The 115,343-nt window shown below is 64.8% G+C and carries 98 protein-coding genes, 1 tRNA gene and 2 pseudogenes (2 of these 101 running past the window's edge); 37 read left to right on the top strand and 64 right to left on the bottom strand.

The features are described 5' to 3' along the window. From ftsX to CXR03_RS00790, 5 genes are all read right to left on the bottom strand, one after another. On the bottom strand, positions 1–221 hold the beginning of the coding sequence (ftsX, locus tag CXR03_RS00770) for a permease-like cell division protein FtsX (RefSeq protein WP_104052513.1). 691 nt of this gene lie to the left of the window's left edge; only the first 221 of its 912 coding nucleotides appear in the window; the start codon lies at positions 219–221; its stop codon lies beyond the left edge, outside the window. Continuing rightward, complete coding sequence (gene ftsE / locus CXR03_RS00775; RefSeq protein ID WP_104101319.1) at positions 218–1,027, bottom strand: cell division ATP-binding protein FtsE; 810 nt, start codon at positions 1,025–1,027, stop codon at positions 218–220. Before ftsE ends, ftsX begins: the two co-directional genes overlap by 4 nt. 128 nt (positions 1,028–1,155) lie before the next feature. After that, a complete protein-coding gene (locus CXR03_RS00780; protein WP_104101321.1) occupies positions 1,156–1,929 on the bottom strand; it encodes a 3-hydroxybutyrate dehydrogenase in 774 nt (257 codons plus the stop codon). A 110-nt stretch (positions 1,930–2,039) separates the two neighbouring features. Then, positions 2,040–3,158 carry a peptide chain release factor 2 gene (gene prfB / locus CXR03_RS00785; RefSeq protein ID WP_104101322.1) on the bottom strand — a complete coding sequence of 373 codons (1,119 nt, stop codon included), beginning with the start codon at positions 3,156–3,158 and terminating at the stop codon, positions 2,040–2,042. 57 nt (positions 3,159–3,215) lie between these two features. Beyond that, on the bottom strand, positions 3,216–4,874 hold the full coding sequence (locus CXR03_RS00790; RefSeq protein ID WP_104101324.1) for a DUF2142 domain-containing protein: 1,659 nt from the start codon (positions 4,872–4,874) through the stop codon (positions 3,216–3,218). Positions 4,875–5,115: 241 nt separating this feature from the next. On the opposite strand from CXR03_RS00790, the gene CXR03_RS00795 reads away from it, so the two are divergent. Next, positions 5,116–5,586, top strand: coding sequence for a GtrA family protein (locus tag CXR03_RS00795; RefSeq protein ID WP_258073435.1), 471 nt, complete (start codon positions 5,116–5,118; stop codon positions 5,584–5,586). Positions 5,587–5,695: 109 nt separating this feature from the next. Further along, positions 5,696–6,028, top strand: a complete 333-nt coding sequence (locus tag CXR03_RS00800; protein WP_104101327.1) for a hypothetical protein — start codon at positions 5,696–5,698, stop codon at positions 6,026–6,028. 21 nt (positions 6,029–6,049) lie between these two features. On the opposite strand, the gene CXR03_RS00805 is transcribed toward CXR03_RS00800, so the two are convergent. From CXR03_RS00805 to CXR03_RS00830, 7 genes are read right to left on the bottom strand one after another with little or no spacing between them, the layout of a single operon-like run. Continuing rightward, positions 6,050–6,535 carry a pilus assembly protein TadG-related protein gene (locus CXR03_RS00805; RefSeq protein ID WP_181034458.1) on the bottom strand — a complete coding sequence of 162 codons (486 nt, stop codon included), beginning with the start codon at positions 6,533–6,535 and terminating at the stop codon, positions 6,050–6,052. After that, the gene (locus CXR03_RS00810) at positions 6,532–7,008 is read right to left on the bottom strand and encodes a hypothetical protein (protein WP_104101329.1); all 477 of its coding nucleotides are present in this window, start codon (positions 7,006–7,008) and stop codon (positions 6,532–6,534) included. Before CXR03_RS00810 ends, CXR03_RS00805 begins: the two co-directional genes overlap by 4 nt. Next, complete coding sequence (locus CXR03_RS18510; RefSeq protein WP_258073520.1) at positions 6,992–7,384, bottom strand: TadE family protein; 393 nt, start codon at positions 7,382–7,384, stop codon at positions 6,992–6,994. The genes CXR03_RS00810 and CXR03_RS18510 overlap by 17 nt, the downstream gene beginning before the upstream one ends. After that, entirely contained in the window at positions 7,381–7,602 is a 222-nt protein-coding gene (locus tag CXR03_RS18515) for a hypothetical protein (protein WP_258073436.1), read from the bottom strand. The genes CXR03_RS18510 and CXR03_RS18515 overlap by 4 nt, the downstream gene beginning before the upstream one ends. Positions 7,603–7,628: 26 nt before the next feature. Continuing rightward, positions 7,629–8,570: a type II secretion system F family protein gene (locus CXR03_RS00820; protein WP_104101332.1), complete on the bottom strand. Its 942-nt coding sequence runs from the start codon at positions 8,568–8,570 to the stop codon at positions 7,629–7,631. After that, positions 8,567–9,421 (bottom strand): type II secretion system F family protein, encoded by an 855-nt coding sequence (locus CXR03_RS00825; RefSeq protein WP_104101333.1) that lies wholly within the window; start codon positions 9,419–9,421, stop codon positions 8,567–8,569. Before CXR03_RS00825 ends, CXR03_RS00820 begins: the two co-directional genes overlap by 4 nt. Further along, complete coding sequence (locus tag CXR03_RS00830; protein ID WP_104101335.1) at positions 9,418–10,644, bottom strand: CpaF family protein; 1,227 nt, start codon at positions 10,642–10,644, stop codon at positions 9,418–9,420. Before CXR03_RS00830 ends, CXR03_RS00825 begins: the two co-directional genes overlap by 4 nt. Positions 10,645–10,904: 260 nt before the next feature. Here CXR03_RS00830 and CXR03_RS00835 point away from each other — a divergent pair, with 260 nt between their 5' ends. Further along, entirely contained in the window at positions 10,905–11,789 is an 885-nt protein-coding gene (locus CXR03_RS00835; RefSeq protein WP_104101337.1) for a glycosyltransferase family 2 protein, read from the top strand. Positions 11,790–11,811: 22 nt separating this feature from the next. Here the strand turns inward: CXR03_RS00835 and CXR03_RS00840 are convergent, their stop codons facing one another. Genes CXR03_RS00840 through CXR03_RS00850 form a run of 3 tightly spaced genes read right to left on the bottom strand, consistent with a single transcriptional unit; the run spans position 11,812 to position 14,052 of the window. After that, positions 11,812–12,837 (bottom strand): D-alanyl-D-alanine carboxypeptidase family protein, encoded by a 1,026-nt coding sequence (locus tag CXR03_RS00840; protein WP_181034459.1) that lies wholly within the window; start codon positions 12,835–12,837, stop codon positions 11,812–11,814. A gap of 7 nt (positions 12,838–12,844) precedes the next feature. Next, complete coding sequence (locus tag CXR03_RS00845) at positions 12,845–13,288, bottom strand: DUF2304 domain-containing protein (RefSeq protein ID WP_104101340.1); 444 nt, start codon at positions 13,286–13,288, stop codon at positions 12,845–12,847. Next, positions 13,285–14,052, bottom strand: a complete 768-nt coding sequence (locus CXR03_RS00850; protein ID WP_258073437.1) for a glycosyltransferase family 2 protein — start codon at positions 14,050–14,052, stop codon at positions 13,285–13,287. Before CXR03_RS00850 ends, CXR03_RS00845 begins: the two co-directional genes overlap by 4 nt. Before the next feature lie 258 nt (positions 14,053–14,310). Between CXR03_RS00850 and CXR03_RS00855 the strand changes: the two genes are divergently transcribed. Beyond that, positions 14,311–16,314 carry a DUF6541 family protein gene (locus CXR03_RS00855; protein ID WP_146070439.1) on the top strand — a complete coding sequence of 668 codons (2,004 nt, stop codon included), beginning with the start codon at positions 14,311–14,313 and terminating at the stop codon, positions 16,312–16,314. A 94-nt stretch (positions 16,315–16,408) separates the two neighbouring features. Here CXR03_RS00855 and CXR03_RS00860 read toward each other — a convergent pair whose 3' ends face one another. The 4 genes from CXR03_RS00860 to CXR03_RS00875 all read right to left on the bottom strand — a co-directional run bounded on the left by CXR03_RS00860 (position 16,409) and on the right by CXR03_RS00875 (position 21,094). Then, complete coding sequence (locus CXR03_RS00860; RefSeq protein WP_104101343.1) at positions 16,409–17,314, bottom strand: glycosyltransferase family 2 protein; 906 nt, start codon at positions 17,312–17,314, stop codon at positions 16,409–16,411. Continuing rightward, entirely contained in the window at positions 17,311–18,738 is a 1,428-nt protein-coding gene (locus CXR03_RS00865) for a bifunctional dTDP-4-dehydrorhamnose 3,5-epimerase family protein/NAD(P)-dependent oxidoreductase (protein WP_104101345.1), read from the bottom strand. The genes CXR03_RS00860 and CXR03_RS00865 overlap by 4 nt, the downstream gene beginning before the upstream one ends. A gap of 4 nt (positions 18,739–18,742) precedes the next feature. After that, the gene (gene rfbB / locus CXR03_RS00870; protein ID WP_104052531.1) at positions 18,743–19,741 is read right to left on the bottom strand and encodes a dTDP-glucose 4,6-dehydratase; all 999 of its coding nucleotides are present in this window, start codon (positions 19,739–19,741) and stop codon (positions 18,743–18,745) included. A 66-nt stretch (positions 19,742–19,807) separates the two neighbouring features. Beyond that, complete coding sequence (locus tag CXR03_RS00875; protein ID WP_104101346.1) at positions 19,808–21,094, bottom strand: hypothetical protein; 1,287 nt, start codon at positions 21,092–21,094, stop codon at positions 19,808–19,810. A 297-nt stretch (positions 21,095–21,391) separates the two neighbouring features. Between CXR03_RS00875 and rfbA the strand changes: the two genes are divergently transcribed. Continuing rightward, the gene (gene rfbA / locus CXR03_RS00880; RefSeq protein ID WP_104101348.1) at positions 21,392–22,264 is read left to right on the top strand and encodes a glucose-1-phosphate thymidylyltransferase RfbA; all 873 of its coding nucleotides are present in this window, start codon (positions 21,392–21,394) and stop codon (positions 22,262–22,264) included. Between the two features lie 76 nt (positions 22,265–22,340). Here rfbA and CXR03_RS00885 read toward each other — a convergent pair whose 3' ends face one another. From CXR03_RS00885 to CXR03_RS00910, 6 genes are all read right to left on the bottom strand, one after another. Then, positions 22,341–23,072, bottom strand: coding sequence for an ABC transporter ATP-binding protein (locus CXR03_RS00885; protein ID WP_104052534.1), 732 nt, complete (start codon positions 23,070–23,072; stop codon positions 22,341–22,343). A 3-nt stretch (positions 23,073–23,075) separates the two neighbouring features. Next, positions 23,076–23,948: an ABC transporter permease gene (locus tag CXR03_RS00890; protein ID WP_104101350.1), complete on the bottom strand. Its 873-nt coding sequence runs from the start codon at positions 23,946–23,948 to the stop codon at positions 23,076–23,078. A 2-nt stretch (positions 23,949–23,950) separates the two neighbouring features. After that, a complete protein-coding gene (locus tag CXR03_RS00895; protein WP_104102729.1) occupies positions 23,951–25,867 on the bottom strand; it encodes a glycosyltransferase in 1,917 nt (638 codons plus the stop codon). A gap of 92 nt (positions 25,868–25,959) precedes the next feature. Beyond that, on the bottom strand, positions 25,960–27,147 hold the full coding sequence (gene glf / locus CXR03_RS00900) for a UDP-galactopyranose mutase (RefSeq protein ID WP_104101351.1): 1,188 nt from the start codon (positions 27,145–27,147) through the stop codon (positions 25,960–25,962). A 105-nt stretch (positions 27,148–27,252) separates the two neighbouring features. Then, the gene (locus CXR03_RS00905) at positions 27,253–29,289 is read right to left on the bottom strand and encodes an acyltransferase family protein (protein WP_258073438.1); all 2,037 of its coding nucleotides are present in this window, start codon (positions 29,287–29,289) and stop codon (positions 27,253–27,255) included. A 279-nt stretch (positions 29,290–29,568) separates the two neighbouring features. After that, entirely contained in the window at positions 29,569–30,006 is a 438-nt protein-coding gene (locus CXR03_RS00910) for a hypothetical protein (RefSeq protein WP_237688597.1), read from the bottom strand. Between the two features lie 248 nt (positions 30,007–30,254). Between CXR03_RS00910 and CXR03_RS00915 the strand changes: the two genes are divergently transcribed. After that, entirely contained in the window at positions 30,255–30,503 is a 249-nt protein-coding gene (locus tag CXR03_RS00915) for a WhiB family transcriptional regulator (protein WP_104052537.1), read from the top strand. A gap of 127 nt (positions 30,504–30,630) precedes the next feature. On the opposite strand, the gene CXR03_RS00920 is transcribed toward CXR03_RS00915, so the two are convergent. From CXR03_RS00920 to CXR03_RS00935, 4 genes are all read right to left on the bottom strand, one after another. Next, on the bottom strand, positions 30,631–32,112 hold the full coding sequence (locus CXR03_RS00920; protein WP_104101353.1) for a sensor histidine kinase: 1,482 nt from the start codon (positions 32,110–32,112) through the stop codon (positions 30,631–30,633). A gap of 21 nt (positions 32,113–32,133) precedes the next feature. After that, on the bottom strand, positions 32,134–36,978 hold the full coding sequence (locus tag CXR03_RS00925) for an NAD-glutamate dehydrogenase (protein ID WP_104101354.1): 4,845 nt from the start codon (positions 36,976–36,978) through the stop codon (positions 32,134–32,136). A gap of 85 nt (positions 36,979–37,063) precedes the next feature. Beyond that, complete coding sequence (locus CXR03_RS00930; protein ID WP_104101356.1) at positions 37,064–38,434, bottom strand: chromosome partitioning protein; 1,371 nt, start codon at positions 38,432–38,434, stop codon at positions 37,064–37,066. Further along, complete coding sequence (locus CXR03_RS00935) at positions 38,431–39,078, bottom strand: SAF domain-containing protein (RefSeq protein WP_104052541.1); 648 nt, start codon at positions 39,076–39,078, stop codon at positions 38,431–38,433. The genes CXR03_RS00930 and CXR03_RS00935 overlap by 4 nt, the downstream gene beginning before the upstream one ends. A gap of 209 nt (positions 39,079–39,287) precedes the next feature. Here CXR03_RS00935 and CXR03_RS00940 point away from each other — a divergent pair, with 209 nt between their 5' ends. Beyond that, positions 39,288–39,521, top strand: a complete 234-nt coding sequence (locus tag CXR03_RS00940) for a helix-turn-helix domain-containing protein (RefSeq protein WP_104101358.1) — start codon at positions 39,288–39,290, stop codon at positions 39,519–39,521. 67 nt (positions 39,522–39,588) lie between these two features. On the opposite strand, the gene CXR03_RS00945 is transcribed toward CXR03_RS00940, so the two are convergent. Next, positions 39,589–40,140, bottom strand: coding sequence for a hypothetical protein (locus CXR03_RS00945; RefSeq protein WP_104101359.1), 552 nt, complete (start codon positions 40,138–40,140; stop codon positions 39,589–39,591). 218 nt (positions 40,141–40,358) lie between these two features. On the opposite strand from CXR03_RS00945, the gene CXR03_RS00950 reads away from it, so the two are divergent. Both CXR03_RS00950 and CXR03_RS00955 read left to right on the top strand, forming a co-directional pair. After that, positions 40,359–41,174, top strand: a complete 816-nt coding sequence (locus CXR03_RS00950) for a LysM peptidoglycan-binding domain-containing protein (protein ID WP_104101361.1) — start codon at positions 40,359–40,361, stop codon at positions 41,172–41,174. A gap of 85 nt (positions 41,175–41,259) precedes the next feature. After that, positions 41,260–41,868, top strand: a complete 609-nt coding sequence (locus CXR03_RS00955; RefSeq protein ID WP_104101363.1) for an Rv3235 family protein — start codon at positions 41,260–41,262, stop codon at positions 41,866–41,868. 24 nt (positions 41,869–41,892) lie between these two features. Here the strand turns inward: CXR03_RS00955 and secA are convergent, their stop codons facing one another. The 4 genes from secA to CXR03_RS18810 all read right to left on the bottom strand — a co-directional run bounded on the left by secA (position 41,893) and on the right by CXR03_RS18810 (position 47,369). Continuing rightward, positions 41,893–44,646 (bottom strand): preprotein translocase subunit SecA, encoded by a 2,754-nt coding sequence (gene secA, locus CXR03_RS00960; protein WP_104101364.1) that lies wholly within the window; start codon positions 44,644–44,646, stop codon positions 41,893–41,895. Between the two features lie 91 nt (positions 44,647–44,737). Then, entirely contained in the window at positions 44,738–45,946 is a 1,209-nt protein-coding gene (locus CXR03_RS00965) for a winged helix-turn-helix domain-containing protein (protein WP_104101366.1), read from the bottom strand. Positions 45,947–46,086: 140 nt separating this feature from the next. Further along, a complete protein-coding gene (raiA, locus tag CXR03_RS00970) occupies positions 46,087–46,815 on the bottom strand; it encodes a ribosome-associated translation inhibitor RaiA (protein WP_104101368.1) in 729 nt (242 codons plus the stop codon). A gap of 128 nt (positions 46,816–46,943) precedes the next feature. Further along, positions 46,944–47,369 carry a ComF family protein gene (locus tag CXR03_RS18810; protein ID WP_368784617.1) on the bottom strand — a complete coding sequence of 142 codons (426 nt, stop codon included), beginning with the start codon at positions 47,367–47,369 and terminating at the stop codon, positions 46,944–46,946. On the opposite strand from CXR03_RS18810, the gene CXR03_RS18520 reads away from it, so the two are divergent. Next, positions 47,349–47,747, top strand: coding sequence for a hypothetical protein (locus CXR03_RS18520; protein ID WP_258073439.1), 399 nt, complete (start codon positions 47,349–47,351; stop codon positions 47,745–47,747). The genes CXR03_RS18810 and CXR03_RS18520 overlap by 21 nt on opposite strands. Before the next feature lie 241 nt (positions 47,748–47,988). On the opposite strand, the gene CXR03_RS00980 is transcribed toward CXR03_RS18520, so the two are convergent. From CXR03_RS00980 to mtrA, 3 genes are all read right to left on the bottom strand, one after another. Then, on the bottom strand, positions 47,989–49,749 hold the full coding sequence (locus CXR03_RS00980) for an LpqB family beta-propeller domain-containing protein (RefSeq protein WP_104101371.1): 1,761 nt from the start codon (positions 49,747–49,749) through the stop codon (positions 47,989–47,991). Next, the gene (gene mtrB / locus CXR03_RS00985) at positions 49,739–51,322 is read right to left on the bottom strand and encodes an MtrAB system histidine kinase MtrB (protein WP_104101373.1); all 1,584 of its coding nucleotides are present in this window, start codon (positions 51,320–51,322) and stop codon (positions 49,739–49,741) included. The genes CXR03_RS00980 and mtrB overlap by 11 nt, the downstream gene beginning before the upstream one ends. Before the next feature lie 124 nt (positions 51,323–51,446). Next, positions 51,447–52,124: an MtrAB system response regulator MtrA gene (gene mtrA, locus CXR03_RS00990; RefSeq protein ID WP_104052552.1), complete on the bottom strand. Its 678-nt coding sequence runs from the start codon at positions 52,122–52,124 to the stop codon at positions 51,447–51,449. 261 nt (positions 52,125–52,385) lie between these two features. Here mtrA and CXR03_RS00995 point away from each other — a divergent pair, with 261 nt between their 5' ends. Genes CXR03_RS00995 through CXR03_RS01020 form a run of 6 tightly spaced genes read left to right on the top strand, consistent with a single transcriptional unit; the run spans position 52,386 to position 58,795 of the window. Beyond that, on the top strand, positions 52,386–53,729 hold the full coding sequence (locus CXR03_RS00995) for a glycerophosphoryl diester phosphodiesterase membrane domain-containing protein (RefSeq protein WP_104101374.1): 1,344 nt from the start codon (positions 52,386–52,388) through the stop codon (positions 53,727–53,729). Then, on the top strand, positions 53,726–54,409 hold the full coding sequence (locus tag CXR03_RS01000) for a DUF4129 domain-containing protein (RefSeq protein WP_104101376.1): 684 nt from the start codon (positions 53,726–53,728) through the stop codon (positions 54,407–54,409). The genes CXR03_RS00995 and CXR03_RS01000 overlap by 4 nt, the downstream gene beginning before the upstream one ends. Further along, positions 54,406–55,626: a DUF4350 domain-containing protein gene (locus tag CXR03_RS01005; RefSeq protein WP_104101378.1), complete on the top strand. Its 1,221-nt coding sequence runs from the start codon at positions 54,406–54,408 to the stop codon at positions 55,624–55,626. The genes CXR03_RS01000 and CXR03_RS01005 overlap by 4 nt, the downstream gene beginning before the upstream one ends. Continuing rightward, positions 55,623–56,783, top strand: coding sequence for a MoxR family ATPase (locus CXR03_RS01010; RefSeq protein WP_258073440.1), 1,161 nt, complete (start codon positions 55,623–55,625; stop codon positions 56,781–56,783). Before CXR03_RS01005 ends, CXR03_RS01010 begins: the two co-directional genes overlap by 4 nt. Positions 56,784–56,797: 14 nt before the next feature. Beyond that, positions 56,798–58,090 (top strand): DUF58 domain-containing protein, encoded by a 1,293-nt coding sequence (locus tag CXR03_RS01015; RefSeq protein ID WP_104101380.1) that lies wholly within the window; start codon positions 56,798–56,800, stop codon positions 58,088–58,090. Between the two features lie 3 nt (positions 58,091–58,093). Then, entirely contained in the window at positions 58,094–58,795 is a 702-nt protein-coding gene (locus CXR03_RS01020; protein WP_104101382.1) for a DUF4166 domain-containing protein, read from the top strand. Positions 58,796–58,802: 7 nt separating this feature from the next. On the opposite strand, the gene CXR03_RS01025 is transcribed toward CXR03_RS01020, so the two are convergent. The 4 genes from CXR03_RS01025 to CXR03_RS01040 are packed head-to-tail and all read right to left on the bottom strand — an operon-like array spanning position 58,803 to position 62,734. Further along, complete coding sequence (locus CXR03_RS01025; RefSeq protein ID WP_104101384.1) at positions 58,803–59,912, bottom strand: hypothetical protein; 1,110 nt, start codon at positions 59,910–59,912, stop codon at positions 58,803–58,805. Further along, on the bottom strand, positions 59,896–60,276 hold the full coding sequence (locus tag CXR03_RS01030; RefSeq protein WP_104101385.1) for a chorismate mutase: 381 nt from the start codon (positions 60,274–60,276) through the stop codon (positions 59,896–59,898). The genes CXR03_RS01025 and CXR03_RS01030 overlap by 17 nt, the downstream gene beginning before the upstream one ends. 59 nt (positions 60,277–60,335) lie before the next feature. After that, positions 60,336–61,490: a tRNA 2-thiouridine(34) synthase MnmA gene (gene mnmA, locus CXR03_RS01035; protein ID WP_104101387.1), complete on the bottom strand. Its 1,155-nt coding sequence runs from the start codon at positions 61,488–61,490 to the stop codon at positions 60,336–60,338. Then, complete coding sequence (locus CXR03_RS01040) at positions 61,487–62,734, bottom strand: cysteine desulfurase family protein (protein WP_104101389.1); 1,248 nt, start codon at positions 62,732–62,734, stop codon at positions 61,487–61,489. Before CXR03_RS01040 ends, mnmA begins: the two co-directional genes overlap by 4 nt. A 57-nt stretch (positions 62,735–62,791) precedes the next feature. Here CXR03_RS01040 and CXR03_RS01045 point away from each other — a divergent pair, with 57 nt between their 5' ends. From CXR03_RS01045 to CXR03_RS01070, 6 genes are all read left to right on the top strand, one after another. After that, positions 62,792–63,550 (top strand): uridine kinase, encoded by a 759-nt coding sequence (locus CXR03_RS01045; protein WP_219816186.1) that lies wholly within the window; start codon positions 62,792–62,794, stop codon positions 63,548–63,550. Between the two features lie 153 nt (positions 63,551–63,703). Then, positions 63,704–64,666, top strand: coding sequence for a J domain-containing protein (locus CXR03_RS01050; protein WP_181034461.1), 963 nt, complete (start codon positions 63,704–63,706; stop codon positions 64,664–64,666). A gap of 22 nt (positions 64,667–64,688) precedes the next feature. Beyond that, entirely contained in the window at positions 64,689–65,156 is a 468-nt protein-coding gene (locus CXR03_RS01055) for a tRNA (cytidine(34)-2'-O)-methyltransferase (RefSeq protein WP_104052564.1), read from the top strand. A gap of 8 nt (positions 65,157–65,164) precedes the next feature. Further along, positions 65,165–65,965 (top strand): class I SAM-dependent methyltransferase, encoded by an 801-nt coding sequence (locus tag CXR03_RS01060; RefSeq protein ID WP_104101392.1) that lies wholly within the window; start codon positions 65,165–65,167, stop codon positions 65,963–65,965. 117 nt (positions 65,966–66,082) lie between these two features. Further along, a complete protein-coding gene (gene sigK, locus CXR03_RS01065; RefSeq protein ID WP_104101394.1) occupies positions 66,083–66,733 on the top strand; it encodes an ECF RNA polymerase sigma factor SigK in 651 nt (216 codons plus the stop codon). Further along, positions 66,726–67,517 (top strand): anti-sigma factor, encoded by a 792-nt coding sequence (locus tag CXR03_RS01070; protein WP_104101396.1) that lies wholly within the window; start codon positions 66,726–66,728, stop codon positions 67,515–67,517. Before sigK ends, CXR03_RS01070 begins: the two co-directional genes overlap by 8 nt. A 191-nt stretch (positions 67,518–67,708) precedes the next feature. On the opposite strand, the gene CXR03_RS01075 is transcribed toward CXR03_RS01070, so the two are convergent. The 4 genes from CXR03_RS01075 to CXR03_RS01090 form a co-directional block, all read right to left on the bottom strand. Next, positions 67,709–68,467 carry a PIG-L deacetylase family protein gene (locus tag CXR03_RS01075; protein ID WP_104101397.1) on the bottom strand — a complete coding sequence of 253 codons (759 nt, stop codon included), beginning with the start codon at positions 68,465–68,467 and terminating at the stop codon, positions 67,709–67,711. A gap of 4 nt (positions 68,468–68,471) precedes the next feature. Beyond that, positions 68,472–69,416 carry an electron transfer flavoprotein subunit alpha/FixB family protein gene (locus CXR03_RS01080; RefSeq protein ID WP_104101399.1) on the bottom strand — a complete coding sequence of 315 codons (945 nt, stop codon included), beginning with the start codon at positions 69,414–69,416 and terminating at the stop codon, positions 68,472–68,474. A gap of 56 nt (positions 69,417–69,472) precedes the next feature. Then, a complete protein-coding gene (locus tag CXR03_RS01085) occupies positions 69,473–70,321 on the bottom strand; it encodes an electron transfer flavoprotein subunit beta/FixA family protein (RefSeq protein ID WP_104101401.1) in 849 nt (282 codons plus the stop codon). A gap of 171 nt (positions 70,322–70,492) precedes the next feature. After that, on the bottom strand, positions 70,493–72,010 hold the full coding sequence (locus CXR03_RS01090) for a S1C family serine protease (RefSeq protein ID WP_104101403.1): 1,518 nt from the start codon (positions 72,008–72,010) through the stop codon (positions 70,493–70,495). Positions 72,011–72,269: 259 nt separating this feature from the next. Here CXR03_RS01090 and CXR03_RS01095 point away from each other — a divergent pair, with 259 nt between their 5' ends. Together CXR03_RS01095 and CXR03_RS01100 are read left to right on the top strand one after the other, a co-directional pair. After that, positions 72,270–74,309 (top strand): TPM domain-containing protein, encoded by a 2,040-nt coding sequence (locus CXR03_RS01095; RefSeq protein WP_104101404.1) that lies wholly within the window; start codon positions 72,270–72,272, stop codon positions 74,307–74,309. A gap of 105 nt (positions 74,310–74,414) precedes the next feature. Next, positions 74,415–75,155: a PspA/IM30 family protein gene (locus CXR03_RS01100; protein ID WP_104052573.1), complete on the top strand. Its 741-nt coding sequence runs from the start codon at positions 74,415–74,417 to the stop codon at positions 75,153–75,155. Between the two features lie 339 nt (positions 75,156–75,494). Here CXR03_RS01100 and CXR03_RS01105 read toward each other — a convergent pair. From CXR03_RS01105 to CXR03_RS01115, 3 genes are all read right to left on the bottom strand, one after another. Continuing rightward, positions 75,495–75,571, bottom strand: a tRNA-Met gene (locus CXR03_RS01105). A gap of 69 nt (positions 75,572–75,640) precedes the next feature. Then, positions 75,641–78,562 carry a UPF0182 family protein gene (locus CXR03_RS01110; protein ID WP_258073521.1) on the bottom strand — a complete coding sequence of 974 codons (2,922 nt, stop codon included), beginning with the start codon at positions 78,560–78,562 and terminating at the stop codon, positions 75,641–75,643. Between the two features lie 310 nt (positions 78,563–78,872). Next, positions 78,873–80,039, bottom strand: a complete 1,167-nt coding sequence (locus CXR03_RS01115) for a PDZ domain-containing protein (protein ID WP_258073441.1) — start codon at positions 80,037–80,039, stop codon at positions 78,873–78,875. Between the two features lie 299 nt (positions 80,040–80,338). On the opposite strand from CXR03_RS01115, the gene CXR03_RS01120 reads away from it, so the two are divergent. Next, on the top strand, positions 80,339–81,787 hold the full coding sequence (locus tag CXR03_RS01120; RefSeq protein WP_181034462.1) for a zinc-dependent metalloprotease: 1,449 nt from the start codon (positions 80,339–80,341) through the stop codon (positions 81,785–81,787). 45 nt (positions 81,788–81,832) lie between these two features. On the opposite strand, the gene CXR03_RS01125 is transcribed toward CXR03_RS01120, so the two are convergent. After that, positions 81,833–82,474 carry a M48 family metallopeptidase gene (locus tag CXR03_RS01125; protein ID WP_104101409.1) on the bottom strand — a complete coding sequence of 214 codons (642 nt, stop codon included), beginning with the start codon at positions 82,472–82,474 and terminating at the stop codon, positions 81,833–81,835. Positions 82,475–82,610: 136 nt separating this feature from the next. On the opposite strand from CXR03_RS01125, the gene CXR03_RS18525 reads away from it, so the two are divergent. Continuing rightward, complete coding sequence (locus CXR03_RS18525) at positions 82,611–83,681, top strand: ThiF family adenylyltransferase (protein WP_258073442.1); 1,071 nt, start codon at positions 82,611–82,613, stop codon at positions 83,679–83,681. A 28-nt stretch (positions 83,682–83,709) separates the two neighbouring features. Here CXR03_RS18525 and CXR03_RS01130 read toward each other — a convergent pair. Beyond that, a pseudogene (locus CXR03_RS01130) lies at positions 83,710–84,002 on the bottom strand (manganese catalase family protein); the annotation flags it as partial. Between the two features lie 117 nt (positions 84,003–84,119). Here CXR03_RS01130 and CXR03_RS01135 point away from each other — a divergent pair. Both CXR03_RS01135 and CXR03_RS01140 read left to right on the top strand, forming a co-directional pair. Then, positions 84,120–84,911: a GAF and ANTAR domain-containing protein gene (locus tag CXR03_RS01135; protein WP_104101411.1), complete on the top strand. Its 792-nt coding sequence runs from the start codon at positions 84,120–84,122 to the stop codon at positions 84,909–84,911. A gap of 102 nt (positions 84,912–85,013) precedes the next feature. Beyond that, positions 85,014–85,586: a hypothetical protein gene (locus CXR03_RS01140; RefSeq protein WP_104101412.1), complete on the top strand. Its 573-nt coding sequence runs from the start codon at positions 85,014–85,016 to the stop codon at positions 85,584–85,586. Positions 85,587–85,740: 154 nt separating this feature from the next. Here the strand turns inward: CXR03_RS01140 and CXR03_RS01145 are convergent, their stop codons facing one another. Together CXR03_RS01145 and nudC are read right to left on the bottom strand one after the other, a co-directional pair. After that, positions 85,741–87,858 carry an ATP-dependent DNA helicase UvrD2 gene (locus tag CXR03_RS01145; RefSeq protein ID WP_104101414.1) on the bottom strand — a complete coding sequence of 706 codons (2,118 nt, stop codon included), beginning with the start codon at positions 87,856–87,858 and terminating at the stop codon, positions 85,741–85,743. Further along, positions 87,855–88,817 (bottom strand): NAD(+) diphosphatase, encoded by a 963-nt coding sequence (gene nudC, locus CXR03_RS01150; RefSeq protein WP_104101415.1) that lies wholly within the window; start codon positions 88,815–88,817, stop codon positions 87,855–87,857. Before nudC ends, CXR03_RS01145 begins: the two co-directional genes overlap by 4 nt. A gap of 141 nt (positions 88,818–88,958) precedes the next feature. Between nudC and CXR03_RS18780 the strand changes: the two genes are divergently transcribed. From CXR03_RS18780 to CXR03_RS01170, 4 genes are all read left to right on the top strand, one after another. Then, positions 88,959–90,443: a macrolide 2'-phosphotransferase gene (locus CXR03_RS18780; RefSeq protein WP_104101417.1), complete on the top strand. Its 1,485-nt coding sequence runs from the start codon at positions 88,959–88,961 to the stop codon at positions 90,441–90,443. A 282-nt stretch (positions 90,444–90,725) separates the two neighbouring features. Further along, positions 90,726–91,112 carry a GntR family transcriptional regulator gene (locus tag CXR03_RS01160; RefSeq protein WP_104101419.1) on the top strand — a complete coding sequence of 129 codons (387 nt, stop codon included), beginning with the start codon at positions 90,726–90,728 and terminating at the stop codon, positions 91,110–91,112. Further along, positions 91,109–92,038 carry an ABC transporter ATP-binding protein gene (locus tag CXR03_RS01165; protein WP_104101421.1) on the top strand — a complete coding sequence of 310 codons (930 nt, stop codon included), beginning with the start codon at positions 91,109–91,111 and terminating at the stop codon, positions 92,036–92,038. The genes CXR03_RS01160 and CXR03_RS01165 overlap by 4 nt, the downstream gene beginning before the upstream one ends. Beyond that, the gene (locus tag CXR03_RS01170; RefSeq protein WP_104101423.1) at positions 92,035–92,724 is read left to right on the top strand and encodes a hypothetical protein; all 690 of its coding nucleotides are present in this window, start codon (positions 92,035–92,037) and stop codon (positions 92,722–92,724) included. Before CXR03_RS01165 ends, CXR03_RS01170 begins: the two co-directional genes overlap by 4 nt. Before the next feature lie 91 nt (positions 92,725–92,815). On the opposite strand, the gene CXR03_RS01175 is transcribed toward CXR03_RS01170, so the two are convergent. The 3 genes from CXR03_RS01175 to CXR03_RS01185 are packed head-to-tail and all read right to left on the bottom strand — an operon-like array spanning position 92,816 to position 100,061. Beyond that, positions 92,816–96,340 carry an ATP-dependent DNA helicase gene (locus CXR03_RS01175; protein WP_104101424.1) on the bottom strand — a complete coding sequence of 1,175 codons (3,525 nt, stop codon included), beginning with the start codon at positions 96,338–96,340 and terminating at the stop codon, positions 92,816–92,818. Next, entirely contained in the window at positions 96,337–99,660 is a 3,324-nt protein-coding gene (locus CXR03_RS01180; protein ID WP_104101426.1) for an ATP-dependent DNA helicase, read from the bottom strand. Before CXR03_RS01180 ends, CXR03_RS01175 begins: the two co-directional genes overlap by 4 nt. Further along, a complete protein-coding gene (locus CXR03_RS01185) occupies positions 99,657–100,061 on the bottom strand; it encodes an MGMT family protein (protein WP_104101428.1) in 405 nt (134 codons plus the stop codon). The genes CXR03_RS01180 and CXR03_RS01185 overlap by 4 nt, the downstream gene beginning before the upstream one ends. Before the next feature lie 72 nt (positions 100,062–100,133). Here CXR03_RS01185 and CXR03_RS01190 point away from each other — a divergent pair, with 72 nt between their 5' ends. The 4 genes and pseudogenes from CXR03_RS01190 to CXR03_RS01205 all read left to right on the top strand — a co-directional run bounded on the left by CXR03_RS01190 (position 100,134) and on the right by CXR03_RS01205 (position 103,929). Next, the gene (locus tag CXR03_RS01190) at positions 100,134–100,817 is read left to right on the top strand and encodes a 3'-5' exonuclease (RefSeq protein WP_104101429.1); all 684 of its coding nucleotides are present in this window, start codon (positions 100,134–100,136) and stop codon (positions 100,815–100,817) included. A gap of 320 nt (positions 100,818–101,137) precedes the next feature. After that, entirely contained in the window at positions 101,138–102,127 is a 990-nt protein-coding gene (locus CXR03_RS01195) for a methionine ABC transporter ATP-binding protein (protein ID WP_104101431.1), read from the top strand. Beyond that, positions 102,124–102,801 (top strand): annotated as a pseudogene (locus CXR03_RS01200) (methionine ABC transporter permease); the annotation flags it as partial. The gene CXR03_RS01195 and the pseudogene CXR03_RS01200, both read left to right, overlap by 4 nt. Before the next feature lie 288 nt (positions 102,802–103,089). After that, positions 103,090–103,929 (top strand): MetQ/NlpA family ABC transporter substrate-binding protein, encoded by an 840-nt coding sequence (locus CXR03_RS01205; RefSeq protein ID WP_104101435.1) that lies wholly within the window; start codon positions 103,090–103,092, stop codon positions 103,927–103,929. 81 nt (positions 103,930–104,010) lie between these two features. Here the strand turns inward: CXR03_RS01205 and hemL are convergent, their stop codons facing one another. The 8 genes from hemL to hemE all read right to left on the bottom strand — a co-directional run bounded on the left by hemL (position 104,011) and on the right by hemE (position 112,818). Continuing rightward, the gene (gene hemL / locus CXR03_RS01210) at positions 104,011–105,336 is read right to left on the bottom strand and encodes a glutamate-1-semialdehyde 2,1-aminomutase (protein WP_104101436.1); all 1,326 of its coding nucleotides are present in this window, start codon (positions 105,334–105,336) and stop codon (positions 104,011–104,013) included. Next, the gene (gene hemB, locus CXR03_RS01215; RefSeq protein WP_104101438.1) at positions 105,336–106,319 is read right to left on the bottom strand and encodes a porphobilinogen synthase; all 984 of its coding nucleotides are present in this window, start codon (positions 106,317–106,319) and stop codon (positions 105,336–105,338) included. The genes hemL and hemB overlap by 1 nt, the downstream gene beginning before the upstream one ends. A 32-nt stretch (positions 106,320–106,351) precedes the next feature. Continuing rightward, positions 106,352–107,227, bottom strand: coding sequence for a uroporphyrinogen-III synthase (locus CXR03_RS01220; RefSeq protein WP_104101440.1), 876 nt, complete (start codon positions 107,225–107,227; stop codon positions 106,352–106,354). 24 nt (positions 107,228–107,251) lie between these two features. Continuing rightward, on the bottom strand, positions 107,252–108,208 hold the full coding sequence (hemC, locus tag CXR03_RS01225) for a hydroxymethylbilane synthase (RefSeq protein ID WP_181034463.1): 957 nt from the start codon (positions 108,206–108,208) through the stop codon (positions 107,252–107,254). After that, positions 108,208–109,335, bottom strand: a complete 1,128-nt coding sequence (locus CXR03_RS01230) for a ferrochelatase (RefSeq protein WP_258073522.1) — start codon at positions 109,333–109,335, stop codon at positions 108,208–108,210. Before CXR03_RS01230 ends, hemC begins: the two co-directional genes overlap by 1 nt. Before the next feature lie 65 nt (positions 109,336–109,400). Continuing rightward, on the bottom strand, positions 109,401–110,120 hold the full coding sequence (hemQ, locus tag CXR03_RS01235) for a hydrogen peroxide-dependent heme synthase (RefSeq protein ID WP_104101443.1): 720 nt from the start codon (positions 110,118–110,120) through the stop codon (positions 109,401–109,403). 74 nt (positions 110,121–110,194) lie between these two features. Beyond that, a complete protein-coding gene (gene hemG / locus CXR03_RS01240) occupies positions 110,195–111,754 on the bottom strand; it encodes a protoporphyrinogen oxidase (RefSeq protein ID WP_104101445.1) in 1,560 nt (519 codons plus the stop codon). A 2-nt stretch (positions 111,755–111,756) separates the two neighbouring features. Next, positions 111,757–112,818, bottom strand: a complete 1,062-nt coding sequence (gene hemE, locus CXR03_RS01245) for a uroporphyrinogen decarboxylase (RefSeq protein ID WP_104101446.1) — start codon at positions 112,816–112,818, stop codon at positions 111,757–111,759. A 156-nt stretch (positions 112,819–112,974) separates the two neighbouring features. Between hemE and CXR03_RS01250 the strand changes: the two genes are divergently transcribed. Next, a complete protein-coding gene (locus CXR03_RS01250; RefSeq protein ID WP_104101448.1) occupies positions 112,975–114,333 on the top strand; it encodes a glutamyl-tRNA reductase in 1,359 nt (452 codons plus the stop codon). A gap of 51 nt (positions 114,334–114,384) precedes the next feature. Here the strand turns inward: CXR03_RS01250 and moeB are convergent, their stop codons facing one another. Then, positions 114,385–115,343 carry the 3' portion of a molybdopterin-synthase adenylyltransferase MoeB gene (moeB, locus tag CXR03_RS01255; RefSeq protein WP_104101450.1) on the bottom strand. It continues 226 nt past the right edge of the window, so only the last 959 of its 1,185 coding nucleotides appear in the window; its start codon lies off the right edge, out of view; the stop codon is at positions 114,385–114,387.

The raw sequence follows: 115,343 nt of genomic DNA on the forward strand, positions 1-115,343 counted from the left end.
GCTGCGCAGGAGGCGGTGGTCACAGTGTCTCCGCAGAGGAAGATCGCCACCTGCACCTTGTCGTACCAGTACCCCTTCATCTGGCCGATCTGCAGCTGCAGGAGTCCGGCAGCACCGACAAAGGTGAGGGATACAAAGGTCACCAGAATGACGGAGACCACCATGGACAGGTTTCGGCGGATGCCGGAACCGATTTCGCCCAGGACAAATGCCAGTCTCATTCCATGTCCCCCGTTCCGGCCGCGCCGGTCCCGCGTGGTGAACGGACGCCGTCGGCCTTGACACCGTCGGCGGTCTTGATGACTGCGGGCTGCGGGACCACAGGTCCCTGCTGTGTCTGGGGGGCGCCCAGGTAGATGCCTTCACGCTCGTCGCGCACTATCTTTCCGTGGTGCAGCTCAACCACGCGTTTGCGCATCGTGTTGACGATGTCGTCATCGTGGGTGGCCATCACCACGGTGGTTCCGTTCTGGTTGATCCGGTCCAGGACCTTCATGATCCCCAGCGATGTGGTGGGATCCAGGTTTCCCGTGGGCTCGTCGGCAAGGAGAATTCCGGGCTTGTTGACGATGGCGCGCGCAATGGCCACCCGCTGCTGCTCACCGCCGGAGAGCTCGTGCGGCAAGCGGTTGTCCTTGCCTTCAAGGCCCACGGTTTTCAGGACCTCGGGAACGGAATCGCGGATAACGGCCCGGCTGCGTCCAATCACCTGCATGGCAAAGGCCACGTTGGCAAAGACCGTCTTGTTCGGCAGCAGGCGGAAGTCCTGGAAAACGACGCCGATTCCCCGGCGCAGGCGCGGAACGCGCCAGCTGGGGATTTTCGCCACGTTGGACCCGGCCACGTAAACGGTGCCCCGGGACGCGTGCTCCTCCTTGAGGACCAACCGGATGAAGGTCGATTTGCCGGACCCGGATGCCCCGACCAGGAACACGAACTCGCCGCGGTCCACTTCGAGGTTCACGGAATTCAGTGCCGGCCTGGAATTGCGGTCGTAGACCTTTGTGACGTTGTCGAAAGTGATCATGTCTGCTTAGCGCCCATCAATCGGCCGGAACACGGGCCTTGGTTTGGGAAAAGGGCGCCGGCTGTTCGACTATATCGGCGGTTCCCTCCACAAACGGCGATTAGGGCCGGTGTGTCGCCGTCAGACGCTCACCGTCCGGACCATCCGCCGTCCATAGTGTAGGAGGCTGCAGTGACCATGCCTGCGTCTGCACCCGCCAGCCAGCCGGCGAGGGAAGCCACTTCAGCCGGCTCGACCAATCGCTTCACCGCCGGTTCGGTCAGTAAAACCGAAGAGAGTACCTCTTCGTCAGTAATTCCGTGAATTCTGGCCTGGTCCTGGATTTGGGCTTCAACCAAAGGGGTGCGCACGTAGGCGGGACAAATGCAGTTGGAAGTTACTCCGTGCGGACCGCCTTCGAGAGCTGCCACTTTGGACAACCCTTCCAAGCCGTGTTTGGCACTGACATAGGCACTCTTGAAAGCCGAAGCCCGCAGCCCGTGGATGCTGGAAATGTTGATAATGCGGCCATAACCCCGGGCGTACATACCCGGGAGCACGGCCCGGATCAGCAGGAACGGCGCCTCGAGCATTAGGCGCTGGATCAGCCGAAACGCTGCGGGATCGAAGTCCTCGATAGCGGCGATACGTTGAATTCCGGCGTTGTTGACCAGGATGTCCGTGTCCAGCTCCAGCTCGTCCAACGCGGCGGTATCGCTCAGGTCCACCTGCCACAACGCGCCGCCGATGTCGTCTGCAACCCTGCCGGCGGCCTCACCGTTGATGTCAGCAACAGTGACTTTGGCACCCTGGGAAGCAAGTTGCCGGGCACATGCCTCTCCGATGCCGCCGGCTCCACCGGTGACTACCGCCCGAAGACCGCTGAGATCGCCGCCGTTGCCCGGCCTGCCCGCACTTGCCACGAAACCGCCCCCTGAACCCGGGCTGTGCCGTCCGCCCAGCCTCTAGGCCAGCATCATGCCATCCGACCCGCGAATTCGCGAGCTTCCCCCGCGAACGGGCCGGTCTTGCGCTACTTCCGGGCGGATACGCTCCCGTGGGCGCGCCAGCGAATGCCGGCGTCGATGAAGTCGTCAATCTCGCCGTCGAACACCGCTGAGGTGTTGCCGACCTCGTGCTCAGTGCGCAGGTCCTTAACCATCTGGTACGGATTGAGCACATAGGAGCGCATCTGGTCTCCCCAGGAGGCTTTGACGTCCCCGGCGAACGCCTTCTTCTCGGCGTCCTCCTGTTCCTTCTTCAGCAGCAGCAGGCGGGACTGCAGCACGCGCATGGCCGCGGCGCGGTTCTGCAGCTGCGACTTTTCATTCTGCATGGAGACCACCGTCCCGGTGGGGATGTGGGTCAGGCGCACAGCCGAGTCCGTGGTGTTCACGGACTGTCCGCCCGGGCCGGAGGAACGGAAGACGTCCACGCGGATCTCATTGTCCGGGATTTCGATGTGGTCAGTGGGCTCGATCAGCGGGATCACCTCGACTGCCGCAAACGACGTCTGGCGGCGGCCCTGATTGTCGAAGGGGCTGATACGGACCAGGCGGTGTGTGCCGGCCTCCACCACCAGCGTGCCGAAGGCGTAGGGGGCCTTGACCTCGAAGGTGGCCGATTTCAGGCCGGCTTCTTCGGCGTAGGACGTGTCCAGGACCGTGGTCGGATAGCCGTGGCGTTCGGCCCAGCGCAGGTACATGCGCAGCAGCATTTCGGCGAAGTCGGCCGCATCCACTCCCCCGGCGCCGGAACGGATAGTCACCACGGCCTCGCGGGCATCGTACTCACCGGAGAGCAGGGTGACCACTTCGAGCTGGGACAGGGACTTGCGCAGTGATTCCAGTTCCGTCACGGCTTCGGCCTTGGAGTCGGCATCGGCCTCATCCTGGGCGAGTTCCACCAGCACCTCGAGGTCATCGATGCGTGACTGGATTCTCTCCAGGCGCTCCAACTCCGACTGGCGGTGCGAGAGCTTCGAAGTAATCTTCTGCGCCTCGGACGGATCATCCCAGAGATCCGGAACGCCGGCCATTTCACTGAGCTCTTCGATGTCCTCTTTGATTTTGGCTACATCGGAGACCTCCTCGATGGAAGCAAAAGTGGACCTGAGGGCGCGGATCTCCGCGGGAAAATCAATTTCAGCCATGGTTCTTACAGCCTACGCCATGCGCCCTGCCGACCGCCTCCGGGCATTACGTCCGGGCTAGTGCCCCTCGCCGCCGGGTTCACGGTGCCGCCCGGCGGTCCCGGCAGAATTTGCCAGCAAGCCCACAGCAGGACTCGCGTTTGCCGGCGGCGACGCAACAGGATTTTCCGCACCTGACCCGCCGTCGGCGTCCGCCGCCGCAGCGGGATCGGGCGTCGGCCGGAACAGCGCCCGGTGGGCCAGGACGGCGCCGGCGGCCAGCACCAGCGCATACAGTGTGACGAGCACCGGCCACGTGAACGGCGGTTGCCATGCCGTGTCCTTGAACATGCCTGCCCAGCGGATACTCTCCTCCAGCCCGACTGTGTAGCGGCGGAGTACGTAAATGAAAGCGTAGAGCTGCGCCGCAGCCGTGCCGGCGAGCAGCCATGCCCCGGCCCTGCGGGCTACCGGGCCAGTGGGGAAGGGAACAGTGCGGAAGGCTACGCCGCAGGCCAGAAGCAACAGTACGATGACGGCCAGCAGGTAGCGTCCCTGCCAAATCCAGCCAAGCTGCGCAATAACCTGTCCCTGAAGGATGGGCGGCAGTGCTATGGCCGCGGCCACCAGAACCAGTACTGCCAGCCGGTCCCGCCGCTTGGGGGCTGCCAGCCCCATCAGCAGGACTGCTCCCATGGCGGCGTGCCAGAAAATGTAGACGCCCGAGGGAAGAGGTGTGTCCAGCCATCCCATATAGCCGATGTAACCGGACACGTAATCGAAGCTTCGATCCAGCATGATCTGGGCCGCGTCCCACCGGCTCAGGTCCACGGGACGGCCGGTCAGGCTCTTAAGACTGTCTGCCTGAAGCACCCAAAGGAGGCCCAGTACGCAACCAACACCGATCAGGGCGGTCATGGCTATGCCGAGCCGGTTCCGGAGGATGGCGAACATCGGTTTCCACCCGTACATGATGAGCGGAACAACTACGGCCAGGGCCAGCCAGACCAGTGACAGCGAACGGGTGTTGGCGAGTACGGCCCCTGAAACTCCCACCAGGACGATGTTGCTCCGCACTGACCTCAGCGCCGCACTGTTCTCGAGGACAACACACAAATTTAGGAACAGCGCGGCTGTAGTGACGATTTCCAGGGCATTGGGATTAATCGACCCGTTCAGGAACAGCACCATGGGAGTGATCGAAACGATCGCGGCGGCCACGGGCCACCGGGGGCGGCGGAGGCGCGCCGCAGCACCCAGCGACACCGCGAGGAAGGCAGCCCCGATAAGTCCGCTGACAATACGCATGGCATACACTGCCGGCGCACCTGACATGAACAGGGAGGGCCAGCCCACCAGGAAGTAGTACATCGGGTTGTAGTTGCCCGCGCTCGTTTCGGCTGCTGTCAGTGCCGTGTCATCAGCATCGACCACGGGGGCGCAGTCGGCGGTGATCCGTCCGTCGTACGCGTGGCAGGCCTGCGCCGGGAGGCTGGCGATATAGCCCGGAACCTGAACGGTGGCCCGATCACCCTGCTCGCCGCCGGACACCCCGAGAAGCTCGCCGCGGACCACAGACGCTGCCTTGATGGCGTGCGCCGGCTCGTCCGGCACTGCCATCAACGGAGAGGCCAGCGCCCACAGGGTAGACAGCGCGGCGAGGACCAGGAAGGCCAGGGGAAGGAAAAGCCGCCCGGTAAAGGGCAGTGGGCGCGCACGGCGGTGCAGCACATTCATTCGTCGGTGTCCTACTCAGTGAAATGGTCCGGTCGACCCCGGCGCTGGGAGCCGACGCCTTTGAGGATGTCCAGTCTACTTGGCCACAGGGTCACCCCTTCGGTTCAGCGAATTTCCGGGCAGGCGTTAGTCTTAGTGCACTCCAGAGGTCTGTTTGCCGGTCCGTGGAGGGATCAGATCCGGTTTGGCGAGTCAGAAAGATGCAATGGTTCAAAGCAGAATGCACCGCGTGAACTTGGCGGTGAGAACTTTTCTGAGGCACCGGGTCGTCAGGTTCCTTATTGTCGGAGGACTCTCCTTCGCCATCGATCTGGGCCTGCTGATGATCCTGCATGAGGCGGCAGGGGTTGCTCTGTGGATCGCCACGCCCGTCGCCTTCATCACCAGCCTGGTGTTCAATTTCCTGATGCAGCGCATCTACACCTTTAAAGCCACGAACAAGGGTCACGTCAGCGCCGCAAAGTACGGGACGCTCGTGGTGTTCAACATCCTCGCCACTGATGCGATTGTGCTGCTGTTCGCCCAAACCGAGTTCACATACGCCGCTGGCAAAGTGGTCTCGACCGCACTCACGATGGTGTGGAACTTCTTCATCTACAAGTACTGGATCTTCCCCGCCGCAAAGTCCGACGCTGCGGCCTCCGCAGCCGTTTCGACTGCACCTGTCGAGCCTGATGCCCACGGGCCGGGTGTCCGGAACCGCCTCCCCTGAACTGTTGTCCACCGCCCGTCCGGTGCCCGACATGCACCCTCCCGCTTTCAGGCTTTCCCGGAGGATCGAAGTAAATTAGAACTGTCAGCACATGCCGAAGGAGCCAAATGTGAGCAACCGGAACGCAACGAAGACAGCCGCCAAAGACGTTGAATCCCTGCCCGTCCGCCACCCGGAATCGGGGCGCCGATACTCCCTGGAAGAGCTTGAGGCGCTGGCCGCCGAAGGTGATCCCTGGGCCCTGGGAAAGATGGACGAGTGGGACCTGTCCTTCTCCAACGAGTACAAGGGCTCACTGACGGACCGCTGTCCCGATCCGGAGTGCGACCAGTACGGCGAGCCGGTGACCCTGTGCTACGGAGAAGACGGCGAACTGCTCGACGTTGACCACGGCGGCTGGGGCCACCCGCCCGCCGCTGAGGTCCAGGCCAAAGCGTCCTAGCCGCACTGGATTATCCTGCGGCTACTGGCTGAGTCGCGCCCTTGCCTCGCTCACCGCGGTGATCGGAATTCCGTCCGGCACCAGAAAATTCACTAGCGGTGGATGCACGACGCCGGTCAGCACAACCTTGGCGGTGCGGCCGTCAGCAGTTCCGGTCTCAGAGTCAACGGCCAGACCAGGAAGCCGTTCTGCGGCGTCCGTCAGTGACAGATAACGGTTCACCTCGGCTTGGACGGCTCCCGGGGCCAGCACAGCCGCCGGTCCCTCCCCCGGCGCGGCAACATCCCCCAGCGAAAAAGTGTCGGCGGCCGCGAGCGCGGCTCCGTCCGCTGCGGAGAGCAGTTTCTTGTGTCCCAGATAGAGGGCAGAGGCACCCATGACCACCGACACCACCAGCAGGCTCACCAGCATGTAACCGATGATCAGAACGCCGATTTGGCCTTCCTCTCCCCGAAGTAGGAACCGTTGGCCACCCGTTGGTGCGCCGGCATCCGCAGTTCGCCTCATCCGTAGCGCTCCACTATCTGGGTGGACGACGAGTCCACAGTCACGGGCGCAAAATCCATTCCCGGAATTCCCGGTGCCAGCGGCAGGGGAACGTCAAAGCGCACCAGGGCGGTCACCGTCGACCCCGCTGCCAGGCATTCTGCCGAACAGGAAATGTCCAAGAGCATTTCCTCCGGCTCGAACCCGAAATCAGTGAACGCCAGCTCAGCCGCCGCCCTGGCCCGCTGTTCGCCGCTGACCGGGTCCTCCGCATCCACGTACACCCTCGCAGCCGCTTCAGCAGCGCCCACTGCGGCAAACGCTGCGCCCTGGACCTGCCCGGCCGTGACAATGAGATAGACCACGGGCACCAGCAGCACCAATCCGAGGAAGATGAACTCCACCAGCGCGCTGCCTTCTTCACCGCTGCCTTCTTCACGGCTGCCGGCTGCGGCATAGATCTGCTGCGGCTCGCTCCTACCCCCAGAATCCATGACCGGTCACCTCCAACCCGTCACTCGGGCCCAAAAAACCGATCACGGGAAGCGGAGCCCGAACCGTGACCTGCAGTGTCCGGACGCCGCTGACCGTCGTTTCCTCGTACGTCACGTTTTCCGCCAGCGAGTCATTCAGTGCAAGCCCGATCAGTTCTGCGGTGCGCTGCGCGCCGTCGGCCGGGGTGCGGTCAGCCAGCGTGCCGTACCTCGCACCGGAAGCCGCTGCGTCAATCAGCGTATTGCGCACATGCAGGACCAGGGCAAGCTGGATGATCGACATGAACAGCAGAGTCACCAGGGCGCCGACCATGACAAAGTCCACTACGGCTGATCCCGATTCCCGGTTGTGGGCGCCGGGAGGCGGGACCGTCAGGGGTTGACCTTGGAGATCGCCGCGTTGAACATGTCGCGGAGAGCTCCTTCTGCCAGAATCAGGATCATAGCGACCAGGGTGGCCGACATCAGGGTGATCATGACCCAGCCGGGGACGTCGCCGCGTTCGCGGTCCTCGCTCCTGAGCGTCTGTCCAAGACGGACGATCAGCGAGGTGCCGAGCAGAAGCAGGAGCCGCGGTGCGTGAATGGTGCGCATGGGATGTTCCTTTCATTGGGGTTGTCCTAGAGTCCGATTCCCAGGAGGGAAAGACCGGGGAAAATCGAGAAGAGCACTGTCAGCGGAAGGACCCCGAAAACCAAAGGGATCATCATCGCGATCTCCTTCTTTCCGGCGCTTTCCATGAGTTCGCGTTTGGCCAGGTCCCGCACGTCCTGGGACTGTGCCCGCATGACGTCCGCCAGCGGGGTGCCGCGTTCAATCGCCACAGTCAAGCCGTCCACAAACCGGGACAGCGGTGCGAGCCGGACCCGGTCCGAGAAATGCTGCAGCGCGCTGGTCAGCGGCACTCCGGAACGGGTTTCACCGAGGATGCGGGCAAACTCCCCGGCCAGTTCACCGTGGGCTGTGCGGGCGATCCGCTCAAGCGCACCGTTGGCGCTTTCTCCGGCGCCCACGGCAAGGGCCATCATCTCCGCCAGGCTGGGAAACTCGGCGAGCATACGGGTCTCGCGGCTCGAAATCTGGGAGCTCAACCGGTAGTCGCGGAGGATGAACCCCAGGACTGCCCCCATGACGGTGCCGAAAATGACACCGGCCACGCCTAACCGGTCCATGCTGGCCAACCACACCGAAGCCATGCCGCCGCACAGGAAACCTCCGCCTGTCCACAACACCTGTTCGGCCCGGAAATCCAGCACGCTCAGGCCCTGCCCCGCACGTTCCAGACGGCGTTCAAGGTCCCGGGTGACCGGGTTGATCCGGTTGAGCCGGCGAACTGCCAGGTGCAGGGCCGGACGCAGGATCCGCTGCAGCGGGCCGAACGGCGTGAGGTCGCCTGCCGGCACAATCAGGAGGCGGGATCCCTGACCGCCCGTGCGCAGCTGCGGAGCAATCCGTTCGCTGAATGTCACGGGCCGGAGCCAGGGCACCCGCAGGACGGCAAACCAGAGGGAGGTCCCCAGGGAGATACCCAAGGCGACGGCCAGGAACCACGGCGCGCTCACCGCAGCACCCGCTCTTCTTCGGGGAGCGCCCCGATTCGAAGCATGAGCCGGTAGCAAATCACGGAAATGACAATGCCGGCCGCCAGCACGGTTGCCCCGCCGGCAGTGTTGTAGGCGGCAACGGCTTCCGGACGGGCGGCAAGCAGAATCAGCACGATCCATGGGGCGGCGACGGCAAGCCGTGCAGCGTTGACTGTCCAGGACTGGCGAGCCAGAAGTTCGCTGCGGGTTCTCGCGTTGTCCCGCAGGAACTCGTTCAAGGTGCCGAGTAGACGTCCAAGGTCTGAGCCTCCCACCTCGCGGGTGAGGCGCAGTGCTTCGACGATGCGGTCTGCCACCGGATCCGCCAAGGTGGCTTTCAGCCGTGTCAGGGAGTGATCGAACTGTCCTCCGGAGCGGTAATCGGCTGCAAACTCACGGAAAGGCTGCCTCAGCTCTTCCGGACCGTTCTCCCCCAGCTGGATCAACGCCTCCGGCAGGGACAACCCGGCCCGGATGGCTGACCGCAGGTGATCCACGGCATCCGGCCACAATTCCGCGCGTGAGCTTCGCTGCTTCCGCGCCTGCCAACGGATCAGGAAGAGCGGCACGCCGGCACCGAACAGGCCAAAGCAGGCGGCAATGGGCACGGCGCCTGTGCCGGCCAGCACCAGCAGCGCGACCAGCAGTCCCGCGGCGACGCTGGACCCTACTACTGCCCGCGGAGTTACCCGCTGGATTCCTGCCTGCAGCAGTTCATCCTCCAGCCGTCTGCTCCGCGGACGCCGGACCGGCACGGGCGGAACCACCCAGAAGGACCGCCATACCAGGAACAGTCCAAGGCCCAGCAGCAGTCCTGCCGCGGCGCTCATGGCCGCACTTCCAGCAATTCGGCCACGTTGTAGCCGGCGCGGGCAAATTTCTCCGGTGCCGGCATGGACGCGGCCGTCACTTCCAGCCGCCCGTCGGTCCGCTGGAAAATGGATGACGCTTCGATCACGCCGTTCTCCACCCTGTTGCCCAGCGCCATGATCTCCACTACCTGGCGCTTGCCGGCAGCGTTGCGGGCACAATGGATGACCAGATCAATGCAGGACGCCACGGTGGGCACCACGAAGGCACTGGAAATGTTAGCTCCGGCCAACAGCGGCAGCGTACAGATTTTCGTGATCGCGTCATGGGCACTGTTCGCATGGACACTGCACATTCCGGGAAGACCCGAGTTCAGCGCGATCAGCATGTCCAGGCTTTCGGCTTCCCGAACCTCACCAACAATGAGGCGGTCCGGGCGCATGCGCAGAGCTTCTTTGACGAGTCTGCGCAAGGGGATTTCTCCGACACCTTCCAGATTGGATTGCCGGCACTGCAACCCCACCACGTCCCGCAGCGGCAGCTGCAGCTCGAAGATTTCCTCAACCGTGACGACGCGTTCCCGTGGGCCAATGGAAGCGCCCAGGCAGTTCAGCATGGTGGTCTTCCCGGCCTGCGTTGCTCCTGACACCAGGACATTCAGGCCGCTGGCAACTGCGGCACCCAGGAACCTTGCCGCCTGCGGTGTCAGGGTCCCCAGTTCCACCAAATGCTCCAGCCGGCTGGCGCGGGCAATGAATTTGCGGATGTTGACCGCCCAGTGACGCCGGGTAATGTCCGGGATCACCACGTGCAGGCGTGAGCCGTCCGGCAATGATGCATCAACAAACGGCGAGGAAAGATCCAGTCTGCGGCCTGAACTCTTGAGCATTCGTTCCACGAGGTCCCGCACCTGGTCCGCGGACAGCACCAGAGAGGTCAGCTCCGACCGTCCGTCACGTGCCGCATAGATCTCGTTGGGTGAATTGATCCAGACTTCCTCCACCGTGGGGTCATCCAGCAACGGCTGAAGGGCTCCGAACCCGGCTACGGCGTCAAAGACGCGGCGGCGGGCGGGCTCCAATGCGCCCAGCGGTGGCAGCGAACCGAGGAGGGAACGCTCGTCGTAATCGGTAACCGCGTCCTCGACAAGGCGCCGTACCTCCGCGAGCTGGCTGGCGGGGTCAAGGCCGCGCAGACGGATCAGTTCCCGAACCTCATCCTCCACAATTGCAACGGCGTCCACTAGCTTCCCCCGGACTAAGCACGGAAAGGACGGATGTTGCCATCCTTGCCGTGAGACTGGTGCAGCCTGATTGCGGCCACGGGGGTCAGATTAGGAGACTCACTGTCCAGATACGAGAGTGTTTTCATAACTGTGGATAAGCAGGTAGTTCGTACCCGGGACCCGTTCCGGCGGCTGGAGCATTGTCCGGGTAGAAGCCCGCTCCTACCCTTGAATCAGTCCCAAGGGGGATTCTGACGCCGGAAGGAGGGATCCCTGGCATGCCTGCCGTCGATATCCTGTTGCCCTATTACGGTGACGTGGAGCTCATGAAGGCCGCAGTGGGCAGCGTGTTTGCGCAGACCCGCGAGGACTGGCACCTGACAGTGCTGGACGACGCCTACCCGGACCCGGAGCCGCAGCGCTGGTTCGCGTCGCTGGAGGATCCGCGCGTCACCTATCTGCGCAACGAAACCAACCTCGGCGCCAACGGTAACTACCGGAAAGCCCTGGGCATGGCCGAGGCCCCGGTGGTCGTTATCATGGGGGCCGACGACGTCATGCTGCCGTCCTATCTGGAGCACGTTACGGCCCTCCTGGACGAGTATCCGGAAGCCTCAGTGGCACAGCCGGGCGTGGAGATCATCAACGGCACGGGACATCGGGCGAAGACCCTTACCGACTCGGTGAAGTCCCTGACCGCCCCCTCCGGTCCGTATCCGGCGTTGGTTGGCGGTGAGCAGATGGCTGCCAGCCTCCTGCGGGCCGGCTGGCACTATTTCCCCGCCCTGGCCTGGCGCCGGGAAGCCATTGCGTATTTTGGGTTCCGCCCCGAGTTTGACGTTGTTCAGGACCTCGCGCTGCTGATGGACATCGCCGCCGCCGGCGGATCCATAGTGGTGGACGGCCCGGTTTCCTTCCAGTACCGCCGCCATGCATCTTCGGACTCTTCGGTGCGGGCAGCAGACGGACGGCGCTTCGACGAAGAGCGCCGGTACTTTCGGGAACAAACCAACCGATTCCGGGACCTGGGCTGGCCTCGAGCGGAACGGGCGGCCCGCTTCCACTGGACTTCAAGGCTGAACGCCCTGACGGTGCTTCTGGCATCCCTCCGGCATCCCTCCGTGCGCACGGCACAGAACATGACCCGGCACATCGTGGGATGACGAAGGCGGCTTGAAGGTGGCGCTACCGGGCCGGGTAGCCGGGAGCAGCAGGAAGATGGAAGTACTCCTCCAGCGTGCTGACACCTGATGAGTGAACGGCGAAGGCCAAGTCGACACCCACGAAACGCAGGTGCCACGGCTCATGGGCATAGCCGGTCACGGCAGAGGCGCCGGCAGGGTACCGGACGATAAACCCAAACCGATGGGCATTTTCTGCAGCCCACGCCCCGGCCGGGGTGTCTGCAAAGCAGGCCTGCAAAGAGCAGGCGCCGTCCGCGGCGGCAATGTCAACGGCCAGTCCGGTCTGGTGCTCGCTGTAGCCCGGCCGCGCGGAGATGGCATCTGCCTGGTCCTGCCCGTACTGCGAGGTGTAGCCGCTGTACAGCGCTGACTGTGTCTCAAAGGGACGGTAGCCGCTGATGGCCCGGACCGTCACTCCGTCGGCGGCAGCCGCCTGCTGCAGGAGCATCAGCGCTTCCGCCGGTTCAGCGCGCAGAAGCTGTCCATCGACGCTCAGGAGATCCTCCGGAGCATAATCTTCCGGCGCCAGCGGGCGTTCTTTATTGACGACGACGGCGGTGTTCTTGGGGTTGTCGATGTCCAGGTCCACTGTGGCCGGCTCGGCAGGACGCCACGAAATGGTGCCGCGCTGGAAGCTTTGCGAACAGGTACCGTCGCTGCAGGCCGGGCCGGCGACCGGATAACCCAGCGGGCCATTCTCGAAGGAATACGTGGCCCAGGCCTCGCGGATGGCTCCCCACGAGGGCTGGGCGCCCGTGGCCGGGGACCACACAATTCCGCCGTGTTCATAGTTGCGGTAACAGCCGCCGTCGCGCAGGCCGCAGGTTTCTGCCCCCGTGGCCCTGCCGAGCCCGCTGTCCGTTCCGCCCAACCGCTGATACGCACGGTCGATGGCTGTTTCTGCCCGCTCAGCGTCTGTTTGGGCTGCCGGTGAGGCGACTGCGGCAGGAGCTCCGCCCAGAATCAGGGCTAGGGCACAAACCGCTGCGGACAGGACCGAGAACCTCGGTCCTGTCCGGGCGGTCACTGGCGTCTTAGCCGTGGCGCGGTCCCTGCAGGCCGTCACCGTGATGAGGCGCCGGTGAAGTTCCGTCCGCAGTCGCGTCCTGGCCAGACGGCGCAGACAGGGCTTCGACACGGGCGGTGAGCTTGTCCAAGGCGGCTCGAAGGATGGCTGCCTCTTCGGCCAGCGCTCTCGTTTCGTCCTCGACCACCGAAATTTCCAGAGACAGGTGCAGGCACACGCCCAGGACCAGGAAGATCGCCAGGGTAAAGAGGAGGTTGGCCGGAATAGCGAACCCTGCCAGATCGGATGCCCAGCCCAGGAGTTGCGGGAAGCCTGCCAGGACGATGATCAGCAGGCCGACAATGACCCACAGGCCGGCATATTTTTCTTTCAGCTTGCGCTGGCGCAGAAGCAGGACCACCCAGCAGACCACTGCCAGGGCAAGCAGGAACGGTAAGAGTGTGGTGTTCATTTCGCGCTCCGGTCGGTTCCCACGCTGGTCTTCTTGCGTGACATGGCAATGAGTAGGGCGAAGCCGCTGCGTGCCAGGTAGATGGCCGCCTTGGCCGGGTTGTGGCTGGGCTGCCCGCCCTGGCGGGGCCGCATTTCCACCGGTACCTGGGTAACTGTCAGTCCGGACCTGACGGCAACAACCAATGAATCGATCGTGTCCCCCAGGTACTCGGCCGGATAATGCTCACAGTACTGGTCGATGGCTCGGGCGTTGCCCGCGCGGAATCCGGACGTGACGTCGGTGAGGCGGGTTTTGGCGATCTTGGAGATGGACCACCCGAGAAATGACATGGCCCACTTCCGCGGGCCGCGCACTTCGTAGCTGCCCTTGTCCGCAAACCGCGCTCCGATGGAGATGTCAGCGTGCTTCAGCCCGTCTACGACGTTGATCAGGTCCTTGGGATCATGCTGGCCGTCTGCATCGACCTGGATGACCCGTTCATAACCGTGTCTCTTGGCATATTTGAAGCCGGCCCGCATGGCTCCGCCCACGCCGAGGTTGAACGGCAGCCGCAGCACGGTAGCACCGGCAGCTTCTGCTATGTCGGCTGTGCCGTCGGAGGACCCGTCATCGACGACAAGGACGTCGGCGTTGGGGACGGCACCCAGGACTTCCGTCACTGTGTTGCCGACGGACTCTGACTCGTTCCACGCCGGCATGATGACCAAAATACGGTCTTCAACGATAGGGAGCCCGAGCCCGTCCAAGGCTGTCTCGTGCATATTGTGCCCGCTCAGTGGTTCCAACTCCTACGTAGTGCTGAAAGTGTGGTGCTTCCCCGCTGTGTTCCGGGAAAATATCGGCGTCCCTACTAAAGTATCGCAGCCCCGCTGCATCGTGCAGATCGGGCGTCCCCGGAACGTGCTGCAACGACCGACTACGGACCCGCTGCACCGGCGCCTGGACGCGCCGGTGACCGGTGCCGCTGACCCGTAATGCCGGGATTCACCGCACCAAAGGCTAGAATTGGTCGCGGCCCTATGGCTCACCGTCTACGCCCCGGAGGCTCCTACATGGACTGGCTTAGCGCCGCACCCGCCCTAATGATAGCCCTGCTGATCCTGGTTATCCCCGGATTTGCCGTGGGGCTGGTGCTTCGCATCCGAACCTTCGACGCGATCGCGCTGGCGCCCCTGATTACGGTCACCCTCATCAGCGTCTCGGCCATTGTAGCGTCCATGATCGGTCTTCCCTGGAACGTTGGCGTCCTTGCTGCCGCCACCGTTGCCGCCCTGCTGATCGCCTTCCTTTCCCGGCTGGCAGAGCGCCGTCTGCGGCCCGAGTCCCTCCCCCGGCAGGGAACTCCGTTTTCCCGCGAACTGCAGTATGCCGGCGCTGCCCTGATAGCCTTCCTGCTCATTGGCTGGCAGGTTGCCCGTGTCATCGGCGTGCCGGAGAACTTCTCCCAGACCTTTGACAACAACTTCCATTTGAACGCAGTGCGCTATGTGCTGGAAACTGCCGACGCGTCTTCGCTGACGCTGAATTCAATGACCTCCGGGGATCAGCCTGCAACGTTTTATCCCGCTGCCTGGCACGGGTTGACTGCACTGGTGATCCAGTTGTCGGGTGCGCCCCTCACGGTGGGCGTCAGCGCTGTGAGCATTGCCATAGCCGCTGCCGTTTGGCCGCTGAGCCTGCTCTTCGCCGTCCGCCAGCTCACCCGACTGGTTCCCGCAGCAGTCCTTGGCGCCGGAATTCTTGCCGGCAGCTTCGCCGCCTTCCCTCTTCTGCTGCTGGACTTCGGGGTCCTTTATCCCAACCTCCTGTCGCTGGCGATGGTCCCGGCGGGGCTGACACTGGGTGCCATCGTGCTGAAGCAGGCCCCTGCAGCGATGCTGGATGCGCCGCGCGCCTGGCTGCTGGCTGTGCTGTCGCTGCCCGGGATCGCCGTCTCCCACCCCAACGGCATCATGACGCTGATCGCTCTGGCGCTGCCGGTCCTGATCTCGGCTTACGTTTTCCGCCTCCGGGACCTGGTGATCTCCAAGGCTTCACCCGCCCGCTACGTCCTTCCAACGGTTCTGTTCGCCGCCGCGTGGGGCATCATCATCGTGTTGTGGAACCTCGTCCGTCCCGCCCCCGAGGACGCGTTCTGGGGCAACGTACAAACGGTTCCCCGAGCCGTGGGTGAGGCACTCCTGCTGGGCCCCCTCGGCGCGCCGGCAGCCTGGACGGCCAGCATCCTCGTGATCGTGGGTGTCGTGGCCTGCTTCCGGCAGCCGCGCCTGCTGTGGGTGGCCGGCTCGTTTGCGGTTGCCGTTGCCCTCTTTGCGGTGTCCTCCGGCACTCCCATCTCGAACACCCGCATGTTCCTGACCGGCGTCTGGTACAACGACTCCCAGCGGCTCGCTGCTGTCCTCCCGCTCGCCGCCGCTCCACTGGCCGTGCTGGGACTGAACCTTATTCTCAAGCCGCTCACCGCGTTCACCGGGACTGCCATCGGCCGCAGCCGGATGAGCCGAACTACCGCGGCAGCAACGTCTGCAGTCATTGCCGTAGTTCCCGCGCTGATGCTCTTGCCCCTGACCCAGGGCAACAGCATGGACACCGAAATTGCCAAGGCGCGCGTCAATTACATCCCCACCGACACAGCTTCCCTGCTCACCAATGATGAGCTGGAAATGATTGACGAGCTGGACGAGCTCACTCCCGAGGACGCGGTCATCGCCGTCAACCCCTGGACCGGCGGAGCACTGGCGTACGCCCTTGGCGACCGTGAAACCACCCACAAGCATATTTTCTCCACCAGCACCCCGGAGCTGGAGATCATCGATGCCAGCCTCAAGGACGCCGGAGACACCCCGGGCGTCTGCGAAGCAGTTGAAGCAACCGGCGTGGGGTATGTCCTGGACTTCGGTGACCAGGAGGTCCACGGCGGCGACCACCCCTACCCCGGTCTGGATGACCTGGAAACCGACGATGACTTCAAGCTGATCAGCAGCATCGGTGACGTCCGGCTCTACGAATTAGTCGGCTGCTGACTCTGCCCGCACAAAGCTGGCAGCTGCACAGAACGACGGTGGCCGTCCCCCTTTGGGACGGCCACCGTCGTTTCAGGTATTCGGACGAGGCGGATCAGCTGCCGAAGGCGTGCCGCAGCAGAATCGGAACCGCACGGGTGTTCCCCGAGCGAAGGGCCCCGGGAACCAAGACAAGAGCGTGCGCACGGGACGTGAGGTGCAGCCGGGCGGCCCGCCGGGTGCGGGACCACCCCTTGCCTGCCGTCAGGCTGGCTGCAAGGGAGAAGAACCGGCGCTCCCCCTCGAACCGGCTGCCGTCCACCAGCTCCAGTGAAGACGCACTGGAACTATGGCGGCGGTAACAAAATACGGGGTCCGGAAGCACCATCAGGTCTTCGCCGTCCATGACCAGGTCCAGGATGAGGGCGAGGTCCTGAATCACGGAAAAATCATCACGGAAATCATGGGTTTGGACGGCGTCCCGCCGGAAGGCCAGAGACGGCCAGTACAGCCAGTTTCCATGCATCAGGCCCGCCATCAGGCGGTCTCCGTGGAGCGTACGGACGGGCGGAGTCCGGGGCCGAAGCATCTTTTGCTTGACGCTGTCCGCGAGCGTGGCGGACGGTTTGCCGTGCTCATCCACCACCTGGACCCCGGGCTGAATGATCCCGACCCGTGGAGCCGCCCGGTGGGCCGCCATCACCGTCTCGACGTAGCCGGGCAGCATGAAGTCATCGCAGCCCATAATGACCAGCCGCGGCTCGGTGGCCATCTGCACGCACCGACGGAAATTCTCGGTGATGCCGCAGTTTTCCGGATTGCGGATGTACCGGATCCGCGGTTCCTCCGCCAGCCCGGCAAAGTACTCGTCAACGGCGCGGTCCGGGTAGGCATCGTTGATAACGGTCAGGCGCCAATGGGGGCTTGTCTGGCTGCGTACACTCTCCACCGCGGTCCGCAAATAGCCAAGATCTCCCCAGAACGGGATGTAAATGCCCAGCACTTCCGGCTCGGCTGTCATGATTCCTCTCCCAAATCCCGGACATAGCTCTCCAGACGCTTGGCCGCGGCCTCCGGCACAAACCCGGCCGCCTCAAGTTTGCCCAGGTCCAGGGTGGAGAGCAGCGGCCGCGGAGCCACGCCCTCCTTGCCCGCGAAGTACTCCGCCGTGGACACACCCGTCACGGACTCCGGTGCCGCCGCGCAGAGGCGGAACACCTCCCGTGCAATCTCGGCCCAGGAAACAGCGGGCCCGGTGTTCGTGAGGTTGTACGTACCGTACGGGGCACCGGAATCCAGCAGATGCCGGATACCCGCGGCCAGGTCCTCGGTGAACGTGAGCCGGCCGATCTGGTCATCCACCACTGACGGCCTAATCCCCCGGGCGGCCAGGGAAGCCATGGTCTTCACGAAATTGCTGCCCTCCCCAATCACCCAGGACGTGCGGACGATGTAGTGCGCCGGCACGGCCCCCACCACGGTGTCCCCGGCGGCCTTGGACTGCCCGTACACGCCCAGCGGCGAGAACGGTTCATCCTCACGGTGCGGCTCAACAGTGCCGTCGAAAACATAGTCCGAGGAAACCTGCACCAGCGTGATTCGGTGCTCCACGGCAACCCGGGCCAGCCGGGCCACGGCCGCGGCGTTGATGGCCCAGGCCGCCGCCCTGCCCTCGGCTGTTTCAGCGGTGTCCACGGCCGTGTACGCGGCTGCGTTGATGACCGCTGAGTAGTTCTTCCAGTTCCGTGACGCGAAGGACGCGGGATCGGTGAGGTCAAAATCGGCGCGGGCGGCGAACTCAACGTTCCCGGCGCCGTCGTACTCAGCGCGCAGGGCACGGCCCAGCTGTCCGTCCGCCCCCAGGACCAGGATCTTCTTCGGCGGCATCGGCACCACATCGGCCAGCCGAGGATGGGCCTTGTCCTTGTCCGAGAGCTCCGCCTTTTCCAGCGGGATCGGCCACTGGATGGCCGCGGTCTCGTCAGCGAGGTTCAGGAACGTGTACTGCCCCTGGGCATCGGCGCTCCAGTGGTCATTGACCAGGTACGTGTAGGCGGTGTTGTCCTCCAGGGTCTGGAAGGCGTTGCCCACCCCGCGCGGGATGAAGATGGCCGTGTCCGGACCCATCTCGGCGGTGAAGACCGTGCCGAAGGACGGGCCCTCGCGCAGGTCCACCCACGCGCCGAAGATCCGGCCTGTGGCCACGGAAATGTACTTGTCCCAGGGCTCGGCGTGGATGCCGCGGGTGGTGCCGGCCTTTTCGTTGAAGGAAATGTTGTTCTGCACCGGCCCGAAGTCTTCCAGCCCCAGCGCAAGCATCTTTTCCCGCTGCCAGTTTTCCTTGAACCAGCCGCGGTTGTCGCCGTGGACCGGAAGGTCATACAGGACGACGCCGGGAATGGGTGTGGGGCGGGCAGCCAGCGGCTTGGAGAATTCCACGGTCATGGCGTTACTGGCCCTGGACCTTGTACTTGGCTTCGGTGACGTCCTTCTGGGGCCGCCACCATTGCTCGTGTTCCCGGTACCAGGCGATGGTGTCCGCCAGTCCCTGCTCAAAATTGGAGAACTGCGGAGCCCAGCCCAGCTCGGAGCGCAGCTTGGAGGAATCAATGGCGTAGCGCAGGTCGTGTCCGGGCCGGTCAATGACCTGGTCATAGGCGTCCGCGGGAAGGCCCATGTGCGTCAGGATCAGTTCCACGACTTCCTTGTTGTTCTTCTCCCCGTCGGCGCCGATCAGGTAGGTCTGGCCGATCTCGCCTTTTTCGATGATGGTCAGCACGGCCGAGGAATGGTCGTTGGCGTGGATCCAGTCCCGCACGTTCTCCCCGGCACCGTAGAGCTTGGGCCGCACACCGTCGATCACGTTGGTGATCTGGCGGGGAATGAACTTTTCCACGTGCTGGTACGGGCCGTAGTTGTTGGAACAGTTGCTGATGGTGGCCTGCAGCCCGAAGGACCGGACCCAGGCGCGCACCAGAAGGTCCGAGCCGGCCTTCGTGGAGGAATACGGGCTGGAGGGGTTGTACGGGGTGGCTTCGGTGAACCGTGCCGGGTCATCCAGTTCCAGGTCGCCGTAGACCTCGTCCGTGGAGATGTGGTGGAACCGGGTGCCGTGCTTGCGTGCCGCTTCGATCAGCGTGTAGGTGCCGATGATGTTGGTGTCCAGGAACGGGCGCGGGTCATGCAGCGAATTGTCGTTGTGGGACTCAGCGGCGTAGTGCACCACGACGTCGGCCTCAGCCACCAGCGGATCCACCAGGGCGGCGTCGCAGATGTCGCCCACGACCAGGGTGAACCGTGCCGGGTCCAGGCCCTGCAGGGAGGCGCGGTTGCCGGCATAGGTGAGCTTGTCCAGCACCGTAACCTGCGCATCAGTGTGCTCGAGTACGTAATGGACAAAGTTAGACCCAATAAAACCGGCTCCGCCGGTCACCAGAAGTTTCTGCATGATTTTAACCCTACCTGCCCGTCAGGGCACCGTTGTCCGAGTCTGTACAGGCCGGCAGTCCTTCACTCAGGGGGCTGCAGTGCTGCGCTTTGCGCCGCCGGCGGCACCGGATGCGGGCGCTGAGCGAACGATGACCCACAGGTGCACCGCGATGCCGCAGAGCGGACCCGCAGCAAGGCTGATAATCGTCCGTGTCTCGATGTCCAGCGGCAGCCACAGCATGGCAAAGGACACCACGCAGGCTGTAACCCAGCCCAGCGAGTAGGCACGGTGCCGGTTACTGGCGATGGTCAGCGCACCGGTCAGGGTGAGCAGCGCCAGGAATCCGGCGTCGAACGTCAGTGCAGCCAGCACCGCTGCGGACATGTCATAGTGTTCGCCGAAGAAGGCCACCATGAGCCAGGGGCCAAGAAGCCACGCTGCCGCAGCGCCCACCACGGCGACTCCAATCACCAAACCGAAAATGGGAGCCACTGCTTTCAGCCCCTCCGATCGCCGGGACATGAAATGGGTGATGGCAACGCCCTGGTATGCCTGCAGCGGGATCATAAGCGGTGCCCGAGTCAGCGACAGCGCCATCAGGAGGGCAGCAGATTCCAGATACACGGAATCCGTGGTGGTCAGGCGCAGCAGGACGGGAAAGCCAACCACCAGTGACGCACTGGCCGCCGCGGCCATGCAGGCATGCCACACCGTCCGCAGGTAGGGCCGCAGGCTCGTATCGGACCGCTGCAGGAAGGCTCTGCGGCTTTGGGGTGACAGGAGCATAAACAGCAGCCAGGCAGCGGTGCCCGCGGCGGTTGCCCAGGCCAGTCCCGCTACCGTTGCCCCGATCAGCACCACCACAACCAGGACGGCGAGACGGACCGCAGACTCGGAGGCGATCATTCTCGAATAAGTCCCCCAGCGTCCCAGCCCGCCGAACTGACCCATCATGACAGCATGGCCGGCGTAAAACACCGCGGTCACACAGACCACCGGGACAAGTGCGGTGGCGTAGGTGCCAAAGACCGGCGGTGCCCACAGGGGGGACGCTGCGGCGAGGACAAGACCCGTCCCCAGGCCTACCGCCAGAGCAACCGGGCCCATGCGGGGCCGGCGCCGCCCGTCAGGCGTTTCTGCCGGCACGGAACCGGAAACCTCGAGATTGCGTGCGGTCTTGGCGGCACGGGTGGTCTCCACGGCGATGCCGCCCAGCACGCCGATGACAAGGAACACCACAGACCAAAAGGTCAGGAAGGCAGCGTTGTCCTGCTTGTCCAGCGTGCGGGCCGCCACCACGATCACAACGTAACCCACGGCTGCGGAGGCCAGCGAGGCAGCTCCCACGCCGGCGGCCGAAGCCTGGCCCATGCCTTTTTCAGGGGTTTGAGTCCCCGTAGCTTTACCCAACTTGAACCTGATTGCTTTTCACCTCATGTCAGCCGCTCCTTCCGGCCCGCAGCGGGCCGGAGAAGATTATGCGGAGGATGCCGGGCAGAGATGCCGCCCCGGAGACAAAACTCCCACCGATAAACCCTACCGGAGCTTCACCCGGGGCACACTGCGCCCTGTGCATGCTTTGCGCCCGAAACCTCTGGGCGCGAAAGACCGGGGCCTGTCCGCGTCCTGTGATTTTGCCGGTGCCCAGGGCTGGGAGAAGATGATTCCATGCGCGGAATAATACTGGCCGGCGGCACGGGATCCCGGCTGCACCCCATCACCCACGGCATCAGCAAGCAGCTTGTCCCTGTCTATGACAAGCCGATGATCTATTACCCGCTGTCCACTCTGATCCTGAGCGGCATCCGCGACATCCTCATCATCACCACCCCGTACGACGCCGATCAGTTTGAGCGCCTGCTCGGAGACGGCAGCCAGTTCGGCATCAACATCACTTATGCCCAGCAGGCTTCCCCGGACGGGCTGGCCCAGGCCTTCATCCTGGGTGAAGAGCACATCGGCAGCGATTCCGTGGCTTTGGTGCTCGGTGACAACATCTTCTACGGACACGGCATGGGAACCCAGCTGCGCCGCTTCGAAAACGTGGACGGCGGCGCCATCTTCGGTTACTGGGTCCAGGACCCCAGCGCCTACGGCGTGGTGGAGTTCGACGCGGCCGGCAAGGCGCTGTCCCTGGAAGAGAAGCCCGCACGTCCCAAGAGCAACTACGCCGTTCCCGGCCTGTACTTCTATGACAACGACGTCGTGGAGATCGCCAAATCGCTCAAGCCCTCCCCCCGCGGCGAGCTGGAAATCACCGACGTCAACCGGGTCTATCTGGAACGCGGCAAGCTCAGCGTGGACATCCTGCCCCGCGGTACCGCCTGGCTAGACACCGGCACGTTCGATTCCCTCAATGACGCTTCCAACTTCATCCGCACCGTGGAAAGCCGGCAGGGCCTGAAGATCGGTTCGCCCGAGGAAGTTGCCTGGCGGCTCGGGTTCCTTTCGGACGATGAGCTGCGCAAGCGGGCGGAGCCGCTGATAAAGAGCGGCTATGGAGACTATCTGCTCTCCCTGCTCGAGTCGGGCAAGAGGTAAGGCGCTTCCACCACCACAACCGGTGCAGCAAAAAGGGCGGACCCGGCGGGTCCGCCCTTTGCTGTCTGCCGGTTTCCTATCCCTGGCCGCGCAGGCGGGCGACGACGTCGATCACCGGCCCGTCCATGACCACCTGGCCGTGTTCAAGCAGTACGCCGCGTTCACAGATCTTGGACACCAGGTCCAGGTCATGGCTCACGACAACAAGGGTCTTGCCCTCATCGGCCAGCTCACGGATCTTGGCGATGCACTTCTTTTGGAACGGTTCGTCTCCCACGGCGAGGATTTCATCGACGAGGAAAACTTCGGGGTTGGTATGCACCGCCACCGAGAAGGCCAGCCGGAGATACATTCCCGAGGAGTAGAACTTCACCTCGGTATCAATGAACTGGCCAATCTCCGAGAACTCAACAATCGAGTCGAACTTCTCATCGATCTCCTGCTCGGTCATCCCCAGGATGGCGCCGTTCAGGTAGACATTGTCCCGGCCGCTGAGGTCGTGGTGGAAACCTGCTCCCACCTCAATGAGCCCGGCCACCCGTCCCCGGGTCCCCACGGATCCGCTGTCGGGGCGCATGACGCCGGAGATGTGCTTGAGCAGGGTGGACTTGCCGGACCCGTTCAGGCCCAGCAGTGCCACCGTCTCGCCCTGCTCAATATCGAGCGAGACACCCTTGAGCGCGTGGAACTTCTCGGACAGGTCGCCTTTTCGTCCTTTGACCAGCCAGACGAACGCTTCTTTCATGGAGCGGGTGTGCCGCAGGACGAACTGCTTGTTGATATTGCGTACTTCAATGGCATTTACCACGGTTTACAGCTCCTGCGCGAAACGGCCTTCAAGGCGACGGAAGACTAGCTGGCCCAGCAGCAGCACAGCTGCCGAAATAGCCAGTGCAACGGGAATCCACACGGAAAGCAGATGCGGCGGAATTGCCTCCGCGCTGTCCGTGGTGGGAAGCCAGAACGCGTAGTGGAAGGTTTCCACGCCTACTGTGATCGGGTTCAGCTGGTAGATGTTGAAGTACGTCTCCCCCAGCTTGTCCCGCACCATAGTCCAGGAATAGAGCACCGGCGAGGCCCAGGTGGCAATCATGAGGAGCATGTCCACCAGGTTCTCCGCATCGCGGAAGTAGACATTCACCGCTCCGAAAAGCAGGCCCAGGCCGGTCGCAAGCAGGGTCACGATGATGAATCCTGCCGCCGCGGCCGCCAGCTGCAGGAGTGATGGCCGCCAACCGTTGAACAGGCATGCGACCACCAGGATGACTATCTGCGGCACAAAGTGCACTCCGGAAACCCACACGGAAGCCATCGGGAAAAGTTGGCGGGGAAGGTAGATCTTCTTGATCAGGCCTCCGTTGCCGACGATGGATCTGGACGCGTTGCCGAGCGCTTCAGTGAAGAAGTTGATCAGGACAATTCCGGAGAAAAGATAAATCGCGTAGTTTGGCAGTCCGCCCGGGTTACGGTCGCTTTGCTCCAGTCCGAGGAAGACGCCCAGGGCAATGTAGAAGACCACAAACTGGACGCCGGGCTTCACATAGGACCACAGAAGCCCCAAAACCGATCCTCGGTACCGGACCTTAAGTTCCTTCGAAACCAGCAGTTTGAGCAGGAAGCGGGACCGGAAAATATCAGCCAGTCCTGCTCCCCGCCCCGGGGTTTCTAGCGCGCCGGTGGACAAGCTTACTTACTCTCTTCCGAGTGCTTTTCGAAGGTCGCTTTCCAGGCCTCCATGGACGTGATTTCCGGAAGCGCCTTGCGGTACTTCTGGCTCAGCTTGTGCCAGTCCCTCAGGATTTCTGCGTTGAGTCGCGCTCCCTCGGCCAGCAGTGCCCGCAGCTTCTTTGGATCCCGCTGGTACCACGAGGCTGCCGTGCCGTCTGCGTTGGTGACCACCGCACTGTCGTACTGCGACATGCGCCACCACCGGTTGTCGATGTGGGCAACCCGGGCCTGGGGCCGTTCGAGGCTGGACTCCGCCACCGGCTTGGTCAGCTGCCGGACAATGGTCTTGGCTGCCCAGGGCACGAGCGTGACGTAGGACGGTGCCTTGAAACCCTGCCCGTGGCGCGGCGGCTTGACCATGCCCGGGCGGGGGAACGCCTCGGGGTCGGCTTCGAACTGTGCTTCGGAATATTCCTTGCGCATCGCCTGGATGGCAGGGAGCCGGCTGGGCAGGATATCGTGGAGCTGCTCCGGACCGGCGATCAGGTCCTTCAGCGCCATGACGCGCCCCTGTGCAGTGAAGTACTGCATGGAAATCAGGTGCTTGATATCAATGAAGCTGCCCTCACGCACCACCCGTCCGCCGCGCGGGTAGGGGCTGTGCAGCAGGGCGGTGATGATGCGGTTCCGGCTGTGGAAGTAGGCCTGCCAGTCCACGGCATCGTCTTTGTCAGCCCAGGTGATGTGCCAGACGGCGGCACCGGGCAGTGAGACGGTATTGTAGCCGGCGGCCTTGGCGCGGAGGCCGTATTCGGCGTCGTCCCATTTGATGAACACGGGCAGGGAAAGCCCAATGTTGCGGATAACCTCGGTGGGGATCATGCACATCCACCAGCCGTTGTAGTCCACGTCCACCCGGCGGTGCATCCACGAGGTGGTGCGCAGGTTGGTGCGCGCGAAGTCGTGGCCGAGCACCTGCTCCTTGAAGGGATGGTCGGGCTGGAAACGGAAGACGTTCACCGTCTCGCCGAAGGTGTGCAGGACCGACCGGTTGTACAGGTCGAACATGTGCGCCCCGACGATGGTGGGCGTTTTGCAGTGGTCAGCGAACGTCAGCATCCGGGTGATGCTCTCCGGCTCCATGACAATGTCGTCATCGAGCAGCAGCACGTAGTCACTGCCGCTCTCGACCGCTTCGTACATGCCGCGGGCAAAGCCGCCGGAGCCACCGAGGTTGCCCTGGTGGATCATTCGCAGCTTGCCGCCAAGCGCTGCTTCGGCTTCGGCGAAGCCCTCTGCATCGACCAGCTTCTTTGTTCCCTGGTCAACGATCAGCACCTCGGCAACGTTTTCCAGTGCCTCGGGATTATCCGCCAGAATCTTGAGGTTGTTCAGGCAGAACTCGTTCTTGTTCAGCGTGGTGATTTCCAGCGTGATTGAACCGGGTTTCTGCGCCTCGCCTTCGGCCATCCAGTTGGCTTCAACCAGGGCCATGGGCTCGGCGCCCGCCACCAGGTCAAACCAGTACCAGCCGCCGTCGCCAAAGGGCTTCAGGGTGAGGTCGAAGTCGGAAACCGTGTCACCGTCCACCCGCCGGGTCTCCACGTGCTGCAGGGAGCCGCGGGCGTTGGACTTGTAGACGCTGACGGCGCCGGCGCCCTTGGTTTCCACGTGCAGGCGGACACTTTCAACGTTGGTCCAGCGGCGCCAGTAGCTGGCCGGGAACGCATTGAAGTAGGTGCCGAAGGACAGGCGCTGCCCGGGGCGGGCAATGGTGCCGGTGCGGGAGAGAAAGTCCTCCACATGCACTTCACCGCCGGACGCGGCGGCCTCGGTGCTCTGCGTCTTGGTGGACTTCATCATGGAGCCGTCCATGGTGTTGAACTGCGCACCCATGGCAGAGCCGCTGTCGACGTACAGCAGTGCCGTGTCCATTTGGCTCTGGTCCGGGAAAATAATGCGCTGCAGCGTATGCCACTGCTCCGATTCCCCGGTGGTGCCCTGCTTTTCTTCAGTCTTCAGCTGGCTCACGCGTCAACTCCTCCGCTTTCGAGCTTTGCCCCGCCGGTGAAGTGGGGCTTGATCTTATTGTCGTACATCGACAATGCCGATCCGATCGCCATGTGCATGTCCAGATACTTGTAGGTGCCCAGGCGTCCACCGAAGAGGACTTCCTTTTCGCCCTTGGCAAGGTCGCGGTAGGCCAGGAGCTTGGCCCGGTCCTCCGCCGTGTTGACGGGGTAGTACGGCTCGTCACCCTTCTCCGCGAACCGGGAGAATTCACGCATGATGACCGTGGCGTCCTTGGTGTACTCGCGCTCAGGGTGGAAGTGACGGAACTCATGGATCCGGGTGTAGGAAACGTCCTCATCCGGATAGTTCATGACCGAGGTGCCCTGGAAATCCTCCATCGGCAGGACCTCTTCTTCGAGGTCGATGGTGCGCCAGGAGAGGTTCCCCTCGGCATAGTCAAAGTAGCGGTCCACGGCGCCGGTGTAGATGACCGGCACCTGGCCCCGGGTGGCGTCGCGGGAGAACTCATGTCCGGCGTCGAAGAAATCGGTGTTCAGGTGGACCTGGATATTGGGGTGGTCCGCCATCCGCTCGATCCAGGCGGTGTACCCGTCAACCGGCAGCCCCTCGTACTTATCGTTGAAGTACCGGTTGTCATAGTTGTACCTGACCGGCAGGCGGCTGATAATTTCGGCCGGCAGGTCCTTGGGATCGGTCTGCCACTGCTTGCCGGTGTAGTGCTTGATGAACGCCTCGTACAGCGGGCGGCCGATCAGCTGGATGCCCTTGTCATTGAGGTTGGCCGGATCAGTTCCGGCGAGCTCGCCGGCCTGCTCCTGGATCAGGGCCTTTGCCTCGGCGGGGCCCATGGAGGAACGGAAGAACTGGTTGATCGTGCCCAGGTTGATGGGCATGGAGTACACCTCGCCCTTATGGCTGGTGTACACCTTATGAACGTAGTTGGTGAACTCGGTGAACCGGTTGACGTACTCCCAGACGCGTTCATTGGACGTATGGAAAAGGTGCGCTCCGTAGCGGTGCACCTCGATGCCCGTCTGAGCTTCCTTTTCACTGTAGGCGTTGCCGCCAATGTGGTGGCGGCGATCCAGGACAGCGACCTTAAGGCCCAGTTCCTTTGCAGCGCGCTCGGCTACGGTCAGACCGAAAAATCCCGATCCGACGACGACGAGGTCAACGTTCACTTGTTTCTCCTGTTTGTTTCGATACGGCCCATGCGGGCACGCACCCGACGGTCTAGGTTATCCGAGAATCGGTGCACCGGCACTTTTGGCAACACGGCCCACCCGCTACCAGTTCACGGCTGTGTGGAACCGCTGCTCGAATTGTTCGAGCATTGAGGCTGTGTAGGTGGTCGTCAGATGGTTGTCATCCATGTAGACGTAAACGTTGCCCACCACCGGGCCGCAGGTCCCGTTCGGACAGATCACATCCGTCATGTCCATCAGTTCCACTCCCGGAACCGCTGCAAAGAAGGATGTGATGACACGGGAATCGGAAAGTTTCTCGTTCACATCCGCGGTGCATGCTTCTGAGTTCAATCCGTTGGCCTCGGCGCAGCTGATCATATTGAAGGCATAACGGGGATTGTCGCGGACACCCACCACCGGGATCCCCGCCTGCTGCAGAGTAGCGGACGCCTCCGCCAGCCCGTCCACCGGCGTATCAAGTGCTTCCACCGGATGGGCGGCCGTCGCCACGGTGAAGACCGCGTCGGGTTTCAGTTCCTGGGCGTACTCGAGCGCAGCCGCATTGAAGTCATTGCATCCTGCCCCCCTGCTGTCAGAGGTCGCTCCGAAGGAGCAAGCACCCAGCAGCAGGGAAACCAGTTGGTAGTTGTGCTCCCTGGCCATAGGCTCCAGTACCCCAAGCCACTGTTCAGTATGGGAATCACCAACCACGAGAATGGTTTTTTCCGCTCCCGCCGGCGGGACCGAAGCCATGCAGGATTCCGTCAGCACGGGGTCGGACGGCTGAATTTCGAGGTTCGAGCAGTCTGTTTCCAGGACGCCCCATTCCTTGGACAGGGCACTGAGCAGGGGAATGGGCTGTGCATCCGGGTTGCTGAGGTCCGTGAAATCCGCCAGCAACGCACGTGCTCCCGGGTTGTCCTTGAGCGCCTCGGCTTCAAGCCGCTCGGCCTGGACTTTCAGTCCGTATTGCCAGCCGGCTACCGGAGCCGCCACCAGGGCGACGCACAGACCAATCACCACGGCGGCCCGCATCGAGTTTCGATTGACCCAGGCCGAGGAACGAAGCGGGCGTTCAACCAGCTTGGTAGTCAGGTAGGCCAGGACAAGGGAGAGCATGATGATCGCTGTTCCACCGACCGGTCCCACTTCCTGCCTGTCCCGCCAGATCAGGTAGATCACCAGTACGGGCCAGTGCCACAGATACAAGGCGTAGGACATGTCACCAAGACGCATCAACGGCTTCCAGGACAGGAACCGGTCTGCGCCGATGCGGCTGCCTGTCTGCCCGGCCACGATCACCAGCGATGCCGCCACCAGCGGCATCAGCGCGACATAGCCGGGGAACTGCCCCTGCACGTCCAGCAGGAAGCCGACACTGAGCATCGCGGCCAGCCCCAGCCACCCGGCAGCCACCCGCAGACCCCGGGGAAGCTTCAGATACGGCAGGGCCAGTGCAAGCAGGGTCCCGAAAGCGAATTCCCACAACCGGGTGCGGGTGTCGAAGTAGGCGTGCGCCTGGTTTCCGTAGGTCTCAATAACGGAAAAAGTAAAGGAAGCGGCGAAAACTGCACCAAAGACGGACAACACCACTACACGGAAACGGACCCTAAAGGCCTTGGCCAAAAGCGCCGACGCGGCGAGCAGCAGGGGCCACAGAATGAAAACCTGGCCTTGAATGGACAGCGACCAGAAATGCTGCAGCGGACTCGCGGTGCTGTGGTCCGCAGCGTAGTAGTCCACGGATTCGGCCGCCAACAGCCAGTTCTGGAAATACAGCAGCGAAGCCCAACTCTGGGACAGAATCTCGGTCCATCTGCTTTGCGGAACAAACAGCGCCGTTGCCGTCAGTGTTCCGAGCACCACCACCACCACGGGCGGCAGCAGCCGCTTGAATTGGTGCAGCCAGTATCTTCCCAGCTGGAGGGCCCGCCCACCCTCCACCTTGCGGATAAATGAGAGGGTCAGCAGGAAGGCGGAGATCAGGAGGAAAACATCCACACCGCCGGAGACACGCCCAAACCAAATGTGATAGGTGACAACCATCAGCACTGCGAGGGCCCTGAGTCCCTGCACTTCGGGGCGGTATGTGGACTTTACTGCCGACGGAGTCGGGGTGTCAGGGGAGACCGGCACGGTTTCCGTTTCTAGCCTAGACACATAGTCCTCTCGTCAGTACAGGCATTCCAGCCATAGACAATACCCTCAACGCCTGGCGGCCTGAGCTTAGGCTTCGGCCGCAGGACCGTCCACAGTCCCCGCCAGTTTCCATTTTATGCGGCTTACTGACGCGGTTTGACGGGCAACACGCGAGGAACCGGACAACAGGGGACGCTCCCCGGCTCTCGGTGGAACGCCGGCGCCTGTGTCCGATCAGACAGCGGATACCGCCTTGGGTCCCGCTTGAGATCGTTCCTAGAAAGCCTTCGGCTCGCCCGAGATCCGGCTGGTGTGTTCCAGCACCGGGCGGGTGAACAGCAGCAGCAGCACAACTGCCGCGGGCAAAAGCAGGAGCAGGCCAATGAGGACCACTCCGCCCTGCAGAGTTGGAACGGCAAGGACTATCGCGAACAGCTGGAACACCAGCGCTCCGGCACGGGTCCAGCGGAAACCGCGGAAGAAAAAATGGCCGAGGACCAGCAGCCACACACCCGCGGCGGCAAGGATGACTGCCGTGAAAACCGCTCCGCCCAGGGATGCCGCCTCGGTGGTGAAGAGACTGTAGACAAACCAACCTGCCAGCGCCAGCAGCGCCGCTGCTTCGAGGACGAGGACTGCGGAAATAACAATGACGGCCGCCGGAACGGACGCAGGACGACCGGCCGGGGGCTGTGGTTCTTGGGGTCTTGACACACTGGCACACTACCGGACATAGTCGGAGAGCGTCCGGCCCGTGGGGCCCGGATAGCGGATGCTGTGACGCATCCCTCACGCCTTTGGCCAGATTGAGGGCAGATTAACCCTTGTCTGAGTTTCCGTAACGTGGAATCCTAGTAGTTGGGGAAATCAGGGGCCGGAACTGGCCCCTTTCGTTTGCAGTTGCTCGTGAATGTTTTCACAAACACGTGGGAGTCAACTATTTAGAGGAGATTGTGATTAACATGGATTGGCGGAGCCGCGCAGCGTGTCTGGACAAGGATCCGGAGCTGTTCTTCCCTGTGGGCAACACCGGCCCGGCTCTTCTTCAGATTGAAGAAGCCAAGAGTGTGTGCCGGCGGTGCCCGGTCATGGATACCTGCCTCCAGTGGGCCATCGAAACAGGCCAGGACGCAGGCGTCTGGGGCGGTATGAGCGAAGATGAGCGCCGCGCACTGAAGCGTCGTGCCGCACGAGCACGCCGCGCTTCGTAATTCAGCACGGACGCTTGGCGGTCCCACGGGACTGATCTCGTCTACAAGACTTCAGAATGGCCGCTGCCACGCAGCGGCCATTCTTGTTTAAGCCCGGGTGCTCCCTACGGCACCGTCCGCCGGGGCGTCAGCTCCTGCGGAAATCATTGTCCAGTCCCATTTCAATCCGAACCTCGGTGCCTCCGCCGGGACGGGCAGACCATTCAATGGTGCCGTCCAGTTCGCTTTGGACGAGGGTGCGCACAATCTGCAGCCCCAGCCCTTCCCGCCGCGGCTCCGGCGGCAGCCCGGCGCCGTCGTCGGCCACGGTGACCGTGAGGATTTCCTCGGCATAGGCACCCCTCTGCCGAGCGGCACTGAGCCACACCGTACCCTTGCGGTCCGAAAGTCCGTGCTCGACGGCGTTAGTCACCAGTTCATTGATCACCAGGGCCAGCGGTGTTGCAAAGTCGCTGGGCAGCTCTCCGAAAGAGCCTTCCTTCTCAGTGCTCACCTCTTGCGTAGGTGAAGCGACCTCCGCGGCAAGCCGGAACTGCCGGTCGATCAGCTCGTCGAAGTTCACGTTCTGCGTCAGTCCCTGGGACAGCGTTTCGTGCACCAGCGCAATCGTGGCGACCCGGCGCATGGCCTGCGCCAACCCCTGTTTGCCTTCTTCGCTCTCCATCCGCCGCGACTGCATCCGCAGCAGGGCTGCCACGGTTTGCAGGTTGTTCTTTACCCGGTGGTGGATTTCGCGGATAGTGGCGTCCTTGGACACCAGTTCCATTTCCCGTCGGCGCAGCTCGGAGACATCCCGGCACAGTACCAGGGCACCGAAGCGCTCCTTCTCGTCGCGCAGCGGAATGGCACGCAGGGAGAGGCTTACCCCGCGGGACTCGATCTCGGTGCGCCACGGCATCCGGCCGGTCACCACCAGCGGCAGTGTCTCGTCCACCATGCGGCGGTCCTTAAGCAGCGCCGTCGTAATCTCCGCAAGGGCCCGCCCCTCCAGGCTCTCCATCTCCCCCAGCCGGCGGAAGGCGGAGACTCCGTTGGGCGAGGCGTACTGCACAATGCCGTCGGCATCCATTCGGATGAGTCCGTCCCCTACCCGCGGAGCGCCGCGGCGGGAACCGGTGGGTGTGGCAAAGTCCGGCCAGAGACCCAGCGTGCCCATCCGCAGCAGGTCATAGGCACACTGCCGGTAAGTCAGTTCCAGCCGTGAGGGCATGCGGGAGGAGGACAAATCCATGTGACTGGTGACCACGGCAAGGGTTCGGCCGTTGCGGACAAAGGGGATGGCTTCCACCCGCATTGCCGTCTCCGCGGTCCAGTTTGTTTCGGGTGAACGCTCGATGACCTGGCTGTTCCAGGCCCTGTCGACCAGCGGCTGCAGATCGGCACGGATCCGCTCCCCAACGAAGTCACTGTGGAATACAGTGTGCGACGTCGAGGGGCGGGCGTGCGCCAGGGCCACGTAGCTTCCGTCCGGAACCGGAAACCAGAGCGCCAGGTCAGAGAACGCCAGGTCGGCGACCAGTTGCCAGTCGCCGACCAAGAGGTGCAGCCATTCCGCGTCTCCCGGTCCAAAATCGGCATGATCCTTGATGGGGTCGGTGAATATGGCCACAGTCTCGTCTTCTTTTCGTTTCTAGCGTCGAACGATGGAGCGCAGCAGACGCAGGGCAACCGAGAGGGATGCCATGTCTTCGTGCTCCAGCTTGTTCACATCTTCGAACATGACACGGGCGCGTTCCAAATTGTCGGCGTTCTGCTCTTCCCACAATTCCACCCGCTTCAGCGGGTCCTCCTCCGCCTGCCCCGCGGTTGCCGTCAACGCGGCCACCGTCATGTCAGCCACCGTCGAATACAGGTCATCACGCAGCGCTGCCCGGGCCAGAGCCTGCCAACGGTCACCGCGCGGCAGCTTGGTGATCCGCTCCAGCAGGTCGTCCACGCCGAACCGCTCATAGAGGGCGAAGTACACGCCGGCAACGTTCGCAGCCGGTTCATCCACCCGTTTGGCGGCCAGCAGTGCGATGTCCAGCAGGCCGAAGCTCTCGAACAGCTCAGCCCAGTAAGTGCCCAGGTCTTCGGGGAGCTCCCACTGGCGGGACCGGTCAAGTGCGCTCCGGAACCGCTCCAGGTCCTCTCCCTGCAGGTACTCGAGCAGGTCCGCGCGAAGCGGGGTCATGACGGGCTTGAACGCTTCGATGTCCTCGTCGATGGAGCTTCCGCGTCCCACATGGTTAATGAACCAGCGCACGGCACGGTCCAGCAGCCTGCGCATGTCCAGGTGGATGGTGGTCCAGTTCTCCGTGGGGAAGCTGGCCGGCAGGTGGTTCAGCTCCTTCACGACGCCGTCGATCTCGTAGATCTCCCGAAGTGCGGTGAAGGCCCGGGCCACCATGGATTCGGTGGCCGAGGTCTCTTCGATGACACGGAAGGCAAACGTGATGCCGCCGATGTTGATGATGTCGTTGGCCACCATGGTGGAGATAATTTCCCGGCGCAGCGGGTGGGTGTCCAGCTGGTCCTCGAACCGCTCCACGAGCTGCTTCGGGAAGTACCGGCGCAGCGTGCCGCTGAAATAGGGGTCATCGGCCAGATCGGAGTTGGTCAGGGCCTTGGTCAGCTCGATTTTGGCGTAGGCCGCCAGGACCGACAGTTCCGGGGAGGTGAGACCCTCGCCGGCCGCCACCCGGGCGCGCAGCTCCTCGTTGGAGGGCAGCGCTTCCAGCTCGCGGTTCAGGTCCGCATGCTTTTCGAGCCAGTCCATCAGCCGCTCGAAGCTCGGGTTCCATTCAATGACATGCCGGCGGTCGTTGAGCAGGAGCATGTTCTGGTCCTTGTTGTCCTGCAGAACCAGGCGCCCAACTTCATCCGTCATGGAATGCAGGAACTCGGCGCGCTCTGCCGGGTCCAGCCGGCCGGCGGCAACCATCCGGTCCACAAAGATCTTGATGTTGACCTCATGGTCCGAGCAGTCAACACCGGCGGAGTTGTCGATCGCATCGGTGTTGAGGATGACTCCGGCCCGGGCGGCTTCAATGCGGCCGCGCTGGGTCATGCCCAGGTTGCCGCCTTCTCCGATCACCTTGACCCGCAGGTCGCGCCCGTCAACTCGGATCGCGTCATTCGCCTTGTCCCCCACCTCGGTGTGGGTTTCCGTGGACGCCTTCACATAGGTGCCGATGCCGCCGTTGTAGAGCAGGTCAGCAGGCGCCTTGAGGATGGCGCGGAGCAGATCCGGCGGACTCATCTTGGTGACATGGTCTTCCAGACCCAGCACCTTGCGGACCTGGGGGCTCAGCGGAATGCTCTTGGACTGTCGCGGGAACACGCCTCCGCCCTCGCTGATCAGCGATGCGTCGTAATCTGCCCAAGAGGAACGCGGAAGCTCAAAGAGCCGCCGGCGTTCCGCGTGGGATGCCGCCGGATCCGGGTTCGGATCCAGGAAGATGTGACGGTGGTCGAAGGCCGCCACCAGCTTGGTCTGCTCGGACAGGAGCATGCCGTTGCCGAAAACGTCGCCGCTCATGTCTCCAACGCCGACGGCGGTGAAGGGCTCGGTTTGCGTGTCGACGCCCAGCTCGCTGAAGTGCCGCTTGACGGATTCCCAGGCACCGCGGGCAGTGATGCCCATGGCCTTGTGGTCGTAGCCAACGGAGCCGCCCGAGGCGAAAGCGTCGCCGAGCCAGAAACCGTATTCAGCCGACAGGGCATTGGCGATGTCGGAGAAGGAAGCAGTGCCCTTGTCCGCAGCCACTACCAGGTAGCTGTCATCGCCGTCATGACGCACAACGCGCTTTGGCGGGACCACCTGTTCCTCGCCGTCCTCGGACAGCACCAGGTTGTCGGTAATGTCCAGCAGCGCCCGAATAAAGGTGCGGTAGCTTTCCTTGCCCTCTTCCATCCAGGCGGCGCGGTCCACCGCCGGATCCGGCAGCTGCTTCGCATAGAACCCGCCCTTGGCGCCGGTGGGCACAATCACGGCGTTCTTGACCGTCTGGGCCTTGACCAGGCCGAGGATTTCGGTGCGGAAGTCTTCGCGCCGGTCTGACCAGCGCAGACCGCCGCGGGCCACTTCGCCGAAGCGCAGATGCACGCCTTCCACCCGCGGGGAGTAAACCCACACCTCGTATTTGGGCCGCGGGAACGGAGCGCCTTCAATCGCGGCCGTGTTCAGCTTGAAACTGACGTACGGCTTGTCCTGGTAGAAGTTGGTGCGCAGGGTGGAGTTGATCAGGTTGGCGACGGTGCGCAGGACCCGGTCCGCGTCCAGCGTGGGAACCTGTTCCAGACCCGAGTCCAGTGCGGCACGGGCCGTTTCCTCGGCTGCAGTGCGCTCTTCCTCGGACAGATCCGGATCAAAGCGGGCTTCAAACAGGGCAACCAGAGCACGTGCCACGTCCGGATTCCGGCGCAGCGTGCCCGCTACGAAACCGTAGGAGTTGGTGTTCCCCAGCTGGCGCATGTACTTGGCGTAGCTGCGCAGGATGACCACCTGGCGCCAGGAAAGTCCCTGTTCGAGAATGAGGCGGTCGAAGTAATCAGACTCGCTGGCTCCGGACATTCCGGCGCGGAAGGCCTCGGCCAGCAGCGAACCGGTTTTCACCGGATCCAGCCCCGCGGGGTACTTCAGTCCCAGGTCATACAGGAACACTGTGGTGCCGTCTCCCCGGCGGATCTCGTAAGGACGTTCGTCGAGGACTTCCAGGCCCAGGTTGTGCAGGGTCGGCAGCAGCTGTGTCAGGGAGCGCGGCTCAAGAAGGTACAGCTTGAGCCGTGCGTCTTCGTCGCCGGTGACACCGGTGCGCTCCGGAACGTAGACAAACAGTTCGGGGGCGGAATCCGGCGCCGCGAGACGCGCCTCGAAGCGGGCGATGTCTTCCAGGGCGTCTTCAACTTCATAGCCCACGCGGTAGTTTTCGGGGAAGGCTTCAGCCCACAGGCCGGCCAGCCTTTCGGCGTCGCTGCCGTACTTTGCCCGGACAACTTCGCTGATCCCCTCGCTCCAGGACCGGGCGGCCTTGACCAGCCGCTGTTCCAGAGCAGCCGGATCCAGGTCTTTCATTTCGACGCCGCGCGGCAGGCGGATACGGAAAAAGAGGCGGGCCAGTGCGGACTCGGTCAACCGTGCTTCGAAGTCGATGGACTCCGCATTGAAGCTGGAGCGCAGTTCATCCTGGATGCGCAGGCGGACCGAGGTGTTGTACCGGTCCCGCGGCAGGAAGACCAGCGCGGACATGAACCTGCCGTAAACATCGGGACGGAGGAACAGCCGGGTGCGGCGGCGTTCCTGCAGCCGCAGTATGCTCTGGGCAGTCTCCAGCAGTGTTTCCACATCAATCTGGAAGAGCTCATCCCGCGGATAGGTCTCCAGGATGGAAAGCAGATCCTTTCCTGAATGCGAGTCGGCAGGAAAACCTGCACGGCGCATGACTTCGCGAACCTTGTCCCGCACGATCGGCACGTTGCGTACCGAACCGGTGTAGGCGCCCGTGGAGAAAAGCCCAATGAACCTGCGCTCACCGTTGACGTTCCCCTGCGCGTCGAATCGCTTGACACCGATGTAGTCCAGGTAAGCGGCACGGTGAACGGTGGAACGGGAATTGGCCTTGGTAATCACCAGCGCACGCTTTTCCCGTGCCTTGGCCCGGCCTGCACTGGTCAGGTGCTGAACGCGGCGGGCGCCCGAGGAGCGGCTCAGCAGCCCCAGGCCCTTGTCTTCGCTGACCTGCAGCAGGTCCTCGCCGTTTTCGGTGATCAGGTCATACTCCCGGTAGCCCAGGAAGGTGAAGTTGCCGTTGTCCAGCCACGAGAGCAGCTCGCGGGCCTGCTGAAGATCGGGAATGCTGCCTGTGTTGCCGGCAGCTTCCAGAGAGCGGGAAACTTCATGGACTTTCGCGCGCATGGCCGGCCAGTCAGTGACGGCCAGCCGCACGTCCTCGAGGACCTTTCGGAGTCCCGCGACAAGCTCGGCGCGCTGCGCTTCGTCGCTCACGCGTCCAATTTCGACGGCGATCCAGGACTCCACCCGGGTGGTCTCGTCCTGGCTGCCCAGCAGGCTGGAAAGGTTGGGCAGGGCTGCGGTGTCTCCGCTGGAAACACCGGCGGCCGAAGGAACGCGGTGCACTGACTGCAGCTCGCCGGTCTCACGGTCACGGCTGGCCAAAAAGGTTGGGTGCACTACGAGCCGGATGGCAGCATTGCGGCGCACCACTTCAGCGGTCACGGAATCCACGAGGAACGGCATGTCATCAGTAACGATCAGGATGATGCTGGAATCATCCTGATCAAACATGTCCACAGACGCCTGGCCCTCCGGCCGCACGGCGCCCAGCGCCCGGTGGCGTTGGGCTCTTTCCTGCAGTGCCGACGGCGGATATCCGTCTGCGTCTTCCCCCGCCAGATGTTCGTAGTAGTTCCCTATGAATTCGTCCAGGGAATCGTCGGTACCTGGTAGATCCGGAATACGGGATCCAGACGACATGTAATACGCCTCCGTTGTAGCCTTCTTTGCGACCCGCTTCTTTGCGGATGGCCTTACCCGAGCCTATCCCGCAAGAAAGAAAAGGTCACTTTGCCGCGGCCGCCGCCTTCCTGGCACGCCGCCGAGTGGAGACCCGCACGTTGGCGAGCGCTGCTATGGCGTGTCGCAGCGGCGATGAGGGCGCCGTTTCCAGCAGCGCCGATCCCGCCAGCAGCGCCGCATCAACCGTGGCGAACTCTGCCGGGAGGAAAGCCGTCACCGGGATTCCCGGACCGAAGCGTTCCCAGGCATCACGCAGCTGCCGCTCGGGGGAACGCCCCACGGAGGAGGCACGGACCTTGTTCAGCACGACCTTTGGGGCCGACCCGGGGACAGCGGATTCCAGTTCGGTGAGGGCCCGGACGAGCCGGGGCACCCCCACTGAATCCGCTGAACCGACGGCAAAGACGGTGTCAGCCAGTTCAAGGGCACGCAGTGTGGCGCCGTTCCGCCGCGGGGCCATGGTGTCGAAGCTCAGCTCTTCATCGGCCTCCAAGCTGAACCCGCAGTCGATGACGATCAGGTCCATTGCCTTTCGTGCCTGTTCCACCACCAGGCCCAGTGCCGTGGGGCGCAGCTCGATCCAGCGGTCAGACCGGGTGATGCCCGTAAGCACCAGCAGCCGCTCCCCCTTCATCGACACGCTGAGGGTGCTGCGGAGCAGGGAATCAACGTCCAAAAGTCCCTGATCCGCTAAACGGCAGGCTTGGGCCACCCCTGCGGATTCATCAAGAAGGCCAAGGTGTGCGGCAACAGAGGAACCGTAGGTATCCGCATCAATCAGGAGCACGGTTTTACCGGACGCCGCGGCCTCCGCTGCCAAGTTGACGGCAAGCATGGTCCTGCCCGGTGCTCCCGCCGGACCCCAAACTGCAATCACCGAACCGTCCACGCGGCCGCCGCCGGGCACGCTTTCCTGTCCGTCTTCTTCCGAGTTGTTCCCTGCCGCGCGGTATCCCGATGCCCGTTCCGCAGTCCCTGTGCGGCGGCTCCGCCCGCCGTCGGCTTCCACCGCCCAGGTGTCCAAGGCTGCCGCCGGATCGGCCGGGACGGAAGAACCTCCGCCGGCTTTCATCCGGTCCACTGCATCCGCGACGAGGTCAGAGAGCATTTCGGGGGCCGAGCCCCTTGGTGCATGCACGATGTTCAGTGCGTCAAGGCGGCGCAGGGCACCCTCCTCATCCGCCAGCACCAGCAGTGCCACGCCCGATGCCGCCAGCCGCTCTGCCAGTGCCGCAGTGACTTCTCCGGCGTCGTCGGACACGATGGCTGCCCGCGCTATCCCGCTCTGGCACGCTGCAATCAGTTCGGGCAGTTCAGCGCAGCGGCGCACCACGGTGACCGGCCCGTGCAGCCGTTCCAGGTCCTGCACAAGGTTCCCGACGCCGCTGCCCACCGTCACGACGGGAATATTCATGACCCGGCAGCCGGGTTGAGGACCACCGAAATCTTGGCGCCGTTGGACTGGGCGCTGAGCAGCGACGGGAGGTCGTCATCCTCTACGAGAACCAGTATCTGCATGGCGCGGTTGGCTCCCAGTACGGATTCGTCAACGCTGAGCTCGGAGATTTCGGCTGCCGTCAGGATCTGTTTGGGCTCTTTGAATCCGTTTCGTTCATCCGGCATGGAAACCCACACATCAACGCGCGACCCCGCCTCGGTTCCTGCCGGCAACGGATCATCAATGCGAAGGCCCACCGGCTTCCGGTCCAGCTCATCCGCTTTGCCCAGGTCCGCGCGGGAAAGCAGTTCGCCCTTCCTCAGCAGGGACGAAGCCACCATGTTTTCAGGAATGCCGTCTGCCGCCGGAAGATAGGCCCCTGAAACCTCGCCGAGCCGAACCGGTACCACCGCGAAGTCCTCCGCGGTGACCCGTGTTCCCAGCGGGATTGCCTCCTCGACGGCGAACACATCGGTGGTTTCGTCCGCTGCCCCGACAAGCCCAACGACTCCTGCCGTTGAGGCAAGCACCAGCAGTATTCCCAGCAGAAGCCGGGGATCCTTCCACGATGGTTTTTTCAGACGCGGCGCGGACGCCTGCATGCTTGTTGCGAGACTCATTCTTCCCCCTGGTGGCACCGGAATCCGGGCTGCAGAGCTCCGGATTGGCAATCGGTGCCATTGTTAACCACAAATCCGTGGAAGAACACGGTGTTTCTGTGAAAAGTTCAAAGTGTGGATAACCTGCCCATCCCGGCGTTGGAGATGGGAGACTAATGGCAGCGTTCTGGAAAAAGGAACATGCGCCCGAGGAATACAGAGGTAGAAGCGTGGATGAAAAGAGGTTCCTGACACTGGCTGATGTCGGTGAGGTGCTGAACATATCCTCGTCACAGACGTACGCCCTGGTGCGTTCCGGAGAGTTGCCGGCCATCCAGATCGGAGGACGGGGCCAGTGGCGGGTGGAATCACGTGTGCTCGAAGAGTTCATTGCCGACGCGTACCGCCGTTCGGCTTCCGGTCTTCGCGAGGAAGCGTCCCAGAGCCAGGCTGCCAAGCAGTAGCCCTTACATATGCCCAAGACCCGGTGCCGGGGCAACTGGCCCGCACGGGTCCTCTCCGCGTCAGGACCTACAGCACCGAAGAGACCACGGCGACTGATTCCAGGGGCACTACGTAAACGCCCCGCACGTTCTCCTGCCTGCGCGCTTCTCCGCGGGGTATTAGCGACAGCTCAAAAAAGTCCTTGCCTACCCGGTCCACGCTGCCGTCCAAGGCTGCAGCCGGCGGCTGTCCTGCCGGGTAGACCCGCACCGACGCACGGTCCCTGGACAGTCCCCTGAGCGCGGATGCGAGCCCTAACCGGGGCATGGGTGCCCCGGAGGTGGAGAAACGATCCATTCCAGCGATGAACACCGTGTGAGCGAGGGCAATGACGGACGATCGGCCCCCGCCTTCCAGGACGAGCCACCCGCGGCCCACGTGGCTCAGTACTCCCTGAAAGGATCCGGGAAGCCCAAGATCCACTTTCAGCGGCCTGCCCATCTGGCTTTGCAGCCGTCCCGACAGCTCCATTCCGGCAAAGTCTGTCCGGAGCCGTTCCGAAACCTCGGATTCCTGCACAGCCTCCCGGGCGGAAGCCAGTTGGGCCTCCATGTCGGCAAAAAGGGCATCCCATCGCATGTGCACAGGCTAACGGCTCTCATCAATGTCACCCAGTGCTGAGCGCGACAAACATTCTCCAAATCACCCTAGACACACTGCTTCCGGACATGTAGACAAGTCCCACCAAACGAAGTTACTGAGTTCAAACCGCATCAAACGACACCAAATCACATCAAACAACATCGGACTGACCTGGTCATCCAACGGGTCAGCGACGGCGGAAGGAAGGCAGGACTGTGCGCAACCATGGAAAGGACCTGCTCACTTTTGCCGCCGTCGGCGCTGCGGCAGCAATTCTGATCTGGGCTGGACTGGCAACGCGGCCGGACCCGGCAACTCTGTTCAGGGGTTCCGTTTCCTCCCTGCAGGACGCGGCCGGATTCGCCGCCGCCGCCTTCGGCCTCGTCGTCGCCCTGTGGTGGAGTCTGGGAATGATCCTGGCTGTGGTATCCGCAGCACTGCACAAGGCGGGGCACGCGGCAGCCGCAGCAGCCGCAGGGGCCCTGGCCCCCTCGTTCATGAAACGGCTGGCCGCAGCCGTTATCGGGCTGAACCTCGTTTCCGGGATGGGAGCAGCCGCTGCCGCTGAATCCTTCGCTCCCGACAGCCCGCCGCAAAGCATCTCCGCACTGCAGCGGCCAGGTGACGCTGCGGTTCATCCCCAGTGGGAACCAACCGCGCAGCTGCGCGCAGGAACGGACCCGCAGCAACCGGCAGACGGTTTGAGTGCTGCAGCGGAGGCAGACCAGAGCGCCGAGCCGCCCTCTGCGCACTGGAAGCCGCGAACTGCGCCGTCCGCAGAAAACGTTTTTATCCGTCCGGGCCGGTCTGACACCCCGGAGCAGACCGTAGTCCAGGCGGGCGACTCGCTGTGGAGCCTGGCCGCGGCCCAGCTCGGCCCTCTCGCCACTGACACCCAGATCGCCGCCCATTGGCCCCGCTGGTACGAGCTCAACCGGACGATCATCGGCGATCATCCTGACCTGATTCTTCCCGGTCAGATTTTGGAAGTCCCGGAAGTCCCGGAAGTCCCGGAAGTTCCCCGGCAGTAACAAGCGCGGTTGCGTGAACCACCAGTTTCTACGTACATCCAATCACTGCCGCTCCGTGGAGCAGCCTGCAGGAAAGGACAGTTCCATGACCACCGTGATCACGTTTCCCGTCCAAGAAGAAGCCGGCGAACTGGCTGCCGCTTCCGGCGCGCCCCGTCCGCTCACCGTGCACCGAATTCCCGTTACCGGCTATGCGCCGCTGGGTGCGCCTCCGGTCAAGCTGCGTCCGCGCCCCGCCGCGCAGCCTGACTGCTCCGAGGCTGTGCCGGCTCCGAAACCCTTGGAGCAGCACCATTGGCACAGCGACCCGGTTGATGACGCACGGGTGGACGCGATCGCACGGTCCGTCACCCAGGCCGCGCTGGAAGTGCTCGGCGGAACCCGTCCGCTGCAGCAAATGGTTCGCTGGCTGGATCCGGAAAGTTACGAACGGCTTCAGCTGCGGGCTAACCTCGTTCGCAGCAGGGAAGCGGCGCTTGCGGGCCGCAGGAACACCCGGGGAGGAACCCCCGCTCCCGCGCCGCTGCGCCTGCACCGGCAGGTTGTGATCCGCTGCTGCCGGCTATGCCCTGTTTCGGAGGGGGTCTACGAAGCATCTGTCGTGGCGGCAGAACAAAACAGAGTCCGCGCCGCGGCTCTGCGGATAGAGCTGCGGCGCGGACTCTGGAAGATCACCGTCCTGGAGATCGCCTAAGCGGTCCTCCGGAGGTTTTCGGACCTACTTGCGGCGCTTGTTCTTCTTCGGGGCGGAGTTTCCGCCCTTCCGCGACTGGCTTTCCGGCTTCGCCGGCTTGTCCGAGGTGGCCCGCTCAACGCGGGTTTCCACTCCGCCCTCGCTGTTCGGAGCTGAGAACTGCAGACTGGCCGGGCGCTGCGGAGCCTCCAGCCCGGCGGCGGTGATGGTCGGCTGGCCAACCACTGACCGCCCATCCTTAAGCCCGGCCAGCGCTGCGGGAACATCCGCTGACGGCTGGTTGACCTTCACCTCGGCATTGAACAGGTATCCGATGCTCTCCTCCCGGATTGCTTCGGTCATCGTCTGGAACATGACAAACCCTTCGCGCTGGTATTCCACCAGTGGATCACGCTGGGCCATGGCCCGCAGTCCAATGCCTTCCTTCAGGTAGTCCATCTCGTAGAGATGTTCCTGCCACTTGCGCCCAATCACCGACAGGACCACCCGGCGTTCCAGTTCACGCATCGCCGGTGCGCCCAACGCCTCTTCCCGCGCCTGGTAGGCGAGCCTGGCGTCGGAAAGAATCTCTTCCTGCAGGAACTCGCGGGTGACCTTGGAGCGTCCGCCGGCTTCCTCAATGACCTCGTCAATGGTCAGTCCCACCGGGTAGAGAGTCTTGAGGTTGGTCCACAACTGCTCGTAGTCCCAATCGTCGCCGTGCCCTTCGGCAGTGGCTTCGTTGACGATCGAAGTCACGACGTCCTCCAGGAAGAATCCGATTTTCTCCTGCAGGTCATCGCCCTCCAGGATCCGGCGGCGGTCGCCGTAGATGGCTTCGCGCTGGCGGTTGAGGACGTCGTCGTACTTCAGGACGTTCTTGCGCTGCTCGGCGTTGCGTCCCTCGACCTGTCCCTGTGCGTTCTGGATGGCTTTGGAAACCAGCTTGGACTCGAGTGCGACGTCGTCGGGCATCGAGGAACTGTTCATGATGCGTTCTGCGGCACCGGAGTTGAACAGGCGCATCAGGTCATCAGTGAGCGAAAGGTAGAAGCGTGACTCCCCCGGGTCGCCCTGGCGGCCGGAACGTCCGCGCAGCTGGTTGTCGATCCGCCGGGACTCGTGCCGCTCGGTGCCGAGCACGTACAGGCCCCCAAGGTCGATGACTTCCTGCTGCTCGGTTGCCACGGCTTCCCGCGCCTTTTCGAGGGCGTCAGGCCAGGCGGCTTCGTATTCGTCCGGATTCTCATTCGGATCCAGTCCGCGCCGTTCCAGCTCGGCTATGGCATTGAACTCGGCGTTTCCGCCAAGCATGATGTCGGTACCTCGGCCGGCCATGTTGGTCGCTACGGTGACGGCGCCCTTGCGTCCGGCCTGTGCCACAATTGCGGCTTCACGCGCATGGTTCTTGGCGTTGAGGACCTCATGGCGGATACCTGCCTTGGCCAGCTGCTTGGAGAGGTATTCGCTCTTCTCCACGCTCGTAGTACCCACCAGAACGGGCTGGCCCGCGGCATGGCGCTCGGCAATGTCCTGGACAACGGCGTCGAACTTGGCGATTTCGTTCTTGTAGATCAGGTCCGACTGGTCAATGCGGGACATCGGTTTGTTGGTCGGAATGGGCACCACGCCCAGCTTGTAGGTGCTCATGAACTCGGCGGCTTCGGTCTCGGCCGTACCGGTCATGCCTGCGAGCTTTTCGTAAAGCCGGAAGTAGTTCTGGAGGGTCACCGTGGCCAGTGTCTGGTTCTCGGCCTTGATGGCCACGCCCTCTTTGGCCTCAATGGCCTGATGCATGCCTTCGTTGTAGCGGCGGCCCGCGAGGATACGCCCGGTGTGCTCATCAACGATCATCACCTCACCGTTGAGGACCACGTAGTCCTTGTCCCGCTTGAACAGCTCCTTCGCCTTGATGGCGTTGTTCAGGAAACCGATCAGGGGGGTGTTGGCGGACTCATACAAATTGGAAATCCCGAGGTAATCCTCGACCTTCTCAATGCCGGCTTCCAGCACACCAACCGTGCGCTTCTTTTCATCCACCTCATAGTCGGTGTCCAGCTTCAGCCGCTGCACCACCTTGGAGAACTCGGTGTACCAGCGGTTAACGTCGCCGCTCGCCGCACCGGAGATGATCAGCGGTGTGCGGGCCTCATCAATGAGGATGGAGTCAACTTCGTCGACGATGGCGAAGTGATGGCCGCGCTGAACCAGTTCGGCAGCGCTCCAGGCCATGTTGTCGCGCAGATAGTCGAAGCCAAACTCATTGTTGGTTCCGTAGGTGATGTCCGCGTTGTACTGCTCGCGGCGGGTGGCCGGGTCCTGGTTGGACAGGATGCAGCCGCTGGTCATGCCAAGGAAACGGAAGACACGGCCCATCAGGTCCGACTGGTACTCGGCAAGGTAGTCGTTGACGGTCACAATGTGGACACCGCGGCCGGTCAGGGCGTTCAGGTAGGCAGGCGCCGTTGCCACGAGGGTTTTACCCTCACCGGTCTTCATCTCGGCAATGTTGCCCAGGTGCAGTGCAGCACCACCCATCATCTGGACATCGAAGTGGCGCATTCCCAAGGTCCGGCCCGCGGCTTCGCGCACCGCGGCGAAAGCCTCCGGGAGCAGATCGTCCAGACTCTCTCCCTCGGCGTACCGCTCCTTGAAGCGTTCCGTCTCCCCCCGGAGTTCGGCGTCGGACATGCCCCTGTACTCGTCCTCGAGCACGTTGATCGCATCGGCGTAGTTGCGCAGCGTCTTCAGCGTCTTCTTATCGCCTGTACGAAGAACCCGTTCGAGTAGTGATGCCACTGATTTGCTCCCAATCTAGTGTTGCCTAATTCTGGCGTCCCCAGTCTACGTGAGAGACGTTTGGCAAGGTGCCGGAATTCCCGCAGCGGGGCTATTCCCGGCATACTGCCAGTTTCAGTTCCTCCGCAAGATTCCCCGACGGTTTTACAATAACGTCCTCAAGCCCCAGCCAATCTGCCATCATACGTAGTTCCGCGGCAAGCTCAACGGCAGTGTGGGCCGGTGCATCCGGTTCCCGGTGGGCAGCCTGCACCAGCAGGACCCTTCTCTCCCGGTCCGCCTTCAGATCCACCCGGGCCGCGATTTGCTCTCCCAGCAGGAACGGCAGCACGTAGTAGCCGTACCGGCGCTTGGGCAGCGGGGTGTAGATCTCCAACCGGTAGCGGAAACCAAAGAGCGCCTCGAGCCGTTTCCGTTCAAACACCAGGGAATCGAAGGGACTCAGGAGGGCACGGGCTGCGGAGCGGCGCGGAATGACGGCCTCCGTGTGAAGATACGCCGGCGTGTTCCAGCCCGCGACCTGCACCGGGCGCAGTGTCCCGGAACGGACAAGGTCAGCGACGGCGGTGGCGGTGTCGCGCTGCGGAAGCCGGAAATAATCGGCGAAACAGCGCACGGAGCCCACACCGTGTGCCTGGGCCGCCAGCTCGGTCAGACGGAGCACCGCTTCCTGCGGATCGGAGGCTTCCAGCGCAGCTTCTCCTGCGGGATGCACGCAGGCCGTTGGAGCGTACTGCCGCTCGAACTGCTGCGTACGCCCGGCAGAGCTGATGGTTCCGGCAGCGAAAAGGTCCTCCAGCACCCGCTTGGACGCGCTCCAGTTCCAGCCCCAGTTGCCGGAGTCCTTGGCTTTCCCTCCGTCGAGCCTGAGTGCAATCTCCCTGGAGGTCAGAGGCGGACCGCCGTCGAGGACCGCCATAATTTCTTCGCTGAGCCTGTTCCGCACCTCGGCGGGAAGGGAGTGCGCCGTCATCCAAACGCGCCACTGGACCGCCCGCAGATCCGCGAAAAGTTCGGGGCGGATATAGCTGGCCTCGTGGGCCCAATACTCCACCATCCGGCGCGGCGCTTGTGCAGACAGCCGGTCAGGGATGGCGGTGTCATAGGGGCCAAGCCGTGAGAAAAGGGGTAGATAGTGGCTTCGGGAAAGGACGTTCACCGAGTCGATCTGCAGCAGCTGCAGCCTCTGCAGCGTCCGCTCAACCGATCTGCCCCCAGGGTTTTCCGGCCGCCGCCTGACCAGCCCCTGCGCCCCAAGCGCTGCCAGCCGCGCCTGCCTGAGCGTGAGGGTGGTTTTCATACGCCCCATCCTAGGTCCATGGCGGGAACCTGCTGCCGGCAGCAAAAGACCCCCGGGCGGGTGGACCGTCAAAACGTCCAGCTGCTCCGGAGGCCTTTTGCTGCCTTACGGTGGTGTGTGCCTGTCAGGCGCTCACTGCGTCAGGCGGTCTTAGCAGACCCGGCAGACGCGCGGTAAGGCCGAATTTCTTCTTTGATGTCCTCAGTGCCCTCCGCGCACCGGGAATCGAGCGTAATCACGCCGTAGGTCCAGCCGCGGCGCCGGTACACGACCGAAGGCGCTCCGGTGGCGGAATCCACGAAGAGATAGAAATCGTGGCCGACCAGCTCCATGTTGTCCACGGCATCGTCAAGGCTCATGGGGGCACCCGGGAAAACCTTGCGCCGGATCAATACAGGGCAGTCATCCGCCGCTTCCGCGGCTTCGTTCTCTTCGCTCACGGCATCGGCCGAAGCTTCAGCCTCAGCGGCGGTTTTTTCCAGCTGAACGTGGAGCGGTTCGCTGGTGCTGACCGTGTCCAGGTCCGCGGTGGCAATCCTTACTGCTACCGGGGTATGGCGGCCATGGTGGACCTTGCGGCGGTCGCTGGCCCTGCGCAGGCGTTCAAGGAGCTTGGCATAGGCAAGGTCAAAGGCTGCGAATTTGTCCCCGGAGGTGGCTTCGGCCCGTACCACGGGTCCCCGGCCCACAACGGTCAATTCCACGGTGAGAGAGCTGTCGGCCTCACGGACGTTGGGCTGCTTGGTAACGCGCGCATCAACACGCTGGACCTTGTTCGCCAGGTTTTCCACCTTGGCGATTCGTTCTTCGGCATACTCCCGGAACCGGTCGGATACTGCAACGTTGCGTCCGCTGATCATGAATTCCATGGTGCCCTCCAATAGATTTCGGTGACACAGCAACGGCCGCTGCCAAAACCCTTGCGACCGCTGCCGCAGGACAGCTCCGCTTCTTGAAGCTGTCCATACCAACACGTTAGATCACTGCCGGACGTTATTCACCTCCGGACATTCCGATTACCCAAGACGCCGGGAACTGGATTAGAATCCCCCCTTGTGTTAGATGCGTCACATGAGGGTGCTGTGGTTGCCGCCAGTACAACAGCGCCCTCAACCCGCGCTCCAGCAGCCCGTAGCGCACGAGTGGCTTCCGCTATGGTTGCCCCGGTAGTCAGGACGTCATCAATTACCAGGCATCGTGTTCCGGCCAGCGACCCCTTCTCCCCGGCCGTCATAGTCCCGTAAACATTTCTGCGGCGCCCGCTGCGTCCCAGTGTCTTTTGGCTTCGCACTCCGCCGGCAGCCGCGGCCAGGGCGGAGGGACGCATAAGGTCCCGTGGACGCCGTCCTCTGAATCTGACCAAAGGTTCCAGTGCTGTTCCAGCCGGCAGGAGACTCTTGGATTGGAGAGTGGAGAGGAGCATGCCAAGCGGGTTGTAGCCCCGCCGGCGGCGGGCACGTCCCGTTGCGGGGACCGGGACCAGGACGATCTTGGGGTTATCACCGCCCGTCAAGCCGCCGACGTCGGCCGCGGCTTGATGCAGTGCACCGGCGAGCATCGGACGCAGCACACAGGCGAGATCAGTATGGCCGTGATTCTTGTAGGCAAGGAGCACTCTCGCCAGGCTGCCGGCATAGCGGCCGGCAGCGATGACGGGCAGCAGCGCCGGTTCATCGGCCTCGAACCCCTGGGCGCTGTCCGCCGTGTTTTCCCTGCCGGGCAGCAGTTCCGCTGCGTCCTGTGCATAGTAGGGGCGCGTTCCGCTGCGCCGGACCACGCGGCGGCAGCCGGGGCAGAGTGAACAATCCGCGGTTTCGCAGACCACGCACGCCGTTGGCAGGAGCACCGCCAGCAGGTCTGCCCATGCGGCTCCAACCAAGGCTGCCCATGGTTGAAGCCGCCACCGGTCAGCACGGCGGGCCAGGTTCGAAAAGCAGGAAAACGCGCTCATCCGCCCAGCATCCGGCAGGAGCCGCGCCGAAGCTGGGCGAAAACGGCCGGCAGTGGATAAGCGGCGCAGCCGCCGGCCTGTGCAGGAGCGCCTACCCCGGGAACGCCGGGTCCAGCAGCCCCTCCCCCACCTCGTACCAGCTGTTACCCATGCGTTTGTACATAGCAGTTTGGGTTTGTACGTAGATTTCCTGCTCACCCTTGCCGACGCTCAGACCGGTAATCCCACTCAGACCGGCCAGAGGCTCCGGATCGGCACCGAGCCTGAGGATCAGCGGAGTCACCTGGCCTTCGGCAGAGGTCTTCAGGACTGCAATGGCATCCTCGGAGACCCACTTGGCGCGGTCCACCGGCTGTGTTGCCGGAATTCCCGAACCTGACTCGGTGGTAACAGCGAGTTCCAGCGGAGTCGTGAGGGTTTTCGGAACCCCTCCCGCGTCCCGAACAACGCCGGCCACCAGGACGTGGCTGCTGCCGCCGGAGTTCGTGACCAGCAGCGCGCGTGCACCGTCGCGTGAGATCCGAAGCTCGGAAATGGTTGCCTCGTCAAGCCACGGAACGGACAGCGTCAGGATTTGGTCGGCGTCGCCGCCCGGCGGCAGGGCCAGGATTCGAGCGGCCGTTCCGGCGTTCGAGGCAGTCCAGGTCCACTTTTCAGGATCAATGCTGGGCGCGGTCAGGGACGCGCCGTCGGCCGCTTTTCGCACCTCCTGATTGGGCCCGGTCAGGAACAACGAGGTCCGGTCGGCGTTGAGGAACGCGATGGTGGCCAGGTCCAATGACAGGGCCGGATCCCGGGGACCGTACTCCGCCACGCTCGGGATGCCCTCGATGGCCTGTGGTTCCACTCCCTTGAAGTAGGCCAGTTCGTTCTGGTAAACGGCTATCTGTGTGCTTCCCGCTTCGGGGTCCGCCACGGCCTCCACCAGGGCGCCGCTTTCCTTGCCGAGATCCACATCCCGCTGGTTGACGGTCATGCTGACAGTATTCACGTTGTTGAGGTGGGTCAGGTTCTGCTGCAGCTGCAGGGCCATCTGCTGACGGTTCAGGTCGCTGGAATCCTGCAGGACGTCCGCGGAAAGATCCACGGTGGCCACCCCGGAGACCACCGGTACGGCATCCCGGGCAAGTGCAGTGCCCGCCGGGAATGCGCTGCTTACGGCCCCCTGAAGGTAGGGAGCCGGGCCCTCGAGCATTGCTTTGACCACATTGGCGGCGATTCCGGATTTCTGCACGAACCAGCGCGTGTCCGGCACCCAGAACTCAAAGTTGCTCGAATAGAAGTACAGGTTGTGGGAAAGGAACAGCCAGGAAAAATTGACTTCGGACATCATGATGCCGTGCGGAATGGCGCTGATGCGCCATTGCCCGTCCACCTGCTCCATGGAGGCGGAGAGGGTTTCCGTGGTGCCTGATGCCTTGTCGGTGCGGATTCCCCGGGCATCGAGGGCGCCCACCACTTCGAGCTGAATGGAGTAGGTGTTGCCGTCCCGCGCCGCCACAATGTTGGGATCCGCGCCGTAGATCAGCACACGGTCGGTGGGGTTCCAGGTGTCGGCGAGGCTGTCGGTGAGGAACTCGCGGGCAACGCTGTAGTCGTCAGCGGCGCCCGTTCCCGCAGTGATGAAGCCCTGCAGGATTTCTTCCGGCGTTTCTCCCCCGTTTTGACTGGGGCCGCGCGGAGCCACGGCAAAGGTGTCCACCAGCGAACTGCCGTCGCTGTCCGCAGAGGCTGTTCCCACCGGGCCGGTGGTGGGAATGGACGAGCATCCGGACAGTACAGCCAGTACCAGTGCTGCCATCAGGATCAGGCGTGCGAACGGCCGCTGGCGGGCCGGACTGTTACCTTTCATCGTTCATCTCCTGTGTCACAGGTGCAGGTGCGGCCAGTGCCCTGGGCCCGGAGGCGCCGTCGTACGGCGACAGCGGCACCGGAAAATCGGAGAACGGAACTCCGTGCCGGCGGGGCAGCGTGAGACGGAAACAGGCTCCGTCTCCGGGTCGCCCCCATGCTTGAAGCAGGCCGCCGTGCAGCAGCGCGTCCTCGACGGCGATGGAGAGGCCAAGTCCGCTGCCGCCCGTGGTCCGGGCACGGGCCGGATCGGCACGCCAGAAACGGTCGAACACCCGGGAGGCTTCGTCGTCGGTCATGCCAATGCCGTGGTCGCGGACGGCAACCGCGACGGCGTCAACGTTGGAGCCGATGGCAATCTCGATGGGCTGCCCCTCGCCGTGTTCCAGGGCATTGACCACCAGGTTGCGGATGATCCGCTCGATCCGCCGCGGATCAGCGTCCACCATGCAGCTGACTTCCTTCGAGACCACGGTGATTTCGGACCCGATGTTCAGGGCCAGCGGTTCCGTGGCGTCGATGACGTCGCGCACCACGGTGAAAATGTCGGTGGGTTCCAGATCCGGTGACGCGGCACCGGCGTCGAACCGGGAAATCTCCAGCAGGTCCGCCAGCAGCGCCTGGAAGCGCTCGACCTGGTGGTAAAGCAGTTCTGTGGACCGTTTGCTGATCGGATCGAAGCCGTCCCGCGCGTCGTAGAGCACTTCGGCAGCCATCCGCACCGTGGTCAGCGGGGTGCGCAGTTCGTGGGAAACATCCGAAACGAAGACCTGCTGCATGCGTGAGAGCTGGGCCAGCTGGGTGATCTGGTCCTGGAGGGTGGCGGCCATGCGGTTGAAGGATGCAGCCAAACGCGCCACGTCATCCTCGCCCTTGACCACCATGCGTTCCTGCAGCTCACCGTTTGCCAGTTTCTCAGACACGGCCGCGGCGTCACCGACGGCGCCCACACCGGCCTTGGTGACGAGCCATGCGATGGTTCCGATGATGACCATGAGCAGCCCGCCGGCGATCCACATGATGCGGTGGATGTCATCGAGAGTGTGCTGCATGGACGACAGATCGTAAATCAGGTAGAGCGCGTACTCGGCGCTGTCCGGCGGCAGGGTGACCTTGGTGCCAAAAGCCAGGCCGGGCTCCCCATGGGAGAGCGCGAGCGGGGACCAGTGGATGGTGTCCAGGTCCTCGTTGACGTTGATGCTGCTCACGGACTCGCTCAAGGCCAGCGGAATGCTGCCGGCGGTGATGCCTTCTCCGAGCGTTTGGGAGACGAACAGGTTCTGTTCCTGGTCCGGCAGGGGCGTGAGAAGGTACAGCCGCCGGGCATCGGCACCCTGCCCTTCCAGCAGCGACAGGGTGTTCGAGACGAGCCGTTCAGTGCCTTCACGGTCAGTTGCCGCGGTGGTCCGGAAGTTTTCCTTCGCCGAAATCAGTCCGGCTGTGGCTTCGGACTGGAACTGGTTTTGGCGCTCTTCATAGAGCGCGCCGGCAATCTGGTGGGAAAGGAAAGCACCCACGCCGCCGCAGGCAAGGGTCACCAGCAGCAGCGTGGAGACCACAGTCTTGAACAGCATGGAACGCCGCCAGAGGCGGGCAACCCGGTGGAACGTCGCTTTTCGCAACCCGTTGCGAAGACGCCGAAGCGTCCGCAGTACCGCCGGCAGGATGTCATTATTTAGGACCGCAGTCCGCGAGCGCCTAGCTCTGACCGGCTTTGTAACCGACACCACGCACCGTCAGAACTATCTCGGGTGCTTCGGGGTCGCGCTCGATCTTGGAACGAAGCCGCTGCACATGGACGTTGACCAGCCGGGTATCCGCAGCATGGCGGTAACCCCACACCTGTTCCAGCAGCATTTCGCGGGTGAAAACCTGCCAGGGTTTCCGGGCCAGGGCCACCAGGAGGTCGAATTCCAGCGGGGTCAGCGAAATGATGTCGGTGCCGCGCGTCACTACGTGTCCGGCGACGTCGATGGTGACTTCTCCGATGCTGAGCGTTTCAGGGGACTTGGTGTCGCCGGGACGCAGGCGGGCACGCACGCGGGCCACGAGCTCTGCCGGTTTGAACGGCTTCGGCACGTAGTCGTCCGCGCCCGATTCCAGGCCGCGCACAACATCGGACGTGTCAGACTTCGCAGTCAGCATGACAATGGGAACATCGGATTCACCGCGGATTTGGCGGCACACCTCGATGCCGTCAATGCCGGGCAGCATGAGGTCCAGCAGGACCAGATCCGGCTTGGAACTGCGGAAGACCTCTAGAGCCTTCGAGCCGTCCGCGCAGAAGACAGGCTCAAACCCGTCGTTGCGGAGCACAATGCCAATCATCTCGGCCAGTGCTTCGTCGTCATCCACGACCAGAATGCGTGCCTTCATATCTCCCTGTCCCCGGATGACTTCTCACACCGGTCCATCGTTGCGGTGCCGGACGAATTTCCGGCTGCCCGGTGCCTGCACCGCGCTTCAGCCCGCTGTCCGGAAAAGGTGGTTCCCCGGGTGCGTCCCGGGACACCGCGACAGCTGGCAATATCCCTATCATCCTAAGGGACGGAGTTTCCGGCTGTTTCTACAGGGGCCGTCCGGACTGCACTGGAACTATGGTGGGATAAGGCCAAACAACTCTTTTGGGGGGACACCTTGGGTCAGGACAATCACAGCGGCGGAGATCCGCGGGAGCAAAATGACGACGGCGGGATCCCCGGCATCCCGCCGGCGCCGCGTCCGGGCGGCGCCCCGGAATGGCAGCCGCCGCAGTGGAACCAGCCCCCGCAGCCGCAAAACCCGTGGAACCAGCCCCCGCCGCTGAACCAGTGGAACCAGCCGGGCGCACAGTGGAACCAGCCCGGCGGCTTCCCGCCCCACCAGCCCAACCAGCCCTGGGGGTTCCCCGGCGCCCTGCCGCAGGGCGGTTGGACGCCTCCGCCCAAACCCGGCATCATTCCGCTGCGGCCCCTCGGCCTGGGCGAGCTTTTGGACGGTGCTTTCCAGGCCTGCCGGAAGAACCCTGCCGCAACGTTCGGAACGGCACTGCTGATCCAGGCCGTCATCTCACTGCTGACGTTCCTGTTTATCGGCAGCCTTGTGCCCGATGCCTTGTTCAGTCCGGACTTCGACGACACCGACTTTGATTCCGTCGAGTCGAACGCTGCCTGGTCCGTGACCGGTTTGTCCCTTTTGGGTGTTATCTCCGTAGTGGGAGTCCTGCTGTTGCAGGGAGTGCTGGTGGTGCCCCTCGCGCGGTCCATCCTTAATCTCAAGACCGGCTTCGCGCAGACTTGGAGGCTTTGCCGCTCCCGGCTGCTTGCGCTGGCAGGAATGGGGCTGCTGCTGACAGTGGCCTTCGTTATCGGGCTCGCGGTTTTCGGTGTGCTGGTGGGACTGCTGGTGAGTGTCCTGGGCGCAGCGGGCGTTCCTGTCCTGATTCTGGGCTTCCTGGCCCTGATCGCCGTGTTCGTCTGGCTGGGGGTCAAGCTGGCCTTTGCTCCGGCGGCACTGGTCCTGGAACCCGCGGGGATCTTCGCGTCGCTTCGCCGTTCCTGGCAGCTGACCAACCGCAACTTCTGGCGTTCTTTCGGGATCCTTGCGCTGACGGCCATTCTGGTCTCCATCATCTCCTCGGTCATCAGCGTTCCGGTGCTCCTCATCACCAGCCTTGCCGGAGCTTTTGGCAGCGGCTCCGGCACAGGTGCCGGAACAGTGGTGGCGCTGTTTGCCTTGAATGCGGCCCTCACCACCTTCTTCAGCGCCATCGGTTACGCCTTTCAGGCCGCGGTGACTTCGCTGCTGTATGTTGATCTCCGAATTCGGCGCGAGGGCTTTGACCTCACCCTGATGAAGGAGCAGGAGATTGCCGGGGCCACACCGGATTTGGTGCCCGGACGGCACAGCGGCAAGCCCGGTGACGGCTTCGGCGGAATAACACCGCCCGGAGCGGGACCGGCGCCCTACGGCGGACCTCCCGGCACGGGCTACGGCGGATGATGCTGCGGGCGGCGGGGCCGCTGCAGGGGTTTGGGGTGCGGAAGGTCCCGGTGCTTCCCGATGCGGATCAGGGCCGGGAATGGGCTGAGCAGGAATTGTCCCGGCCCGTGTACCAGGCCGCCGAGCCCACCCTGCTGGAGCGCTTTTGGCAGTGGGTGGGCAACTTCTTTACCGAGCTCCTCAACGGCATTGCCGGTTTCGATCCCACCATTGGCGTGCTTCTCCTGGCTGTCGGTGCAGCAGCCGTGCTGGCCGCAGCGGTGTTCCTGGTCCGCCCGCGGTTGAATGCGCGGCGCCGCCGGGAGGTTTTCGACTCCGGGGAAGTCCGGATCGCAGTGGATCACCGCAGGCTCGCCGAGGAGGCAGCCGCCCGCGCTGAATGGGACACGGCGGTGACCGAACGTCTGCGTGCCATCATCCGTTCGGCCGAGGAACGTGTTGTCCTCGAGCCCCGTCCCGGCCGCACGGCTGCAGAGGCGGGACATATCCTGGCCGGGTCTTTCCCCTCAGCCTTGGACGAAATCATGTGGCTGGCCCGGCGGTTCGACGACGTCCGGTACGGCCATCTGCCGGCCACCTCCGGTGACGCGCAGCGGGCCGGCGTTCTGGATGCTTTGCTGGAACGTCTGTCTCCCGCAGTTCCCTCCCCGGCCCGTAACACGTTGGCGGTGCCACGGTGAGCGCCCCGCACGCGGGCACCGCACCCCCGGAAGCCGTTCCGGTTCCCCCGGCAGGTCCGGGCCGCAGTCCGACGCTCAGCGAAACCGTGCGGACCCGGCTGCGGGCGTGGCGGCTGTGGATCATTTTGGGCCTGGTGCTGTGCTTCGTTGTCCTCCTAGCCGTCCTCGGGGGATCCGGCGATGACGATACAGCGCTCTCCCCCGCAAACCCCGCCCCCGCCGGCGCACAGGCAGCGGCAACGATCCTGGGCAACCGGGGCGTGGACGTTCAAGTTCCGGACTCCTATCAGGAAGCCGTTGACATTCTCCAACGCCGGGGCGGGCAGTCAACGCTGTTTCTGTACGACCCCAACGGCTTCCTGGGGCCGGACCAGCTCGCGGAGTTGAACGGCCTTGCCCGTCGGCAGGTGCTGGTGGAACCCGGCTTTGTCCAGCTCACCGAGCTCGCCCCGGAGATCCGCTCCGCCGGGGTGCTGCCGGAGCAGGACGCCGGTTTGGAGGCGGAGTGCGATGCTGCGGACGCTTCCGCCGCCCGAAGCATCGACGCCGGCGGTTTGGCCTACCGCGGGCCGGTCACCTGTTTTCCCGCCTCCGACGGCGGCACCGGGGCAGGTTCGTACGCGGGCAACGACGACGGCAGCGTCATCGTCCTGGGCAATTCCGCGCTGCTGGCCAACGAGTCCCTCGCCAACCGGGGCAATGCGGCACTGGCGCTGCGCACCCTGGGTTCCACCGAAACCCTGGTCTGGTTTTTGCCCACTGTCTCGGATGTGCCGCCCGCGGAGGCACCTGCCGATTTCCGCACGCTGTTGCCCGGATGGGTGGATCCGCTGCTGCTGTGGCTGCTCGTTGTGGCGGCACTGGCAATGCTCTGGCGCGGACGCCGGTTGGGGCCTCTGGCCGCCGAACCGATGCCCGTGGTGGTACGGTCCGCAGAGACGGCGGAAGGCCGCGCCCGGCTGTACCAGGACGCCCGTGCAACGGACCGCGCGGCCCAAACACTTCGGGCCGCTGCGCTCACCCGCCTTGCTGTCCGGCTGCGGCTGGGGCCCGGAAGCAGCACCGACGCGGTGGTGCGGGCAGTCGCCGCGTCCACCGGCCGGCCTGAGGACGAGGTTACTTCACTGTTGAACGGGGCTCTGCCTGCAGGCGATGCCGCGCTTGTTCAGTGGTCACAGGATTTGCAAGCCCTAGAGGAAGAGGTCACCGCATCATGAGCCAGCAGTACCAGCCGCAGCCCCCGGGTCCCCCGCCGTCATCCACGGCCCAGGTCAGTACCGAAGACCAGGTCAGTACCGAAGACCAGGCCAGTGCCGAAGAAATCAGTGCCGAAGAAATCAGGGCCGAGGAAGCGCCGGGAGCCGGAGTCGCGGAGCAGACCGCTCCCTCCGGGCCGGACGCCGGCCGGGATGTTACCCCGGGCACCGATCCGGTCCGCCAGGCCCTGCTTGACGTCCGCCGGGAAGTGGCCAAGGCCGTAGTGGGCCAGGATGCCGCGGTGACGGGGCTGATCATTGCGCTGCTGGCACGGGGGCATGTGCTCCTGGAGGGGGTTCCGGGCGTCGCAAAAACCCTGCTGGTGCGTTCGCTCTCCGCCGCCCTGTCCCTGGATACCAAGCGGGTGCAGTTCACCCCTGACCTCATGCCCGGAGACGTCACCGGCTCGCTGATCTATGACGGCCGCACTTCGGAGTTCTCCTTCCGGGAAGGACCTGTTTTCACCAACATCCTGCTGGCGGACGAAATCAACCGCACCCCGCCCAAGACCCAGGCATCGCTGTTGGAAGCCATGGAGGAGCGGCAGGTGTCAGTGGACGGAGTGTCTCGTCCGCTGCCCGATCCGTTCATTGTGGCGGCCACCTCCAATCCCGTGGAGTACGAAGGCACGTATTCCCTGCCGGAGGCCCAGCTGGACCGGTTCCTGTTCAAGCTGACCATGGATCTGCCCGGGCGGGACGACGAAATTGAAATCATCCGCCGGCACAGCGGCGGTTTCGATCCCCGGAACCTTGGTGCCGCCGGTGTCAGTCCCGTTGCCTCGGCTGCCGATCTGGAGTCAGCCAGACGCGCCGTCGCCGAGGTGGAGGTCTCCCCCGAAGTCCTCGGCTACATTGTGGACCTGGTCCGGGCAACCCGGACTGCGCCGTCGTTCCAGCTTGGCGTCTCCCCGCGCGGCGCCACGGCGCTGCTGAACACTTCCCGCGCCTGGGCCTGGCTCTCGGGGCGGGCCTTTGTCACGCCGGATGACGTCCAGGCACTCACATTGCCGGCGCTGCGGCATCGGGTGTCGCTGCGCCCGGAGGCTCAGATGGACGGTGTCTTAGTCGACGGCGTGCTGGGCAGCATCTTGGCCACCGTTCCGGTACCGCGCTAGGTCGCCGGTCTCTGATGGCGATCTCCGGCCGGCTGGTCTTCCTTGCCGCAGCGGGTTCCGTGGCGGTCCTGCTCTTTCCGGGCGCTGCCTCGATCACGCTGTGGCTGGTGTTTTTGTGCGCCGCTGTCGGCGTTGATCTGGTGGCGGCTGCATCGCCGCGCTCGATCACCCTGGAGCGCACCGTTCCGGGAAGCGTTCGATTGACCGAGCCTGCCGCCGCGGTCCTGACTGTCCGCAACACCGGCACCCGTCCCCTTCGCGGCAGCTTCCGGGACGGCTGGCAGCCTTCGGCCGGAGCCCTGAACCCTGTGCAGCGGATGCAGATACCCGCGCATGAAGCCCGCCGCTTTGAGGTGCGGCTCCTTCCGGAGCGCCGGGGTGACCTGCACAGTGAATCCGTCACTGTACGCAGCTTCGGTCCGCTGGGTCTGGCCGCCCGCCAGCGCACCCTGCCGTGCCCCGCAGTGCTGCGGGTGCTCCCCCCGTTCCACGCCAAACGTCACCTGCCGTCGAAACTGCGGCGGCTGCGGGAGCTGGACGGCAACACCACGGTGCAGATGCGGGGTGCAGGAACGGAATTCGATTCCCTGCGTGACTATGTGCGCGGGGACGACGTCCGGTCCATCGATTGGCGTGCCACCGCCCGCCGGCGGGACACCGTGGTGCGGACCTGGCGTCCGGAGCGTGACCGGCGCGTGGTGCTGCTGCTGGATACTTCCCGCACGTCAGCTGCCCGGATTGGCGATGAACCGCGGCTTGACACCGGCATCGAAGCCGCCCTGCTGCTGGCCATGCTGGCTTCCGGCGGTGCCGACCGGGTGGACTTCCTGGCCTTTGACCGGCGGATCCGGGCACGTGTCCAGTCCGGGGGAAAGGGCAATCTCCTGCACCGCCTCGTTTCGGCGATTGCCCCGCTGGACGCCGAGCTGATTGAAGCTGACTTTTCCCTGGTACCCGGTGCCGTCCAATCCGTCTCCACCCGCCGTTCCCTGGTGGTGCTGATAACCGCCCTGGATTCCGGCGCACTCGAAGAGGGGCTGCTGCCGGTGCTGCCGCAGCTGCTGGACAAGCATGTGGTGGTGGTTGCCTCGGTCCGGGACCCGGAGCTGGAGGAACTGCGGCGGCAGCGGACAACGGCCACCGAGGTGTTCCGCGCAGCGGCGGCGGAGCGTGCCCTTCTGGACCGGGCAGCGGTCAGCGCCCAGCTGCGGTCCATGGGTGCCGAGGTGGTTGACGAAACCCCGCACGAGTTGCCGCCCAAGCTCGCGGACCTCTATATCCGGCTCAAAGCTTCCGGAAGGCTTTAGATCATGGCTCCCGCCGAACCAGCAGCAGTTCCCCGCTCCGTTTACCGCCAGGTCCTCGGAGCGGACTTCGAGCGGCTCCAGCCCGCGCTGCAGGAGTACTTCTCAGCAGCCGCCGGCGGCGGCGTGTACGGAGAGGGAGAGGGCGTTTTCGAAACCGCCGGCTGTCCCCGTCCCTGGCTGCGCCCGCTGCTCAAACTAGTTCCGGTATCGAACGCGTTCTTCCCCGATTACGGCACCGGCATTCCCTTTACCATCCGCAACTACCCGCATCAGGATCCGCAGGGCAGGCCGTCGCTGACCGCGGTGCGGACGTTCCGGTTTCCCGGCGGCAACCGGACCTTTGAGGACACCACCACGCTGACCGGTCCGGGGCATCTGACGGATTATCTGGGACGGAAACGAAATCTGGCCACTGATTTGGTGCTGTCCGTGACCGGGGAAGGGCATCTGCTCATGGATTCTCCGCGCAGCCGGCTGTTCCTGGGCCCGCTGCGGCTTCCGCTGCCTGGCTTTGCTGCTGCGGACGCACATGTGGAGCAGTGGTACGACGACGGCGAGGGCGTCTTCCGCATCCGCACGCGGGTGGTGCAGAGGCAGGTGGGTACCATCTTCGTCTACGAAGGAAGCTTCACTTACCGGCAGCAGCCCTGGGACGGCAAGCTTCCGGCCGAGGCCGTGCCTGCCCGCTGGGAGCGGCGGGTATAAGAGCCGGTTAAGTTCCGGTGCCCCAGCCCTCGGCGGCCACCTGGGACAGCGCTTGCGCAGTCTGCGTGAGCCGGCTCAGGACCTTCCGGGCGGCCGACGGCGATACCTCCGCCAGCTCTGCGGCCGGTGTCAGGCGAAGCGCCGGAAGCACGTTGGCTGACAGACCGATTTTGGTCCACGGCCGCAGTACATCCTCCACCAGGGCTTTCACTTGGCGGGGCTCAGCGTTCCCTGCCGGTTCCGGCAGGATCCCCAGCCACAGCGACTTTCCGCTTTCGACCGCTTCCGCAATTCCTTCCCAGTCCGCTCCGGTAAGCCCGGCGGCAGGCAGGGCCGCGCCGGTTGCGCCCGCCCCCAGTGCCAGCGCAAAAGGTGTCTGGGCTCCGGGGCGAAGCACCGCGGAGCGTCCGGTCTCCGGCAGGCGCAGGACGATCTGCTCAGCACCTGCAAGGGTCAGTGCCTCCATGAGCTGGGCCCAGGCGGATGACACTTCCGTGGCCGGCACGGAGCGCAGTGTCCGGTAGCCGCTGGCCGTGGGAATGGCGCCGCCGAGAATTTCGGCGATGTCGGGCTCATCGAGCTGGACGATAATGCCGGCGTCCGGCGCGGCTGTGCGTGCACGCGCCACATAGTCCGCTGCGCCTGCGGTGAGTGACTGCAGCAGTTCCCGTCGGGCTCCGGCGTCAGAGAGGGCACGTTCCCCGTTGTGCAGGTAGAGACCGGCGGCCAGGGACAACGGACCGCGCAGTGAAATCTTCAGCTGCCTGCCCGGGGATTCCTCGGCACCCACAACATCGGCGAGGGCATTGAGATCCTGGCTCAGCAGGGAGACTGCCCTGCGGTGGTCCTTTCCAGCCCGGGGCACCAGGCGCCAACCGTGCGGCTGGAGGTCCACGGCGAGGTCCACGAGCAGTGCGGCGGTCCGCCCCAGGGCGTCGGCACCCGGACCGCGGTGCGGCAGTTCCACCAGGAACGGAAGATGCGGCGCACCTAGCTCACCGCGGATGATTCGGGTGGCTTCCACCGGGTCATTGCCCGGCCACGACCCAAAGGCAGTGGCCGTGACGGTGGTGGATTCCGGCTGCTTAGTGTCCGTCTGGTTAGAGTCCTGCTGCATTGCTGTTGCCGCCGTTGTGGTTGTCGGAGATCGCCTGGTGGTGCCGGATGACCTCGCTGATGATGAAGTTCAGGAACTTTTCCGCGAAGGCCGGATCCAGGTGGGCGTCCTCGGCGAGCCGGCGCAGCCGGGCGATCTGGGCCACTTCCCGTCCCGGGTCAGCAGGCGGCAGATCGTGCTCCGCTTTCAGGTACCCCACCCGCTGGGTGGCCTTGAAACGTTCCGCGAGGAGATACACCAGAGTTGCATCGATGTTGTCGATGCTGCTGCGGACAGCCAGCAGTTCCTGCATAACGTCGTCGGATATTTGACCGGCAAGGGAACTGGCAGCGGGGTCGAACTCATCTGCGGATGTTTCAGTCATGGCTCCAGTCTAGAGTCCGGCCCGCGTGCGGCAGAGCACGTTACGCCGGTCCGCCCGGATCAGGACACCGCGGCGGGATCCCATTCCAGCGAACGTGCCGAATCGATCGTGGCCTGGCCCAGGACACGGGTGCCCTGGTAGATCACCATGGACTGGCCCGGAGCAACGCCGCGCATCGGTTCGTTCAGTCGGACGACAAGCTCCTCGCGGACGCCGCCGTCGGATTCTGCGGAGGCAACATCTTCCATCCAGCCGCGGGCGGCCACGGGATCGCCGTGGGCGCGGACCTGGACCATGCAGTCAAACTGGGTGCGGGCGGCAATCTCGGGGATCGGCAGACCGGCCCAGGAGATCTTGATGCCGCGCATCTGGTCGATGTTCAGCAGCTTCTCCGGCCCCACGACCACCTTGTTTTCCTTGGGCCTGATTTCCAGCACGAAGCGGGGCTTGCCGTCATCAGCCGGACGGCCCAGCTTCAGGCCCTTGCGCTGGCCCACGGTGAAGGCGTTGGCTCCGGGGTGCGTGCCGATCTTCTCGCCGGAGGAATCGACAATGTCGCCCTCCGTCATGTCGATGCGCTCTTCGAGCCAGCCGCGGGTGTCGCCGTCGGGGATGAAGCAGATGTCGTGGCTGTCCGGCTTGTTGGCCACGGACAGGCCCCGCCGTTCGGCTTCAGCCCGGACCTCGGCCTTGGACGGGGTTTCGGCCAGCGGGAACATGGAGTGCTTGAGCTGTTCGTGCGTTAGCACGCCCAGCACGTAGGACTGGTCCTTGGCCCAGTCCGCGGCGCGGTGCAGCTCCGGATTCCCGTCGGCGTCGGTGATCACCTTGGCGTAGTGGCCGGTGCAGACGGCGTCGAAGCCCAGGGCGAGTGCCTTTTCCAAGAGGGCGGCGAATTTGATCCGCTCGTTGCAGCGCATGCAGGGGTTGGGGGTGCGGCCGGCGGCGTACTCCGCGACGAAGTCATCCACCACGTCTTCCTTGAACCGCTCGGAGAAGTCCCACACGTAGTACGGGATGCCCAGGATGTCGCAGGCCCGCCAGGCGTCGCGCGAGTCCTCGATGGTGCAGCAGCCCCGGCTGCCGGTGCGCAGGGTGCCCGGCATGCGGGACAGCGCCAGGTGGACGCCGACGACGTCGTGCCCGGCTTCCACTGCTCGTGCTGCGGCTACGGCGGAGTCCACTCCGCCGCTCATTGCTGCCAAAACCTTCATGAAGTAAAACCTGTTCCTGCTGTTTGGATGCTGCTGACGTGGGAAGCCATACCGGCCTTTTTGGCCCGCTCATAGGCTTCGGGAAGTGCGTTCAACAAGGTGTCAACGTCTGCGGCCGTTGTTGTATGCCCGAGGCTGAAACGCTGCGCACCGCGGGCCTCGGTCTCACTCAGTCCCATGGCCAGCAAAACGTGTGAGGGCCGGGGAACTCCCGCCGTGCACGCCGAGCCGGTGGAGGATTCCACCCCGGCCAGATCCAGGAGGAACAGCAGCGAATCGCCTTCGCAGCCCGGAAATGTGAAGTGGGCGTTGCCCGGCAGCCGGCGTGGCCTGCCTTGCTGGTCGGTATCCCCGTTGTGATCCTCTTGTGCGCCCCGAAGCACCGCGTCCGGAATTTCGCGCTCCACCCCGGCGATCAGCGTGTCCCTCAGGTTCCGCAGGCGGGCGGACTCAGCGGGAAGGTTTTCCGTGGCTTCACGGGCTGCAGCGGCGAAGGCCGCAATTCCGGGGGTGTCCAGGGTTCCGGAGCGGATATCCCGCTCCTGGCCGCCGCCGTGCATCACCGGCGTGAGTTTCACGGCCCGTCCAACGACGAGCGCCCCGACCCCCACCGGTCCGCCGATCTTGTGACCGCTGATGGCCATGGTGTCCACACCGGCCGCCCGGAAGTCCACCGGCAGTGCACCGAACGCCTGCACGGCGTCGGTGTGCACCGGCACCCCGTACTCGTGCGCCAGCGCAGTGAGAGCGGGAATGTCCTGGACCGTGCCCACTTCATTGTTGGCCCACATGACGGTCAGCAGGGCAGTGGTGTCCGCATGGGCGGCAAGCTCGGCCCGGATGGCTTCCTCGGAGACCACGCCGTCCTGATCCACCGGCAGCCATACCACCGTGGCACCCTCATGCTTTTCCAGCCACTGGACGGTGTCCAGGACTGCATGGTGCTCAATCGGGGAACAGAGGATCCGGGTGCGGCGCGGGTCGGCATCGCGCCGGGACCAGTACAGCCCCTTGACGGCCAAATTGTCCGCCTCGGTTCCGCCGGAGGTGAAGATGATCTCCGAGGGGTGGCAGCCTGCGGCGGCGGCGAGCGCTTCGCGCGATTCCTCCACCACCATCCGGGCGCGGCGGCCGGAGCCGTGCAGCGAGGACGGATTGCCGCTGCGGCTAAGTTCTGACGTGAGTGCGGCGAGGGCCGAGGCCGAGATAGGCGTGGTCGCCGCGTGATCTAGGTACACGGGCACCTGATCATTCTAACGGGGATCGCAACCGATGCCGATTGGAACTGACACAATGCCTCTGTGACCACTCCGCCTCCCCCGCCGGCGCTCCCGGTTTGCCCTGTGCCTGTCCGCCGGGCTGTGCTCCTGCAGAACCTGGCGGCAGCCTTGTCCGGCAGGTCCCCCGGCTGCCGGGTATTCGCGGCGGTGGACGGCGTTGACGGCTCCGGGAAAACAACCTTCGCAGACGCCCTGGCTGCCGAACTGGCCGGTGCCGTGAACCCACGGCCGGTGATCCGGGTGTCACTGGATGACTTTCATCACCGCCAGAGCATTCGGTACCGGCGCGGCCGACGTTCGGCAGCCGGCTTTCGCCACGATTCCTACAACGTGGAACAGTTTCGGGCCTACGTCCTCGACCCGCTGAAGCCGGGAGGCGGCGGGAGCTACCGGCCCGCCGGGCACAGCCTCGTCACCGACGCCGTCCTGTCTCCGCCCGAGCTGCCCGCCCCCGCCAACGCCGTCGTGCTGGTGGACGGGCTCTTCCTGCACCGCCGCGAACTGGCGGCGGAGTGGGATTTCTCGGTGTTCCTCGACGTGCCGTTTCCCGTGACCGCGGCTCGGATGGCTCAGCGCGACGGAACACCGACGGATCCGAATGATCCGGCCATGCACCGGTATGTGGACGGCCAGCGGCTCTACTTCGCTGACACGGATCCAGCGGGCCGGGCCACGGTGGTCGTGGACAACACCGATCCGGACCGCCCACGGGTCATCCCCGCTGCCGCGGCGAGTTATCACTCTGTCCGCAGAGTTGCTTCGTCCCTCCGGGAAACATAGTTCACCGTTCCAGCGTTATAGCTGGTGCAGCCTTATGGCTGCAGGTTTGGCCCCTGACGCTGCCAACCTGAGAGAATGCAACCGCTGTGAAACCTGCGGCGCCATCCGCGCGCTGTGCCTGCCGGGTCTTCCGGCCCAATGAGAGGATCCGCTGTGAGCCCGTCGCCCAAGACGCTGTATGAGGTTTTGGGTCTTGCCCCCTCGGCCACAACGGACCAGATCAAGACGGCCTACCGCAAAGCCGCACGCGCCACCCACCCGGATCACGGAGGCAGCGCCGAAACGTTCCATGTCATCGCCGAGGCGTACGAGGTGCTGTCCAACCCGGAGCAAAAGGCGGCGTATGACCTGAGCCTGGGCCGCGGCTCCGGCGGGCGGCCCGGAGCCGCCTCCAAACCGGCGTCCTCCGCCCGCACCGGCTACACCCGCGGCGGATCACCTTCCCCCGACGAGGTCCTGGCCAAGACCCCCCGCTTCGTCCCGGACTTCTCCCCCGGTTCCCCGCCGGTGCTGCCGCTGGCGCTGGCCGGACAGCAGGTCCACGGATCCCCCCGCAAGCCCGGGTTCATGGCGCGCCTGGGCTCCGGTGCGGGCGCCCGGTACGACGGCGAGGTCCTCACCATTCGCCTGCTTGAACGCACCCTGCTGCCGGATTATCCGGCAGGACGGCTGGTCAACGGCCTGCACCTGCCGGACCGCTCTCCCCGCGGCGGCAACCTCAACGTGGGCCATGTGCTCCTGGGCGGCTACCGGATGGCCGTCCTTGAATCCCAGGTTGCTTCTCCCGGCAATTACAGCTGGGACGGCCGGCACCTGCGCTACCGCGGCAGGGAGGTGTCCATTGGCCGGCTTCCGGATGCCGTGCGCACCTTCCAGGACCGCTTCCCGGAGTGCAACGTCAGCGGCTGGGTGGTGCTGCACAGCCCCAACGGCAATCCCTTTGAACCCGTGATCGACTATCCGCCGTCGCTGAGCCGCAGCGCCCCCGCCATGGTTCACGTCGCCAATGCCGGAACCCTCCAGCGCGAACTCAAGCGGTTCTTTAGCGAAGGACCGCAGGCCAACGTGGTGCAGCTCCCCGTGCTTGGCGGACTCCTCGATGCAACGGTCCGATAGCTGCCGGGCTTAGGATGGGGTTGTGTTCCGCATCCTCTTCCACACCCCTGAAATCCCCGGCAATACCGGCAATGCAATCCGCCTGGCCGCCATTACCGGGGCCGAACTCCACCTCGTTGAGCCCCTGGGCTTTGAGCTGGAGGATTCCAAGCTGCGCCGCGCGGGGCTGGACTATCATGACCTGGCCGTCCTCCACGTGCATCCCACCCTGGAGGCCGCGTGGAAAGCCCTTGCTCCGGAACGGGTCTATGCCTTCACCTCCGACGGTGACACGTCCTACACGGACATCGCCTATCAGCCCGGCGATGTGCTGATGTTTGGCCGCGAATCCGTGGGACTGCCCGAAGAGGTAAAGCAGGACCCGCACGTTACCGCGCGCGTCCGCCTGCCCATGCTGCCGTCTCTGCGCTCCCTGAACCTTGCCAACTCCGCCTCCATCGCCGTCTACGAAGCCTGGCGCCAACACGGCTTCGCAGGTGCCCAGCTCTAAGGACTCCCATGCCCGAGATCACGATTGGCGCCGCGTTCGACGACGGCGCCGCCGACTTTGAGCGCCTGGCACCTTCGCTCTGGAACCCGATGGGCAACGCCCTGGTGGCAGCTGCCGAGATTGAGGTTGGCCACAGCATCCTGGATGCAGGCTGCGGCACCGGAGCAACCACCATCCCCGCGGCACAGTACGCCGGCCCGGGCGGGCGGGTGGACGGCGTCGATCTTTCGGCACAGATGCTGGCCCTGGCCCAGGCGAAAGCCAGCACCCTGTCCCTCGAGAATGTTGTCCTGCATCTGGGCGACGCCGGTGCGTGGACCGGAGATGAGCCGTACGACGTCGTGCTGTCCGCCTACTCGATCTTCTTCCTTCCGGACATGGACAAGGGAGCAGCACACCTGGTCTCGAACCTGCGTCCGGGCGGCATGCTGGCCCTGAGCACGTGGGCCGAAGGTGCCCTGAGCCCGTTTACTGATCTTTTGGTGCAGGAATGCCGGCGCGAGCGGCCCGAGCTGACGGGGCTGATTTCCGGGGCACGGGACAACACTGAACGCCTGAACACGCCGGAGAAACTTACCGCTTGGCTCGAGGGTTTCGGACTCCAGGACATCAAGGTTCTCTCCACTCCGGCGCAGGTCCAGCTCAACCAGTCCCTGGCCTGGTCGCTGGTGATGGGCAGCGGACTGCGCTTCCTTCTGCCGGAGGACGAGGAAGCGGCGGCAAGGGTGAAGACCGCCTTCCTGGCACAGTTGGGTGAGGAGTACAACCTGAATGCCGATACACTGATCGCCTCCGCCCGCCTTCCCTAGAATCCTTCGGGAACTGCCGCAGGGAGACCGCCCCATCCATTCCGGCTCCGGCAACGAATAGGGGGCATGGAAACTCAGGGAGCCGCAGCCACGGGTTTCCCCCTATGCTGGAAGCCTATGGACAAGCCGAACCAGGGACGGCCCTCCGCCGCGCAGGCCTCCATTCCGGAGCGCGCCGCCGAAGCCGCGCAGAACCACGGGCAACCGCCCGTCCCCCAGCCTTCGCTGGAGTCACTGCTGGCGGGGATTGCCGGCGGCAGCCGTGGCGATTTCGAGCGCTTCTACGCACTGACATCACGTCGTGTCTACGGGTTGGCCCGCCGGGTGCTCATTGATGCCGAGCTCAGCGAGGACACCACGCAGGAGGTCTACCTGCAGGTGTGGACCAGCGCCTCCCGCTTCGATCCCGCAGTCGGTTCGCCCCTGGCCTGGCTGCTGACGCTTGCCCACCGCCGCGCCGTTGACCGGGTCCGTTCCGAACAGAGTTCCGCCAACCGGGAGGCCCGCTTCGGCGCCGCCATGCAGGAACCGGACTATGACAATGTGGCGGACACCGTCGCTCAGCGACTCGATGCCGAAGCGGTGGTGGAGTGCCTGGAGTCATTGACCGACACCCAGCGGGAATCGGTTCGCCTCGCCTACTACGGCGGATTCACCTACCGCGAGGTCGCGGAAAAACTGAATGCCGCAGTGCCAACCATCAAGTCGCGGATCCGCGACGGACTCATACGACTGAAGAAATGTCTGGGGGTGCCCGCAAATGCCTGAAAACAGCTTTGATGCCTCCTCAGATGCCCTCTACACAGACTTGGCCGACGGCCGGCTGCTGGAATGGGCTGAGGTTTACGCCCTGAACGCCCTGCCCGACGACGACCGGCAGGCAGTGGATGCCGCCCTGGAACAGGCAGACCCGGGCGTCCGCCGGTCCTTCCTCCAGCGTGTCTGGGCCACGCGCGAAGCACTGGCCGGCGGCTACCGGGCCGAAGCCGCTCCGCCCGAAGACCTTTTGCAACGGATCATGGCCCGGTTGCCGGAGCAGGAGGATTCCGCTCCCGCTCCGGATCCCGGCGACGAGCTTGCCGCCCGCCGCAGCCGCCGCTCACCCCTGGGCCGCGCCGGCCGCTGGATCCTTGCCGGCGCCGCAGCCGCCGCAATCATTGTGGGAGGCGTGACCGTCAGCAACCTCGGACAACCCGATTCGGTGAGTGAGGAAGTGCTGCAAGCTTCCGACGTGCAGCAGCGCACCATTGACCTACCCACCGGAGGCACCGCGGAAGTGGCCACTTCCAAGGGCGAGGACGCCGCCGTCGTCACACTCAGCGGTGTCCCGGCCCCGCCTGAAGGATCGGTCTACCAGATGTGGCGCGTCCCGGCCGACGGATCCGATCCGGTGTCGGTGGGTGTCATGACAGGCGAGGAAGTCTCCGGAACCAAGGCCACGGAGCTAACGGACATTGATCCCTACAGTGCGGTGGCGTTGACGGTGGAGCCCGACGGCGGTTCGCCGACTCCCACACCGCCCATCCTGTTGGTCATCCCCTTCGCGGCCTGAGACCCCTTGCCGGCAGGGACCGGCAGCAGGAACTTCTGCAGGAGGCCCGAGCCATTAACCCGGAGCTTGCCGCCTACCTGGCTGAGGCCATCGGTGCCTGGGCCGAGGCAAACCTGTAACGGATCAAGGACCCCTTCCACCGGTACAGCACAAGGACGGCTGCGGTCGGCAGGAGGGAGCCGGCGCAGACGTCAGAACCCGGCGATGGTCTGCTCGGTGTTGACTCCCACCACATGGAAAACTTCGGCACTGGCACCGTCGGGGAGCCCAAAACGGCGAGCGTTATCACGAAGCATGGACTTCACCGCAGCTTCCATCCTGCCAATGTCCGGATGCTGGCTGGCATGTACCCGGATCGCTGCCAGTTTCGTTTCAACCAGCCCGCTGATATCCACGGCATGGTTTTCCCGTTCCCGCGGAGCACCGTAAAACCATAGCCACGGGACCTTGAATGCTTCCAGGCCCTGTTCCGCCAGCCGCGGGAAGGCAAACGGATTCTCAGCCGCCGGATATACCGCCCGGGTAACGATCTCGCCGCAGGCCAGATGGTCTGGATGGCTGGCCTGGATGCGGTCCCAGTTGCGTTCGGGATGCATGGAAAGCACGACGTCGGGCCGGACTTCGCGGATCAGCGCGACAACCTGCTCCACCACTTCGGGGGTTACCGCCAGGAAGCCGTCGCGTTCACCCAGGAATCGGATGTCCCGCACACCTGCGAGCTTGGCGGCTGCCTGCTGTTCGCTGCTGCGCAGCTCCGTTACTTTGTTTCGGTCTCCGGGCTCGAAACCGCCGGCGTCACCGGCGGTCATGATGCAGTACGTGACCTCGGCGCCTGCCGCGGTCCAGCCCGCCACGGTTCCGGCGGCACCGAAGTCGATGTCGTCCGGATGGGCGGCGAAGGCCAGCACACGCTGCACCCGGGGAACCTCTTGTTCCTGTGCCTGAGTCATGGAATCAGGACCTGCGCTTCTTGATTTCCTCGGTGGCCTGCGGCAGGACTGAGAACACGTCCCCAACGATTCCGAAGTCCGCAATTTCAAACACGGGTGCATCGGCGTCCTTGTTGACCGCCACAATGACCTTTGCCGTCTGCATTCCGGCTTTCTGCTGAATGGCACCGGAGATGCCTGCCGAGATGTAGAGCTGCGGAGAGACTGTCTTCCCGGTCTGGCCCACCTGGGCGGAGTGTTCAATCCAGCCGGCGTCGGTGGCTGCACGCGAGGCGCCCACGGCACCGCCCAGTGCGTCCGCGAGGTTTTCCACCGGCGTGAAGTCACCGTCCATTCCACGTCCGCCCGCCACAATGACCCTGGCTTCGGAGAGTTCGGGACGTCCGCTGACCCGTTTCTCGGTGCGGCCCGTGACCCGTGCAGCGGGACCGGCGTCGGGGACGGCAACCCGGCGGCGTTCCGGAGCCGCGGGAGCCTGCGCCGGAACCGGCTCAACGCTGTTGGCTTTCACCGTGATGACGGGAATTCCGGCCTGTACCCGGCAGGTGGAGGTGTAGGACCCGGCCAGCACCGATTTCGTCACTGAAAAGTCCGGAGCAACGGCCACGGCGTCCGTAATGACTCCGGAACCCAGTTTTATGCCTGCACGGGCCGCTACCTCGCGGTCCTCGAAGGAATTCCCCAGCAGCACCCCTGCAGCGCCTGCGCTTTGCGCGGCTTCGGCCAGGAAGGCGGCCTTGGCAGCGATCAGGACGTCCGGCAGTTCCTCTGCGGGTTCGTAGACGGCTGCGACGCCGTAGTCCCCCAGAGCCTGCAGCGCCTCATCGCTGAGGGCACGGGGGCTGGCCACCGCAGGCTCCCCCAGCCCGCGGGCAATGGTCAGCAATTCGCGGCTCGCCCGCGGCAGCGGCAGGCCCGGTACATCGATAAAGACGAGGACAGAGGCCATGGTGGGCTCTCCTTAGTGCTTCGGGCGCAGCCGGGGCGACGCCGGTGAAAGGATTGTCAGATCAGTTTGGAAGCGGCCAGGAAGTCCACCAGTGCAACCCCGGCGCTGCCGTCGTCGGTAATGATGGTTCCGGCTGAACGCGGCGGCCGGGGCGCGGAGGCGGCCACGGAGGTCCAGGACCCGGCCAACCCTGTTTGCTCCGGGTCGATGCCCAAATCCTGCAGGGAAAGAACCGTGATGGTCTTTTTCTTGGCGGCCATGATGCCCTTGAAATTGGGGTAGCGGGGTTCGTTGGCCTGATCAGTGACCGAAACCAGTGCCGGCAACGGTGCTTCGAGCGTCTCCGAGAAGGAATCGCCGTCCCTGCGGGCACGGACCGCGGGAGCGCCGTCAACATCGCGCACCTCAATCTCGGAGGCAAAGGTGATTTGGGCCAGCCGGAGTCGCTCCGCCAGCTGCGCCGGAACCAGGGACGTCTCTCCGTCCGTGGACGCCATTCCCGTCAGCACCAGATCCGGCATTGCCGGGGCACCCGGCGCGCCGGCGGCGTGCTGCACTGCAGCGGCGAGCACCAGCGAAGTTGCCGCGGCATCGGACCCGGCCAGAGCGGCGTCGTTCACGTGAACACCCTGGTAGGCACCCATCTGCAGGGACTTCTTCACCGCGTTGACCGCGGCATCCGGACCCATGGTCAGTGCAGTCACCATGTTCCCGGCCGCCTGGCCCCCGCGCGCCTCGGCCAGTTGCAGCGCCGCTTCAAGGGCGTACTCGTCCAGCTCGGAGAGGATGCTCTCGGAACGGTCGAGCGTGTGAGCGGGACCGGAAAGGTGCCGGTCAAACTGGGCATCGGGCACGTGCTTTACCAGGACAACAATATTTAGCGGCCTGTCGGCTGATTCCTGCATGCGGAACCTTTCTGCGTGTGAGATCCTTCCGGACTCGGCTTCGCCGGGTCCGGGACCAGCCGCCGGGGCGGCAAACTTAAGCTAATCACACCGGGAGGCAGCCCCGTGCCCGGCCCCGAACACGGGCGGACCCGCCCTTCCCGAAGAAGAGCGGGTCCGTAGTGCATGGAGTTACTGATCTGCGGAGTTGCCCAGCGTCACGTCCGTGCTGTCGGTGCGGCCGCCGCTGGTGTAATCGATGGTGACCTTTGTGTCTGCTGCCTGCATCCGGATGGCGGCGGTCAGGGACTGCGCATCGGTGATCGGGATTCCGTTTACTGCCGTAATGACGTCACCCTTTTTGAGTCCTGCCCGGGCTGCCGGGGTTCCGCTGGCCGGGTTCTCGGCCACCTCGGCGCCCACGGTAAAGGCCGAGGAGCTGGAGGCCACCGCCGGAGTGACAGATACACCCAGGAAGCCGTGGGTCGCGGAGCCGTTGTCGATGATCTCATTGGCCACCCGTTCCGCGTAGCTCATCGGCACTGCGAAACCGACGCCGATGCTTCCGCTGTCCTCGCTGGCGGACGCAATGGCCACGTTGACGCCGATGACGTCGCCCTCCGTGTTTACCAGTGCGCCGCCGGAGTTTCCGTGGTTGATCGCCGCGTCCGTCTGGATGACGTCCAGATAGATGGAGCCTTGAGCCGTACTTTGGCTTTGGCTGGACCCGTCCGGCGGAGCGAAACGGAACCCGTTGCCGTCATTTTCCTCGCCCGTTCCGCCGTCCGCTGGGGATTCCGGGGCCGCGGAAGACTGAACGCTGATGGTCCGGTTCAGCGTTGACACGATGCCGTCCGTTACCGTGCCCGCCAGTCCCAGTGGAGCCCCGATGGCAATGACGGTGTCCCCCACATTCAGATCGTTTGAGTCGCCCAGGCTGGCCGGGGTCAGGTCGGACGCATCCACTTTGATGACAGCCAAATCGGAGACGGGGTCGGTTCCCACCACTGTGGCGGAGAAGACACGGCCGTCATGAGTCTGAACTTCGACGGACGGGGATGCAGCGGTCCCTCCCAGAGTGACTACGTGCGTGTTGGTCAGGATGTGTCCCTCATCGTCCAGGATGATCCCGGAACCAGTGCCGGAACTGCCGCTGGCGGAGACATCGATGGTGACAACGCTCGGCGAGGCTTTCACGGCGGCCGCAGTCACCGCGTTGACGCTGTCATCGTTGTTGACCACAACAGTCTGTGCCTGGCCTGTGCTTTGCGGAGAGGAATCGTTGTCCATCAGTGCGTCGGCGCCCACTGCAACGCCGCCGCCCAGCAGACCGGCCAGCACCATGCCCGTGATCAGGGTGCCGGCTCCGAACTTACGCGGCGAACGCTCCTGCGCCGGCTGGTGACCGGACCCGTAGGGATCCTGCCCGTAGCCGCCTGTCGGATAACCGCCGGTTGACCCTCCGCCGCCGTTACCGGTGGCGCCAAAGCTGCCGCCGTAACTGCTGCTGCCGGACGCCGACGGCGCATGGGCAGGCGGCTGCTGGGGCTCCTGTGGCTGAGCATGCCGGGCCGCAGCATCGGGGAACTGCTGGGTCTGACCCTCGTTTGCCTCACCCGCCGCTGCACCCTCGGAAGAAGCAGGCGGGGCAGGCGGACGGGGAGGAATCGGACGCTGCGGACCGTCGGTGCCCCCGTATTGCTCAGACATGTGCTGTCCTTTCCAAATCAATGTGCCCGTGGAAGTGTGAGGCTTCCTCAACTATGACAGTACTTTCTGTGACGATTGATGGAGGTTCCTGAACAGTTCCTGAAAGCTTGCCGAAAGACATCCAGCCTTCTCCATGGTGGACTCGGTATGTTGGCGAACAATAGAATCAAACCAGGAACCGGCCTTCCCCCGCGGAGGGACCGGTTCCGGCGGAACGAAGCACAGTTGCCACGCACCACACGATCCTGAGGACAAATTTATGCGGTTGAAGACCATGCGGCTAGCTGCCGTGCTCGGTTTGAGTGTCTCGGCGCTTCTGGTTCCGGCTGCAGCCGCTTCCGCGGTCCCTCCGGTGACCATTCCGCCCGGGCAGTTCCTGGTCGACGATGCCGGCGTCCTGGGCTCAGATGCCGGCGAGGTCAGCACCGCCATCATGGAGGTGCGGGAGGACAGCCGGTACACCCTCTATGTGGTCTACGTGGACGAGTTCACGAACCCCTCCGATCCCGCTGCCTGGGGACAACAGGTGGTCGAGAACGAAAACATGGGACAGCGCGAAGTGCTGCTCAGTGTTGCCACAGAGAGCAGGGAGCTTCAGGTTTCCGCTCCCGCAAATACTGAACTGACCGAAGAGCAGGGCAACGCCGTCTATGACGCGGCCACGGATGAGCTGTTCGGCAAGCAGACCATTACTTCAGCGGATTGGGCCTCTGCAGCGGTCAGCGCTGCCGATGCACTTGAGTCCGGCCGCACAGGTTCTTCCAGCGGCGCGTCTTCATCTTCCGGCGCCAGCCTTGCTCCGGTCGTCCTCATTGGCGGGATTATTCTGCTGGGCGGCGGCGCGGCCTTCCTGTTTGTCCGCAGCCGCCGCAAGGGCGCGATTGCAGCCGGACCGGATGCTTCGGGCCCCCGGGAGCCCGTGGACCCGCTGGATGAAATGAGCGTGGAAGACCTGCGCAAGCGTGCCGGCAGCCTTCTGGTGGCCGCGGACGACGCCATCAAGTCCAGCGAACAGGAACTCGCCTTCGCGATGGCCTCCTACGGAGACGACGCCGTCAAGACATTCACTGACGATCTGGCAGCGGCGAAGAACCACATGAGTGAGTCCTTCAAGATGCAGCAGCAGCTGGATGACCATATTCCGGATACGGAAGCCCAGCAGCGGACCTGGCTTAAGGACATCATCCGCCGCTGTGAAGCGGTCAACGAGTCGCTCCAGGCGCACAAGGAAGACTTCGACGCGCTGCGTGAACTCGAAAAGAACGCACCTGCGGCTCTGGGTGCGGCCCGGACCAGCGCACAGTCTGCGGGCGGGCGTCTGGCCGCTGCAGAGGCTTCCCTCACCGGGCTCCGCCAGCGTTATGCCGATTCCGCCCTGGCCCAGATCGCGGACAACATTGAACAGGCACGCCAGCGGCTTGAGTTTGTCGACAATGCCGAAGAAACAGCCCAGGCCAAGCTCGACGAAGGAGACACCGCCTCCGCCGTCGTCGCCGTCCGTGCCGCCGAGGAAAGCGTGCACCAGGCCAACGTCCTGCTGGATGCCATCGAGAAGACCGGACACGAACTCGACGCAGCGCGCAATGAACTGCAGCGTGCGGTCGCGGATGCCCGACAGGACCTTGCCCAGGCCCGGGCCTTTGCAGCCAACGGCGCCAACGCCGGACTGGCTGGACCGATGGCAGGTGTGGAAGCGGCGTTGGCCGCAATAGAGCGCGAGTCTTCGGACCGGAACAATCCCGTGGATCTGCTCCGTCGGCTGGAGACGGCCAACTCCCAGCTCGACAATGCGCTGGAAGGCATCCGGGACCGGCAGGAACAGGAACGCCGCGCACGGGATGCGCTGCAGCACGCTGTGATGTCAGCCCAGGCACAGATTTCTGGCACCTCCGACTACATCCGCGCCAGGCGCGGCGGTGTCGGCAGTGAGGCCCGCACCCGGCTGGCCGAGGCTGAGCGGAACCTGCAGCAGGCCATAGCCCTGCAGTCCTCGGACCCGGTCAGCGCCCTCGCTTACGCCCAGCAGGCCAACGCGCTGGCCGCGCAGGCAGCTGAGATGGCCCAGCAGGATGTCGACGGATTCGGAGGCGGCTTCGGCGGCGGCGGCGGAATGTACGGCGGCCGCGGCGGCGGCTCAGGCCTGGGCGGTGCGATCCTGGGCGGTATCCTGATCGATTCCATCCTGCGCGGCGGAGGCGGAGGCTTCGGCGGCGGAGGTGGCTGGGGCGGCGGCGGTTTCGGCGGTTTCGGCGGCGGTGGAGGCGGTGGAGGCTTCGACGGCGCAGGCGGGAGCTTCTAGGTTCGGGCTGTAAGCACAGCCGGTCACAGCAGGACGCAACATCAGTGAAGGTGCACCATCAGTTTTTTCAGCAGATTCAGTTCCACAAACCGAAAGGCAGACACCGTGGTAAAGCAGTCAATCTTTGGACGCATCACCCAGCTGGCCAAAGCCAACATCAACGCCATCCTGGACCAGGCCGAAGATCCGCAGAAGATGCTGGACCAGATGGTTCGGGACTACAGCAACAATATCGCCGAGGCTGAGAGCGCCGTTGCCCAGACCATCGGCAACCTGCGCATGCTTCAGGATGATTACAACGAGGACATCCAGAATGCCCGCAACTGGGGCAACAAGGCCCTTGCTGCCTCCCGGAAGGCTGACGAGTTCCGCGCCGCGGGCAACACTGCCGACGCGCAGAAGTTCGACAACCTGGCCAAGGTGGCAATTCAGCGCCAGATGGCGTCGGAGAACGAGGCCAAGGGTGCAGAACCCACGATCGCTTCGCAGGAAGAGATTGTGGAGCGGCTCAAGACCGGCCTGGACCAGATGAAGGGCAAGCTTAACCAGCTGCAGAGCAAGCGGGACGAGCTGATCGCCCGTGCCCGCAACGCGCACGCGCAGACCCAGATGCACGAAGCCATGAAGAGCATCGACGTCATGGACTCGACCTCGGAGGTTGGCCGCTTCGAAGAGAAGATCCGCCGCGAAGAAGCCCGCGTCCGCGGTGCAAACGAGCTCGCTGCGTCCAGCCTGGATGCACAGTTTGAGAGCCTTGAAGACCTGGGCGAGCAGACCGAGGTTGAGGCCCGCCTGGCCGCACTGAAGAGCTCCGGCTCCGGACAGTCCGCCATCGGCCAGAACTAAGAAAGCACTAAGCGCCGCTGCTCGCGGCGCTGCCGGCCTACGGGCGGCACTCCCCTGCGGGAGTGCCGCCCGTCTCCGTTTACCGGGGCTAAGCCACACCCCGGCGGAGAAGCGCGCGCTGGCGCAGGCCCAGCGGCAGCAGGACCACAGGAGAACGAACACCAGGCCCAGGGTGCCCATGGCAGTTAACATCAGCACGGCCGTGGTCAGCGCCGGCAGTAAGGAACCCTGCAAGAATCTGCACACCGTTCTGCCGGGGAACAGGGGCAGTTCCCGGAACGCAGAGAATCCCGGCTGGCATTTCTGCCAACCGGGATTCTCTGGTGTTTCTGTCTTACTTGGTTGCGGGGGCAAGATTTGAACTTGCGACCTCTGGGTTATGAGCCCAGCGAGCTACCGAACTGCTCCACCCCGCGGCGTGATAGTTAACTCTACCCGCCGCGGGGCCCGGCTGCAAATTGGCAGCCGGGCGCAGCCTCAGCGCGTTAGTTACCCTCGGTGGGCGCGGGAGTCGCACCCTCCGTGGCACCGGTTTCTCCACCGTCGGTTTCCCCGGCGGCAGCGTCCATGGTCTCCTGTGCGGAGATGGCGCGCTGGATTGCTGTGTTGAGCTTGTCCTGCGCCGCACCGTAGGCAGCGAAGTCGTTGTCAGCCAGTGCCGCCTGGCCTTCCTGGATGGCGGCTCCGGCATCAGCCAGGGCAGCGGCCAGGTCAGCAGCTGCCGTCGTGTCGCCCGGCACCTCGCCGGTCTCGGTGTCCGGGGTCTGGCCAACATTCTCGGAGTCACCGGTAATGGCACCGGAGTCACCGCCGAAGACCTGGTTCAGCGCTTCATCCAGTGTGGGAGCGAAGCCGACCGTCTCGCCGAAGTTCACGAGCACGCGCTGCAGCGTCGGGTAGGACGCGTCACCTGAAGACTGCACGTAGACGGGCTGCACGTAGAGCATGCCGCCGCCCACAGGCAGGGAGAGCAGGTTGCCGTTGATGACCTCGGAAGCACCCTGGCGCAGCAGGTTCAGCGCGTTGGAAACCGTCGGGTCCGAGTTGAACCGGTTCTGGGCCTGGCCGGGACCGGGGACCACGGTGTCGGTGGGCAGCGACAGCAGCCGCAGCTTTCCGTAGTCCTCACTCTTGACGCCCGCCTCGCCCGTTCCGGCATCAGCTTCGGCTGACAGGAAGCCGTACAGCACGTTGCGGGCTTCGCCGTTGGGCGAGACAAACGGAATAAACGGAGTGGTCAGGGAGAACGCTGTGTCATCCTGGCCCGGCATCTGCAGGGACAGGTAGTACGGAGGCTGCTTCACCTCGGCGTTGGCCACAGTGGGATCGTTCGGCACGGACCAGGCGTCGTCGTTCTTGAAGAACGAGTCCGCGTTGGTGACGTGGTACTTGCCCATCAGCTCACGCTGGACCTTGAACTGGTCCTCCGGGTAGCGCACGTGCGACATCAGCTCTGCGGACATCTCGCTGTACGGCTTAAGCGTGGACGGGAAGACTGCCTGCCAGGACTGCAGCAGCGGATCCTGGTCGTCCCAGGCGTACAGGGTGACGGAACCGTCGTAGGCATCAACGGTGGCCTTGACCGCGTTGCGGATGTAGTTCACCTTGTCCGCCGGAAGGGCTGCGGCACCCGTGGTGAGGGAGTCAGTGGTGGCCGCCTGCAGTTCCTGCTGGGTGGAGTAGGGGAAGTACTTGCTGGTGGTGTAGCCGTCCACAATCCATTGGACCCGGCCGTCGACGATCGCCGGGTAGGCGTTGCCGTCCACCGTCAGGTAGGGAGCAACCTTTTCGACGCGTTCGCGGGGATCGCGGTCGTAGAGGATCTGGGACTCGGGGTTGATGGCGTCCGAGAGCAGCATTTCGGTGGACTGGAACTTGATGGCGTAGACCAGCTGGTTGAACAGATTGCCCACGCTGGGTCCGCCGTCGCCGTCGAACGTTGTCTGGGACTCGTTGTCCGAGTCGCCCGTCTGCGGGCGGTCGATTTCCTGCGGTGCCGAACCCTCGGGTGCACCGACCACCGAGTAGTCGGGTGAGGATTCGCCGAAGTAGATCCGGGGTTCGTAGTCCCCCAGCACGCCGCTGGAGGGGATGCCGGATTCCATGAAGCTGGGCTTGCCGTCGGCCTGGACCGTTGATCCGCGGGCCGCGACGACGCCGTAGCCGTGCGTGTAGAGAATGTGTTCGTTGACCCAGCCGTCGGGAACGCCGTCGATGTTCAGTTCACGGACTGCAATCACCGTGTCCTGGGTTTCGCCGTCGATGTCGTAGCGGTCCACGTTCAGTGTTTCCGGGAACTGGTAGTACTGACGGAACTGCTGCAGCTGCGAGAAAGCCGGGGACACGACGTTCGGGTCCAGCAGGCGGATGTTGGAGGTGGTACCTGAATCAGCGGCCAGCGCGCCGGCATTTGCTTCAACCGTGGCCTTGTAGTCAATGACTTCGGTTTCATCCAGGCCGTAGGCCTCACGCGTGAGGTCAATGTTGCGCTGGATGTACGGCGCTTCCTTGCTCAGCTCGGAGGGCTTTACCTGGTACTGCTGCACAATCCACGGGTATACGCCGCCGGCCACGATGGCCGTGATGATGAGCATGGCCGTACCGATGATCGGCAGGCGCCACCGGCCGATGACCGCAGACACGATGAAGAGCAGCGCCACGATTACCGAGGCAACGGTGAGGATGGTCTTGGTGGGGATGACGGCTTCGACGTCGGTGTACAGGGCACCGGTCCAGGTTCCCGAGGTGCTCAGCAGGGTGTCATAGCGGTCCAGCCAGAAGTTGGCGGCCTGCAGGAGCAGGAAGCTGGCCGCAATGACGGCGATGTGGATTCGTGCCTGGCGGGAGGTGAAGATGCCCTTTTCCTCCAGGCGGATGCCGCCGTAAAGGTAGTGGGTCAGGAGTCCGGCGATGCCCGAGATGACTACGACGCTGATGAGGAAGCCAACAATGAAGCCGATGAACGGCAGCTGTGTGAGGTAGAAGCTGAAGTCCAGGCCGAACTCGGGATCCTGCTGGCCAAAGTTGCGGCTGTTGAAGAACAGAAGCGCCTGCTGCCACATGGACATGGCGGCGGTGCCGGCGAACCCGCCGACGACGACGGGGATGCCGATCATCAGAAGCTTGCGGACGGGCTCAAGCTGGGCCTGGTAGCGGTTCAGGTTGTCCTGCAGTGCGCTGTCCGGAGCATAGACAGGCCGTGACGCGTACGCGGCCCTGATGCTCAGGAAGACACACGCGGCCATCACGATGAAGGCACTGAGGAACATCGCGATTCGCGTCAGGTTTTCCTTGACGAAGACTTCGAGGTAGCCCAACTGGTTGTACCAGAGGACGTCCGCGTAGACCTGGGAGAAGTAGACGAATCCAATTACGAGGATCGCCACAACAATCAGTGTGGCAATCAGCGGGCTCGGTCCGCGCCGCTTGCCGGGGCGGGCGCCCGCGCTGGGGCTGGGTCGGGAAAATGGGCCATTAGGTCCGGAAGTCACTGTTACCTCATCGTTCGGTGCGTCGGTCCACGGCGCCTGCAACGGGTATTACAGGACATTTTTTCGTCCCCTTTGCAAGTTGCCGTGCTTTCTCATTCTGCCTTGTCTTCATTGCGGCGGGCCACCTGCCGGGCCTATCGGCAAGAACCTTTTCAAGATCGTGATGGGCCGCCCGGAACATCCGGCGCCGTTTGGCAGCTATATTGCTGCCTTTTCCTGTCCGTCCCTAGTCCGCCGAGCACTGTGCCAGACCGTCCGGGTCTGCCCCGGCGGCCAGATCCTCGACGGCACTGCGGGCCTCATCCAGCGTGGCCACCCGGACCACGGCCAGCCCGTCCGGGATGTTTCCCACCACTTCACCACAGTTGTCGTCCGGTGCGAGGAAGAACTGCGCGCCGGCGTCGGACGCGCCCTCCATCTTCTGGGCAATTCCGCCAATGGCGCCGACCTTTCCAGCCGAGTCAATGGTTCCGGTTCCGGCAAAGTGCTTCCCTCCCGTCAGCTCTTCGGGGGTCAGCCGGTCAATGATGCCCAGGGCAAACATCATGCCGGCAGACGGGCCGCCCACGTTGTCCAGGGCGATGCTGACGTCGAAGGGGAACTCGAAACTCGTTGCGAGGTAAATGCCGAGCTGATAGGAACCGGCGTCACCGGGAACGGGGGTAAGCGCTGCTGCCTGCTCCTCCCCGTCGCGCCGGTAGGTGACGTCCACCGGATCGCCGCCGCTTTCCTGCAGTTTGGTGCGGAGGGTGTCGATCCCGTCGATATCCGTGCCGTCCACCCTGATGAGGGTGTCTCCAGCCTGCAGCACGCCGGCGGCTGGCGAGTCCTCCACGAGATCCGCCACGGCGAGCTCCTCGGTGAAGGCGATGTCCAGTTCGCGCAGTGCCGCAGCAACGGCTGCCTCCTGGGACGAGGTCATGGCTGCTGCATTCTGCTCATCAACCTCCTCGCCGGTGGTTCCGCGGGGGTAGACAAACTCCTCGGGAACCACGGAGTCTTCCGGGCTCAACCAGGCTCCGACGGCTTCCAGAAAGCTCATGGCGCTGCCCGGACCACCGGCAACATAGACCGTGGTGAGGTCCAGCTCGCCCTGCGTGGGGTAAGTGGTGGCACCGTCGATCTCGATGAGGGGCGAGTCTTCCCCGTTCCCCGTCTTCACGGTTCCGACGGTGTTGAAAGTGGGGCCGGGCGATTCCACCACATAGGGTGCCGGAAGGAACACGGCAACGGCGCCCAGAGCCAGGGTGAGCGCCCCCGAGATCACCAGCGCGCGTGACCGCGGGTCCCTGTGGTGGGCGGCGGGACGGGACGGCGGCGGCACGGGGCCGTTCCAGGCCGCCGGGTCATGCCCGCCGGCAGCGGGGTCGTGCGGAGTATCTGAGGGGCGCAAGTGGCCAACCCTTTTCTGCTGAGGCGGGAACCCGAGGCAACCCACAGAGGCTGAAACGGCGAAGACTGCCACCCAGCCTACGCCCGCGTGCTCTGCCCTGCCGGCATTCACGCCTGGGCGCTTTGCCAACAGCGAACGAATCGGGAGAACGCGGGACAGGCATACGGGCATGCCGGTAACGTAAGGAAACCATGGTCGCTGTTCGGCGGTCCATGGTTCGGGGCAGTTGCCGGCCGCTGGCCGGCTGACATTCTGCACCTTGCAATGCACTTCAATCTTCCACAGGACCGGTGGTATCCATGAGCTCCAACCCTTCCGACTCCGGGGATACGCCCCAGGATCCGCTTTCCGAGATGCTTGCCAAGCTCTTCGGCGGCGCGGGCGCCGGCGGCATGGATCCGTCCGAACTGGCAAAGGCAGCCGGGCTTCCCTCTGACCCCAATGCCATGGCCATGATCTTTCAGCAGGTCCAGGCAATGTTCAGCGCTCCGTCCGACGGCCCCGTCAACTGGCAGCTCGCCAAGGACAACGCCCGCCGTGTTGCTGCGGCAGACAGCGATCCCTCCGTGTCAGCTGCGCAGCGCCGCGAAGTCGACGAAGCTCTGCACCTCGCCCAGCTTTGGCTGGATCCGGTGACGGATTTCGCTTCCACATCCACACTGGGACAGGCCTGGAGCCGGGCCGAGTGGGTAGAAGCCACCATGGACTCCTGGAAGCGACTGACGGAGCCGGTGGCGGTCAGCATTTCGCAGGCCCTCTCCAACGCCATCACCACTCAAATGCCCGAGGAAATGAAGGTCATGATGGGTGGGGCCTCCTCGATGCTCGCCAATATGGGCGGGGCCATGTTCGGAATCCAGCTTGGCCAAGCCGTTGGCGCGCTTTCCAAGGAGGTTGTCAGCTCCACCGATATCGGTCTTCCGCTGGCTGCCGGAACCATGGCGCTGCTGCCGGCCAACGTGACCAAATTCGGTGAGGGCCTGGACGTTCCCGAGACCGAAATCCGGTTGTATTTGGCGGTCCGCGAAGCGGCACACGCCCGGCTTTTCACCCACGCTCCTTGGCTGGGTGCCCACCTCTTCGGTGCCATCGAAAGTTATGCCCGCGGCATCCACATCGACATGTCCAAGATTGAGGAAGTGGCCCGGGACCTGGATCCGTCCAACCCGGAGTCCATCCAGGAAGCCCTCTCCGGCGGAGTCTTCCAACCCGAGCAGACGCCTGCGCAGGCAGCGGCACTGGAACGCCTGGAAACGGCACTGGCACTGGTGGAAGGCTGGGTTGACGAGGTCACCGCAGCCGCCACGGTCAATCTGCCCTCCGCCGGTGCCCTGCGTGAGATGATCCGGCGGCGCCGTGCCAGCGGCGGTCCGGCAGAGCACACCTTCTCCTCGCTCGTCGGCCTTGAACTGCGGCCGCGCCGTCTTCGTGACGCCGCCGCCCTATGGTCCCAGCTGCGTGAAGAGCGCGGCATCGAAGGCCGCGACGCTGTCTGGGAACACCCGGATCTCATTCCCACGTCCAAGGACCTGGATGACCCGCAGGGCTTCAGCAAGCGCCGTGAGCTGCTCGAGGCCTCGGATTCCGACGTGGACGCCGCTTTGCAGCGCCTGCTCGACGGCGGTTTTGACACGCCAGCAGAAGATCCCGCCGGCTCGGATGAAACACCGGAAGACGGCGCGGACGAGGGACCGGGAAACGGTGAAGAAGGAAACGGTTCGGACGAGGGCGAAGCACCCAAGCCCTGACCGGCCCCGACGGGCACGATTGAAGAGCCGGGCGGCAGGCGAAAGCTAGTCGCCCGGCTCTTCGGCGCCCTGGTCCTCCTGCATGGCACCGTCCAGCCCCCGCGCGGAGGCAAAGGCCGCCCCCTGGAGGTAGGCCTTGGCTGTTTCGGTTTGCGGGTAGGACTCCAGCAGGCGCCAGAAAGCCGGAGAGTGTGAAGCCTCAATCAGATGTGCCAATTCGTGCAGCAGTACATAATCCACCACCCACCCGGGCATTCCCCGCAGCTTGTCGGAAAGCCGAATGGTTCCCCGTGCCGGGGTGGCTGACCCCCAGCGCGAGTTCTGGTTGCTGACCCACCGCACCGACACCGGCCGGGCAGCCCCGCCCAGATACCGCTGTGACAATTGGGCCGCACGCTCGGCAAGCTCATTGGCACGGTCCTGCGGATCGGGCAGCTGTGCCGGAGCCGTGCGCTGCTCAAGGCGCATCACCATGCGCTGGACCCACTCCGCTTCCTGCGCCGTGGTGAAGTGGCCGGGGATCGAAATGACCGCTTTTCCGTCCCGGAAGGCGGCGTTCACCGTACGCCTGCGCTTGGCTGAGCGCCGCACTTCAATGGGGATGCCGGTGCTGGTTACCGACGGCACTGCTGTCCCGCCGGAGCGGAGCCGGCGTTGTGCTGAGCGGGGTAAATCTCCTGAAGGCATGTCTTAACCCTAGGCGAGGCAGCGGTGTGCCAGCGCACCTGTGGATAACCGCTCCCCTCTTTCCAGCCGCATGCCAAGATGGCTCAGCAGGCCCTTCCCGCCTGCTGCCGAGCGGATGTCCCATTTGGAGGTTTCCATGCGGATCAACCCCGGAATTCATGTCCTGGCGCTCTCGCTGACAGCCCGCCAATTCGGGCTGGGGCCGGATGCTCTCGTGGTCCGCGGGCTGCAGGCGGGCGATGTGGAGTTTTTGGCGGTTCTCCGCGCCGGAGTCACGGACGGTGCGGAGACTGCAGCCGCCCGGCAGTGCTCCGTCCCGGCACAGCGTGCCCGCGCCCTGATCTCCGCCCTCTCCCCCGTACTTGTGTCGTGTGCCGATACGGCGGAGCCGCCCGGGCAGGCTGTTCCGGCGCTGCGCCTCGAACGGCTGGCCGGGGATCTGGACCATTTGTCGGCGTCGTATCGGATGAATGCAGACGCATGTGCCCGTTCCCGTGCCCGTGCAGTGGTGGAGGTCAGCGGATTAAGCCGCACCGGAGCCCTTCTTGCCCGCACTCTGGCCGGCGCCGGCGTCGGCACCCTGGTCCTGAGCGACCCCGGAGTGGTGCTGCCCTCCGATGTGGGCGCTGCCTATCCCCTCACTGACCTGGGAATGGGACGTGCGCAGGCAGTGAAACGGCACATTTACCGGTTGGATCCCACCGTGCAGGTTCTTCCCACCACCGGCCCGGAGCAAAGTCTGCGGGCAGGGAACCTGGACCTGGCGGTCGTGGTCGGCGGCCCACCCATTGCCGGACGCCAGACGGGCCTGCCAACGCGGGAACATCCCCTCCTGAGCGTGACTGTCCATGAGGCGGGCATAGACGTGGGGCCGCTGGTGGTTCCGGGGCTGACACCCTGCCTGGAATGTCTCGAGCTGCAGCTCATCGACGGCGACAGCACGTGGCACGACGCATCGGAGGCCTTGGGGCGGCAGCAGGTGGAGGCCCGGCCCGCCGGCGAGGAAACAGCCGGAGCCGTCTCTGCCGCCGGTACCGCTGCCGCCCAGGTGCTGTCCTTTCTGGACGGCGTGGTGCAACCGGTCACTTGGTCCGCTGTGCTTTCGCTGCGGGCGGCCGACGGATATGCCGGCCTGAAAAAACTTGCGTTCCACCCGGAGTGCGGCTGCCGACTGCAACGGAAAAACACTCCGGCGCAGGCGTCCTAGCGCTTTTTCGACGTCGTTGCTGTCCATCGACGGCATCGTCGGTAATACCGAGGAGAGCCTTTTCGAGCAGCTGGGCGATCATGATGGCGAGCATCTCCACAGGCCCTGTCTCCTCAGCCGCAATCCCGTAAAATAGATGTCGGTACTTGCCGGGCAGGTGCGAATCCAGGACTGGAAGCCGTGCTGCATTGCTACGGTAATTTCAACGTACTGTCCGCCGAGCACTTCCTGTAGCTTGCGTGCGTAGACGGCATCCGACTTATCCGGCGTTGCCTTGAACTGAAGTTCCTGCCTGCGAAAAACACTATTCGCCTCCGTCAGGCCCGACAGTTGCGCCTCTGATGCCGACACCGGGCCGGGCCCGTGACTGGCATCTGAACCGGCACGCAGCTAACAAACACACTTAGTAACGGCAGCAGGGGTGGAGAGGACCACCAAATGAAACAGATGCAGGGGATCCATCCAGAGGTTAGGCATGCACTCGAGAGCCATGCCGGAACGCCCGACACCCTGGACAGCTTCTTGCTGGACCGGTTGGAAGACGTCATTCTCTCAAGCTGCGCCGTCCCGGAATTCCTGCAGCGGCTGGCCGTCCTCACGTCAGAGACCTTCTCGACGGACACCGACCCGGTACTCACCGCCATAGCCCTGCTCCGGGACCGCAAGCCTGTCTGCATGGGGTTCAGCAGCGAGCCACCCCCGTCCGTTGAAAAGCTGGAGTACGCCTTTCGCCGGGGACCGGCGAAAGCGGCCGTGAACGAAGAGGCCACTGTGCACATATCCGACCTTCAAAGCGACCCCGCCGGCGGTGCCTACGCCGACGTCGGGCAGCAGCTTGGCGTGCGCTCCCTGATCTTCGTTCCCCTGAATCTCGACACCGAAGGACGTGCCGGGCTCACGCTGTACTCGGCCCGGCCAAACCGGTTCGATGCCGGTGCCGTTTCCCGCGCCGAGGCGTACGCCCGCCGGATCCTCAAGCCGCTCCGCATCGCCGCACGCCTGGCATCGAGGGAGGAGCAGTCCTCGGACCTGAGGGCGGCCATGGAGTCCCGCACCACCATCGATCTGGCCATGGGAATTGTGATGGGACAGAACCGCTGCGGCCAGGACGAAGCCTTCACCATCCTGCGGTCCGCCTGCAGCCGCCGCAACATAAAGCTCCGGGACCTGGCGGCACTTTTGGTGGCCTCAGTGGGCGAAAGAGCGCCGCGGACGCACTTCGATTTCTGACACGGCCGCCCGGTCCTCCCGATTTGCTCCCGCCAAGGTCGGCCTCCTACGCTTAAAACAGAGGCTCAGCAGTGCGCCCAGGAACTCTTCTTTTGGAGACCCGTGGAACATAAACTGCATGTCCTCGTCCAGCTTGATGCCGACCCCGCCGAGGCGGTACTGCAAGTATCGGGCTGCCTGACGGCCGAAAGCTGCCAGGCCCTGCCTCCCATCGTTCAGAAAGCCGCTGCCCTTCTCCACGGAAACCGGATCACGGTTGACCTGACACGGGCACGGCACATCGAACGGGAAGCTGTTGCCCTTCTGCGCAGCGGCACCGGCTTCGGCAAGTCCGAACTCGTGGTCAAGTGCCCGGACCTTCTGCCCCAATGCCCAGCACCGAAGACGGCCCCGCGGTGGCACCAGGGGAACCAGGAGCCTTTCCCCACCCAACGTCGCTCTGCGCTGTCGTGGATGGACCTTCCGACGGATCCGCTGGACACCGAGGCTCTGGCAGCCCTTCCCCAGCGCACTCTGCAGGCCCTGACGGACCGGGTTTTCCACCAGTTGAATTCCGATCATCCATCTGCCTTCGCGCTCGAGTGGTACAGCGCGCTGTGCGGGGAATGGGCCCGTCGCACGGGACCCGGCGCAGGCCAAAGCACCACGAAGATCTACGACCACGAGTATCCGTAAGCCCCTGACCCGCGGGCATAGGCAATGCCCGCTCCAGCCAGCGGAAGCAGGCGTCGCCCGCCCAGGCGGGCGGGCATCCGCTGGAAGACGGCAGTAAACCCGGTGAAACCGCGCAGTCGAGGGCTGCACCGTGTGACCTGACGCCGACGTGCCGCTAGTTGTCGGCCAGCACCCGCAGCACGGCCTCCCCGTAGCGTTCCAGCTTGGACGGTCCGACACCGGGCAGGGTTGCCAGCCGGTTCAGCGACGGCGGGCGGTCCTCGGCAATGGCCACCAGCGTGGCGTCCGTAAAGACCACAAAGGCAGGGATCCCGGCCTCGGACGCTGCTTCACGGCGCCATTCCCGCAGGGCATCAAAGGTGCTCTCTTCATAGGTCACCGGGCATTCGCCGCAGCGGCCCACCTTCCGCTCGGCTCCGGTGGTGAGCAGGGTTCCGCAAACGCGGCACTTGGCCGGGCCGCTGGATTTGCGCCGTGCCGGGGCCTTGGGCGTAACAGTGCGCTGCAGGTCGCGGGTTGTCTGCGGCCGCAGGCCGTCCAGGAACCGGGACGGCTTGCGGTTGGCACGGCCGCCTGGGGTGCGGGCAGTGGACCAGGAAAGATGCAGGTGTTCCCGGGCACGGGTGATGCCCACATAGAGCAGCCGCCGCTCTTCATCCACTGCCTCGGGGGTGTCCGCGAAGGAGATTGGCATCAGCCCTTCACTGAGCCCCACCAGGAACACCGCATCCCATTCCAGGCCCTTGGCGGAGTGCAGCGAGGCCAGCGTAACGCCTTGGACCGTGGGGGCATGCTGCGCGGCTGCACGCTCGTCAAGCTCTGCAACAAAGTCCATCAGCGTGAAGATTGCGTCGGGATCCTGAGTGCGGTTGGCGTGCAGTTCATCAGCCAGTGCCACCAGGGCTGCCAGCGACTCCCACTTTTCCCGCACGGCGCCGCCGCCGGCCGGAGCCTCAGGACTGTAGCCCAGGGACACCAGGATGTCCCGGACCAGCTGGGGCACCGGCTCGTTGCCCACTGAACGCGAGGCTGCCCGCAGCTGGAGCATGGCATCGCGCACTTCGCGCCGTGCGAAGAACCGCTCCCCGCCGCGCAGCTGGTAGCCGATGCCGGCGGTGGCCAGCGCCTGCTCGTAGGCCTGGGACTGACCGTTGGTGCGGAAAAGGATGGCGATTTCCGCAGGCTTCACGCCGTCCTTGATCAGCGCCTTGATACGTTCGGCCACCGAGGCGGCTTCGGCGTCGTCGTCGGCGCATTCCGTAAAGGTCGGCTCGGGACCGGCCGGACGCTGGGCAATCAGCTCCAGCGGCTTGGGCCACGGCGGAGCGAACCGCGAGCGCTCCCCCTCCGCCGTGCGGGCGGCAAGGATCCGGTTGGCCAGTCCCACCACTTGGGGCGTGGAGCGGTAGTCCCGCACCAGTTTGACGATGGGAGCGTTGGGGAACCGAGACGGGAAACCCAGCAGGTGCTTGGAAGTGGCGCCGGTGAACGAGTAGATGGTCTGGCTGGAGTCGCCCACCACGCACAGTTCGTCACGCCCGCCCAGCCACAGGTCCAGGAGCCGCTGCTGGAGCGGGGACACATCCTGGTACTCGTCCACCACGAAGTGGCGGTACTGGTCCCGCACCGTGGCGGCCACGCGTTCGTCCTCCTGCAGAATGCCCACAGTGATCAGCAGGACGTCCTCGAAGTCGATGACGTTGCGGTCCACCTTGACGTCTTCATAGGCCTGGAAGATGCGGGAAATGGTGATGAGGTCAAAACCTGCCGGAGCATCGCGTCCCTTGGCAGCGGACACATAGCTTTCCGGCGTCAGCATGGACACCTTGGCCCATTCGATCTCGGCGGCGACGTCCCGGATGGCGGCGCGGTCGGTGGAGAGCCTCAGGCGCCGGGCGGCTTCGGCAATGAACTGGGCCTTGTGGCTGAGCAGGTCCGGGAGCTGGCCGCCGACGGTCTGCGGCCAGAAGTACTGCAGCTGCTTCAGGGCAGCGGCGTGGAAGGTCTTGGCCTGCACTCCGCCGGCGCCCAGGTCCCGCAGGCGGGTACGCATTTCAGCCGCTGCGCGGGCGGTGAACGTCACGGCCAGTACCCGCTGGGGCTTGTACACGCCGGTGTGCACCCCGTAAGCCATGCGGTGGGTAATGGCGCGGGTCTTACCGGTACCGGCACCCGCGAGGACACACAGCGGGCCGGTCAGGGAGGTGGCCACTTCACGCTGTTCATCATCCAGTCCGGCGAGGATTCGGGCTTCAACGGAGTCGCCGCTCATGCCTGCGCCTCGACCTCGGGTTCTGTGATCGGTCCTCCGTACCAGCGTTCAATCAGATTCCGTGCAATGGAGATCCCGCTGGCAATCGTAATTTCACCGCTGGCTACTGCCTCTCCCAGTTCTTCCCTGGTGAACCAGCGCACGTCTGAAATCTCAACGCCGTCGGGTGTCGTGGCGGTGTCCTCGGTGCGGGCGGTGAAACCCAGCATCAGGGAGCAGGGGAAGGGCCAGGGCTGTGAGCCCAAATACTGCGGAGAGTGGACGGTCAGCCCGGACTCTTCGGCCACCTCACGGATGACGGCCGCTTCCAGGGACTCTCCCGGCTCCACGAACCCGGCCAATGTGGAGTAGCGGTTGCCCTTCCATGCGGCAGCCGAGCCGAGCAGGATGCGGTCCTGCGGGTCGGTGATGGCCACGATGATCGCCGGATCCGTGCGGGGGAAATGCTGGCTGTTGTCCTGCGGGCAGCGGCGGACCCAGCCGCCCTGCTCGGGAACGGTGGCGGCACCGCAGCGCGGGCAGTGAGTGTGGGCGGCATGCCAGTTGGAGACGGCAGCTGCCTCCACAAAAAGGGCGGCGTCCAGCTCGCCCAGGAGGACGGCGACTTCGCGCAGCGATGCCCAGCGGGCGCCGTCGATCTCCAGCAGCTGATCTTCCTGAGTTAAAGTCACCAGTACGACGTCGGTGCCTGCCGGTTCCTGCGCGTCCGCCAGGGTGCGGCCAAGGTAGATGGGCACGTCTCCGAATCCGGTCTCCGCGACCGGGGCGAGCACCACCTCGGTGCTGTTGATCAGGGCCTTACCCCCGGCCATGTACATGACGCGGGTGGCGGGATTTGTGCGGATCTTTTCAAAGAGGTCCGCGGCGACACGGCGGTCCGAACCGCGGTCCACTGCTGTGCGGGCCAGCGGCAATAATCCTAAAGGGGGTACAACTGCTACCGGTGCTGAGCTGCTCATGTTCCTACCGTACTGACTTGCACCCCCCAACCTGTAGTTCGCCCCCGGACTACCCGCCCGGCTGAGTTATTGCTCACCCATCCGGCGACTCGCCGTGAGCCTATGGTTATTCGCACCACATCTGCCTCTACGGTTGAAGATGTGAAACGCACCCCCATGGAATTGGCAGCAATGGCCAGCGCCGCCGTCCCCGGGCTGGCCCCCACCGGCGTCGCAGGCTCCCCCGACGACGCCGCGGACTTCGACTCCGCCGTCCTTGTCGACGAAGCCGGAAAGCAGTGGCGGGTACGTTCGCCCAAGCACATCGATGCCAGCATGCGGCTGGAAACAGAGCTCCTGGTACTGCGGGCCTTCGTGCCGGCGGTACGGGCAGAGCTCCCGTTTGCCCTGCCCTATGTGGCCGGCACCGTACGGCAGGGTGACCTCTGCACTTTTGTCTACTCGCATCTGCCCGGTTCCACCCGGGACATTGATTCACTCGTAGCCGAAGGCGGGCCGCTGCCCCGCGAGGTGGGGCGTGCCATGGCCGCCATCCATAGCCTGCCGCATGACCTGGTGAATGACGCCGATCTGCCCAGCTATTCGGCAAACGAGTTCCGGCAGCGCAAACTCAACGAACTGGACCAGGCCGCCACCACGGGCAAAATCCCCCCGGTGCTGCTGCGCCGCTGGGAACACGCCCTTGAGGACGTCACCCTGTGGCGCTTCAACCCTTCAGTGGTTCACGGTGACCTGCACGAAGACAACCTGCTGGTTTCCAACGGCCGCATCAGTGCCGTCACGGGCTGGACGGACCTTCGCATCGGCGACCCGGCGGACGACTTTGCCTGGCTGATCGCCGCCAACGATCCCACCTTTACCGACGCCGTGCATGCTGCTTACAACGCCGCACGTCCGGAAGCGCCTGATCCTCATCTGATCCGCCGGGCAGCTCTCTCCGCGGAGTTCGCACTCGCACAGTGGCTGGTACGGGGCGTGGCAGCCGAGAACCCGGGAATGGTTGCCGAGGCCGAGGAAATGCTCGCTACCCTTGAAGCGGACATTCTGGAGCAGGAAGCAGCGGAAAAGGCCGAGCAGGACGACGCCGAAGCCCGTGCGGCGGAAAGTGCCGCAGCCTACAGGGCCGCTGCTGCGGAAAAAGCCGCGGCAGCCGATGCCGCGGCAGCCAGCCAGGCCGCCGCACCTGCAGTTGTGCTTCCCGCTTCCCATCCGGCTCCGGCCAAGGGTCCCACGGTCAGCGGTACGGTGAGCGCAGGCTCTTCACGCGTCACGGTCATGCCCATCGAGACTGTGCCTGCTAAATCCGCAACAGACGGCGCACAGGATTCAGGCAATCCCCCGGCGGCGGCCACTGGTGCCATTTCCGCGGTTGCCGTTCCGCAGGGCGCCTCTTCAAGCGGTGCTCCTTCAACAGGTGCTTCCGCATCAGAAACCTCCTCGTCGAAGGTCACCGTCCTCGACGCAAGCAGCGGGCCTGAGGCAGAGTCCGGAAAAACACGGAACGAGGATTCATCCTCCGCCGCACGTTCCGAAGCGGCAAAGCCGGCCGCAGCTGATGATTCACACGGAAAGCAGCAGAATTCCGGTCCCGCGAAAAAGAAGTTTGGACCGATAAAGAAGAAGTAGGTACAGGCGGCCGCATCTGCCTTCCCCTGGCGCGCGCCAAACCCGGTCCGGCATCCGCTGGCCCTTTTGATACCCCACGGCACCCCTTGATACCCCACGCCAGGAGGGCTCTCTGCGACCCTCCTGGTTTTCTGCTGCCCGGATTCTGCCACTTAAGCCCTTGCCACTGAGCTATTCTGGTTCTATGGTTAGTTACACCACCAACTAACCAAGCAACCAGATCAGGCGCTTTCTGATCGCACTCTGTGAAACCGAGGCAGGCATGACCCTCAGGCCGCATCCGTGAACGTTTTCGATGAAAGCCGTCCCATCTTTGTGCAGATAGCCGAGCGCATCGAGGCCGACATATTGGACGGTGTCCTTGCGGAGGAAGCCCAGGTTCCCTCCACCAACGAATTCGCTGCCTTTTACCGCATCAATCCGGCAACCGCTGCCAAAGGCGTCAATCTGCTGGTCGACGAGGGCCTCCTGTACAAACGGCGGGGCATCGGAATGTTTGTTGCCTCCGGATCCCGCGCCGTCGTCTTGGCCAAGCGACGTGAACAGTTCTACCGCCAGTACATCCAACCCGTCGCCGACGAAGCGCGAAAGCTGGGCATCGGCATTGACGAGCTATCCGAACTCATCCAGCGCAGTGCCGCCGAACACGAAGGGACCCCGGCACCATGAACGTCGTAGAAACCCGCAACCTCACCCGCCGTTACGGAGACGAGACGGCATTGGACAACGTGACCCTTTCACTGCCGGCCAACCGCATTTACGGCCTGCTGGGCCGCAACGGCGCCGGAAAAACCACGTTGATGTCCATCCTCACCGCACAGGCGTTCGCCAGCTCCGGGGACGTCCGGATCTTTGGTGCACACCCGTTCGAGAATGAATCCGTCCTGTCCCGAATGTGCTTTGTCCGTGAGTCGCAGAAATACCCCGAGGACTTCACCATCCGCAACGCCCTCGACGCAGCGGCACTCTTCTTCCCCAACTGGGACAAAGACCTGGCGGAGGTGTTGTTGGCTGACTTCCAGCTGCCCGCTCCGAAGAAGCACCGGATCAAAAAGCTCTCACGCGGACAGCTCTCGGCCGTAGGAGTCATCATCGGCCTGGCCTCCCGCGCCGAACTGACTTTCTTTGACGAGCCTTATCTGGGTTTGGACGCCGTGGCACGCCAACTCTTCTACGACAGGTTGCTGACTGACTTCGCCGATCATCCCCGGACCATCATCCTTTCATCCCACCTCATCGACGAAGTGGCAAACCTGCTCGAACATGTGATCGTGATCGACCACGGCCGCATCATTATGGATGACGAAGTGGATGCCGTCACGGGTTCGGCCTTCGCCGTCGCCGGTTCCGCCGCCGCGGTGGAACGGTTTGTAGGTGAACGCCCCGTTCTGCACAGGGATGCGCTCGGGGCACTTTCCTCGGTGACGGTGGACAGCACGCTGACCGCGGACGACCGTGAGCTTGCGCGGACGCTGGGGCTGGAACTTGCACCGGTCTCACTGCAGCAGCTGATTGTCCGGCGCACCCTCAAAGCGAATGAAAACTCCGGTTCTTCGGACGAAACCTACAACAAGGATCTGGAGGTGCTGCGATGAACCGGCCGCTGGCAGTAGCTCGCATGCAGCTGCTCAACAAATGGATTTACTTCGGCATCCCGGCGATCATCCTCGTCTCCTCCACGCTGATCGCAGTGGCGATTCTGGCGGTTATACCGGACACCGGCGGCACCAGGATGGCCCTCTCCGGCCAGTCCGTCATGTGGTACTTTCTCGGCATCGGTGTGCAGGCTCTGACCCTCACCTTCCCGTTCTCGCAGGCCATGAGCGTCAGCAGGCGTTCCTTCTACATTGGAACCCTGGGCCTGTTCGCCGTCATGGCCCTCGGACTCGGTGTGATCTACTGGCTCCTCGGCCTGGTGGAGAAAGCGACGAACGGTTGGGGCGTGAACGGTGCCATCTTCGCGATTCCCTGGATAGTGCAGTCCGCCTGGTACACGCAGATCCTGCTCTACTTCGCACTGTCGACGCTGCTGTTTATGTTCGGCTTCTGGTTTGCCACGGTCTACAAGCGGTGGCGCACCACGGGCCTGCTGGTCGCCCTTATAGGGTTCGCCGTAATTCTTCTGGGGGCCGTGGCATCGGCCACCTGGACGGACTCCTGGGCAGCGGTGGGAGCCTGGTTTGTCCAGCTGACGCCTCTCGCGCTGACTGGTTGGCTCCTCCTGGGCGGCGTCGTGCTGGCGGCGGGCTCATATGGAACCCTTCGCCGGGCCACGCCGTAGGCAGGCTTTTGGCGCCGGCAAAACACGGCGACTAAGTAACAGAAGTGCCGCCGTCCCTTCACCGGGGCGGCGGCACTTCGGTTGTCCGGGATCAGTTCCGGTCCGAAGAATTTGCCGATCGGATGATGTCCTCGAGTTCCTTCTCCCCCAGCAGGTTGAAGGGACGAATCAGCTTGTCGGCTGCCACGTAATAGAACGCGGCGTTGACCTTCTCCAGCGGCACATGCTTCAGCCGCGCCCACGCCAGCCGGTACACCGCCAACTGGACCGAGCGGATGTCCAGCTTGTCCTTGGACGGCGGCGCTCCGGTTTTCCAGTCGATAAGGTCCCAGGTTCCGTCGGCATCCTGGAAGACGGCGTCGATGCGTCCGCGCACCACCACCGTGTCCACCCGTGTTTCCACCGGCACCTCAATGAAGGCGGGAGTGCGCCGGGCCCAGGGCGAGGCCTCGAACGTGGCTATCATGTCTTCGAGCTGATAAGCCTCGTCCACGTAGGCGTCGGCTGCGCCGGGGTGCTCGTCGATGTCCAGCATGCCGCTGGTCCCGAAGAACTCCTCAACCCAGGCATGGAACGCCGTTCCCTTGCGCGCCGCCATGCCCGGCTCCCGCGGCACGGGACGCCGCAGCTGCCGGGTAACTTCCTCGGGATCGTCTTTCAGATCCACCAGCAGGGAGGCGGAGATGTGGGCGGGCAGTTCAACTTCCACCACTTGGTCGGCCGGGCGGTGCCGGGCCAGGACGAGCTCCACCTCTTTTGCCCATCGAGTGGGTTCAAACACGCTGCCGGACGACTCCCGGGGTTCCTCCTCCGGAAGGGCATCCGCCCCGGTGAGGATGTCGATCTCCGATTGCCCCACCCGTCCCGACTGCCGGGCCGCTGCGCCGAGGACTGCCGCGGCAGCAGCCTGCATATCTGCGCGCCGCTCCCCCAGCGGATCGACGGGCCAGCTCCGCCGCTGGACGTCGGCATTGGCCGGGTTGGAGGTCCCTTCGTTCCCCTCGTCCACCCATGACAGGAGATGGAATCCGGGGGCTCCGGCCTTTCCGAGGTCGTACAGGTCCTGGAGATAGCGGGAGACCGCCGTCGGTTTGGACCGCCCGCCTCCCCACGCACTGGAGGTGCAGATCAGCACATATTTGGCCCGGGTAAAGGCAACGTAGGCCAGACGGCGTTCTTCACGCTCGGCGTGTCCGCGCGCGTCTTCGCTGAAGGCTTTCTCGCTGTCCACCCAGCCCTTCTGATCCTCCTGCTCCCAGTCCCACTGCGGAAGATCGGGGGCGTCCCCCCGCAGGGGCCAGGGAATGGCGCCTTCCCCGCTGCTCCAGCGCGAATCACGGTCATTGGGGAACTGGCCCTCGTTCAGTCCCGGAACCACCACAACGTCCCATTCCAGTCCCTTGGAAGCATGGACGGTCAGCAGCTGCACGGCGTCGCGGCTGGCTTCGAGCTGCGTGACAGGCAGTCCGTTTTCTTCCTCGTTGGCAGCCTCCAGCCACGCCAGGAAGGCCATGAGGTCCACCCTGTCGCTCGACGCACTGAAGGTGGCTGCGGCGTCCACGAAGGCATCCAGGTTCCGCCGCGACTCGTGAATGGTGACGCCGGGCTTGGCTGCCACTTCGATGTCCAGCAGGATCCGGCGCTCAACCTCGCCGATCAGAGTGGTGAGGTCTTCGCCGACATAACTGCGCAGGTCCCGCAGTTCATCGCGCAGCAGGGTTAGCCGGCGCAGCCCTTCCGCGGAAATGGACCGGCCGGCGTTGGATACCCAATCCGGGCGCGGAAGCGCATCAACGGCTTCCACCAGGGAACCGGCTTCCGCCATGTCCGCTTCAACCACGGTTTCGGTGCCGTCCGGCGCCTCATCGGGACGGTGGACGTCCGCTGCATCGGCCACGGACATAGCGCGCTCCCGGACCCGGACGAGGTGCCGCGACCAGTCGGCCAGTGCCATCAGGTCTGCGGGACCAATCCGCCAGCGGGCTCCGGCCAGGATCCGCAGCATTGAATCCGAGCGTCCGGGGTCCCCCAGGACACGCAGGACGGCCAGAAGATCCACCACTTCAGGAGTGGACAGCAGGCCGCCAAGGCCCACGATTTGCACCGGAATCCCGCGCGCTTCGAGTGCCTCCCGGATAGGACCGAACTGTTTGCGCCCGCGGCACAGGACAGCCACGGTGGGTTGCAGGTCCTTGCCTGCGTCGTCCGTCTCGAACCGTCGCCGCCGGTGGCGCAGCACCTGTTCGGCCACGGCGTCGGCTTCCCCCGTGATGTCTTCGGCTTCTGTGGCGCCGGGTACAGAGACGTCCGCCAGGTAACGACCGAGATAGACCTCGCCCAACGGTGCCCGCGGCTTGGCCTGCAGCTCGGGAACGTGCGGCAGCCGCTGATGTTTCAGCCAGGGTGCGGTGGTGTTCAGGGGCGCCGATACGGCGTTGGCGGTGGCCAGGATGGAGGTCGAGTTCCGCCAGGCCACGGAGAGATTGGCCACCGGCGCCAATGCGCGGGAACCGTCGGGCAGGAACAGCGGGAACTGGTCCCGGAATGTACCCAGCTGACCGGCGGATGCGCCGCGGAAACCGTAGATGGACTGATGCGGATCTCCCACGGCTGTCACGGCACGGCCGTCGCCGAACAGTTGGGAAAACAGCACCATTTGGGCGTGGGAGGTGTCCTGGAATTCATCAAGGAGGACCACCTTGTACTTTGCCCGCTCCATTTCAACGGCCTCGGGGATGGTGGCGGCGATCCTGGCTGCCAGTTCCACCAAGTCGCCGAAGTCCAGCTGCCGGCGCTCGGACTTGGCCCTGCGGTAGTTCTCCACCAGCTCCGTGACGGAGATGCGGGTGCGCAGCCGGTCCATCAGCTTTTGCACCGCCGCGGTTGCAGCCTTGGTTTTTCCAGCCTGGTAGGGCAGCCCGGAAACGACGGCGAGATGGGCGGCCAGGTGCTCCCGGACGTCACCGGGGGTCTGCAGATGTTCGGCGCATTCGCCGGCCATCTGCAGCACGCCGTTGACCAGGGTGGACTTGGCGGCCGTGAAATGTTCAAACTCTCCGGTGTAGGCCTCCACCACTTCGGTGGCCAGCTGCCAGGACTGGGCTCCGCCGAGCATCACGGAATCCCGTTCCACGCCCAGGCGCAGGCCGTAGTCGTTGACGATTCCGTTTGCGTAGGAATGGTAGGTGGAGACGGTGGGATCCAGCCTGGCGTCGGCGCTTTCGTCGGGGTCGGTTCCCGGCGGAATGAGGTCCGGGTCCGCGGTGCCGGCCGAGCGGACCCGGTGGAGCAGGTCCAGACGCTGCCGGATCCGGGTTTCCAGCTCTCCCGCCGCCTTGCGCGTAAACGTCACGCCCAGGATCTGTTCCGGGCGCACCAGCTGGTTCGCCACCAGCCACACCACCCGGTCAGCCATGGTTTTGGTCTTGCCCGAGCCGGCACCGGCAATGACGAGCAGTGGTTCCAGGGGCGCTTCGATGATGCCGATCTGGTCATCGGTGGGGTACTGCACCGGATTTTTCGGATCGGTGTGCAGCATTTCAGCCAGCTCACGGGCCGAATACCGGGGGCTGCCGGGAACCTCGGGAGGCAGGGTTTCACTCAGGGAGGCACTCATTCGGTGACCTGCTTTCCTTCGGGGCAGAGCGGACAGATTTCGGGAAGACGGCAGCCGTGGCCGCCGAATCCGCTGCGTGTGGGGTCATGCACGGTGTCAAAGGTGGAATCGGACATCAGCGCAGCCGCCGTCCGGATCATGTCCTGCGCCCGGGTGTCTTCGGGGTCCAGCGGTTCCTGCTCCTGCACGGACACTCCCTTGTTGGTGGTGCCCAGCTGAACCAGTGCCGCCCCGCCGGGCAGGGACGACGGCGCAGCAGGCTTCGCCGCGGGGGCGTCCCCTTCCTCAGGCTTTTCCCGGGCAACGGCACCTTCCCGGACGGCTTCCTGATAGGCCGCAAGCTGCGGGTGTCCTTCGAGTTCGTCCTTCTTGGGGGCAGACTTTCCCGTTTTGAGGTCAACGATGAACAGCCTGCCCTCAGCGTCGATCTCCAGCCTGTCGATCTGCCCGCGCAGCAGGGCGGTCCGTTCCTGTCCGCGGATTTCCACCGGGATTTCCGCGGCGAAGTCCCGTTCCACATCCACCAGGGAGCGGCCTTGCTGCCGCATCTTGATGACGTACTCGGCGAGTTTGCGCACCATGGTTTCGGCGCGCTTGAAGTCCACTTTGCCTTCCCAGTTGTCCTTCATGCCCAGGGCCGGCCAGCGCCGCTGGAGTTCCGCCACGTATTCGCTGCCTGAGGCGTCCGGCAGGTCCTGCGCGATTTGATGCACCAGGGTGCCCAGGGAACGGGCGAAGTCCGTGGCCTGCTCCCCGCCCGCAGCGGAAACAAACCAGCTCAGCGGGGATTTCAGCACAGCGTCAACCTTGGACGGCGAAACCGGAATAGGAGTTTCCTCGGGGATCACCGGAGCGTCCGTGGACAGGGGCGCCAGCCCCCACCACTCGGACGGCGCAGCACCGGGCACGCGCACGGGGTGGCTGAGCATGGTGCCCAGATGATGGACTGCCTCACGGGCGAGTTCCGGCTTTTCCTCCCGCTGCTGCGCATGGGCCCGCAGCTCCGCCACCAGGGAGCGCAGGGTGAGCGGACGCAGAACCTCGGTGCGTTCCCGTTTCATCGCTTCGGCAGGCAACGGTTCCACCAGGTCCAGGAACGGGGAGGGCTGTTCATCATCCGAGGACACCGCTGTGCAGATCAGCAGATCGCGGGCACGCGAGACGGCGGTGGAAAAGCTGCGCAGCTCATCGTGCCGGGTGGCGTGCATCAGCGTTTGCGGGCTGCGGTGCCTGGCAAAGCCGTCACCGTGCTCAATGGCCGCCACCAGGTCTCCGCTGCCCAGCAACTCTCCGCGGAGCCGGAGATTGGGCCAGACTCCGTCCTGCACACCGGCAACAATGACCATGGGCCATTCCCGCCCCGCAGCGCTGGCCGGTGTCAGCAGTTCCACGGCATCGCGGCGCTGGGCACGGGCGGCCAGGGTATCCATCGGCAGTTCGGAGCTGGTCAGGTAGTCGAGAAACTGGGCCGGCGTGGAGCCCGGCAACTGGTCAACGTAGCGTTCAGCGGTCTGGAACAGCGCCATGATGGCATCCAGGTCCCGGTCGGCCCGTGCCCCGGAGGCCCCTCCGGAGAGCGCCGCTTCAGCCCATTTTTTGGACCACCCCGAGGCTGACCACAGGGCCCAGAGCACTGTTTCAGCTGTGGCACCGGGCTGATCCGCTGCGGTGCGCCCGGCACGCAGCATGCCGGCCAGCCGCTGGGCTGCCCGTGCTTCCCACGACAATCCTGCGAGCGCCAGGCCGCTGGGCGACAGCGGGTCCAGCAGCGCCTCCACCAGCAGGACATCGCTGGTGCGTCCGCCTCCGCTGCGGACTTCTTCCCGCCGCAGTGCCTGGCGCAGCCGGCGCAGTTCAATCGAGCTGGCGCCGCCGATCCGCGAGGTCAGCAGGGCAACGGCAGATTCTGGCGTCAGCAGGTCCGGATTCAGGACGACGGCGAAAGCGTCCAGCAGCGGCCGCACCGCGGCTTCATCCCGCACCGCCTTTTCCGCAACGGGCACTTTGACGTCGATGCCCTGGCCGCTGAGGTAACGCTGGATCCGGGCCAGCTGGCCGCCGGTGCGGACGATCACGGCCATGTCTTCGAGCCTGCGCCCGTCCAGCAGCTGTGCCTGGAGGATGCGCTGGGCTATGTAGCGCAGTTCATGCATGGGCGAATCGACGACGTGCGCCTCAGCCCGGCCGGAAACCAACGCGTCAGCCGGTACCTCGTCCGAAACTGCACCCTCTGCCGGTTCCTCCGGCCCGGTAACGGGAAGATCAGCGGCGGGAAGAACAGCAGCCCGGTAACGGGGCAGCTGCCCAACCACCGAAATGCGCGATGCCGTCCGGAGCCAGGCTGTGGCAATGGAACCGGTAAGCCGGTGCTGTCCGGACAGCACAAACGTCTGCAGCCCTTCGCCCAAGGTGTCGGAGAGTTGACCCAGCAGGTCGGGGCGGGCTCCGCGGAAGCCCTGCACAACGGTGTCGGGGCACGCGGTGACCACGGCGTCCCCGCCTCCGGCGAGCAGTCCCAGCAGGGCGTGGATGGCCGGGTTTGCTTCCTGCAGGTCGTCCACGAGGATGAGCTGGAAGCGGGCCCGTTCGGCAGCCAGGAACTCGGGATCACTCTCCAGGATCTGCAGCGCGCTGGTGATGATGCCCGCCGGGTCAAAGGCCTCCGGCATCCGGATATCCAGGACGTCACGGTACTCCGCATACAGGGCAGCCGCGGCCACCCAGTCCGGCCGGTTGTGCCGGCGGCCCAGATCCGCCACCCGCTCCGAGGAGATGCCGTACTCGATGATGCGGTCAAACAGCTGCCGGATCTCTTGCCGAAAGCCCCGCGTCGGCAGGGCCAGGTCCAGGGACTCAGGCCACGGCAGGGCGGGGATCCCCTGCTGGCCGTGCCCCTCCAGCAGTTCCTTGATGATGACGTCCTGTTCGGCGCCCGACAGCAGCTTGGGTGCCCGCGTGATGTAGGGCAACCGGCCTTCGGCTTTGGCCCGCCGAATCAGGTCAAAGGCGTAGGAAGCCCAGGTGCGGGCCGGAGACGTGCTCAGGGTGCCCTGCAGCCTCGCGGACAGCGCATCGCGCAGCGCCGCGGCGGCCAGGCGGGTGGGCGCCAGCAGGAGCAGTCCCGCGGGATCGAGTCCGCGGCTGATCCGGGCAACGGCCGCTTCCACCAGAACCGTGGACTTGCCGGTGCCGGGAGCGCCCAGCACCAGGACGGGTCCGCTGCCGGCGGGCAGGTCCACGACCGCCTGCTGGTCCGGGGTCAGTTCCGGGGCCTGTGCGGTTGCCGCGGAGGGACCCACCAAATGCAGTTTTACGCTCATGCCTCTACTTCATCACGTCCCGCCGACACTTCCGGCCCGATGCCGCCCAGCCCGGCGCGCAGGACCTCGAAGACGGCCCAATCCGTTTCCGAAGGGAACCACCGTGCTGCGCCGATCCGCACCCGGTAGCCGCCGCCGTCGTCGTCCGGGGTCCCCGTCACGGGGGTACCTTCGGCCGCGTAATGCTCCCAGGCGCGCAGGCCGTGGCACCGGGGAGGTTCACCGCCGGCGCGGATCACGCGCCACCAGGGCAGGCCGGCTCCGTGACGGGACAGGACGGCACCCACCTGGCGCGGACCGCCGTGGCTGAGGATTTCGGCCACATCCCCGTAGGAGAGGACATGCGCGGGCGGTATCAGCTCAACCACCGAGCGCACGGCTTCGACGTAGTCATTGCGCATATGACCAGCGTAAGCCGAGCGCCCGCCGTACCGGAATCTTGGATTGTCAGTGCCCAACGGTACGTTTATTTCATGAACAGCTGGCATGAACTCCCCCACGCGGCCTTTGATCTTGAGACCACCGGCCGCGACCCGCAGACCGCACGCATCGTCACCGCTTCCATCATTCTGGTCAACGGTCAGGGGGAAGTCCTGAAGCACCATGAGTGGCTCGCCGCCGTGGAGGAGGACATTCCCGCCGAGGCTGCCGCCATCCACGGCATCAGCACCGAACACGCCCGTGCACAGGGTCAGCCCGCAGCCGCGGTGACGGCTGAAATTGCCGGCGTGCTGGGAAGCCTCTTCGCAGCGGGCATCCCGGTCCTGGCGTTCAATGCCTCCTATGACTTCACCGTCCTGAACCGGGAATGTGAACGGTTCGGGCTGACGCCGCCGGCCCCTGCCCCCGTCATCGATCCCTACATCCTGGACAAGCAGGTGGACCGTTACCGCCGCGGAAAGCGGACGTTGACGGCGCTGACGGAACACTACGGCGTCGGCTTCGAGAACGCGCACACTTCAGCCGCGGATGTCATGGCCACGATCGGGGTTGCCCGGGCCATGGCCGGCAAATTCCCCGTCCTGCACCGTGAAGCCACGCTGCTGCATGAGGCACAGGTCGGCTGGGCCCGTGAACAGGCAGCCAGCTTCCAGGAGTACCTGCGGCGCAGGGATCCATCCGCCGTAGTGGACGGCACCTGGCCCGCGCGCAACTAACTGACTGCCTTCCCGGACAGCCATGTGTCCGGAAGCAACATCGCGTCACGGTAGGAAACATATTGGAAGCATGCTTCACATAGTCCGCCCGAATCGAGTCAGCAGCCCCCTGCGTGAGATACTGACAGCTGTGTTAGGCGCTGATGGCGCCCCAGGCGCGACCCGGAGACCCCGTGGCAGGGCATCTCGCAGGGATCCGGCGTCTTGTGCCACGTGATTGGCAGACACCACCCGGTTGGCCTGCACCCAGACGTGCCCGGTATTTTCCGCGCCCGGCAACCGCCCGCTGACCAGCACCCATACACAGACCACGAGGATCAATGATCACAGTTACCGACCTGCGCAAGGTCTACCGCCAGGGCGATCGAGACGTCACGGCGCTCGACGGCGTCAGCCTGAGCGTGCCCAAGGGATCCATCCACGGGATCATCGGGCATTCCGGTGCCGGCAAGTCCACGCTGGTGAGATGCCTCACCCTGCTGGACCGTCCGACGTCGGGCTCGGTCACCATTGACGGGCGGGAACTGACCGCAGTCAAGGACTCCGAAATCCGAACCGCCCGGCGTCGCATCGGCATGGTTTTCCAGCACGCCAACCTCATGGATTCCCGCACGGCTGCCGCGAACATTGCGCATCCCCTGGAGCTGGCCGGTGCCAAGAAGCAGGTCATCCAGGACAAGGTCTCCGACCTCCTGCGCCTGGTGGGACTGGAAAGCTTCGCCGGTGCTTATCCCGCACAACTGTCCGGCGGCCAGAAACAGCGCGTTGGCATCGCCCGCGCCCTCGCCTCCGATCCGGACATCCTGCTGTGCGACGAGCCCACCTCGGCCCTGGACCCCGGCACCACCGATGACATCCTGGACCTGATCTCGGACCTCTCGCACCGGCTGGGACTGACGGTTCTGATCATCACCCATGAAATGAACGTCGTGAAACGCATCTGCGATTCCGTCTCCCTGCTCGAAGCTGGCCGGGTTGCCGAGCACGGACCTCTGAACGAGGTCGCTTCCAACCTCGGCGGCCGGCTGGCCAAGGCACTCATCCCGCTGCCCGCCACTCCACTTTTGCCCGGGGATCCCACCGGACCGGTCCTGGAGCTGCTGCTCACGGGCGGCAACGCCACGGAACCGGTGCTCTCGGCATTGACCCGCCGCTTCGACACTGATGTGAACGTCCTTGCCGGAAGCGTTGAAACCCTGGCGGGCAGGCGCTTCGGACGACTGCGCATCCAGCTCGACGTCCACACGGACATGAGCGCCGTAACCAACTATCTTGCCGACCAGGGCGTTGCCGTGGAGGTGGCCGCATGAATTTCCTGACCGAACTTTTGGACAATCCCGGAATCACCAAGGCGTTGCCGGAATCCATCCTGGAAACCCTGCAGATGGTGGGCATCTCCGGCCTTGTCACGCTGCTCATCGGCCTTCCTCTGGGTATTTTCCTGCACACCAGTGCACCCGGAGGCTTGCGCCCGCTGCCCGTCACCAACCGGATTGTCAGCGGCGTCATCGTGAACATCACCCGTTCCATTCCGTTCGCCATCCTGATGGTGACGCTGATCCCGCTGGCCCGCATCATCACCGGCACCTCCATCGGACCGATCGCAGCCTGCGTGGCCCTGAGCATCGGCACCATCCCCTTCTTCGCCCGGCTGGTGGAAACCGCGCTGCGTGATGTGTCAGGCGGCAAAATTGATGCCGCCCTGGTGATGGGGTCCACCAAGATGCAGATCGTCTCCAAGGTCCTGCTTCCGGAAGCGATGCCCGGACTGGTTGCCGCGCTGACCACCACGATGGTCACCCTGGTGGGCTACTCCGCCATGGCCGGCATCGTGGGCGGCGGCGGGCTGGGGCGGCTGGCCTACAACTACGGTGTCCAGCGCTTCGACAGCGGCGTCATGATCGTCACCATCATCGTGATCGTGGCCATTGTCCAGGTCATCCAGATTGCCGGCGACATGGTGGCCCGCCGTGTGGACCACCGCTCGGCCGACGGCGGTGCCAGGCGCCGCCGCCGGACCGCTTCCGCCGGCGCCCCCGGTGCCGCTGCCCTCGACGTCAGCGTTGTTGCGCCGCCCGCCGGCTCGGATCACGTCCCCGGCCACAGTGTCCCCGACACAGCGGACATCCGCCGCTGATCATTGAAGTTTTTCCCGCCGTCCGCTGCCTTCCCGGCCGCGGTCCGGACCGGAATCTGCAGCCAGTAGCCGCTAGCTGCCCACTGTCCGGGTTGGATGTCTTCCTTCCCGGGTTCCCTGAAAGGAACGCACCCGATGCGTAAATCACTGACTCTCGTTGCCACCGGTGTGGCCGCTGCCCTGGCACTGTCCGCCTGCGGAGGCTCCGACGCCTCCAGCGAATCCGTTGACAGTCTGGATCCGGCGAACCCGGTAACCCTGACGGTGGGTGCCAGCCCGCTGCCGCACGCGCAGATCCTGCAGTACGTCGCCGACAATCTGGCGGCCGATGCCGGCCTCGAGCTGGAAATCAAGGAATTCGACGACTACGTCACTCCGAACATCGCCCTGGATGACGGCTCGCTGGATGCGAACTACTACCAGCACCTGCCGTACTTCGAGTCCCAGGTCGAGTCCCAGGGCTACGACTTTGAGCACGGCGCCGGCGTCCATGTGGAGCCGTACGCCGTCTTCTCCGAAAAGCATGAGGACATCTCCGCCGTCGGCGACGGTGCCCGCGTGGCCATCACCAACGACCCTTCGAACCAGGCCCGCGCGCTGACGCTGCTGGAAGAAGCAGGCCTGCTGGAGAACATTGAAGACGACGCTTCCGTGCTGGCCCTGACGGACGAGCAGAACCCCAAGGGACTGGACTTCGTGGAGAACCAGCCGGAGCTGCTGGTCAATGACCTCAGCGATCCCACTGTGGACCTGGCCATTCTGAACGGCAACTACATCCTGGCCGCCGGGCTGAGCACCGACGACGCCCTGCTGGTGGAATCCGTGGAGGAGAACCCGTACGCCAACTTCCTGGCCTGGAAGACCGGCAACAAGGACGCCCGCATCGACAAGCTCGAAGAGCTGCTCCACTCCCCCGAGGTCTCTTCCTTCATCGAGGAGACCTGGCCCAACGGTGACGTCACTGCTGCTTTCTAGGCACTGACTGCCGTCCGCTGAACAACGAAAAACCCCGCCCCTCCCGAAAGGAAGAGGCGGGGTTTTTCGTGGCTCGGGCCGTTACGGCTGTGCGTCAGCCGCAGCCTTGGCGGCCGCCGGAAGCGCAGCGTAGATGCGCTCCATGGCGGCGTCGTCGTGCGCGCCGGACAGGAACCAGGCCTCGAAGACCGACGGCGGCAGGTACACCCCGGCGTCGAGCATCGAGTGGAAGAACGGCTTATACCGGAAGGACTCCTGCGCCTGGGCCTGCTCGTAGTTATGCACGCCGGTGTCCGAGGTGCCGAAGGCAACGCTGAACAGGTTTCCGGCGCGCTGGATGCTGTGGTCCACGCCGGCGTCGGTCAGCGCAGCGGAAACCGCGGCGGAGAGCTCGGCGCTGCGGGCGTCCACAGTGGCATAGACCTCTGCGGTGGCAGCCTTCAGCGTGGCGACACCGGCGGCCATGGCGATGGGGTTACCCGACAGGGTGCCGGCCTGGTAGACCGGGCCCAGCGGGGCCAGATAGTCCATCACGTCGGCGCGGCCGCCGAGCGCGGCCACGGGCATCCCGCCGCCAATGACCTTGCCGAAGGTGAACAGGTCCGGCGTCCAGCCTTCTTTCGCGCCGGTCAGGCCCCAGTAGCCGGCCGGTCCGGTACGGAACCCGGTGAGGACCTCGTCCAGGATCAGCAGGGCGCCGTTTTCTGCGGTGATGCGGGATAGGGCGGCGTTGAATCCCGGCTCCGGGGTCACCACGCCCATGTTCGCGGGCGCTGCCTCGGTGATGACGGCGGCAATGTTCGCGCCGTGCTCAACGAAGGCCTTTTCGACAGCATCCACATCGTTGTACGGCAGCACCAGCGTTTCAGCGGCGGTGGCTTCGGTGACGCCGGCGGACCCGGGCAGGGCCAGGGTGGCCAGGCCGGAACCGGCAGAGGCCAGCAGCCCGTCCAGGTGGCCGTGGTAGCAGCCGGCGAACTTGATGACCAGGTTGCGGCCGGTATAGCCGCGGGCCAGCCGGATGGCGGTCATGGTGGCTTCGGTGCCGGTGGAGACCATGCGCAGGCGCTTCACGCCCGGCACGCGGTCCATCACCAGCTGCGCCAGTTCGGCTTCGGCGGGGGTGGACGCTCCAAAGGACAGTCCGTTGTCGACGGCGGCGTGCACCGCGGCCAGCACGTCCGGGTGGGAGTGGCCCACCAGGGCAGGCCCCCACGAGCAGACGAGGTCCACATACTCGCGGCCCTCGGAGTCCGTGATGTACGGGCCTCTGGCGGAGACCATGAACTTGGGCGTGCCGCCCACGGAGCCGAAGGCCCGGACCGGGGAGTTCACGCCGCCGGGCATCAGGGCCCGGGCACGGTCAAAGAGTTCTTCGTTGGACGACGGTGAGACAGGTGAGGACATTACTTGCTTTCCTTCAGCCAGGCCGCCAGCTCGGTGGCCCAGTAGGTGAGAATCATGTTTGCGCCGGCCCGCTTGATGCCCAGCACGGACTCTTCGATGGCCCGGCGGCGGTCAATCCAGCCGTTGGCGGCGGCAGCTTCAATCATCGCGTACTCGCCGGAGATCTGGTAAGCGCCCACCGGGACCGGAGACATGGCGGCCACGTCGGCCAGCACGTCGAGGTAGCTCATGGCCGGCTTGACCATGACCATGTCCGCACCTTCTTCAAGGTCCAGCTCGACCTCCAGCAGGGCTTCGCGGCGGTTGGCCGCTTCCATCTGGTAGGTCCTGCGGTCGCCCTTGAGCTGGGAATCAACGGCTTCGCGGAAGGGTCCGTAGAACGCCGAGGCATACTTCGCGGCGTAGGCGAACAGGGACACGTCCTGGTAGCCGGCGGTGTCCAGTGCATGGCGGATCACGGCGATCTGCCCGTCCATCATGCCGGACGGGCCCAGTACGTGGGCGCCGGCGCGGGCCTGCTCCACAGCCATCCGGCCGTAGATTTCCAGAGTGCTGTCATTGTCCACGACACCGTTTTCGTCCAGGACGCCGCAGTGCCCGTGGTCGGTGAATTCGTCCAGGCAGACGTCGCTCATGATGACGAGGTCATCGCCCACTTCCTGGCGGACGGCGGCTATGCCGCGGTTGAGGATACCGTTCGGATCGGTCCCGGCGCTGCCGACGGCGTCGCGCTCGGCGGGGATGCCGAAGAGCATGATGCCGCCCACCCCAAGCTCAACCGCTTCCGCGGCGGCCTTCTTCAGGGAATCCATGGTGTGCTGGACGACGCCGGGCATGGAGGTGAGCGGATTGGGCTCGGTGATGCCCTCGCGGACAAAGGCGGGGAGGATCAGTTCGGCCGGATCCAGCCGGTATTCGGCGGTCAGCCGCCTCATGGCAGGTGTGGTGCGCAGCCGGCGGGGACGGTGCTGGGGGAAGCTCATGGATAAATCTGCCTTCCGGTAATGACGGGGAACTAGTTTGTAGGACCCGTAGACGTAGCGATAACGAGGGCCTGCGCTATTCCCTCGGGCGTGGGTTGGCTTGCCACAGCATCCGGCGGGCAGCCCAGCTCAACCATTTGGGCAGCCGTGCTGTCTCCTATGGCAACCAGCAGTGTGCCCCGCGGAACGGGTGCGCACAACCGCAGGAAGCGGCGAACGATGCTGGGCGAGGTCAGCACGACGGCGCGCGGACCGGCCGGTGCGGCGCCGAGGAAGTCCTGGGCGGTGATCAGCGGAGCCGTTCCGTCAGCGCCGGTGTCGGCTGCGGGCGTAAAGCGGACTCCCTGGGCGGGGTAGTCCACGGTGCAGTAGGCCGTGACGGCGCGGACGTCCCAGCCCAGCGATGTGAGGTTGTCGCGGAGCGCCGGATCGGCCAGGTCCGCCTGCGGCAGCAGGATGCGCAGTGCCCCGCCCTCGGGATCCGAATCCTGGGGATGCGGCCAGGTTTCAGCCAGCCCGCGGGCGGAATGATCCCCCTCGGGCATCAGGTCCACGGCCAGACCGGTGTCCTCCAGCGCCCTGCGGGTTCCGGTACCGACGGCGGCGATCCGGGTTCCGGCAGGCACGGCGGCCGCCGCCGCCACCCCCAGGGCGGCGCAGCGGCGCACCATGGCGCGCACGGTGGTCACGCTGGTGAAGATCACCCAGGCAAACCGTCCGGAGCGCAGGGACACGAGCGCCGAGTCCAGCTCACTGGTGTCAGCGGGAAACTGGAAATCAATCAGCGGCAGGAGCGCCACGGCAGCACCGCGGGATTCCAGTTCGGCGGTCATTGCCGCGGCCCGGTCCGGGCTGCGCGGCAGGACCACGTTCAGCCCCGCCAGTTCCCGGAGTTTAGCCCCGCTCATCTCAGCTGTTTCCGGAAGGCAGCACTAGCTGACCGCCAGGTCCGTCAGGGACGCGGCACCGGCGGCAAGCAGATCCTCGGCCAGGCGGACGCCCAGGGCACGGGCGCCGTCTTCGTCCAGCTCCGCCGTAGCCGCGGAACGCCGCATCACCTTAACGCCGTCGTCGCTGCAGACCACGGCCTCCAGATGCAGGCGAACCTCAGTCACAGTGGCCAAGGCACCAATGGGTGCGGTGCAGCCGGCTTCCAGCCGGTTCAGCAGCGCACGTTCCGCGGTAACGGTCAAACGGGCGGCGTTGTTGTCATAGGCAGCCAGTGCCCGGCTCAGCGGTCCTTCGGCGGCGTCCACGGTCCGGCATTCGACTGCCAGGGCCCCCTGCCCGGGAGCCGGCAGCATGACGGAGGGGTCCAGGAATTCCGAGACCATCTCCAGCCGGCCCAGGCGCGCCAAACCTGCGGCCGCCAGCACGACGGCGTCGAGGTCGCCGGGAGCGCCTTCCACCAGACCGGCCACACGGCCCAGGCGGGTGTCCACGTTGCCGCGGATGTCCACCACGTCCAGGTCCGGACGTATGGCTCGCAGCTGTGCGGCCCGCCGCGGAGAGCCGGTACCCACGCGGGCGCCTTCCGGCAACTGCGCCAGGGTCAGGCCGTCGCGGGCGCAAAGCGCGTCACGGACGTCCACCCGGCCCGGGATGGCGCCGATGGTCAGTCCCTCCGCTGCTCCGGTGGGCAGGTCCTTGAGGGAGTGGACGGCTACGTCGCAGTCTCCGCGCAGCAGCGAGTCCCGCAGTGCGGCAACGAAGACACCGGTGCCGCCAATCTGGGACAGGGCGGCCCGGTTGATGTCGCCCTCGGTCCGCACCCGGACCAGTTCGACGTCGAAACCGCCCAGTTCGGAGAGCGCGTTGGCCACTGTGGTGGTCTGGGTGACGGCCAGGGCGCTGCCCCGGGTTCCGATCAGCACAGGCGAATGCGCCACTACTGGATCCCTACCGTGGAATCGGCGCCTGCGATCGTCGGCTTTTCGCCGCGCAGGTTCGCGCAGCAGCCGGGGCGGCAGACGTCGTACCAGGGGCCCAGCGGTGTCACGGCGGGACGGTCGGCAATGTTGTTCTCGACGGTGCGCTCGCAGAGCAGATCCACCAGGCCGGCGACGAAGGTGTCATGGATGCCGGGCGTGGGCGTGCGGTGGGCTGCCAGGCCCAGTTCCTTGCAGGTGTCCATGGCTTCGGTATCCAGGTCCCAGAGGACTTCCATGTGGTCGCTGACAAAACCCAGCGGCACAATGACGACGCCCTGAACGCCCTTGGCAGGCAGTTCCGCAATGGCGTCATTGATGTCCGGTTCCAGCCACGGTGTGTGCGGGGATCCGGAACGGGACTGGTAGACAAGCTGCCAGTCGAGCCCGGCGGCTTCCGGGATGCGGTCGATGATGGCACGGGCGTTGGCGAGGTGCTGCGCCACGTAGGCGCTGCCTTCCTCGAACTCGCGGTCGCGCGGGCCGGACGCTTCGGCGTCGGCAGTGGGGATGGAGTGCGTGGAGAACAGGATCTCAATCTTCCCGTCCGTCTTGCCCTCGGCGGCCAGCTGTTCGCGGACCTGGGCGAGGGAATCGCGGACACCTTCCACAAACGGCTCCACAAACCCGGGGTGGTCAAAGTACTGGCGGACCTTGTCCACCTGCAGCTTTTTGTCCAACCCGGTCGCCAGCAGGTTCATGCCCAGGTCCTCGCGGTACTGGCGGCAGCTTGAGTAGGAGGAGTACACGCTGGTGGTGACCATCAGCAGCCGGCGGTAACCAGTGTCATAGGCTTCCTGCAGCACGTCCTTGATGTAGGGAGCCCAGTTCCGGTTTCCCCACAACACCGGGGTGTCAATGCCGCGGCGCTTCAGCTCAGCCTCAAGGGCTGCCTTCAGCGCACGGTTCTGCTCATTGATGGGGCTGATGCCGCCGTTGGCGCGGTAGTGGGTGGCCACTTCCTCCAACCGCTCATCAGGGATCCCCCGGCCGCGGGTGACGTTCCGCAGGAACGGAATGACGTCTTCCTGTCCTTCGGGGCCACCAAAGGAGGCCAGCAGGATCGCGTCGTAATGCTTGGGGGCCATGCGTCCGTTCTCGTCAACGCCGTCAAGCGGGTTGAAGGCTGCGGACTCGCTGGAGGGCTCAGTTGTCATTTCAGTACCTCGGCAACTTCCGCGGCGTCGATGCGCCGGCCGGTATAGAAGGGAATTTCTTCGCGGACGTGGTTACGGGCTTCGGTGGAGCGCAGGTGACGCATCATGTCCACCAGGTCAACCAGGTTGGGAGCTTCCAGCCCCAGGATCCATTCCCAGTCACCGAGGGCAAAGGAGGCAACAGTGTTGGCCAGGACCTGCGGGAATTCGCGTCCCAGCATGCCGTGGTCGCGCAGCATCTTGCCGCGCTCCTCGGCCGGCAGCAGGTACCACTCGTACGAGCGGACAAACGGGTAGACACAGATCCAGGCTTCGGGATCAATTCCCCGGGCGTAGGACGGCCAGTGATTCTTGGAGAACTCCGCATCGCGGTGCACACCCATGGCAGACCAGGCAATTTCGGTTCCGCCGAAGAGGCCGGAGCGGCGGATGTCGCGGACGGCTGACTGCAGGTCTTCGGCGCGGCCGCCGTGCAGCCACACCATGACGTCGGCATCGGCCCGCATGGCCGAGACGTCATACAGCCCGCGAAGGGTGACATGGCGCTCTGACAGTTTCTCGGTCAATGCCTCGAAGGCTTTGACGTTTTCCTCGGAATCGGCAGCTGCACCTGATGCCCCACCCGTCGCGGACCGCTTGAAAACGGTCCAGAGGGTAAAGAACTGTTCTTCGGTGGCGGCTGTTTCTGCGGTGCTCTGACCCATGGGCTCACTCATGATTAACAGTCTGCCCTTCCGGGCAGGCTTAGGCGAAATACTCCACTTCTACTTCTTGTAGAAAGTGGTCAAGATCACTGCCGGTCCAGTTGTTCCACCAGTCCGGCAATCCGGGTGCGCGTATCGGCGGTGACGGCAGCCAGACCGGTGCCGGCCAGCCAGGCCCCCACCACTTCCAGGCCGGCAACCTTCTCCACGGCGGCGCGGACCGCCGTGACCCGGTCGCGGTGCCCGACGGCGGCCGAAGGCAGGGCACCGACCCACCGCACCACGTCCCAGCCCACCACGTCGTCAACCCCCAGCGGAACCTGGAGGAGCACTGAGGCGTCAGCCAGGGCCTGGGCAAAAAGATCCTCGTCGTCGCGCTCCACCGGACTTGGCCGTGCTGCGGCAGCGGCATCGGCAGCACTCAGGGCCCGCCCGTAGGAGAGCCGCAGCACGTGCGTTCCGGGTCCGGTGGAGTCGGCAAGCCACTGCCACTTTGCAGTGGCGTGAGTCAGTGCCTTGGCGTCAACGGCATCAACGTCCGCCGCAACGAGCACTCCGGTGCCGCGCGGGTGGGCATCCAGATCCGGCTGGTCCACTACGAGGGTGACGAGGGCGACGCCGGGGCCGGGGCCCGGGCGGGCGGCTGCAAGTTCCGGAACGGTGCCTGCCAGCAGGTCCGCAGCGCAGGGACCGTCCGTTGCCATAACCAAACTGTCTGCGGCGATTGTTTCCGCCTCGGGCGCCTGGTCTCCGGCGACCGAGACCGTCCAGCCGCTGCCGCTGTGCCCCACGGCCGTGACGGCCGCTCCGGTGCGGACATTTACGCCCAGCGCACGCAGGTCCTTCTCAAGGGCACGGGTGAGCATTCCCATTCCTCCGGCCAGCCCGGCGACGGCGGATCCGGCAGGTGCTGAGGCCCGCATGGAAGCCACCGCCCCGGCCAGGGACCCGTGCTTGGCGAGGGCAGTGCGGAGTCCCGGAGCCACTGAATCCACGTCCAGCACATCCGGATCCGAGGAGTACACGCCTCCCACCACCGGAGCAACGAGGCGGCGCAGCACCGCGTCGCCCATGCGGGCGCGGACCACTTCGCCCAGGCTCACAGTTTCCCGGCGGGCCAGGCTACCCACGGGCAGCACCTTGTCCAGTGCCGCCCTCGCGGAACCCGTGCGTCCGATCGCCTGGACAATTTCGGGTGCGCGCGGATCCGCGGGAATGCCGAGCAGACCGCTCTGCGGCATCCGCTGGGCGGCCGCAGCGGTGTCCTCGCCGGCCAACTGCAGCCAGGCGCCGCCCCGGTTGGGCTGGACGACGGCGTCACCCAGCCCCAGTTCCTCAATCAGCTCGGGCACGGCACGGGACCGCGTAGCGAAGGATTCGGCGCCGCTGTCCAGCGTCAATCCCGCAACGGAATGTGCGCCAACACAGCCGCCAAGCTCGGTTCCCGCCTCGAGCAGGGTTACGGATATGCCGCTGCGGGCCAGGTCCCGGGCGGCGATCAGGCCGGAGATGCCGCCGCCCACCACCACTGCAGTTCTCGGGGCAGTTCCGGGCACTGCCGGAACAGCGTCGGGAACGGCTTTCCGTGCGGTCGGGAAATGGGACAGGGCAGCGGGCAAATGAGGAAGAACCGGACGGTGCGGCATGGTTACGGCTCCACCGAATGGATGAGCTGTACCACCCGCGTCAGGACGTCCGGGTCCGTTTCGGGGGGCACGCCGTGGCCCAGGTTCACTACATGGCCCGGCGCAGCGGCTCCGGCGGCCAGGACCTCGCGCACATGCGCTTCCAGCACCGGCCACGGGGCGTTCAGCAGGGCGGGGTCAATGTTTCCCTGCAGGGGCGTCGCTCCGCCGAGGCGGCGGTTGGCCTCGTCCAGCGGCAACCGGTAGTCCACTCCCACCACATCGACGCCAACGTCGCGCATGGCGCCCAGCAGCTCGGAGGTGCCGGTGCCGAAATGCACCAGCGGCGCACCAAGATCCCGGACATGGTCCAGGGCGCGGGTCGATGCCGGCGCCACACGGCGGGTGTAGTCGGCGAGTCCAAGTGAACCGGCCCAGGAGTCAAAGAGCTGTCCGGCGCTTGCACCTGCTTCGAGCTGGGCGCGCAGGAACATTCCCGAGGCATCCGCGGCCCACTCCGTGAGTGCACGCCAGGCGTCCGGATCAGCATGCATCATGGTCCGCGGCCCAAGATGGTCTCGGGAGGGCTTGCCCTCCACCATGTAGGCGGCCAGCGTAAACGGGGCGCCGGCGAAACCGATCAGCGGAGTCTTGCCGAGTTCCGCCACCGTGAGGCGGACTGCTTCACGGATCGGCTCCAGCGCCTCTTCGGTCAGGACCGGCAGTGCGGCAACATCCGCTGCGGTGCGCACCGGTGTGCCCAGGACGGGTCCGACGCCGGGAACGATGTCGACATCGACACCGGCCAGCTTGAGCGGGATGACGATGTCCGAGAAGAAGATGCCGGCGTCAACGTCGTGCCGGCGGACGGGCTGCAGCGTGATTTCGGAGGCCAGCGCGGGGTCCAGGCAGGAATCCAGCATCGCAATTCCCTCCCGCAGCTTGCGGTATTCCGGAAGCGACCTTCCGGCCTGGCGCATGAACCAGACCGGCCGGCGGGAGGGAGTTCCGCCCCGGTAGGCGGTAATCAGGGGGGAGTCGGCCGTGCGGCCATCCATGAGTGGATGAGAGGCGCTAAGAGTCATACCCTGATTCTCTCCAAAATCCTCCCCGATGGATAACCGGGCCGCTCTGATGCCCTGCATAGGCCGGACAGGTGAGGGGAAACACATGCCGAAACGGTTCAGGTAAGGGCGCCCTATTGGGGTTCGCCCAGAGACGGTGGCTACTATTGAGGCACTGTGGTTCTACTTTCCTTAATTGCGACGCACTCCGATGTTGACTTGGAAACCGTTGCCCGCCTCAGCGCCGGCGCCTCCCAGGTCTCCTCCTCCCTGCTCGAAACCGGATCGGCGGTGACCGGATCCGTGGTCCTGGCCACCTGCAACCGGTTTGAGGTTTACTGCGAGGCCAAGTCGGAGGCGGACATTGAAGCAGCCCGTTCCGCCGTCGTCGCAGAAATCAGCCGGCACTCCGGCCTGTCCAAGGACCTGGTCTCCCGGTCCCTGGACACCAATACCGGCGAATCCGTGGCCAAGCACCTGTTCGCCGTCGGCGCGGGCCTGGATTCAGCCGTCGTGGGCGAGCGTGAAATTGCGGGGCAGGTTCGCCGGGCCCTGATCGAAGCGCAGGAAAAGGGTACGGCCAGCGGAGGACTAACCCGCCTTTTCCAGACAGCTTCCCGGACAGCCAAAGATGTTGGAGCACTGACAGCCCTCGGTAAACGAGGGCTTTCCATTGTCTCCGTGGCGCTGGAACTGGCCACCGATCTCTCACTGGACACGGACTGGTCCGCCAAGGACGTTGTTGTCTTTGGCACCGGCGCCTATGCCGGAGCCACCATGGCGCTGCTCAAGGAACGCGGCTGCACCCGCATCAGCGTGTATTCCTCGTCCGGACGGGCCGAGTCATTCACTGCATCGCGCGGCGGAACACCGCTGACCCGCGAGTCGCTGCCGGATGCCCTGGCCGCGGCGGACGTGGTCATTGGCTGCAGCGGGAGCGAAAGCCAGGTCAGCGCCGGGGACATCAGGCGTGTTCGCAAGTCCAGCAACAAACCGCTGATCATCATTGACCTGGCCCTGACCCATGACTTTGATCCGGACGTCCGCGAGGTGGACGGCGTGGAGCTGATCACCTTGGAATCGGTGCGTCTGGCGGCTCCGGCAGAGCAGGTGGAGTCATTGAAGCAGGCCAGCAGCATCGTGGCCGACGCCGCGAAGGCGTTCTCTGAACTCCAGCTGAGCCGTCAAATGGACTCCGCCATTGTGGCCCTGCGCCGGCACACCCTCAACGTCCTTGACTCCGAGCTCGAAAAGGTTCGTGCCCAGCACGGCTGCACCGGAGCTGCGGAGGAAGTGGAGTTCGCCATGCGCCGCATGGTAAAGCAGCTCCTGCATGTTCCCACTGTGCGGGCGCGCGAGCTTGCAGCCAGCGGCCAGCAGGATGATTACATCAAGGGTCTCGAAGCCCTGTTCGGCATCACCCTGGATCAGCCCGTGGAACGCCGGCGCCCGGCCGCCCCGCACGGCCCCGGCCATCATGGCAGTACCGAAGCGGACAATTCCGAAGACGGCGCTGACACCGCAGCCTCCGCCTGAGCAGTAAAACCCATCGCCTAGGCAGTAAAACCCATCGCTAGGCAGTAAAACTCAGTACAGGACCTTAGCCGGTTCAATCTCCCGCACCCATGCCAGGATGCCGCCGTCCACGTTGAACACCCGGTCATAACCCTGCGTCCTGAGGAAAGCGGCCACTTCCGCTGACCGTCCCCCGGACTTGCAGTGCACGTAGAGCTCCCTGCCGCGCGCCGGAAGGCTCTCCCCCGACAGGATGCCGGCACGGGGCATCAGCTGAGCGCCGTCAATACTGACAATGGCGTGCTCGCCGGGCTCCCGAACATCGATCAGATCAAAATCGCGCTCCCCTGCCGCGCGGGCGGCCAGCAGCCGCTGCAGTTCACGGACGTCGACGGCCGGTTCCTGGCGCCCGTCCACGCCGGCACGGACCGGCAATCCGCAAAAGGCCTCATAATCCTCCTCCAGTTCGGTGACCTGTTCGGCAGCCGGATCCTTGCGCACCCGAATCTCCCGCCAGGACATGTCCAGCGCATTGAGCACCAGGACCCGTCCCAGAAGCGTCACACCGGTACCGGTAATCAATTTCACGGCCTCGTTGACCATGACGGATCCGATCTGCGCGCACAGCACTCCCAGAACTCCGCCTTCTGCGCAGGAGGGGACGGAGCCGGCCGGCGGTGCCTGCGGGTATAGGTCGCGGTACGTCGGTCCGTGCCGCCCCCAGAACACGCTGACCTGGCCGTCGAACCGGAGGATTGATCCCCAGACATACGGCTTGCCCAGGATTTCCGCAGCGTCATTGACGAGGTAGCGGGTGGCAAAGTTGTCGGTGCCGTCCAGGATCAGGTCATATCCGGCAAAGATCTCCAGCACATTGGCCGCTTCCAGGCGGACCGGGTGCAGCTGGACCGTAACCAGGGGGTTCAGTTCGTGGATGCTCCGCCGCGCAGACTCGGCTTTGGAGCTGCCGATATCCGACACACCGTGAATGACCTGGCGCTGCAGGTTGGACTCATCCACAGTGTCGTCGT

The sequence above is a fragment of the Arthrobacter sp. 08Y14 genome, assembly GCF_002929455.1.
Classification (GTDB): domain Bacteria; phylum Actinomycetota; class Actinomycetes; order Actinomycetales; family Micrococcaceae; genus Arthrobacter_B; species Arthrobacter_B sunyaminii.

Excerpts from the sequence above, each read along its gene's own strand:
- ftsE (WP_104101319.1), bottom strand. The coding sequence starts at position 1,027 with ATGATCACTTTCGACAACGTCACAAAGGTCTACGACCGCAATTCCAGG.
- prfB (WP_104101322.1), bottom strand. The coding sequence starts at position 3,158 with ATGGCTGAAATTGATTTTCCCGCGGAGATCCGCGCCCTCAGGTCCACT.
- CXR03_RS00790 (WP_104101324.1), bottom strand. The coding sequence starts at position 4,874 with ATGAATGTGCTGCACCGCCGTGCGCGCCCACTGCCCTTTACCGGGCGG.
- CXR03_RS00805 (WP_181034458.1), bottom strand. The coding sequence starts at position 6,535 with ATGAGGCGAACTGCGGATGCCGGCGCACCAACGGGTGGCCAACGGTTC.
- CXR03_RS00810 (WP_104101329.1), bottom strand. The coding sequence starts at position 7,008 with ATGGATTCTGGGGGTAGGAGCGAGCCGCAGCAGATCTATGCCGCAGCC.
- CXR03_RS18515 (WP_258073436.1), bottom strand. The coding sequence starts at position 7,602 with ATGCGCACCATTCACGCACCGCGGCTCCTGCTTCTGCTCGGCACCTCG.
- CXR03_RS00825 (WP_104101333.1), bottom strand. The coding sequence starts at position 9,421 with ATGAGCGCCGCGGCAGGACTGCTGCTGGGCCTTGGACTGTTCCTGGTA.
- CXR03_RS00835 (WP_104101337.1), top strand. The coding sequence starts at position 10,905 with ATGCCTGCCGTCGATATCCTGTTGCCCTATTACGGTGACGTGGAGCTC.
- CXR03_RS00845 (WP_104101340.1), bottom strand. The coding sequence starts at position 13,288 with ATGAACACCACACTCTTACCGTTCCTGCTTGCCCTGGCAGTGGTCTGC.
- CXR03_RS00850 (WP_258073437.1), bottom strand. The coding sequence starts at position 14,052 with ATGCACGAGACAGCCTTGGACGGGCTCGGGCTCCCTATCGTTGAAGAC.
- CXR03_RS00855 (WP_146070439.1), top strand. The coding sequence starts at position 14,311 with ATGGCTCACCGTCTACGCCCCGGAGGCTCCTACATGGACTGGCTTAGC.
- CXR03_RS00860 (WP_104101343.1), bottom strand. The coding sequence starts at position 17,314 with ATGACAGCCGAGCCGGAAGTGCTGGGCATTTACATCCCGTTCTGGGGA.
- CXR03_RS00865 (WP_104101345.1), bottom strand. The coding sequence starts at position 18,738 with ATGACCGTGGAATTCTCCAAGCCGCTGGCTGCCCGCCCCACACCCATT.
- rfbB (WP_104052531.1), bottom strand. The coding sequence starts at position 19,741 with ATGCAGAAACTTCTGGTGACCGGCGGAGCCGGTTTTATTGGGTCTAAC.
- CXR03_RS00875 (WP_104101346.1), bottom strand. The coding sequence starts at position 21,094 with ATGGGCCAGGCTTCGGCCGCCGGCGTGGGAGCTGCCTCGCTGGCCTCC.
- rfbA (WP_104101348.1), top strand. The coding sequence starts at position 21,392 with ATGCGCGGAATAATACTGGCCGGCGGCACGGGATCCCGGCTGCACCCC.
- CXR03_RS00895 (WP_104102729.1), bottom strand. The coding sequence starts at position 25,867 with ATGGACACGGCACTGCTGTACGTCGACAGCGGCTCTGCCATGGGTGCG.
- CXR03_RS00915 (WP_104052537.1), top strand. The coding sequence starts at position 30,255 with ATGGATTGGCGGAGCCGCGCAGCGTGTCTGGACAAGGATCCGGAGCTG.
- CXR03_RS00925 (WP_104101354.1), bottom strand. The coding sequence starts at position 36,978 with ATGTCGTCTGGATCCCGTATTCCGGATCTACCAGGTACCGACGATTCC.
- CXR03_RS00930 (WP_104101356.1), bottom strand. The coding sequence starts at position 38,434 with ATGAATATTCCCGTCGTGACGGTGGGCAGCGGCGTCGGGAACCTTGTG.
- CXR03_RS00935 (WP_104052541.1), bottom strand. The coding sequence starts at position 39,078 with ATGAGTCTCGCAACAAGCATGCAGGCGTCCGCGCCGCGTCTGAAAAAA.
- CXR03_RS00945 (WP_104101359.1), bottom strand. The coding sequence starts at position 40,140 with ATGCGATGGGATGCCCTTTTTGCCGACATGGAGGCCCAACTGGCTTCC.
- CXR03_RS00955 (WP_104101363.1), top strand. The coding sequence starts at position 41,260 with ATGACCACCGTGATCACGTTTCCCGTCCAAGAAGAAGCCGGCGAACTG.
- CXR03_RS00965 (WP_104101366.1), bottom strand. The coding sequence starts at position 45,946 with ATGAAAACCACCCTCACGCTCAGGCAGGCGCGGCTGGCAGCGCTTGGG.
- raiA (WP_104101368.1), bottom strand. The coding sequence starts at position 46,815 with ATGGAATTCATGATCAGCGGACGCAACGTTGCAGTATCCGACCGGTTC.
- CXR03_RS18810 (WP_368784617.1), bottom strand. The coding sequence starts at position 47,369 with ATGCTCCTCTCCACTCTCCAATCCAAGAGTCTCCTGCCGGCTGGAACA.
- CXR03_RS00980 (WP_104101371.1), bottom strand. The coding sequence starts at position 49,749 with ATGAAAGGTAACAGTCCGGCCCGCCAGCGGCCGTTCGCACGCCTGATC.
- mtrB (WP_104101373.1), bottom strand. The coding sequence starts at position 51,322 with ATGCTGTTCAAGACTGTGGTCTCCACGCTGCTGCTGGTGACCCTTGCC.
- mtrA (WP_104052552.1), bottom strand. The coding sequence starts at position 52,124 with ATGAAGGCACGCATTCTGGTCGTGGATGACGACGAAGCACTGGCCGAG.
- CXR03_RS01000 (WP_104101376.1), top strand. The coding sequence starts at position 53,726 with ATGATGCTGCGGGCGGCGGGGCCGCTGCAGGGGTTTGGGGTGCGGAAG.
- CXR03_RS01010 (WP_258073440.1), top strand. The coding sequence starts at position 55,623 with ATGAGCCAGCAGTACCAGCCGCAGCCCCCGGGTCCCCCGCCGTCATCC.
- CXR03_RS01015 (WP_104101380.1), top strand. The coding sequence starts at position 56,798 with ATGGCGATCTCCGGCCGGCTGGTCTTCCTTGCCGCAGCGGGTTCCGTG.
- CXR03_RS01020 (WP_104101382.1), top strand. The coding sequence starts at position 58,094 with ATGGCTCCCGCCGAACCAGCAGCAGTTCCCCGCTCCGTTTACCGCCAG.
- CXR03_RS01025 (WP_104101384.1), bottom strand. The coding sequence starts at position 59,912 with ATGCAGCAGGACTCTAACCAGACGGACACTAAGCAGCCGGAATCCACC.
- CXR03_RS01030 (WP_104101385.1), bottom strand. The coding sequence starts at position 60,276 with ATGACTGAAACATCCGCAGATGAGTTCGACCCCGCTGCCAGTTCCCTT.
- mnmA (WP_104101387.1), bottom strand. The coding sequence starts at position 61,490 with ATGAAGGTTTTGGCAGCAATGAGCGGCGGAGTGGACTCCGCCGTAGCC.
- CXR03_RS01060 (WP_104101392.1), top strand. The coding sequence starts at position 65,165 with ATGCCCGAGATCACGATTGGCGCCGCGTTCGACGACGGCGCCGCCGAC.
- sigK (WP_104101394.1), top strand. The coding sequence starts at position 66,083 with ATGGACAAGCCGAACCAGGGACGGCCCTCCGCCGCGCAGGCCTCCATT.
- CXR03_RS01070 (WP_104101396.1), top strand. The coding sequence starts at position 66,726 with ATGCCTGAAAACAGCTTTGATGCCTCCTCAGATGCCCTCTACACAGAC.
- CXR03_RS01075 (WP_104101397.1), bottom strand. The coding sequence starts at position 68,467 with ATGACTCAGGCACAGGAACAAGAGGTTCCCCGGGTGCAGCGTGTGCTG.
- CXR03_RS01080 (WP_104101399.1), bottom strand. The coding sequence starts at position 69,416 with ATGGCCTCTGTCCTCGTCTTTATCGATGTACCGGGCCTGCCGCTGCCG.
- CXR03_RS01085 (WP_104101401.1), bottom strand. The coding sequence starts at position 70,321 with ATGCAGGAATCAGCCGACAGGCCGCTAAATATTGTTGTCCTGGTAAAG.
- CXR03_RS01090 (WP_104101403.1), bottom strand. The coding sequence starts at position 72,010 with ATGTCTGAGCAATACGGGGGCACCGACGGTCCGCAGCGTCCGATTCCT.
- CXR03_RS01095 (WP_104101404.1), top strand. The coding sequence starts at position 72,270 with ATGCGGTTGAAGACCATGCGGCTAGCTGCCGTGCTCGGTTTGAGTGTC.
- CXR03_RS01120 (WP_181034462.1), top strand. The coding sequence starts at position 80,339 with ATGAGCTCCAACCCTTCCGACTCCGGGGATACGCCCCAGGATCCGCTT.
- CXR03_RS01125 (WP_104101409.1), bottom strand. The coding sequence starts at position 82,474 with ATGCCTTCAGGAGATTTACCCCGCTCAGCACAACGCCGGCTCCGCTCC.
- CXR03_RS18525 (WP_258073442.1), top strand. The coding sequence starts at position 82,611 with ATGCGGATCAACCCCGGAATTCATGTCCTGGCGCTCTCGCTGACAGCC.
- CXR03_RS01135 (WP_104101411.1), top strand. The coding sequence starts at position 84,120 with ATGAAACAGATGCAGGGGATCCATCCAGAGGTTAGGCATGCACTCGAG.
- CXR03_RS01145 (WP_104101414.1), bottom strand. The coding sequence starts at position 87,858 with ATGAGCGGCGACTCCGTTGAAGCCCGAATCCTCGCCGGACTGGATGAT.
- nudC (WP_104101415.1), bottom strand. The coding sequence starts at position 88,817 with ATGAGCAGCTCAGCACCGGTAGCAGTTGTACCCCCTTTAGGATTATTG.
- CXR03_RS01165 (WP_104101421.1), top strand. The coding sequence starts at position 91,109 with ATGAACGTCGTAGAAACCCGCAACCTCACCCGCCGTTACGGAGACGAG.
- CXR03_RS01170 (WP_104101423.1), top strand. The coding sequence starts at position 92,035 with ATGAACCGGCCGCTGGCAGTAGCTCGCATGCAGCTGCTCAACAAATGG.
- CXR03_RS01175 (WP_104101424.1), bottom strand. The coding sequence starts at position 96,340 with ATGAGTGCCTCCCTGAGTGAAACCCTGCCTCCCGAGGTTCCCGGCAGC.
- CXR03_RS01180 (WP_104101426.1), bottom strand. The coding sequence starts at position 99,660 with ATGAGCGTAAAACTGCATTTGGTGGGTCCCTCCGCGGCAACCGCACAG.
- CXR03_RS01185 (WP_104101428.1), bottom strand. The coding sequence starts at position 100,061 with ATGCGCAATGACTACGTCGAAGCCGTGCGCTCGGTGGTTGAGCTGATA.
- CXR03_RS01190 (WP_104101429.1), top strand. The coding sequence starts at position 100,134 with ATGAACAGCTGGCATGAACTCCCCCACGCGGCCTTTGATCTTGAGACC.
- CXR03_RS01195 (WP_104101431.1), top strand. The coding sequence starts at position 101,138 with ATGATCACAGTTACCGACCTGCGCAAGGTCTACCGCCAGGGCGATCGA.
- CXR03_RS01205 (WP_104101435.1), top strand. The coding sequence starts at position 103,090 with ATGCGTAAATCACTGACTCTCGTTGCCACCGGTGTGGCCGCTGCCCTG.
- hemL (WP_104101436.1), bottom strand. The coding sequence starts at position 105,336 with ATGTCCTCACCTGTCTCACCGTCGTCCAACGAAGAACTCTTTGACCGT.
- hemB (WP_104101438.1), bottom strand. The coding sequence starts at position 106,319 with ATGAGCTTCCCCCAGCACCGTCCCCGCCGGCTGCGCACCACACCTGCC.
- CXR03_RS01220 (WP_104101440.1), bottom strand. The coding sequence starts at position 107,227 with ATGAGCGGGGCTAAACTCCGGGAACTGGCGGGGCTGAACGTGGTCCTG.
- CXR03_RS01230 (WP_258073522.1), bottom strand. The coding sequence starts at position 109,335 with ATGGCCCCCAAGCATTACGACGCGATCCTGCTGGCCTCCTTTGGTGGC.
- hemQ (WP_104101443.1), bottom strand. The coding sequence starts at position 110,120 with ATGAGTGAGCCCATGGGTCAGAGCACCGCAGAAACAGCCGCCACCGAA.
- hemG (WP_104101445.1), bottom strand. The coding sequence starts at position 111,754 with ATGCCGCACCGTCCGGTTCTTCCTCATTTGCCCGCTGCCCTGTCCCAT.
- hemE (WP_104101446.1), bottom strand. The coding sequence starts at position 112,818 with ATGACTCTTAGCGCCTCTCATCCACTCATGGATGGCCGCACGGCCGAC.